At 74.1% G+C, this 113,323-nt stretch carries 103 protein-coding genes and 3 pseudogenes (1 of these 106 cut by a window edge); 56 read left to right on the top strand and 50 right to left on the bottom strand.

What is annotated here, in order from left to right:
• Positions 1-40: the start of a hypothetical protein gene (locus tag PUR56_RS36820; protein WP_329881941.1), read on the bottom strand. Its footprint begins 773 nt before the window's first position; only the first 40 of its 813 coding nucleotides appear in the window; it begins with the start codon at positions 38-40; its stop codon lies off the left edge, out of view.
• A gap of 327 nt (positions 41-367) precedes the next feature.
• On the opposite strand from PUR56_RS36820, the gene PUR56_RS36815 reads away from it, so the two are divergent.
• Positions 368-1,003: a TetR/AcrR family transcriptional regulator gene (locus PUR56_RS36815; protein WP_329881940.1), complete on the top strand. Its 636-nt coding sequence runs from the start codon at positions 368-370 to the stop codon at positions 1,001-1,003.
• A 175-nt stretch (positions 1,004-1,178) separates the two neighbouring features.
• Here PUR56_RS36815 and PUR56_RS36810 read toward each other — a convergent pair whose 3' ends face one another.
• Complete coding sequence (locus tag PUR56_RS36810) at positions 1,179-2,144, bottom strand: hypothetical protein (RefSeq protein WP_329952155.1); 966 nt, start codon at positions 2,142-2,144, stop codon at positions 1,179-1,181.
• 201 nt (positions 2,145-2,345) lie between these two features.
• On the opposite strand from PUR56_RS36810, the gene PUR56_RS36805 reads away from it, so the two are divergent.
• Together PUR56_RS36805 and PUR56_RS36800 are read left to right on the top strand one after the other, a co-directional pair.
• Positions 2,346-3,452, top strand: coding sequence for an alpha/beta hydrolase (locus PUR56_RS36805; RefSeq protein WP_329952154.1), 1,107 nt, complete (start codon positions 2,346-2,348; stop codon positions 3,450-3,452).
• A gap of 124 nt (positions 3,453-3,576) precedes the next feature.
• Entirely contained in the window at positions 3,577-6,246 is a 2,670-nt protein-coding gene (locus PUR56_RS36800) for an ArnT family glycosyltransferase (RefSeq protein ID WP_329952153.1), read from the top strand.
• A 113-nt stretch (positions 6,247-6,359) separates the two neighbouring features.
• Here the strand turns inward: PUR56_RS36800 and PUR56_RS36795 are convergent, their stop codons facing one another.
• The 3 genes from PUR56_RS36795 to moaA form a co-directional block, all read right to left on the bottom strand.
• Positions 6,360-7,988, bottom strand: coding sequence for an alpha/beta hydrolase (locus tag PUR56_RS36795; RefSeq protein WP_329952168.1), 1,629 nt, complete (start codon positions 7,986-7,988; stop codon positions 6,360-6,362).
• Between the two features lie 202 nt (positions 7,989-8,190).
• Positions 8,191-8,970 (bottom strand): HNH endonuclease family protein, encoded by a 780-nt coding sequence (locus PUR56_RS36790; RefSeq protein WP_380362158.1) that lies wholly within the window; start codon positions 8,968-8,970, stop codon positions 8,191-8,193.
• Positions 8,971-9,180: 210 nt separating this feature from the next.
• Complete coding sequence (gene moaA, locus PUR56_RS36785) at positions 9,181-10,254, bottom strand: GTP 3',8-cyclase MoaA (RefSeq protein ID WP_329952152.1); 1,074 nt, start codon at positions 10,252-10,254, stop codon at positions 9,181-9,183.
• Positions 10,255-10,400: 146 nt separating this feature from the next.
• Here moaA and PUR56_RS36780 point away from each other — a divergent pair, with 146 nt between their 5' ends.
• The 5 genes from PUR56_RS36780 (at position 10,401) to PUR56_RS36760 (ending at position 15,646) form a co-directional block, all read left to right on the top strand.
• Positions 10,401-11,000, top strand: coding sequence for a nucleotidyltransferase family protein (locus PUR56_RS36780; RefSeq protein WP_329952151.1), 600 nt, complete (start codon positions 10,401-10,403; stop codon positions 10,998-11,000).
• 188 nt (positions 11,001-11,188) lie between these two features.
• Positions 11,189-12,058, top strand: coding sequence for a hypothetical protein (locus PUR56_RS36775; RefSeq protein ID WP_329952150.1), 870 nt, complete (start codon positions 11,189-11,191; stop codon positions 12,056-12,058).
• Between the two features lie 197 nt (positions 12,059-12,255).
• Positions 12,256-13,101, top strand: coding sequence for a hypothetical protein (locus tag PUR56_RS36770; protein ID WP_380362149.1), 846 nt, complete (start codon positions 12,256-12,258; stop codon positions 13,099-13,101).
• 209 nt (positions 13,102-13,310) lie between these two features.
• Positions 13,311-14,369 (top strand): (2Fe-2S)-binding protein, encoded by a 1,059-nt coding sequence (locus tag PUR56_RS36765; RefSeq protein WP_329952149.1) that lies wholly within the window; start codon positions 13,311-13,313, stop codon positions 14,367-14,369.
• A 215-nt stretch (positions 14,370-14,584) separates the two neighbouring features.
• On the top strand, positions 14,585-15,646 hold the full coding sequence (locus PUR56_RS36760) for a DUF2637 domain-containing protein (protein WP_329952148.1): 1,062 nt from the start codon (positions 14,585-14,587) through the stop codon (positions 15,644-15,646).
• Between the two features lie 120 nt (positions 15,647-15,766).
• On the opposite strand, the gene PUR56_RS36755 is transcribed toward PUR56_RS36760, so the two are convergent.
• Together PUR56_RS36755 and PUR56_RS36750 are read right to left on the bottom strand one after the other, a co-directional pair.
• On the bottom strand, positions 15,767-18,037 hold the full coding sequence (locus PUR56_RS36755; RefSeq protein WP_329952147.1) for an ATP-binding SpoIIE family protein phosphatase: 2,271 nt from the start codon (positions 18,035-18,037) through the stop codon (positions 15,767-15,769).
• Between the two features lie 261 nt (positions 18,038-18,298).
• The gene (locus PUR56_RS36750; protein ID WP_329952146.1) at positions 18,299-18,742 is read right to left on the bottom strand and encodes an ATP-binding protein; all 444 of its coding nucleotides are present in this window, start codon (positions 18,740-18,742) and stop codon (positions 18,299-18,301) included.
• Between the two features lie 556 nt (positions 18,743-19,298).
• Here PUR56_RS36750 and PUR56_RS36745 point away from each other — a divergent pair.
• From PUR56_RS36745 to PUR56_RS36730, 4 genes are all read left to right on the top strand, one after another.
• Entirely contained in the window at positions 19,299-20,009 is a 711-nt protein-coding gene (locus PUR56_RS36745) for an urease subunit gamma (RefSeq protein WP_329881929.1), read from the top strand.
• On the top strand, positions 20,006-21,727 hold the full coding sequence (locus PUR56_RS36740; RefSeq protein ID WP_380362936.1) for an urease subunit alpha: 1,722 nt from the start codon (positions 20,006-20,008) through the stop codon (positions 21,725-21,727). Before PUR56_RS36745 ends, PUR56_RS36740 begins: the two co-directional genes overlap by 4 nt.
• Positions 21,728-21,792: 65 nt before the next feature.
• Positions 21,793-22,836, top strand: coding sequence for an agmatine deiminase family protein (locus tag PUR56_RS36735; protein ID WP_329952145.1), 1,044 nt, complete (start codon positions 21,793-21,795; stop codon positions 22,834-22,836).
• 337 nt (positions 22,837-23,173) lie between these two features.
• A complete protein-coding gene (locus PUR56_RS36730; protein ID WP_329952144.1) occupies positions 23,174-23,677 on the top strand; it encodes an FxLYD domain-containing protein in 504 nt (167 codons plus the stop codon).
• 163 nt (positions 23,678-23,840) lie between these two features.
• Here PUR56_RS36730 and PUR56_RS36725 read toward each other — a convergent pair whose 3' ends face one another.
• Positions 23,841-24,065, bottom strand: coding sequence for a hypothetical protein (locus tag PUR56_RS36725; protein ID WP_329952143.1), 225 nt, complete (start codon positions 24,063-24,065; stop codon positions 23,841-23,843).
• Between the two features lie 175 nt (positions 24,066-24,240).
• Between PUR56_RS36725 and PUR56_RS36720 the strand changes: the two genes are divergently transcribed.
• Entirely contained in the window at positions 24,241-24,849 is a 609-nt protein-coding gene (locus PUR56_RS36720; protein ID WP_329952142.1) for a TetR family transcriptional regulator C-terminal domain-containing protein, read from the top strand.
• A 40-nt stretch (positions 24,850-24,889) separates the two neighbouring features.
• On the opposite strand, the gene PUR56_RS36715 is transcribed toward PUR56_RS36720, so the two are convergent.
• Positions 24,890-26,611 (bottom strand): hypothetical protein, encoded by a 1,722-nt coding sequence (locus tag PUR56_RS36715; protein ID WP_329952141.1) that lies wholly within the window; start codon positions 26,609-26,611, stop codon positions 24,890-24,892.
• Between the two features lie 282 nt (positions 26,612-26,893).
• On the opposite strand from PUR56_RS36715, the gene PUR56_RS36710 reads away from it, so the two are divergent.
• The 3 genes from PUR56_RS36710 (at position 26,894) to PUR56_RS36700 (ending at position 28,972) form a co-directional block, all read left to right on the top strand.
• A complete protein-coding gene (locus PUR56_RS36710) occupies positions 26,894-27,445 on the top strand; it encodes a hypothetical protein (RefSeq protein WP_329952140.1) in 552 nt (183 codons plus the stop codon).
• Positions 27,446-27,587: 142 nt separating this feature from the next.
• Entirely contained in the window at positions 27,588-28,265 is a 678-nt protein-coding gene (locus PUR56_RS36705) for a DUF3105 domain-containing protein (protein ID WP_329952139.1), read from the top strand.
• Complete coding sequence (locus PUR56_RS36700) at positions 28,262-28,972, top strand: DUF305 domain-containing protein (RefSeq protein WP_329952138.1); 711 nt, start codon at positions 28,262-28,264, stop codon at positions 28,970-28,972. Before PUR56_RS36705 ends, PUR56_RS36700 begins: the two co-directional genes overlap by 4 nt.
• 73 nt (positions 28,973-29,045) lie before the next feature.
• Here the strand turns inward: PUR56_RS36700 and PUR56_RS36695 are convergent, their stop codons facing one another.
• On the bottom strand, positions 29,046-30,611 hold the full coding sequence (locus PUR56_RS36695; protein WP_329952137.1) for an MFS transporter: 1,566 nt from the start codon (positions 30,609-30,611) through the stop codon (positions 29,046-29,048).
• A 142-nt stretch (positions 30,612-30,753) separates the two neighbouring features.
• Here PUR56_RS36695 and PUR56_RS36690 point away from each other — a divergent pair, with 142 nt between their 5' ends.
• Together PUR56_RS36690 and PUR56_RS36685 are read left to right on the top strand one after the other, a co-directional pair.
• A complete protein-coding gene (locus PUR56_RS36690) occupies positions 30,754-31,269 on the top strand; it encodes a MarR family winged helix-turn-helix transcriptional regulator (protein ID WP_329952136.1) in 516 nt (171 codons plus the stop codon).
• Between the two features lie 58 nt (positions 31,270-31,327).
• Positions 31,328-31,846, top strand: coding sequence for a GNAT family N-acetyltransferase (locus tag PUR56_RS36685; protein WP_329952135.1), 519 nt, complete (start codon positions 31,328-31,330; stop codon positions 31,844-31,846).
• Positions 31,847-31,921: 75 nt separating this feature from the next.
• Here the strand turns inward: PUR56_RS36685 and PUR56_RS36680 are convergent, their stop codons facing one another.
• Both PUR56_RS36680 and PUR56_RS36675 read right to left on the bottom strand, forming a co-directional pair.
• Positions 31,922-32,407: a methylated-DNA--[protein]-cysteine S-methyltransferase gene (locus tag PUR56_RS36680; RefSeq protein WP_329881946.1), complete on the bottom strand. Its 486-nt coding sequence runs from the start codon at positions 32,405-32,407 to the stop codon at positions 31,922-31,924.
• A 125-nt stretch (positions 32,408-32,532) separates the two neighbouring features.
• Complete coding sequence (locus PUR56_RS36675; RefSeq protein ID WP_329952134.1) at positions 32,533-34,047, bottom strand: DNA-3-methyladenine glycosylase 2 family protein; 1,515 nt, start codon at positions 34,045-34,047, stop codon at positions 32,533-32,535.
• A 216-nt stretch (positions 34,048-34,263) separates the two neighbouring features.
• On the opposite strand from PUR56_RS36675, the gene PUR56_RS36670 reads away from it, so the two are divergent.
• Positions 34,264-34,719: an ASCH domain-containing protein gene (locus PUR56_RS36670; protein ID WP_329952133.1), complete on the top strand. Its 456-nt coding sequence runs from the start codon at positions 34,264-34,266 to the stop codon at positions 34,717-34,719.
• A 171-nt stretch (positions 34,720-34,890) separates the two neighbouring features.
• Here PUR56_RS36670 and rsgA read toward each other — a convergent pair whose 3' ends face one another.
• Both rsgA and PUR56_RS36660 read right to left on the bottom strand, forming a co-directional pair.
• Positions 34,891-36,021 (bottom strand): ribosome small subunit-dependent GTPase A, encoded by a 1,131-nt coding sequence (gene rsgA, locus PUR56_RS36665; RefSeq protein WP_380515383.1) that lies wholly within the window; start codon positions 36,019-36,021, stop codon positions 34,891-34,893.
• Between the two features lie 378 nt (positions 36,022-36,399).
• Positions 36,400-37,695, bottom strand: coding sequence for a YihY/virulence factor BrkB family protein (locus tag PUR56_RS36660; RefSeq protein ID WP_329881915.1), 1,296 nt, complete (start codon positions 37,693-37,695; stop codon positions 36,400-36,402).
• A 311-nt stretch (positions 37,696-38,006) separates the two neighbouring features.
• On the opposite strand from PUR56_RS36660, the gene PUR56_RS36655 reads away from it, so the two are divergent.
• The 11 genes and pseudogenes from PUR56_RS36655 to PUR56_RS36605 all read left to right on the top strand — a co-directional run bounded on the left by PUR56_RS36655 (position 38,007) and on the right by PUR56_RS36605 (position 48,096).
• The gene (locus PUR56_RS36655) at positions 38,007-38,090 is read left to right on the top strand and encodes a putative leader peptide (protein WP_310593185.1); all 84 of its coding nucleotides are present in this window, start codon (positions 38,007-38,009) and stop codon (positions 38,088-38,090) included.
• 199 nt (positions 38,091-38,289) lie between these two features.
• The gene (locus PUR56_RS36650) at positions 38,290-40,014 is read left to right on the top strand and encodes a nitrite/sulfite reductase (RefSeq protein ID WP_329881914.1); all 1,725 of its coding nucleotides are present in this window, start codon (positions 38,290-38,292) and stop codon (positions 40,012-40,014) included.
• Positions 40,011-40,190 (top strand): annotated as a pseudogene (locus tag PUR56_RS36645) (hypothetical protein); the annotation flags it as partial. The gene PUR56_RS36650 and the pseudogene PUR56_RS36645, both read left to right, overlap by 4 nt.
• A 73-nt stretch (positions 40,191-40,263) precedes the next feature.
• Positions 40,264-40,968 (top strand): phosphoadenylyl-sulfate reductase, encoded by a 705-nt coding sequence (locus PUR56_RS36640; protein WP_329952132.1) that lies wholly within the window; start codon positions 40,264-40,266, stop codon positions 40,966-40,968.
• A 79-nt stretch (positions 40,969-41,047) separates the two neighbouring features.
• On the top strand, positions 41,048-41,647 hold the full coding sequence (gene cysC / locus PUR56_RS36635) for an adenylyl-sulfate kinase (RefSeq protein ID WP_329881912.1): 600 nt from the start codon (positions 41,048-41,050) through the stop codon (positions 41,645-41,647).
• A complete protein-coding gene (cysD, locus tag PUR56_RS36630; protein WP_329952131.1) occupies positions 41,644-42,600 on the top strand; it encodes a sulfate adenylyltransferase subunit CysD in 957 nt (318 codons plus the stop codon). Before cysC ends, cysD begins: the two co-directional genes overlap by 4 nt.
• The gene (locus tag PUR56_RS36625) at positions 42,600-43,946 is read left to right on the top strand and encodes a sulfate adenylyltransferase subunit 1 (RefSeq protein WP_329952130.1); all 1,347 of its coding nucleotides are present in this window, start codon (positions 42,600-42,602) and stop codon (positions 43,944-43,946) included. The genes cysD and PUR56_RS36625 overlap by 1 nt, the downstream gene beginning before the upstream one ends.
• 271 nt (positions 43,947-44,217) lie before the next feature.
• Positions 44,218-45,384 (top strand): aliphatic sulfonate ABC transporter substrate-binding protein, encoded by a 1,167-nt coding sequence (locus PUR56_RS36620; protein ID WP_329952129.1) that lies wholly within the window; start codon positions 44,218-44,220, stop codon positions 45,382-45,384.
• Positions 45,385-45,597: 213 nt separating this feature from the next.
• On the top strand, positions 45,598-46,401 hold the full coding sequence (locus tag PUR56_RS36615; protein ID WP_329952128.1) for an ABC transporter ATP-binding protein: 804 nt from the start codon (positions 45,598-45,600) through the stop codon (positions 46,399-46,401).
• Positions 46,388-47,302: an ABC transporter permease gene (locus PUR56_RS36610; RefSeq protein WP_329881907.1), complete on the top strand. Its 915-nt coding sequence runs from the start codon at positions 46,388-46,390 to the stop codon at positions 47,300-47,302. Before PUR56_RS36615 ends, PUR56_RS36610 begins: the two co-directional genes overlap by 14 nt.
• A gap of 11 nt (positions 47,303-47,313) precedes the next feature.
• Positions 47,314-48,096, top strand: a complete 783-nt coding sequence (locus PUR56_RS36605) for a sirohydrochlorin chelatase (protein WP_329952127.1) — start codon at positions 47,314-47,316, stop codon at positions 48,094-48,096.
• 22 nt (positions 48,097-48,118) lie between these two features.
• On the opposite strand, the pseudogene PUR56_RS36600 reads toward PUR56_RS36605, so the two are convergent.
• The 3 genes and pseudogenes from PUR56_RS36600 to PUR56_RS36590 form a co-directional block, all read right to left on the bottom strand.
• Positions 48,119-48,280: pseudogene (locus PUR56_RS36600) on the bottom strand (PIN domain-containing protein); the annotation flags it as partial.
• A gap of 127 nt (positions 48,281-48,407) precedes the next feature.
• Positions 48,408-48,728 (bottom strand): DMT family transporter, encoded by a 321-nt coding sequence (locus PUR56_RS36595; protein WP_329881904.1) that lies wholly within the window; start codon positions 48,726-48,728, stop codon positions 48,408-48,410.
• Positions 48,729-48,732: 4 nt separating this feature from the next.
• Positions 48,733-49,401 (bottom strand): FMN-dependent NADH-azoreductase, encoded by a 669-nt coding sequence (locus PUR56_RS36590; protein ID WP_329952126.1) that lies wholly within the window; start codon positions 49,399-49,401, stop codon positions 48,733-48,735.
• A 127-nt stretch (positions 49,402-49,528) separates the two neighbouring features.
• Here PUR56_RS36590 and PUR56_RS36585 point away from each other — a divergent pair, with 127 nt between their 5' ends.
• Positions 49,529-50,137: a TetR/AcrR family transcriptional regulator gene (locus tag PUR56_RS36585; protein WP_329881902.1), complete on the top strand. Its 609-nt coding sequence runs from the start codon at positions 49,529-49,531 to the stop codon at positions 50,135-50,137.
• Between the two features lie 15 nt (positions 50,138-50,152).
• Here PUR56_RS36585 and PUR56_RS36580 read toward each other — a convergent pair whose 3' ends face one another.
• The 4 genes from PUR56_RS36580 to PUR56_RS36565 form a co-directional block, all read right to left on the bottom strand.
• On the bottom strand, positions 50,153-50,911 hold the full coding sequence (locus PUR56_RS36580; RefSeq protein ID WP_329952125.1) for a ricin-type beta-trefoil lectin domain protein: 759 nt from the start codon (positions 50,909-50,911) through the stop codon (positions 50,153-50,155).
• Positions 50,912-51,315: 404 nt separating this feature from the next.
• Entirely contained in the window at positions 51,316-53,013 is a 1,698-nt protein-coding gene (locus PUR56_RS36575; protein WP_329952124.1) for a DEAD/DEAH box helicase, read from the bottom strand.
• Positions 53,014-53,172: 159 nt separating this feature from the next.
• Positions 53,173-53,376, bottom strand: coding sequence for a cold-shock protein (locus tag PUR56_RS36570; protein ID WP_329881899.1), 204 nt, complete (start codon positions 53,374-53,376; stop codon positions 53,173-53,175).
• 361 nt (positions 53,377-53,737) lie between these two features.
• Entirely contained in the window at positions 53,738-55,915 is a 2,178-nt protein-coding gene (locus PUR56_RS36565; protein WP_329881898.1) for an MMPL family transporter, read from the bottom strand.
• 551 nt (positions 55,916-56,466) lie between these two features.
• On the opposite strand from PUR56_RS36565, the gene PUR56_RS36560 reads away from it, so the two are divergent.
• The 5 genes from PUR56_RS36560 to PUR56_RS36540 all read left to right on the top strand — a co-directional run bounded on the left by PUR56_RS36560 (position 56,467) and on the right by PUR56_RS36540 (position 63,024).
• Positions 56,467-58,716, top strand: a complete 2,250-nt coding sequence (locus PUR56_RS36560) for an MMPL family transporter (protein ID WP_443034614.1) — start codon at positions 56,467-56,469, stop codon at positions 58,714-58,716.
• A gap of 189 nt (positions 58,717-58,905) precedes the next feature.
• A complete protein-coding gene (locus PUR56_RS36555) occupies positions 58,906-59,799 on the top strand; it encodes a phosphotransferase enzyme family protein (RefSeq protein WP_329952122.1) in 894 nt (297 codons plus the stop codon).
• Positions 59,800-60,017: 218 nt separating this feature from the next.
• Positions 60,018-61,100, top strand: coding sequence for a polysaccharide deacetylase family protein (locus tag PUR56_RS36550; RefSeq protein ID WP_329952121.1), 1,083 nt, complete (start codon positions 60,018-60,020; stop codon positions 61,098-61,100).
• 55 nt (positions 61,101-61,155) lie between these two features.
• A complete protein-coding gene (locus PUR56_RS36545) occupies positions 61,156-62,064 on the top strand; it encodes an SHOCT domain-containing protein (protein WP_329952120.1) in 909 nt (302 codons plus the stop codon).
• A 96-nt stretch (positions 62,065-62,160) separates the two neighbouring features.
• Entirely contained in the window at positions 62,161-63,024 is an 864-nt protein-coding gene (locus PUR56_RS36540; RefSeq protein WP_329952119.1) for a DUF3592 domain-containing protein, read from the top strand.
• On the opposite strand, the gene PUR56_RS36535 is transcribed toward PUR56_RS36540, so the two are convergent.
• From PUR56_RS36535 to PUR56_RS36520, 4 genes are all read right to left on the bottom strand, one after another.
• Complete coding sequence (locus tag PUR56_RS36535; protein WP_329952118.1) at positions 63,003-63,464, bottom strand: GNAT family N-acetyltransferase; 462 nt, start codon at positions 63,462-63,464, stop codon at positions 63,003-63,005. The two genes, PUR56_RS36540 and PUR56_RS36535, sit on opposite strands and share 22 nt — an antisense overlap.
• 197 nt (positions 63,465-63,661) lie before the next feature.
• The gene (locus PUR56_RS36530) at positions 63,662-64,363 is read right to left on the bottom strand and encodes an exonuclease domain-containing protein (RefSeq protein WP_329952117.1); all 702 of its coding nucleotides are present in this window, start codon (positions 64,361-64,363) and stop codon (positions 63,662-63,664) included.
• 93 nt (positions 64,364-64,456) lie between these two features.
• Positions 64,457-65,719, bottom strand: coding sequence for a Dyp-type peroxidase (locus tag PUR56_RS36525; RefSeq protein WP_329952116.1), 1,263 nt, complete (start codon positions 65,717-65,719; stop codon positions 64,457-64,459).
• Between the two features lie 375 nt (positions 65,720-66,094).
• Complete coding sequence (locus PUR56_RS36520) at positions 66,095-67,375, bottom strand: SAV2148 family HEPN domain-containing protein (protein WP_329881889.1); 1,281 nt, start codon at positions 67,373-67,375, stop codon at positions 66,095-66,097.
• Positions 67,376-67,959: 584 nt separating this feature from the next.
• Between PUR56_RS36520 and glgX the strand changes: the two genes are divergently transcribed.
• From glgX to treZ, 3 genes are all read left to right on the top strand, one after another.
• On the top strand, positions 67,960-70,116 hold the full coding sequence (glgX, locus tag PUR56_RS36515; protein ID WP_329952115.1) for a glycogen debranching protein GlgX: 2,157 nt from the start codon (positions 67,960-67,962) through the stop codon (positions 70,114-70,116).
• A gap of 229 nt (positions 70,117-70,345) precedes the next feature.
• Entirely contained in the window at positions 70,346-72,820 is a 2,475-nt protein-coding gene (treY, locus tag PUR56_RS36510; RefSeq protein ID WP_329952114.1) for a malto-oligosyltrehalose synthase, read from the top strand.
• Entirely contained in the window at positions 72,817-74,649 is a 1,833-nt protein-coding gene (gene treZ, locus PUR56_RS36505; RefSeq protein ID WP_329952113.1) for a malto-oligosyltrehalose trehalohydrolase, read from the top strand. Before treY ends, treZ begins: the two co-directional genes overlap by 4 nt.
• A gap of 7 nt (positions 74,650-74,656) precedes the next feature.
• On the opposite strand, the gene PUR56_RS36500 is transcribed toward treZ, so the two are convergent.
• Positions 74,657-75,550, bottom strand: coding sequence for a transketolase family protein (locus PUR56_RS36500; protein WP_329952112.1), 894 nt, complete (start codon positions 75,548-75,550; stop codon positions 74,657-74,659).
• Positions 75,551-75,678: 128 nt separating this feature from the next.
• On the bottom strand, positions 75,679-76,407 hold the full coding sequence (locus PUR56_RS36495) for a transketolase (RefSeq protein WP_329952111.1): 729 nt from the start codon (positions 76,405-76,407) through the stop codon (positions 75,679-75,681).
• Positions 76,408-76,462: 55 nt separating this feature from the next.
• On the opposite strand from PUR56_RS36495, the gene soxR reads away from it, so the two are divergent.
• On the top strand, positions 76,463-76,966 hold the full coding sequence (gene soxR / locus PUR56_RS36490; RefSeq protein WP_329952110.1) for a redox-sensitive transcriptional activator SoxR: 504 nt from the start codon (positions 76,463-76,465) through the stop codon (positions 76,964-76,966).
• A 100-nt stretch (positions 76,967-77,066) separates the two neighbouring features.
• Here soxR and PUR56_RS36485 read toward each other — a convergent pair whose 3' ends face one another.
• Together PUR56_RS36485 and PUR56_RS36480 are read right to left on the bottom strand one after the other, a co-directional pair.
• On the bottom strand, positions 77,067-77,411 hold the full coding sequence (locus PUR56_RS36485) for a hypothetical protein (protein ID WP_329952109.1): 345 nt from the start codon (positions 77,409-77,411) through the stop codon (positions 77,067-77,069).
• 407 nt (positions 77,412-77,818) lie between these two features.
• Positions 77,819-78,661 carry an oxidoreductase gene (locus tag PUR56_RS36480; RefSeq protein WP_329952108.1) on the bottom strand — a complete coding sequence of 281 codons (843 nt, stop codon included), beginning with the start codon at positions 78,659-78,661 and terminating at the stop codon, positions 77,819-77,821.
• Between the two features lie 67 nt (positions 78,662-78,728).
• Between PUR56_RS36480 and PUR56_RS36475 the strand changes: the two genes are divergently transcribed.
• Complete coding sequence (locus PUR56_RS36475) at positions 78,729-79,397, top strand: DNA-binding response regulator (protein ID WP_329952165.1); 669 nt, start codon at positions 78,729-78,731, stop codon at positions 79,395-79,397.
• A 112-nt stretch (positions 79,398-79,509) separates the two neighbouring features.
• Positions 79,510-80,246: pseudogene (locus tag PUR56_RS36470) on the top strand (AAA family ATPase).
• 153 nt (positions 80,247-80,399) lie between these two features.
• Here PUR56_RS36470 and PUR56_RS36465 read toward each other — a convergent pair.
• The 7 genes from PUR56_RS36465 to PUR56_RS36435 form a co-directional block, all read right to left on the bottom strand.
• Entirely contained in the window at positions 80,400-81,008 is a 609-nt protein-coding gene (locus PUR56_RS36465) for a Fic family protein (RefSeq protein ID WP_329952107.1), read from the bottom strand.
• On the bottom strand, positions 80,995-81,693 hold the full coding sequence (locus tag PUR56_RS36460) for a hypothetical protein (RefSeq protein WP_329952106.1): 699 nt from the start codon (positions 81,691-81,693) through the stop codon (positions 80,995-80,997). The genes PUR56_RS36465 and PUR56_RS36460 overlap by 14 nt, the downstream gene beginning before the upstream one ends.
• Positions 81,694-82,087: 394 nt before the next feature.
• The gene (locus PUR56_RS36455) at positions 82,088-83,326 is read right to left on the bottom strand and encodes a hypothetical protein (RefSeq protein WP_329952105.1); all 1,239 of its coding nucleotides are present in this window, start codon (positions 83,324-83,326) and stop codon (positions 82,088-82,090) included.
• A gap of 98 nt (positions 83,327-83,424) precedes the next feature.
• Positions 83,425-83,685, bottom strand: a complete 261-nt coding sequence (locus PUR56_RS36450; RefSeq protein WP_329952104.1) for a hypothetical protein — start codon at positions 83,683-83,685, stop codon at positions 83,425-83,427.
• A 577-nt stretch (positions 83,686-84,262) separates the two neighbouring features.
• Positions 84,263-84,658 (bottom strand): RidA family protein, encoded by a 396-nt coding sequence (locus tag PUR56_RS36445; protein WP_329879170.1) that lies wholly within the window; start codon positions 84,656-84,658, stop codon positions 84,263-84,265.
• Positions 84,659-84,687: 29 nt separating this feature from the next.
• Positions 84,688-85,008 carry a hypothetical protein gene (locus PUR56_RS36440; RefSeq protein WP_329952103.1) on the bottom strand — a complete coding sequence of 107 codons (321 nt, stop codon included), beginning with the start codon at positions 85,006-85,008 and terminating at the stop codon, positions 84,688-84,690.
• Entirely contained in the window at positions 85,005-85,448 is a 444-nt protein-coding gene (locus PUR56_RS36435; RefSeq protein WP_329952102.1) for an ATP-binding protein, read from the bottom strand. Before PUR56_RS36435 ends, PUR56_RS36440 begins: the two co-directional genes overlap by 4 nt.
• 258 nt (positions 85,449-85,706) lie before the next feature.
• On the opposite strand from PUR56_RS36435, the gene PUR56_RS36430 reads away from it, so the two are divergent.
• The 4 genes from PUR56_RS36430 to PUR56_RS36415 all read left to right on the top strand — a co-directional run bounded on the left by PUR56_RS36430 (position 85,707) and on the right by PUR56_RS36415 (position 87,777).
• Complete coding sequence (locus PUR56_RS36430; protein WP_329879173.1) at positions 85,707-86,561, top strand: helix-turn-helix domain-containing protein; 855 nt, start codon at positions 85,707-85,709, stop codon at positions 86,559-86,561.
• Complete coding sequence (locus PUR56_RS36425) at positions 86,558-86,767, top strand: DUF397 domain-containing protein (RefSeq protein ID WP_329879174.1); 210 nt, start codon at positions 86,558-86,560, stop codon at positions 86,765-86,767. Before PUR56_RS36430 ends, PUR56_RS36425 begins: the two co-directional genes overlap by 4 nt.
• A gap of 70 nt (positions 86,768-86,837) precedes the next feature.
• Positions 86,838-87,041 (top strand): DUF397 domain-containing protein, encoded by a 204-nt coding sequence (locus PUR56_RS36420; protein WP_329952101.1) that lies wholly within the window; start codon positions 86,838-86,840, stop codon positions 87,039-87,041.
• Between the two features lie 130 nt (positions 87,042-87,171).
• Entirely contained in the window at positions 87,172-87,777 is a 606-nt protein-coding gene (locus PUR56_RS36415) for a CatB-related O-acetyltransferase (RefSeq protein ID WP_329879175.1), read from the top strand.
• A gap of 40 nt (positions 87,778-87,817) precedes the next feature.
• Here PUR56_RS36415 and PUR56_RS36410 read toward each other — a convergent pair whose 3' ends face one another.
• On the bottom strand, positions 87,818-88,438 hold the full coding sequence (locus tag PUR56_RS36410; RefSeq protein ID WP_329879176.1) for an HAD family hydrolase: 621 nt from the start codon (positions 88,436-88,438) through the stop codon (positions 87,818-87,820).
• Positions 88,439-88,873: 435 nt separating this feature from the next.
• On the bottom strand, positions 88,874-90,205 hold the full coding sequence (locus PUR56_RS36405) for an MFS transporter (RefSeq protein WP_329952100.1): 1,332 nt from the start codon (positions 90,203-90,205) through the stop codon (positions 88,874-88,876).
• Between the two features lie 58 nt (positions 90,206-90,263).
• Between PUR56_RS36405 and PUR56_RS36400 the strand changes: the two genes are divergently transcribed.
• Together PUR56_RS36400 and PUR56_RS36395 are read left to right on the top strand one after the other, a co-directional pair.
• A complete protein-coding gene (locus PUR56_RS36400; RefSeq protein WP_329952099.1) occupies positions 90,264-90,749 on the top strand; it encodes a MerR family transcriptional regulator in 486 nt (161 codons plus the stop codon).
• A gap of 136 nt (positions 90,750-90,885) precedes the next feature.
• A complete protein-coding gene (locus PUR56_RS36395; RefSeq protein WP_329952098.1) occupies positions 90,886-91,077 on the top strand; it encodes a hypothetical protein in 192 nt (63 codons plus the stop codon).
• A 173-nt stretch (positions 91,078-91,250) separates the two neighbouring features.
• On the opposite strand, the gene PUR56_RS36390 is transcribed toward PUR56_RS36395, so the two are convergent.
• Positions 91,251-91,721 (bottom strand): SsgA family sporulation/cell division regulator, encoded by a 471-nt coding sequence (locus PUR56_RS36390; RefSeq protein WP_329952097.1) that lies wholly within the window; start codon positions 91,719-91,721, stop codon positions 91,251-91,253.
• Positions 91,722-92,015: 294 nt separating this feature from the next.
• Between PUR56_RS36390 and PUR56_RS36385 the strand changes: the two genes are divergently transcribed.
• On the top strand, positions 92,016-93,680 hold the full coding sequence (locus tag PUR56_RS36385; RefSeq protein WP_329952096.1) for an alpha/beta hydrolase: 1,665 nt from the start codon (positions 92,016-92,018) through the stop codon (positions 93,678-93,680).
• Positions 93,681-93,802: 122 nt separating this feature from the next.
• On the opposite strand, the gene PUR56_RS36380 is transcribed toward PUR56_RS36385, so the two are convergent.
• Both PUR56_RS36380 and PUR56_RS36375 read right to left on the bottom strand, forming a co-directional pair.
• Positions 93,803-94,600: an alpha/beta fold hydrolase gene (locus PUR56_RS36380; RefSeq protein WP_329879183.1), complete on the bottom strand. Its 798-nt coding sequence runs from the start codon at positions 94,598-94,600 to the stop codon at positions 93,803-93,805.
• 207 nt (positions 94,601-94,807) lie between these two features.
• Entirely contained in the window at positions 94,808-95,476 is a 669-nt protein-coding gene (locus PUR56_RS36375; protein ID WP_329952095.1) for a DUF4097 family beta strand repeat-containing protein, read from the bottom strand.
• Positions 95,477-95,850: 374 nt separating this feature from the next.
• On the opposite strand from PUR56_RS36375, the gene PUR56_RS36370 reads away from it, so the two are divergent.
• Entirely contained in the window at positions 95,851-96,267 is a 417-nt protein-coding gene (locus PUR56_RS36370) for a hypothetical protein (RefSeq protein ID WP_329879185.1), read from the top strand.
• A gap of 68 nt (positions 96,268-96,335) precedes the next feature.
• Here PUR56_RS36370 and PUR56_RS36365 read toward each other — a convergent pair whose 3' ends face one another.
• The gene (locus PUR56_RS36365; RefSeq protein ID WP_329952094.1) at positions 96,336-97,241 is read right to left on the bottom strand and encodes a LysR family transcriptional regulator; all 906 of its coding nucleotides are present in this window, start codon (positions 97,239-97,241) and stop codon (positions 96,336-96,338) included.
• 77 nt (positions 97,242-97,318) lie between these two features.
• Here PUR56_RS36365 and PUR56_RS36360 point away from each other — a divergent pair, with 77 nt between their 5' ends.
• Positions 97,319-98,059, top strand: coding sequence for a CTP synthase C-terminal region-related (seleno)protein (locus tag PUR56_RS36360; RefSeq protein ID WP_329952093.1), 741 nt, complete (start codon positions 97,319-97,321; stop codon positions 98,057-98,059).
• Positions 98,056-98,733, top strand: a complete 678-nt coding sequence (locus tag PUR56_RS36355) for an HD domain-containing protein (RefSeq protein ID WP_329952092.1) — start codon at positions 98,056-98,058, stop codon at positions 98,731-98,733. The genes PUR56_RS36360 and PUR56_RS36355 overlap by 4 nt, the downstream gene beginning before the upstream one ends.
• 126 nt (positions 98,734-98,859) lie before the next feature.
• On the opposite strand, the gene PUR56_RS36350 is transcribed toward PUR56_RS36355, so the two are convergent.
• From PUR56_RS36350 to PUR56_RS36340, 3 genes are all read right to left on the bottom strand, one after another.
• Positions 98,860-99,393, bottom strand: a complete 534-nt coding sequence (locus tag PUR56_RS36350; RefSeq protein WP_329952091.1) for a GNAT family N-acetyltransferase — start codon at positions 99,391-99,393, stop codon at positions 98,860-98,862.
• Between the two features lie 75 nt (positions 99,394-99,468).
• Positions 99,469-100,065, bottom strand: coding sequence for a dephospho-CoA kinase (gene coaE, locus PUR56_RS36345; protein ID WP_329952090.1), 597 nt, complete (start codon positions 100,063-100,065; stop codon positions 99,469-99,471).
• A gap of 83 nt (positions 100,066-100,148) precedes the next feature.
• A complete protein-coding gene (locus tag PUR56_RS36340; protein WP_329952089.1) occupies positions 100,149-100,790 on the bottom strand; it encodes an MBL fold metallo-hydrolase in 642 nt (213 codons plus the stop codon).
• 83 nt (positions 100,791-100,873) lie between these two features.
• On the opposite strand from PUR56_RS36340, the gene PUR56_RS36335 reads away from it, so the two are divergent.
• The gene (locus tag PUR56_RS36335) at positions 100,874-101,914 is read left to right on the top strand and encodes an ATP-binding cassette domain-containing protein (RefSeq protein ID WP_329952088.1); all 1,041 of its coding nucleotides are present in this window, start codon (positions 100,874-100,876) and stop codon (positions 101,912-101,914) included.
• Complete coding sequence (locus PUR56_RS36330; protein ID WP_329952087.1) at positions 101,911-102,729, top strand: ABC transporter permease; 819 nt, start codon at positions 101,911-101,913, stop codon at positions 102,727-102,729. Before PUR56_RS36335 ends, PUR56_RS36330 begins: the two co-directional genes overlap by 4 nt.
• 29 nt (positions 102,730-102,758) lie before the next feature.
• Here the strand turns inward: PUR56_RS36330 and PUR56_RS36325 are convergent, their stop codons facing one another.
• Both PUR56_RS36325 and rpsA read right to left on the bottom strand, forming a co-directional pair.
• A complete protein-coding gene (locus PUR56_RS36325) occupies positions 102,759-105,050 on the bottom strand; it encodes an MMPL family transporter (RefSeq protein ID WP_329952086.1) in 2,292 nt (763 codons plus the stop codon).
• Between the two features lie 249 nt (positions 105,051-105,299).
• Positions 105,300-106,790, bottom strand: coding sequence for a 30S ribosomal protein S1 (rpsA, locus tag PUR56_RS36320; RefSeq protein WP_329879195.1), 1,491 nt, complete (start codon positions 106,788-106,790; stop codon positions 105,300-105,302).
• A gap of 414 nt (positions 106,791-107,204) precedes the next feature.
• On the opposite strand from rpsA, the gene PUR56_RS36315 reads away from it, so the two are divergent.
• Together PUR56_RS36315 and hrpB are read left to right on the top strand one after the other, a co-directional pair.
• Positions 107,205-108,149, top strand: a complete 945-nt coding sequence (locus PUR56_RS36315) for a class I SAM-dependent methyltransferase (RefSeq protein ID WP_329952085.1) — start codon at positions 107,205-107,207, stop codon at positions 108,147-108,149.
• 17 nt (positions 108,150-108,166) lie between these two features.
• Positions 108,167-110,737: an ATP-dependent helicase HrpB gene (hrpB, locus tag PUR56_RS36310; protein ID WP_329952084.1), complete on the top strand. Its 2,571-nt coding sequence runs from the start codon at positions 108,167-108,169 to the stop codon at positions 110,735-110,737.
• Positions 110,738-110,879: 142 nt separating this feature from the next.
• Here the strand turns inward: hrpB and PUR56_RS36305 are convergent, their stop codons facing one another.
• The 3 genes from PUR56_RS36305 to PUR56_RS36295 all read right to left on the bottom strand — a co-directional run bounded on the left by PUR56_RS36305 (position 110,880) and on the right by PUR56_RS36295 (position 113,300).
• Positions 110,880-112,085: a DUF3103 family protein gene (locus PUR56_RS36305; protein ID WP_329952083.1), complete on the bottom strand. Its 1,206-nt coding sequence runs from the start codon at positions 112,083-112,085 to the stop codon at positions 110,880-110,882.
• Between the two features lie 234 nt (positions 112,086-112,319).
• Positions 112,320-113,099, bottom strand: coding sequence for a hypothetical protein (locus PUR56_RS36300; RefSeq protein ID WP_329952082.1), 780 nt, complete (start codon positions 113,097-113,099; stop codon positions 112,320-112,322).
• Between the two features lie 60 nt (positions 113,100-113,159).
• Entirely contained in the window at positions 113,160-113,300 is a 141-nt protein-coding gene (locus tag PUR56_RS36295) for a hypothetical protein (protein ID WP_329952081.1), read from the bottom strand.
• Between the last annotated feature and the right edge of the window lie 23 nt (positions 113,301-113,323).

Here is a 113,323-nt window from a genome sequence, read left to right as displayed (position 1 = left end):
AGGCGGCAAGGGTGAGGGAGGAGAGCGGTTCGAGGGCCATGCGCGGAGTCTGGCACACGCCACCGACAACGGAGTTGTGCCCCGGCGGGCGCCGCCGCGCGGCTCGACGGCCGGCACGCCCGGCCGCGCCGATGGGGCGCCGGGGAGGCCCCGGCGAGGCACCGGGGAGCGGGTGCTCGTGGGTGCGCGCGGAGGTCCCGGGTCCGCGAGGGCGCCGGCGGGATCGTGGACGAACCCTTTCGAGTCGGACTACCTGCCGTGTCGATCCCACCAGTGATTCATCATTTAATTAACCTCTCCCCGAGCCGAGTCATCGCTCGCAAGAGACTTCGGCCAGGACGGGCCGACGACCATCGGAGGAGCCGCAGTGGCGCAGGCAGCGAGGCGGGGCCGCCCCTCGACGGGGGCGCGGGAAGCGGTGCTCAGGGCCGCCGGAGAGATGCTCGGGGACGCCGGGCTGGCGCTGTCCACCAAGGAGATCGCGCACCGCGCGGGCGTCGCGGAGTCGAGCATCTTCTACCACTTCGGCGACCGGCGCGGCTTGATCCAGGCCGTCATCGGACAGTACCTGCCGGTGTTCGCCGACACCACCGCCGTCCTCGGCGAACGGCCCGCGCCGCCGGCGGACGGCGGTCCGGCCGGCGACCCGGACCTCCAGGCCGACCTCGCCGCCATGCTCACCGGGCTGGAGGACTTCTACCGGCGGATCATGCCGATCCTCGGCGCCATGCAGTCCGGCCGCACCCTGCGCGACCTCCTCGTGGCGCACGGCGGCGAGATCGGACCGCACCTCGCGCTCCGACCGGTCGGCGACGCGCTGCGCGTCCACCAGGCGGCCGGACGCCTCGCCGCCGGGCTCGACCCGGTCACCGGCGCACTGCTCCTGATCGGCGCCGCTCACCAGCGCGCGCTCTACCACTACCTGCTGGGCGACGACGCCGACCGCTTCGTCCCGCCGGTCGAAACGGTGGCCCGCACCCTGCTCCCGACCTTCGCCCCCTGACGGGCGGGGAGGCAGGGAGGCGGGGGCAGGGGGGCGGGATCGTGGGAGGGCAGCCCGCCGGGCAGACGGACGACGGATCGGCGGGCAGACCGGAGGCAGTCGCCCGGGCAGCGGAGCGGCCGAGCACGCCGGAAGGGGAAGCGCCCTCCGCCGGCCCGGCGGAGGGCAGCCCCGGTCACGGCTGCGGGAAGGTCTCCTCGTCCACGTCGCTGGTCTTGGCGTTCCCGCCGACCTTCGCGGTCAGCGTGATCGACCACGTGGTGGCCGTCCGGCCGGTCTCGTAGGACAGCGTGTCGTCGAACTTCGTGTAGGAGCAGTTCTGGGTGAACATCTTCAGCGAGGTGTCCCAGTCGACGCCGTCGGAGAAGAAGACCTCGTAGGTGCCGTCCTCGATGCCGTCGATCGACGCCTTCTTCCCCTTGCCGACGTACAGCGAGTGGACCGCCTTGGTGTTCTGGGAGAGCGTCACGACCGAGTCGGAGCTGCCACCCGTGTTGTCGACCTCCAGCCCGCCCTCGCCGCGCAGGCGGCCCTTGCGGATCATGGTGCCGTTGTCGAGCGAGCGGGCCTGCAGCTGCGGGGTCTGCGGGACGTTGAAGGTCGTCGGGTAGCCCGCGGCGGTCATCTGGGCGAGCGCGGCGGGCACCCCCTTGAGGCCCTCGGAGAGGCCGACCGAGGCGAAGGCCGAGGTCGTGGTGCAGACGCCCTTCCCCTTGATGTCGGTGCGCACCTTCGTCAGGTCCGTGGACAGCTGGGAGAGCGCGGTCACCAGCTGGCGCCGGACGGTGGTGACGGTGTCCGGCTCGCCGGACAGGCTCAGCCCGCTGCTGGCGGAGTTGGCCGCGGTGGCCGCCTCCTGGAGCGAGAGGGCGAAGGCGTCGAGGCTCCCGGCGGGGTTGAGCTTGGCCAGGGCGGCGTTGACCGGGTCGATGTAGCCGGCCAGCACCGGGCCGTACGGGGGCTTGGTGGGAGTCGGCGTCGGCGTGGGGGTCGGCGTGGGAGTGGGAGTGGCGGACCGGGAGCTCTCGGTGCGGCCCCCCGCGGCGTCCGAACTGCCGGAGCTCTTCGAGCTGCCGCCGGAACAGGCCGTCAGCAGCAATGCGGTACCGACCGCCAGGCCGATCTTGGTCACGGACCTCATGCCGCTCCCCCGGAATTCTCTCGGTGCTCTCTCGTGCACGCTCCGTGCACTCTGCAATCCCCGCGCACATGATCCCGACCCGATGAGACGCGGTCAACAGGGCGCACAGGCAGCGCACAGAATCTCACAGGGAGCGCACAGGGGGCGCGCGGGCCGGACCTCCGGGTCAACTACGATCGGCTCGTGTTGAGCCTCACGGGAATGCCCCTCCAGATCATCGCCTCCGTCGTCGCGATCGGCGTCTTCGCCGCCACGATGTGGCTCTGGCCGAGATTCGGCGGGAACGGTCTCAGGGCCTGGTCGGGGCGGATCGGGGCGTTCCTCGCCACCCAGGTCACGGTCCTGGCCGCCATGGGGCTGATCGCCAACGGCTACTTCGGCTTCTACAGCTCCTGGAGCGACCTGCTGGGCACCAACGGCAAGCCCGGCACGGTCGTCGACCACCAGCCGAACGCCGCCGCGTCCCTCTCGGTCACCGGCGAGAAGAGCATGTACTCGGCGCAGGGCTCGGCCCGCGACCGCTCCGGGCTGATCCAGGAGGTCGCCGTCAGGGGAACCGCGAGCGGCCTGAGCAGCGACGCCTACGTCTACCTGCCGCCGCAGTACTTCCAGCCGGAGTACGCGCAGCGGAAGTTCCCGATGGCCCTGGTGCTGGCCGGCTACCCCGGCTCGGCGGAGAAGCTCATCACGCTGATGCAGTACCCGGCGTCCGCCCTCACCGCGATCGAGGAGAAGAAGCTGCCGCCGACCGTCCTGGTGCTGATGCGCCCGACGCTGGTCGGCAACCGGGACACCGAGTGCATGGACGTCCCCGGCGGCCCGCAGGTGGAGACCTTCTTCACCAGCGACCTGCCGAAGGCCCTGGCCGGCAACTACCGGATCGGCACCGACCCGGCCAACCGCGCGGTGATCGGCAACTCGACCGGCGGCTACTGCGCGCTCAAGTTCGCGCTGCGCAAGCCCGACGCCTACCGGGCGGCGATCTCGCTCTCCGGCTACTACACCGCGCCGATCGACGAGACCACCGGCGACCTGTTCGGCGGCAACGACCGGTTGAAGCAGGAGAACGACCTCGTCTGGCGGCTGAAGAACAAGCCCGCCGAGCCCGTCGCCCTGCTGCTCGCCACCAGCTACGACGAGAACAACTACGAGGGCACCCAGGCGATGGTCGACTCCTTCAAGGCGCCGACCAAGCTCTCCACCATCACCCTGGACACCGGCGGGCACAACTTCCACACCTGGACCAGGGAGATCCCGCCCGCCCTGGAGTGGCTGGGCAAGCACCTGACGATGCCCCAGCCCGCCTAGGGCGTAGCGGACGGCGCGGGCGCACCGCGCACGGACCGCCCGAACGAGTGATCCCGCGAGGATCACAGGCGGCTCACACCCCCGTCTCACCCTTCTCTCAGCCGGGCGCCCGAACGTAGCGCCCATGACCACGACCAGCTTCTCCCCGCCGGCCGGCGAACCCTGGCCGGAGGCCGCGAACTACCCGCCGCCGCAGCTTCCGCCCGCCGGACCGACGGGGCCGGCCGGCCCCGCCGCCGACGTCCCGCAGGCGCGGCCCGCCGAGCCCCCGCTCTACCCCGAGTTCCCGCTGCCGCCCGTCGGGCCGAAGGGCCCGGCATCCTGGGCCGACCGCCTGCGGACCCTGCCGGCCCGGACCTGGCGCGGGCGCGCGGAGGACCCGCGCTGGGTCCGGCCCGCCCTGCTCGCGCTGCTGGCCGCGACCGCCGTCCTCTACCTCTGGGGCCTGTCCGCCTCGGGCTGGGCCAACGCCTTCTACTCGGCCGCCGTGCAGGCCGGCAGCGAGAGCTGGAAGGCCTTCTTCTACGGCTCCTCGGACGCCGGGAACTTCATCACCGTCGACAAGCCGCCGCTGGCGCTCTGGCCGATGGCGCTCTCGGCCCGTGTCTTCGGGCTCTCCTCCTGGTCGGTGCTGGCCCCGCAGGCGCTGATGGCCGTCGCGACCGTCGCCACCCTGTACGCGACGGTGCGCCGCCGCTTCTCCCCGTTGGCCGGGCTCCTGGCCGGCGTCGCCCTGGCCCTGACCCCGGTGGCGGCGCTGATGTTCCGCTTCAACAACCCGGACGCCCTGCTGGTGCTGCTGCTCACCCTGGCCGCGTACGGGCTGGTGCGGGCGACGGAGACCGCGAGCACCCGGTGGCTGGTGTTCACCGGGGCGATGTTCGGGCTGGCGTTCCTCACCAAGACCCTGCAGGCGTTCCTGGTGCTCCCCGGCTTCGCGGTGGTCTACCTGGTGGTGGCGCCCACCGGACTCTGGCGGCGGGTCCGGCAGTTGCTGGCCGGCGGGCTGGCGATGGTGGTCGCGGGCGGCTGGTGGGTGGCGGTGGTCGAGCTGGTACCGGCCTCGGCCCGCCCGTACGTCGGAGGTTCGCAGGACAACAGCTTCCTCTCCCTCACCTTCGGCTACAACGGCCTCGGCCGGCTCAACGGCAACGAGACCGGCAGCGTCGGCGGCGGCAACCGGGCCCGGTTCCCGGCCGGGATGGAGGCGCCCGCCGGCGGCGCTCCGACCGTGCGCGGCGGGGGCGGCTGGGGCGAGACCGGCATCACCCGGATGTTCGACGGCAACATCGGCGGGCAGATCGCCTGGCTGATGCCGGCCGCGCTCGTCCTGCTGCTGTTCGGCCTCTGGGCGACCCGCCGGTACGCCCGGACGGACACCGCGCGGTCGGCCTTCCTGGTCTGGGGCGGCTGGCTGGTCTGCACGGCGCTGACCTTCAGCTTCATGTCGGGGATCTTCCACGAGTACTACACGGTGGCGCTGGCCCCGGCGGTCGCGGCCCTGGTCGGCATGGGCGTGGACGGGCTCTGGCGGGCGCGGCACCGGCTGCCGTACGCGGCCGTCCTGGCCGGGACGCTGGCGGTCACGGTGTCCTGGGCGTTCGTCCTGCTCGGGCGGAGCTCCGACTTCCTGCCCTGGCTGCGCTGGACGGTGCTGGTCGGCGGGCTGGTGTCGGCGGTCGCGCTGGCGGCGGCCGGGCCGCTGGCCGCCCGGCTCGCACCGCGTGAGAGCGCCCGGGGCGTACAGGACGCGCCGGACGCACAGGGCGGCGGCGCGCACGGCGACGGCGGTCCCGGGGCGGACGACGCGCACGGTGTGAACGGCGTGAACGGCGCTCCGAGGAACGGGCGTCAGGGCCACCGGCTCGCCGGGCGGCTGACCACCGTGGCCGGTCTGGCGGGTGCCGCGGCGGCGCTGGGCGGTCCGGCGGCGTACGCGGTGGACACCGTCAACACCGCGCACACCGGCTCGATCGTGACGGCCGGCCCGGCGGTCGCGGGCGGGTTCGGACCGGGCGCGATGCGACGCGGGCCCGGTGGCGGGCCGGGCGGCGAGGGGATGTTCTGGATCAACGGCCAGCAGGTCGCTCCCCCGCAGGCCGGCGGCCAGGGCGGGGGTCCGGGCACCCCGCCGCAGGGCGGCCGGGGCAACCGGCCGGGCGGCGGCCAGGGCACCGGCGGCCTGCCGGGCGGTGGCCAGTCGGTCTACGGCGTCATGGGCGGCCCCGGCGGCATGGGCGGCCCCGGCGGCATGGGCGGGCTGCTCAACGGTGCCAAGGTGAGCGACGAGGCCGCCGCCCTGCTGAAGCAGGACGCCGACCGCTACCGCTGGGCCGCCGCGACCAGCGGCTCGCAGAACGCCGCCAGCTACCAACTGGCCTCCGGGGTACCGGTGATGGCGCTCGGCGGCTTCAACAGCACCGACCCGTCGCTCACGCTGAGCGCCTTCCAGCAGTACGTGAAGGAGGGCAAGGTGCACTGGTTCATCGCCGGCAGCGGCGGCCCGGGCCGGACGGTCGGCACGGGCGCAGGCGCAGGCGGTACGGGCGCGGACGGCGAGGGCGCAGGCGCCCCGGCCCCGAACGGCACGACACCTGACGGCACTTCGCCCGACGGCACGGACGCCAACGGCAGTGGCCCCGGCGCCCCGACCGCGGGCACCGCGGGCCCGAGCGGCCCCGGATCGGCGGATTCGCCGACCGCACAGATCGAGAGCTGGGTCACCAGCCACTACACCGCCCGGACGGTCGGCGGCTCGACCGTCTACGACCTCACCCAGCCGCCCACCTCCTGACCCACCGGGCACCGGAAGGCGCCCGCGGGCACCGAGCACGACACAGCAGGGGCGCGCCACGGCACTCGGATCCCGAGCCGCCGTGACGCGCCCCGCGCGCGCGTCGGATCAGGTCATCCCGCGGTGTCGGTCGCGCAACGCGTCCCGGCGGCGGGCACCGTGCCGTCGAGCAGGAAGGCGTCCACCGAGGTGCGGATGCACGCACTCCAGCCGTAGCCGGTGTGCCCGTCGCCGTCGCGGGTCAGGAGGACGGCGTTGCCCAGCTGGGCGGCGAGCTTCTCCGCCGAGGCGTACGGCGTGGCCGCGTCGCCCGTGGAGCCGACCACGACGATGGTGGACGCGCTCTTCGAGGCGATCGGGTGCGCCTTCTCGGCCGAACGGAAGGCCCAGGTCCGGCAGTCGGGGTCGAACAGCGCCGTGTCCGGCTCGTGCCGGGTGATCAGCGGGGCCTTGGCGGCCAGGTCGGCGTACGCGGCCTCCAGCTCGGCGCCGGCGGCGACGTTGGTCGCACCGTCGGCGCAGTGGATCGCGGTGTAGGCGTCGGCGGAGACGATGTAGTGCCCGTCCTTGTCGCGACGGTTGGAACTGTCGGCGCGGGCGAGCAGGTAGTCGCCCTTGCCGCGGAGCATCGCCCAGCCGATGTCGTTGCGCAGGGAGTCCCAGCTCGGCTGGCCGCCGTAGAGCCCGTCGATGATGCCGACCCAGGCCGCGTTGGCGGTGAGGGTGCGCCCGCTCGCCGTGGTGAGCGGCTTCTGCTTGAGGCTGTCGAGGAAGTCGGCGAGCTTCTCGGCCGCCTTGGCCGGGTCCTTGCCCATCGGGCACTGGTCCTTCTTCGCGCAGGCCGCGGAGAAGTCCTTGAAGGAGCGTTCGAAGGCCGCGTACTGGGCGATGTTGTGCTGGAGCAGCGGCATGGACGGGTCCACGGCGCCGTCGAGGACGAGCCGGCCGACGCGGTCCGGGAACTCCTCCGCGTAGAGGGCGCCGACGTACGTGCCGTAGGAGAGACCGAAGTAGGTCAGCTTCTGGTCGCCGAGCGCGCCGCGCAGCACGTCCATGTCGCGGACGGTGTTGCGGGTGCCGAGGAAGGGCAGCACCTTGCCGTACTTGGCCTGGCACGCGTCGGCGAGGACCTTGCCGTGGTCGACGCCGAGCGCGTCGGTGGTGACCCAGCCGTCGCGGGCCTTGTCGTCGAGGCAGTTCACCGGGGCGGTGAGGCCGACGCCGCGCGGGTCGAAGCTGACGGTGTCGTAGCGCTCGCCCACGGCGCCCTGGAACTGCTTGGGGTTGCGCTGGAGGAAGCCGACGCCGGAGCCGCCCGGACCGCCGGGGTTGACGAGGACGGAGCCGATCCGCTGGTCCGGCTTGCCGGCGGGGCTGCGGACGATCCCGACGTCGATGGTGTCGCCCGCCGGGTTGGCGTAGTCGAGCGGCACCTTGAGGGTGGCGCACTGCACCGCCGACTCGTCGAGCTTGTCGGTCTTCGGGTCGTCCTTGCAGGCCGCCCAGCCGAGTTGCTGACCGTAGAACGGCTGGAGTGCCGGATCCGCCTGGCCCGTGGGCTTGACCGTCGGGGTCGGGGTCGGCGTGGGGCTGGGGGTGTCCGCCGGGGTCGGCGTCGCGGTCACGACGGGGGACGGCGTGCCGGAGGCCGCGTCGGTGGATCCGGCCGAACTGGTGCAGCCTGCCAGCAGGGCGGCTACGGCGACGGCGGGAAGGGCGCCGCGGGAGAACCGGGTGATCATCGAGTGCACCGCACACGAATATCATCCGGTCATCACACTGATCATCTCGCCCCCACCCTCCGGCGTCCGTGGCGCTGGGACAAAGTCCGGCGAACCAAGAGGAATCGTTTCCTCAGCCACGCACCTGCCGCTCAGCGGTCACGCGCCCGGCCGGGCCGCCGCTCGACCGCCCGACCGGCCGGCCACGGCTCATCAGCTCCCGTCATCCGCCGCACTGTTGCAGCATGGCCGTCTTGTCCGCCTCCGTGACGGGCAGCCGGTACTTCAACGACACCTGCGCGAACCGCACCGCGTACGCGCACCGGATCTCCGGCGCGGCGGGCAGCCAGGCGGACGGGCCGGAGTCGCCCTTCGAGGCGTTCTGCGAGCCGTCGGCCGGGATCAGGTTGAGCGGGTCGTTGGCGATCTGCACCCGCTTGGCCTTGTCCCACGTGGCCGCACCCATCTGCCAGTCGTAGGAGAGCGGCATCACGTGGTCGATCTGTATCTTCGAGGCCTGCTGCTTGGACCACTGCACCGTCCTGCCGGTGTACGGGTCGTGGATGGTCATCGAGGTGACCACGCAGGACGACCCGTCCTTGCGCTCGACCGCCGTGCCGTCCCGGGCCAGCAGGTCGTTGCGGGTGTCGCACTTGTTGTGGCCGCCGGGGACGCCGTCCACGTTGTCGGTCCAGGCCGGGCCGAACTCGTCGCGGTCGTAACCGTCCTTCGAGCCGGTCCTGGCGGTGGCCACCCTGGCTATCAGCTCCCGGCCGGCGCTCAGCTCCTCGGGCGAAGTCAGCGGCCCCAGACCGGGCTTGGTGCCGTCGGGGTTCTGCAGCGGGCTGGTGCCCGGGCCGGCGGCGCCCGCCGCCCCGGGGGATCCCGCCCCCGCGGAGGCCGCGTCGGCGGCCCGCTTCCCGGCGCCGGAGCAGCCGGTCAGCGCCAGGGCGGATATCAGGAAGACGGTGGCGGCGGACAGAGCGGTGCGACGGGCGGGCACGGAGGACTCCCCAGGTGGCGGGCGACTGACGGCGCACCAGCAGACCAGCCGCCCCACACCCGGTCAAGGGGGCACAACACGGAGCATTTCGATCATGTCGAAGGTCACACCCGGAAGGTCGCGCCCGGAAGGGCCGGCGCGGACCACGCAGGCGACGCCCGCACCGTCGACACGGCAGGGGCCGAACCCGCCGGCCGGGGCCGGTGCCGCTCAGCCGCCGATCGCCGACATCGGGCGCGCCGGCCGGACGAACCCGGCGGCGCCGATGGCGTGGCCCGGCCCCTTCCCGGCGATCGCGGCGCGCCAGGCGGCCTCGATGCGGGCGTCACCTTCGTCGTCCCCACCGCCGCCCCCGTGACCGCCGCCGTCCCCCTCGCGGAGCAGTGCGCGCAGGTCCGACTCCTCGGTGGCGAAGAGGCAGTTGCGCAACTGTCCGTCGGCGGTGAGCCGGACGCGGTCGCAGCCGCCGCAGAACGGCCGTGTCACCGAGGCGATCACGCCGACCACGGTGTCCGTCCCGGCGATCCGCCACTCCTCCGCCGGCGGGGTGCCGCGCCGACCGGCCCCGGCGGGCCCCGTCCCCTCCGCCCCGGCGGCCCGGCCGGTCGGCAGCAGCTCCCAACGGGTACCGAGCGCGGCCAGGATCTCGTCGGCGGTGACCATCCGGGCCCGGTCCCAGGCGCCCTGGGCGTCCAACGGCATGGACTCGATGAACCGCATCCGGTAGCCGTGCTCGGCGGCGAACTCCACCAGCGGGACGAGTTCGTCGTCGTTGACGCCGCGCACCGGCACCGCGTTGACCTTGACCGGGGCGAGGCCGGCGTCCCGCGCGGCGGCCAGGCCCGCGAACACGTCGGCGATCCGGTCGCGGCGGGTGATCGCGGCGTACCGCTCGGGCCGCAGGGTGTCCAGGCTGACGTTGACCCGGTGCAGCCCGGCGGACTTCAGCTCCGCGGCGGTGCGGGCCAGTCCGATGCCGTTGGTGGTCAGGGACACCTCGGGTCCGAGCGCGGCGATCCGCCGGACCAGGCCGGGCAGGCCGCGCCGGAGGAGCGGTTCGCCGCCGGTGAGGCGGACGGACCTGATCCCGAGCCGGCGCACCGCGATCCGCACCAGCCGGACCACCTCGTCGTCACCGAGCAGCTCGGCCCCGGGCAGCCAGGCGAGGCCCTCGGCCGGCATGCAGTAGGTGCAGCGCAGGTTGCAGCGGTCGGTGAGGGAGACCCGCAGGTCGGTGTGGACCCGGCCGAAGCGGTCCACCAGCGGGCGCGGTGCGGAGTTCATCGGCCCAGTACAGGGGGGTCGGCGCGGAAACTCCAGCGGCCGAACCGCCGGGCCGCGGGCGCCCGGCACCCGCCCCGGTTGTGGCTTCGTCCAAGGGTCACCCGCCGGGGCTGCGGGCCGCCCTGCCGGACAGGCAGGCTGGACGCATGCAGAACGAGGACGCGGTCACCGCGCTGGTCCTGGCGGCGGGCGGCGGGCGACGGTTGGGCGGGCGGCCGAAAGCACTGGTCCCGTACCGGGGACGGCCGCTGGTGGAGCACGCGGTGGCGGCGGTGCGGGCCGGCGGCTGCCGGGAGGTGACGGTGGTGCTGGGCGCGGCCGGGGAGCGGGTCCGGTCGACGGCGCACCTTCCGGGCTGCCGGCTGGTGGCCAACCCGGACTGGGAGTCCGGCATGGGCTCCTCACTGCGGGCCGGGATGGCCGCGCTGCCGTCGCCGACCCGGGCCGTGCTGGTGATGCTGGTGGACACGCCGGGGGTGGGCGCGGCGGCCGTGGCCCGGCTGCTGGCGGCCCACCGGGCGGGCGCGGAGCTGGCCGCGGCGGCGTACGGCGGGCGGCGGGGGCACCCGGTGCTGATCGGGGCCCGGTACTTCGCCGAGGTGACGGCGGGGGCGGTCGGGGACGCGGGCGCGCGGGCTCTGCTGGCGGCGCACGCCGAGGAGATCACGCTCGTCGAGTGCGCCGATGTCGCCACTCCGGACGACCTGGACACGCCTGCCGACCTCGCCCGTTGGGGTGCGGGGTGACGCGGGTACCGCTCTTCTTCGAACGGATCCCCCTCCGGGGTGGAACCGCCCTCCTCCTCCCCGCCGAGGAATCGAGCGCACACCCCTGATTCCTCCCTGAGGATTGCCTCATTCCGCGCCGCGGTCCGCGGGTTTCGGGGAGCATGGGACCCGTCCCTCCTCCCCGATTCGAACGGACGGTGCCCGCGATGGCCGGACTGCCCGACGACTTCACCGGACACGACCCGGCCGGCCGCGGGCCGGGGACCGGGGGTGGCGCCCGGGCGATCCGCTGCCCCGCCTGCCGGCGCGAGCACCTGTACGAGCCGCCGTCGCTGCCCTGCCCGTGCGGAGCCTCGCTGAAGGTGCCGCTGCTGCGCGGGGGCGTGCCGGTGCAGGTGCGGTTCCGGTCCTGGGAGGACTCCTGGCTGAACATGCGCTGCCCGCACTGCGGCCGTTCCGACCAGTGGCCGCAGCCCGAGTTCACCTGCAACTGCGGGGCCACCGTCCGGCTCCCGGTGGACCGCACCACCCGGCTGGGCGGCGGCGCGTCCACCGGGCCGCTGGGCACCGCCGCCGGACCCCGCGCCTCCCACCCGTACCCGGCGCGGCCGACCCAGCCGCTGGACGCGCCGCCCGCCCCGGCGCCGGCCGCAGGGGCGAGCGGCCCCGCCACGCCGTGGCGGCGGCGGGCGCCGTTCCGTCCGCACCCGGTGCGGACCTCGCAGGACGCGGTGTTCACCGCCGCCCGCTACCTGGAGTGGCTGGGCTTCGACGACCTGGAGCTGACCGAGGCTCAGGAGCGCGACGGGGTGACGCTGCTGGGCAGCCGGATGGTCGCCCAGGTGGACACCTGGACCGAACCGGCGGACGTGAAGTCGGTGGAGTGCCTCTGGCTGCAGACCCTGCACGCCGAGGAGATGGCCGCCGCGATGTTCACTCTTGCGGGCTATTCGCACCAGGCCACGGTGCGCGGGGAGCAACTGCTGGTGGCCCTGTTCAGCCTGGACCTGGCGGGGGTGCCGCAGCCCGCCAACGGCGCCGCCGAGGCCCTGATGGAGACCGGCTGGACGTCCTGAGCCCCCGTTCGGACCCGACCCGCCGACCGCTGATCGTTTAGACGAAAACCCGCCCGAGCGCAACAACCTCCGCTCGTGATCTGGTGCACAAGCTCGCCCCCGTGTTGAATTGCCGCCACAGCGCGGGCCCGGGGGCGTGTCATGCCACGAGGGGCAGGGTCCGCGTCCTGCTGGATGGCGCGCACAAGGAGGTGGCGTTGTCGGAGCACGGATGGGGCCCGAGCGGCCGGGACGGGCGGGGGCGGGCGACCGCACCCCAAGAGCCGGGGGACACCGTGTGGCGGCTGCGGTCCCGGGCGTGCTGGCGGGAGGCCGCGGAGCTGTTACGCCCGGCCGCCGAACGAGATCCGACAGCGGCGCTGGCCAGAGCCGAACTCCTGATCGAACAATGCCTGTTCACCGCAGCGAACTGGTCCCAGGCGGAACAGGCGCTGCGGCTCGCCGAGGCCGGGGCGACCTCCACCGAACAGCGCGCGGCGGCGGCCTGCGCACGCGGCTTCCTGGCGTACGCGGCCAGCGTGCTGAGTGCGCGGGACCGGCTCGACGAGGCACAGGCGGCGCTCGGGCGCACGTCCGCGCTGCTGCCGCCGGACGCACCGGGCCGTCCGCTGCTGGACTTCCGGCGGGGGCTGGTCGCGGAGAACCTGCTGCGCGACCCGACGGCGGCCTGGATCGCCTACCGCCGGGCGCACGACGGCGCGGGCGAGCGCGGGGACGACCTGCTGCGCTCCTCCACCTGGCGGCACCTGGCGGCCCTGGCCCTGGCCGCAGGCGACCGCGAGCGGGCCCGCGAGGGGTTCGAGGCCTCGCTCCGGCTCCGCGAGCAGTTGGGCTTCACGGTCGGGGTGGCGCCCGCGCTGGCGGCGCTGGCCGAGGTCTCCGAACCGGCCGAGGCCGCCCGGCTCCGGGCGGAGGCGGCCCGGCTGGTGAAGGCGCTCGGGGGTGTTCCGGTCTGGCTCGCGCGCCAGCTGAGCGCGGCGCGCACGCCGGGCGCTCCCCCGGACGGACGCATCGGAAGGCAGGCCCAGGGACCGATCAGCTAAGGTGAGCCTAACTTGGCCGGGTCGAGCAGTGACCCGGCCAGGTTCGCCTTGCCGTTCCCGGGCTCCGCCAGGCCTACGTCCGGCCGGGCCCGGACGCAGGGCGCAACGACGGCGAGGGCACCCGGGGTGCTTCGACGACGGACGCCCCCGCCGGGCGCGGGACCGGGCGGTCCGGCACGGGCTCCGGTCGACCCGATGGGGCCCGCACCATGACCGTGAGCAGCACCCGGCCCGGCCCCGCGCCGCGCGCCTCCGCCGCCGTCGAAGCGGCACTCGCCCTACCGCCGTCACGGCCCGTCACCACCGCACCCGGCGCTGCGGGTTGCACCGACCCGGGAGCCGACAGCACCGCCGTCCTGGGCACCACCGTCCCGGGCGCCGCAGCCCCGGGCAGCACCGCCCCGGGCGCCGCGGCCTACCGGCGGCTCGGCGAGCTCCTGCCGGCACTCCGGGTGCACTGCGCCCCGCCGCGCACCGGCCGGGGCTGGATCGCCGGGGCCGACCTCCTGACCCACCCGGAGGCACTGCGCGAACTGATCGCCCACGACGCCCGGCAGGGCCTGGCCCGGTACGGGCGGCCACTGCGTCCGGACGTGGCCGCCGGGTTCGGCCTGCACCGCTTCGTCTGGCCGGTCTCGCTGCTGTTCACCCTGCCGTGGTTCCTGGAGCGCCGGGTGCCGCTGCTCACCCCCGCCGACATCTCGATCCGTCGCCGCACCGGCGAGCTGACGGTCCGTCCGGGCGCCTTCGTCTGCCTGCCCGACGACCCGGCGGCCGCCCCGGGCGGCGCGACGGCCCGACCGGAAGCGCCGGGCACGGCGGGCACGGCGGCCGAGACGCCGTGCGCCGTGCGCCGTCACACCGCCCGCACGGTGCCCGACGAGGCGGCGCTGGCCGGCGAACTGCGCATCGCCCTGGCCGACTTCCTGACCCCGCTGCTGGCGGCCTTCCGGCCGGAGGTGCGACGCGGTCCGCGCACGCTCTGGGCGATGGCGACGGACGCCGCGGTCGAGAGCCTCTGGCACGCCGCCGGGCTGTTCGGCGAGGAGGAGCGCGCCCGGGCCGAGTTGTCCGCGCTGCTCGCGCCGGGCCTACAGGACGCGCGCCCGGCGCCGGAGTGCGCGCCCTTCACGCCGGGCGCCGGATTCACCGGCCCCGCGTCCGGCTCCGCAGTGCACTTCGACCGCTGCCGGGCCAGTTGCTGCCTCGTGTACACCGTCGAGGCCGAGGCGATGTGCGCGGGCTGTCCCCGCGTCACGCGAGGTTGACGGCACTCCTCCCGGCGCGGAACGGGTCGGGGGCGGAATTCCGGGAGACACCCGCCCGGAATTCATATGACGATGCGACTTATCCCCCGCCAGAAATCCCTCTCGTCAGCGCATTGACGGCAAATCAGCCATTCTCGGGCCGAGCATCGGTCATGATGGTCCCCGCCATCACGACGCAGGAATTGCGACGCAGGAAAGCGAGGCTGGTCCAGGCGATGAAATTGTCCGACATACCGCTTGGTTGGGCCGTCACCGGCGTTGCGGTGCTGCTGGTCAGCGCCCTGCTGGTGGCCCTGGTCCGGAGTCGGGGATCCACCACCGGATCGGGTGGCCAGGATTCCTGGGAGCGTTCCGAGGAACGCCGCCGCCGCAAGGAGTCCCTGTACGGCGGGGCCTCGTACACGCTGCTGTTCTGCTGCGCGGCCGTCGCCGCCGCGCTGTCCTTCCACGGGCTGGTCGGCTTCGGGGTGCAGAACCTCAACCTCTCCGGCGGGTGGGAGTACCTGGTCCCGTTCGGTCTCGACGGCGCGGCGATGTTCTGTTCCGTACTCGCCGTCCGCGAGGCCAGCCACGGCGACGCCGCGCTCGGCTCCCGCCTGCTGGTCTGGCTCTTCGCGGGCGCCTCGGCCTGGTTCAACTGGGTGCACGCCCCGCGCGGCTTCGGCCACGCCGGCGCCCCGCAGTTCTTCGCGGGGATGTCGCTCTCGGCCGCCGTGCTGTTCGACCGGGCCCTCAAACAGACCCGCCGGGCCGCCCTGCGCGAGCAGGGACTGGTCCCCCGCCCTCTGCCGCAGATCCGGATCGTCCGCTGGATGCGCGCTCCGCGCGAGACCTACGCGGCCTGGTCCCTGATGCTGCTGGAGGGCGTGCGGAGCCTGGACGAGGCGGTCGACGAGGTCCGCGAGGACAAGCGCGAGAACGCCCTGGAGAAGGAGCGGCGCAAACTCGCCGGACGTCGCGAGCGGGCCGAGATCCGGGCGATCAACCGCACCCACAGTGTCTGGCGCCAGCGCAGCGGCGGCTCGTCGTCGGGGGCCCGGCAGCTGGAACCCGGCCCGGAGTCCGCCATAGCGGGCGGCCCCGGCGGCCCCGGCGGCACCGACGGGGCCGGAGCGGTCGAGGGCGCGGCCGCCGAGGGGGCACCGGCGCAACCGGGCCTCCCGGCCCGCCCGGAACGGCGCACCATCGACCTGACGACGGAGGAGGACACCGTGGCCCTGCCCCGGCTGGACTCGCTGGAGCGCAAGCTGAAGGACCTGGAACAGCAGTTCGGCTGAGGCGCCGGGGAGCTGCGCGCCCGCGAACCCACGGGTCGGCCGACCCGTCGGCCCGCGGGCCGACGGGTTCCCGGGCCGGGCCGCCGCCGGGCGCAGGCCCGCCGACGGCCCGGCCGCCGGTCAGCCCGCCGTCGCCCCGGCGGCGGCGGTCGCCGTCGCCGTGATCTCGAACCACATCCGCTTGCCCGACCCCCGGGGCTCCACGCCCCAGCCGTCGGCCAGCGCCTCGACCAGCATCAGCCCGCGCCCCGAGGAGGCCTGCTCGCCCGGCGTACGGCGGGTCGGCCAGAGGTCCGACTCGTCCTCGACCTCGACCCGCAGCCTGGCCCGGCCGCCGTCCGCCGCCGGCTCCCGGTAGAGCCGGGCGGTGAACATCGCGTCGCGGTCGGTGTGCCGGATCGCGTTGGTGACCAGCTCGGAGGTGAGCAGCTCGGCGGTGTCGATCAGCTCGGCCACTCCCCAGCGGCGCAGCGCGTCGCGCAGCTCGGCGCGGACCTCGGAGATCCGGGCGAGGTCCGCCTGCCCGATCCGGCGGCGCAGCTGCTGCGCGGCCAGGCCGCCCTCGGGGCCGTCCCAGCGCAGCAGCAGAAGCGCTATGTCGTCCTCGCGCTCGCTGGAGTCGGCGGCCTGGGAGGCGATCCGGTCGGCCAGGACCTCCAGCGGGTCGCGGCCGGCCCGCGCGGGGTCGGCGAGCGGTTCGGCGAGCACCGCGGTGAGCCGGGCCACGCCCTCGTCGAGGTCCATGCCGCGTGACTCGACCAGTCCGTCGGTGCAGAGCAGCACGGTCTCGCCCGGGTCGAGGCTGAACCGGGTGACCCGGTACTCCTCGTCCGGGGCGATGCCCAGCGGCAGTCCGCCGGCCACCGGCACGCTGGCCGCGGTGCCGTCCGCGCGCCGGACCACCGGGTCGAGGTGGCCGGCCCGGACGGCGTAGACGACGCCGTAGTCGACGTTGACCTCGGCGTAGGTGCAGGTGGCGAAGTGGTCGGTGTCGAGGTCGGCGAGGAACCGGGAGGCCCGGGCCATCACCGCGGCGGGCGGGTGGCCCTCCGCGGCGTAGGCGCGCAGCGCGATCCGCAGTTGGCCCATGATGCCGGCCGCGTGCACGTCGTGGCCCTGGACGTCGCCGATCACCAGGCCGACGTGGCCGCCGGGCAGGGGGACGACGTCGTACCAGTCGCCGCCGATCTGCAGGCCGGAGCCGGCCGCCAGGTAGCGGACGGCGGTGGTGACGCCGGGCACCGAGGGGACGGTGCGCGGGAGCATGACCCGCTGGAGGCCGGCCGCCAGCTCGTGCTCGGCGTCGTGCAGCCGGGCCCGGGCCAGGGACTGGGCGACCAGCCCGCCGAGGGTGGAGAGCAGGGTGCGCTCGTCCGCGTCCAGCTGGCGGTCGTCGTCGAAGCTGACCACGCAGACGCCGATCGCCCGGCCGCTGGCCACCAGCGGCAGGAAGGCCCAGGAGCTGCGGCTGGTCCGCCGGGTCTGTTCCCAGACCTCCGGGTAGCGCTCGCGGTACTCCTCGCGACTGGCGCAGAAGACCGGCGAGCGGTTGCGCAGGGACTCGGCGGCCGGGTGGGTCTGCGGCAGCACCGAGCGGTCGTAGCCGGCGAGCTCCTCGGCCCGGTAGCCGGAGGCGCCGAGGATCTGCACCCGGCCGGCCTCGAAGGCGGCGAGCACCAGGCCGTCCGGCGGGAGGCCGGGCAGCGGCAGTTCGGTGAAGACCCGGGCGACGTCTCGGACGGTGACGGCCTCGGAGAGGGCGCGGGCGGCCTCCTTGATGAAGCGGGAGCGCTCCTCGCGCAGCAGGGCCATCCGGTCGGCGCGGTCGCGTTTGTGCAGCTCGACGGTGGCGTCCCAGACGAAGCCGACCATCCGGGAGGCACGGCCGAAGGCGTCGGCGAGGACGCGGCCGCGGAACCGGACGGCCCGCATGGTGCCGCTGGGGCCGACCGTGCGGTAGTAGGCGCCGCACTGGCCCAGCTCGGCGACGGCGCGCTCGACGCGGCGGCGCACCACGGGGGCGTCCTCGGGGTGGAGCAGGGCCAGGAAGGAGGCGGAGGTGCGGTCGAACCGGCTCTTGTCCGCCGTGTCCAGGCCGACGATCGTGCAGGCCCGCTGGTCGCCCTCCAGGACGTCGCGGCGGATGTCCCAGTCGAAGGAGCCGATGCCGTTGGCGGCCATCGCCGGTTCCAGCCAGTCCGGCGTGGAGTCGCTCTGGACGACCGGCAGGCCACCGGAGAGCATCGGCGCGAGGCGGCCGGCGGCCAGGCCGGGAGCTGTGCGCAGCGCGTGCCGCCGGGCCGCCTGGGCGGGGGGTCTGGTCCGGCCCGACCCGGTCGTGGACGAGCCGGACGGGAGGGCCGGCCCCGGTGACTCGGGCTCTGTGGGCATGCTGCTCCTGCCGCTGCCGTGGCGGACCGCGCCGACCGTCCGGACGGGCCGCATGGCGGTGTGATGGGTGGTGCTCGGTGGCTCGGTGCCGACGGGCGACGGTCAGTCGAGGTGAGAATTCCCCGCCGCTCCTCGCACGTGGACACACATTCCCACCATCCTGGCCAATGTTCGGCCCAGCGGCAATGGCAACGGGCCGGAAATCTTGGCTTTGCCCTTCACTTCAGGGCATCGTTCGACAGCGAACAGTGTTCGGCCGCGTCAGGCCGCGGCCGAGGCCAGCTCGAACCAGGTGACTTTGCCGTCCCCTCTCAGCTGAACGCCCCAGGAGTCGGCCAGCGCCTCGACCAGCACCAGCCCGCGCCCCGAGGTGGCGTACTCGGCCTCCGGGTCGCGACGGCGACCGGGCAGCCGGGCGGCGGCGTCCTGGACCTCGATCCGCAGCCGCAGGTCGGCGGTCAGCACCGCGTCGAAGACGGCGCCCTGACTGGTGTGCTGCAGTGCGTTGGTGACCAGCTCGGAGGAGAGCAGCTCGGCCGTGTCGGCCAGCTCCGGCACCCCCCAGTGCCCGAGGGCCGCACGCAGCCGCCGGCGGACCGCGCCGACGGCGACCAGGTCGGCCGCCTCCACCGCCAGGTGGAGCCGGCGGTGCAGTGCACACCCCGGTGCCGGTACGCCCTGCAGCGCGGCGCCGGCCGCACCCACCGAACCGGCACCTGCCGGGCCGGCGCCCGCCGGGGTCGCCGTACCGCCGTGACCCGTGGGCCGGAAGGCGCCCCCCGAACCCGTCCGCTGTCGCGGGAATCGCGACTGACCGTCCATCACTCCTGCCCCCGCCCTCGCTCCGGACCCCCGGGCCGGATCCCCCGCCGGTCGGGTGGCCCCGTGGTTCTGACCACCCATCCTCATGCCCACCTTTCGGCATTTGGAACAGTGCACGGGCGATCACCTGGGGTGAAAGGGGCACGGGGCTTTCTGCGTGATCCAACTGCCCGCACCGGACAGGTTTGCGAAGCATACGGTCCGCTTTCGAGGCCCGCCGCCCGGCCGCGTCGGCGACACGCCGGGCCCGATGGCGGCTCCCGGCGAGCCGAACGCCGCCCGAGCGGCAACGCTGGACAGGGTGGCCGGGTCCGGGTTCAATGACCCGGGATGTTTGAACGGCGTTCTAACTTCCCTCCGGAACCACGTTCACCAGCTCCCCCAGGAACCCCGGCCCCACCGCCCACCCACCCTCCCCGGCGACCGCGAGCGAGGAACCGTGCGACTGACCCCCACCGAGCGGGACCGGCTGCTGATCTTCACAGCAGCCGAGCTGGCCCGCGCCCGCCGAGCCAGAGGCCTGCGCCTCAACATCCCCGAGGCCACCGCGCTGATCGCGGACACCGTCTGCGAGGCAGCCCGCGACGGCCGGCGCCTGGCCGAGGCCGTCGAGGCCGGCCGCTCGGTCCTCGGCGCCGACGACGTCCTGCCCGGCGTGCCCGACGTGGTCACCGTGGTCCAGGTCGAGGCGGTCTTCGACGACGGCACCCGTCTCGCCGTGGTCAACGACCCGTTCCGGGGCGCCGGCTCGCTCGGCGACGAGGCCCCCGGCGGCGCGCTGGCCGGCGACGGCGCGGGCTACGACCCGGTCGAGGAGACCGTCGTCCTGCCCGTCCACAACACCTCCGGGGTGCCGATCTCGGTCACCTCGCACTTCCACTTCTTCGAGGCCAACCCCCGGCTGGCCTTCGACCGGGCCGCCGCCTACGGCACCCACCTCGCGGTGCCGGCGGGCTCCTCGGTCCGCTTCGACCCGGGCGCCACCGTCGAGGTCGGCCTCGTCCCGATCGGCGGCGGCCGGGTCGCGATCGGCTTCGCGGGCCTGGTGGACGGCCCGCTGGACGCGCCCGGCGCCAAGGAGGCCGCGCTGGCCAAGGCCCGCGCCACCGGATACCTGACCGGCTTCGACGACGCGGAGGTCGAGTCGTGACCGCCATCACCCCGCACGACTACATCGCCGTCCACGGCCCCCGCGCAGGGGACCGGGTCCGGCTCGGGGACTCCGGCCTGATCGTCCGGGTCGAGTCCGACTCGCAGGCGCCGGGCGACGAGTTCCTGGCCGGCTTCGGCAAGACCGCCCGCGACGGCCTGCACCTCAAGCCCGCCGCCGTCCGCGACACCTGCGACGTGGTGATCAGCAACGTCCTGGTGATCGACGCGGTCCAGGGCATCCGGAAGACCTCGATCGGCCTGATCGGCGGCCGGATCGCCTCGATCGGCCGGGCCGGCAACCCGGACACCCTGGACGGCGTCGACGTGGTCGTCGGGACGGGGACGACGATCGTCTCGGGTGAGGGCATGATCGCCACCGCGGGCGCCATCGACACCCACGTGCACCTGCTCTCGCCGCGGATCATGGAGGCCTCGCTCGCCTCCGGCGTCACCACCGTCATCGGCCAGGAGTTCGGCCCGGTCTGGGGAGTGGGCGTCAACTCGCCCTGGGCCCTGCGGCACGCCTTCAACGCCTTCGACGCCTGGCCGGTCAACATCGGCTTCCTCGGCCGCGGCTCCTCCTCCGACCCGGCCCCCCTGATCGAGGCCCTCGCCGAGGGCGGCGCCTCCGGCTTCAAGGTCCACGAGGACATGGGCGCCCACACCCGCGCCCTGGACACCGCCCTGCGCGTCGCCGAGGAGTACGACGTCCAGGTCGCCCTGCACACCGACGGCCTCAACGAGTGCCTCTCCGTCGAGGACACCCTCAGGGTCCTCGACGGCCGCACCATCCACGCCTTCCACATCGAGGGCTGCGGCGGCGGACACGTCCCCAACGTGCTCAAGATGGCCGGCGTCCCCAACGTCATCGGCTCCTCCACCAACCCGACCCTCCCCTTCGGCCGCGACGCCCTCGGCGAGCACTTCGGCATGATCGTCTCCGCCCACGACCTCAAGGTCGACCTCCCCGGCGACGCCGCCATGGCCCGCGACCGCATCCGCGCCGGCACCATGGGCGCCGAGGACGTCCTGCACGACCTCGGCGTCATCGGCATCACCTCCTCCGACGCGCAGGGCATGGGCCGCGCCGGCGAGACCGTCCGCCGCACCTTCGCCATGGCCGGCAAGATGAAGGCCGAGCTCGGCCCCCTCGACGGCACCGGCTCCTACGGCACCACCGAGGGCGGCGACGACAACGAACGCGTCCTGCGCTACATCGCCAAGCTCACCGTCAACCCCGCCATCGCCCACGGCCTGGCCCACGAGGTCGGTTCCATCGAGGTCGGCAAGCTCGCCGACATCGTCCTCTGGCGCCCCGACCACTTCGGGGCCAAGCCCCAGCTCGTCCTCAAGGCCGGCTTCCCCGCCTACGGCGTCGTCGGCGACCCCAACGCCTCCACCGACCGCTGCGAACCCCTCGTCCTCGGGCCCCAGTTCGGCGCCCACGGCGCCACCGCCGCCGACCTCTCCGTCGCCTTCGTCTCCCAGGCCGCCGCCGACGGCGCCTACCTCGACAAGGCCGCCGACGGCCTGCCCACCCGACGCCGACGCGTCGGCGTCCGCAACACCCGCGGCATCGGTCCGCGCGACATGGTCCGCAACGCCAGGATCGGCCGCGTCGACGTCACCGAGACCGGCCTGGTCTCGCTCGACGGCTCCCCGCTGCGCTCCGAGCCCGCCGACAGCGTCTCGCTCAGCCGCCTCTACTTCCTCTGACCGACCTCCGACCCGACTCCCCCTCCCCCCGGCCACCCTCACCCGCCCCGCAAGGAAACACGACGATGACCACCCCCACCCCCGCCTCGCTCGGCTACCGGATGCCCGCCGAGTGGCACCCGCACGACCGCACCTGGATGGCGTTCCCCACCGACAACCCGACCTTCGACACCCCGGAGCACCTGCACGCGGCGCGCGAGGCCTGGGCCGCGGTCGCCAACACCGTCGTCCGGTACGAGCCGGTCACCCTGGTCGTCAACACGGGCGGGACGGCGGAGGCGCGCAAGTACGTCGCCGAGGAGGTCGAGATCGTCGAGCGCCCGCTGGACGACGCCTGGATGCGCGACATCGGCCCGTCCTTCCTGATCGACGGCAAGGGCGGCCTGGCCGCCGCCGACTGGATCTTCAACGGCTGGGGCGCCCAGTCCTGGGCCCGCTGGGAGAACGACCAGCACGTCGCCGAGCACATCGGCGAACTGACCGGTGTCCGGCGGTTCGCCTCGCGGCTCATCAACGAGGGCGGCGGCATCCACGTCGACGGCGAGGGCACCGTCCTGGTCACCGAGACCGTCCAACTCGGCGAGGGCCGCAACGCCGACTGGACGAAGGAGGAGGTCGAGGCCGAGCTGCACGCCTTCCTCGGCACCACCAAGGCGATCTGGCTGCCGCGCGGACTCACCCGCGACTACGACGAGTTCGGCACCCGCGGCCACATCGACATCGTCGCCGCCTTCGTCCGCCCGGGCGTCGTCGTCGCCCACGTCCAGCCCGACCCGTCGCACCCCGACCACGAGGTGTGCCGGGAGCTGGTGGCGATCCTGCGCGCCGCCACGGACGCCCGGGGCCGACAGCTGGAGGTCATCGAACTGCCCGCCCCCACCGTCCTGTCGGACGAGGACGGCGAGCCGGTGGACTACTCGTACATCAACCACTACGTCGCCAACGGCGTCGTCGTGCTCTGCGCCTTCGACGACCCGCGCGACCAGGAGGCCGCCGCCGTCCTCGGCGCGGCCTACCCCGGCCGCACGGTCGAACTGGTCGACGCCCGCGAGATCTTCGCCAACGGCGGCGGCGTCCACTGCATCACCCAGCAGCAGCCGAAGGCGTGACGGTCCCTCAGGTCGACATCATGACAGGCCGGGGCGTCGCATCGCCACGGCGGACGCCGGCGGGACGAGGTCGCAGCCCCCTGCCGTGGCCTCCTCCCGGCCCCTCCCGCTAGATCATGAAAGAGCCGGGGTCGGACCGTCGCGCAACGGTCCGACCCCGACGGCCCCGAAGCAGGACGTTCCGGCACGACCGGCGGATCGGCACCGGGGCAACTCACGGGCCGGGAAGGCCCTTTACCGTTTCCAGTTTGGTCACAGCTCCGTCACACCACGTCGCGGCCCCGGTGCGCGCCGATACGGTCCCCTCACCACGACCCGCCGTGTCCCAGGGGGACCCATGCGCCGCACCACCCTCGCCATCACCGCCGTCAGCCTCGCCGTCCTCGGCCTGGCCGCGTGCGACCCCAGCACCACCACCAGCACGCCGACCGGCCCCGCCGTCGAGGCCACCACCGCCGGAGCACCCCCCGCCCCGGGCACCCCCGCACCCACGCTGCCCGCCGCAGTGCCGACCCTGCCCACCGCCGTGCCGAGCCTGCCCGCAGCACCCGGCAACGCCGACGCCACAGGCGACGTCGAACTCACCTCCTGCGACGTCGACGCCACCTTGCACTGGCCGTCCGCGCAGCTCAAGGTCACCAATCGCAGCAGCAAGAGCAGCAACTACATGATCCAGGTCGAGTTCGTCGACGCGGCCGGTACGCGTATCGGCGAAGGCCTGGCCGCCACCAACAACCTCGCCGCCGGCCAGGCCGCCACCCTCAAGGCGCAAGGCGCGGTCGAGACCAAGGGCAAGATCAGCTGCAAGGTCACCAACGTCACCCGGTACGCCTCGCTCTGATCCCCGGACGCGATCGAGCCCCCGCCGGCCGCAGCCGAGCGGGGGCCTGCCTTTCCCGGCCGCCCTCCACGGGTCCCGCTCCACAGCCGACGCGGCGCGCCGGGCACCTTGGACCGGCGCGCGCGTCCGTCGTCGGCACCAGGGCCTTGGGCGGTGGGGGCGGCTACCGGTGGTACCTCCCGATGTCGTCGGTGGTGAGCCCGTGCGTGCTGTGCATCGCGATCGAGCTGTAGGAGGAGCGGAGGGCCCGCAGCTGGGCGAGCCGCTCCTGCTCGGCGAGCAGGCCGTCGAGGTTCTCGGTGGGACGGCTGTGACGGCGGCGAAGGTGGAGCGACAGTCCGGTCACGATCACCGCGAGCCCCGCGAACAGGGCGATCAGTGTGGCCATGGGCATCCCCTCCGATCGGGATGGTCCTGTTGATCGGCGTGGTTGGTACGTACCCGCAGGAGCGCGGGCCGAACCGGCCCTCGTCCCCCTCCGTGGCCTCCCGGACACGGCCGGTATCGTGGTGGCCTCCCGCGGGTCTCCCGTGCCGCCCCCAGGTTCCAGAGGAGCAGGACAGATGGCGGACGCCCGCCCCCGCCGACCGGCACGCCCCCGCGAGGAGGTCTTCGCCACCGCACGGGCCGCGATCGCCGAACACGGGCTGGCCAAGCTCACCATGGCCGGCCTCGGCAGGGAGCTGCGGATGAGCGCCGGCCACCTGCTCTACTACTTCGGCAGCAAGGACCAGCTCCTGCTGGAGACCCTCCGCTGGAGCGAGGACCAGCTCGGCGCCCGCCGCCGGGACCTGCTCGCCGACGGCGGCCGGGACGTCCGTGCACGGCTCTCCGGGTACACGGCGCTCTACCTGCCCGAGGGCCCGGGCGACCCGCGCTGGATCCTCTGGGTCGAGGTGTGGGGCCGCTCCCCCGCCGGCGAGGAACTGCGCCGGGGACAGCTGGAGATCGAGGCCCCCTGGCAGGCCGACCTCGTCGCCCTGATCGAGGAGGGCACCGCCGCCGGCCGCTTCGCCCCCGGCGACGCCGCGGAGCGTGCCAGCCAGATCCGCGCCCTGCTCGACGGCCTCGCCGTCCCGCTCGCCCTCGGGCTCCCCGGCGCCCTCCGCCCCCGCGCCCTCCACCTCGCCGAATCCGCCTGCGGCACCCTGCTGGGCACGACGCCCGCCTGAGCGGGGCGAGCACCGGAAGCCGGGCCGGGACGGTCCGCGCCTACTCCGTCCAGACCGCGGCGGCGGTGCGGTCGTCGGCGTAGCCCTTGGCGCGGACCTGGACCTGGCGCAGGAAGTCCACCGTGCCCGGCGGATGCGGGTGCGCCCAGTGCGAGGCCAGGAAGTGCGCGACCGCCGGCTCGTCGGCGATCGGCCGCGCCAGACCCGGGGTGCAGAGCAGCAGGATGTCGCCGGGCGTCGCCGGAACCATCCGGAAGCGGAACGGGCGCGCACCCGGCACCTGTCCCTCGGGCACCGGCGGCTGACCGTCCGGGTGGTGCAGCAGGCGCGCCGCGTACGCGTCGATCCAGTGCCCCGAACGCAACAGGTACAGCCCGCCCGGGCCGACCCCGAACGCCGCGCGGTAGCCCGCCGCCGGGTCGAGCGAGACCAGCAGGCAGTGCAGCGACACGGGGGGCGGTTCGACCTCCCCGTCCGGGCCGGTCGCGGAGGCCGGGTCCGCAGCCGGGTCCGCAGCCGGGTCCGCAGCCGGGTCCGGGTCCGGGACGAGTGCGCGCAGCGGGGCGGACGCGCCGGTGGCGAGCCGCTGGAGGCCGTACCGGAGCCGGTCCCGGGCGCCGTCGCGCAGGTCGGCGGCGAGGCCCGTCCGGCTGCGCCCGATCGAGGCGGCGAGCTGACGGCAGGCCTCGGCGGCGGCGACGGCGACCTCCTCCGCCGCCGGACCACCGGCCGGGCCTGCCCGGTCGAAGCCGCCGAGCACGGCGAGCAGCAGGCCGTCGGTCCCCTCGCCGAAGCGGGTCACCAGCAGGGCGTCGCGCCGCGGCTCGCCGCGGTAGCGGGCCGAGTCTCCGCGGACGGAGGTGGCGCGCAGGGTGGTGGTGGCGTACTGGGCGCCCTCCAGCACGGTGTCGGCGACGACGGAACCCAGCGCGCCCGGGTCCGCCTCCGGAACGGCGGTCGGCTCGGGCCCGTACGTGGGCGGCCGCTCGCCGACGTGCGGGACGGCGGGCGCGGTGCCGGGCCGGCCTGCCCGCACGGCGGGACGCGGCGCGGGGGCGGGCGCGGGCGCGGCGGTGGGGGTAGCGGCAGGAGCCTGCTCGGGCGCGGGGTCCGGCTCGGGCCGCTCGGCGACGGCCGGCACCGATTCGGGCACCGGCACCGGCACCGGTGCAGAGGCGGGGACCGGTTCCTCGGCGACGGCCGGTTCCGGCCGGGGCCGGGGTTCCGGCACACGGGCGGCCTCCGGCTCCGGCTCCGGTCTCCGCAGGTCGGGCCGCTCCGCGGCGGGCTCCGGCTCCGACGCCGGCTCCGGCGGCGCGGCCGGGCGCTGTTCCGGTGCCGGTGCCGATGCCGGTGCCGATGCCCCCGGGCTCTTCACGGGCCCGTCGTCCGCCCAGGGCGGGGCGGGGAAGCGGTGCGTCTCTCCGGGGTCCGAGGGCTGCGGGCTGATCACGCCGACCGCCGTGTCGAACCAGTCGTCGATGCTGTCCCGCTCCAGCACCTGGGTGTCGGCCACCGGATCGGCCCCGACCGCCGCCTCAGGGCCAGGGCCGGGCTCGGGCTCGGGCTGCGTGGCCGCGTCCTCCCCGCTCCGCTGGTGCCCGATCAACCCGGCCGCCGTCTCGAACCAGTCGTCGACGCTGCCCTCACCCGGCGTCGCGTCCGGAGTGTCGGGGAGGGTGCCCGCCGGGCCCGCGTAGACCGTGTCCCACCAGCCGTCGTCCGGCCGGGGCTGCTGCGCGGGTGCACCCTGCTTGGTCATCTGGCGGCTCCTGGTCGCTCCGTGATCGCGCCGCCCCCGGGCGGGCCGGGCTCGACGACATTGTCTCCGAGGGCAACGACGCTGTCCGGGTTTCGACGACAACCGCGCACACATCGACCGATATCGATCACCGGATTCGCCGTCCGTTTCGTTTCCGTTCCTCCCGTGCTCGCCCGAACCGCCCCGGCCAGGGTGTTTCCGGTGGATTCCGGCCCGTCGGCCACCGAAAGTGAGAACCCGGGAGGGGGCTCGCTTCACTCGTTCGGCTGATTAAATGTGCGCATGACCGCGTCGGCCCCCAGCACACCCCGACCGTGGAGGACCGCACTCGCGGGTCGCCCGGTCGGCGCGCTGTGGATCCTGCTGCTCGCCGGACTGCTGACGGCGCTCCCGTGCGCGGGCCACGCCAGGGCCGTCACGACCGAGCGGCCGGAAGCACCGGCGGCAGCCCCGGCCGGCCCCCTGGTCGGCCCGCCGACCGGTTTCCGGGACGCACCGGCCGCCACCCCGGCGCCCGATCACGGACACCGCACCACCACCACCGGCCCGGCCACCACGCCGCAGACCGTCGGCGACCGCGTCCGCGCGGAGAGCCACCGGCACTGGACGTGGTGCTCGGTCGACGGTGATCCGCCGCATCGCGACAACGGCTGCTCCGGTCACCCGTACTGCGCCCAGGACGCCCAGCTCCCCAACCCGCCGCCGCACCCGCAACCTGCGGCGGCACCCCTGACGGAGGCTCCCGAGGCACTGCCCCGGGTGGTGCCCGCCGGGCTGCTGGTCGGCCCGCACCCCGCGCCCGACCTGCACGAACTCCAAGTACACCGGTCCTGAGCGGAACCCGCCGCCGGCCCTCCCGTGCCACCCGCCCGCGCTCCCGTGCGGGCCGACGGACGGACGGGACCGGCGGATCCGCCCCATCCCGCCACTTCTTCAGACCGCCGCGCCCGATGTGCGGTGGGGACAAGGACACCACATGGGTTCCGCCTCCAAGCAGTCCAAGGCACAGTCGAACAAGCCGGGCGCCAAGCAGGCCGGTCTCGACCGCCGCGCCCGGATCGCCGAGCTGCGCGCGGCCGAGCAGCGCCGCGACCGTCGCAACAAGGTCCTCGCCGGATCGGTCGCCGGCGTGCTGGTGATCGCCGCGATAGCCACCGGCACCTGGATCGTGGTCGACGCCAACAAGGACAAGAAGGCCAAGGAGGTCGCCGCCAGCGCCCCGATCGACGGCGTTCAGACCTTCGGCGAGCTGACCCGGAACCACGTCAAGGAGAAGGTCACCTACGCGCAGACCCCGCCGGTCGGCGGCGACCACAACGCGATCTGGCTGGACTGCATGGGCACCGTCTACGACCAGCCGGTCGAGAACGAGCGCGCCGTCCACTCGCTGGAGCACGGAGCCGTCTGGGTGACCTACAACAGCAAGGCCACCCCGGAGGACATCAAGGCCCTGTCGACCAAGGTGAAGGCCACCCCGTACTCGCTGATGAGCCCGTACCCGGACGAGCAGGGCACCATCACCCTGAACGCCTGGTCCACCCAGCTGACCGTGGACAGCGCCTCCGACCCGCGGGTGGAGCAGTTCTTCACCAAGTACGTCCAGGGCAAGCAGACCCAGGAGCCCGGGGCCTCCTGCACCATGGGGGCGATGTGACCGCCCCCGACGTGACACCGGGCGAGGAGGAGTTCGGGGACGACGACCTCGTCCCCGCGACGTCGCGCAAGCGGCTCTGGTGGCCCGCCGCCCTGGCGGCGGCGCTCGCCCTCGCGCTCGGTGTGCCGGCCCTGGTGGCCGGCGGCACGTCCGCCTCCGGATCCTCCTCGGCCTCCGCGCCGGCGGACGACTCCCCGGAGGCCGGGTTCGCCCGCGACATGGCGACCCACCACCAGCAGGCGGTGGACCTGTCGTTCATCGTCCGCGACCGGACCACGGACGGGCACACCCGCACGCTCGCCTTCGACATCATCAACACCCAGGCCAACCAGCGCGGCATGATGATGGGCTGGCTCGACCAGTGGGGGCTCCCGCAGCACTCGCCGGCCAAGCCGATGGCGTGGATGGGCATGAAGCACACCTACGAGGCGCACGACGGCTCGCTGATGCCCGGCATGGCCACCAACACCCAGCTCGCCAAGCTCCGTTCGCTGAGCGGGCAGGACGCCGAGGTGCTCTTCCTCCAGCTGATGCTGGAGCACCACAAGGGCGGGGTGGAGATGGCCCAGGGCTACGTCGACGTGGCGAAGAACGAGACCGAGAAGCGGCTCGCCCGGTCGATGGTGGTCGGGCAGAACTCGGAGATCCAGCTGATGACGGACATGCTCCAGGAGCGCGGCGCCGCCCCCGGCGTGCCCGCCTCCTGAGCGACGGAACAGCACGGCACGGCCGGGGCGGCGGACGGGGGACCCGTCCGCCGCCCCGGCCGTTCCCGTCCTCTCAGCGGCGGACCGCCGGACGGACCGGGCGGGTGAGCGCCACCGCGAGGGCGGCGACCCCGGCGAGGAGGAGCAGCACCGACCGGCCGCCGAGCGCCGGGCCCGCCAGGTGGACGCCGAGCACCGGCAACGCGGTACCGAGCGCCGTACCGAGGCTGCGGGCCATGTTGACCATGCCGCCGCCGACCGCCGAGCACTCCGCCGGGATCGCCCGCATCACCAGCGCGTTGTTGGCCGGCAGCAGCACACCGAGCCCGCAGCCGACGACCGCCAGGGGCAGGGCGAGCAGGTGGGCGGGCGCGCCGGCGGCCGGGAGCAGCGCGCAGCACAGCAGACCCGTCCCGGCGAGGGCGGCACCGAAGCGGCACCGGGCGACGTCCGTCCAGCTGCGCGGGAGCAGCGCGCCGCCGGCCGACGCGGCCACCGCGAAGGCGGCCGGGAGCAGGGTGATCACGAGGCCGGCCCCGGCGGTCGGCAGGCCCGACTCGGCGAGCAGGACCGGGCCCAGCACCAGCGGGCAGAACAGCAGCAGGTACCCGATCAGCGAGACGGCGAGGCCGGGCCGGACTCCGGGGGTGTTGACCAGGCCGGGCGCGAGGATCGGCCGGGTGGCCCGGCGCTCCTGGCGGACCAGGCCGAACGCGAGCAGGACGGCGGCGAGCAGCAGTCCGATCACCGCCCAGCCGGGGAGCGGCAGGCCGGAGGCGGCGGAGAGGGCCAGCAGCAGGGCGGTGGACGAGCCGGTGAGCAACAGCAGACCGGGCAGGTCGAAGCGGCCGGCGCCACCGTCGGAGTCGGGGGCCCGGCGCGGACGCGGGAGGCGCGCGGCGGTCCGGGCGCCGGGGAGGCCGCCCGGACGTGGGGCCGGACGTGGCAACGGACGCGGGCCCGGCGTGCCGGGACGGGCGGCGGACGGGGCCGCGGCGGGAAGGACGTCGGGGCGGGTCCGGGGCAGCAGGAACCAGCCCGCGACGATGCCGACCAGGCTGATCGGCACGTTGACCCAGAACACCCAGCGCCAGGACGCGTGCTCCACCAGCAGCCCGCCGAGGCTGGGCCCGAGCGCCAGTCCCAGTCCCTGGGCGGTCGCCTGGACGCCGAGCGCCCGTCGCATCGCGTGCCCGGGCACGCCGCGCGCGACCAGGGCGACGCTGTTGGCCTGCATCATGGCGCCGCCGACCGCCTGCACCGCCCGGCACGCGACCAGCGTCCCGAGTCCGCCGGCGAACCCGGCGCCCAGCGAGGCGAGGCCGAAGACGGCGAACCCGCCGAGGTAGACGGTCTTGCGGCCGACCAGGTCGGAGAGGCGCCCGACCGGCGCGAGCAGGGCCACCAGGACCAGGAGGTAGGCGAGGGCGACCCACTCGACGGCGGCGAATCCGGTGTGGAAGTGGCGCTGGAGCTCCGGGTAGACGAGGGCGGTGACGCTGGCCGTGAGCTGGCCGAGGAAGGCGCCCAGGCAGACGGTGGCGACGGCGAGCCAGTGGGCGTGCCGTCGGCGGGCTATGCCGCGCGGCCGGGGGTGCTCGGTGAGCAGCCGGGTGGCGAGGGTGGACGCGGCGTTCATACGGCGAAATATATCGGATGCAGATATGTTCTCTCTACGAGATGATCGGTGTGCGATCTGGCGGCCGACGACCGGGATCGATCGCCGTCGACCGGATCAAGGCCGTCGGAGACCGTCCGCACCAGGCGCTACGCTGTCCGCCATGCCGTCGTCACCACCCGTTCCCGAACCCGCCTCCGGGCCGGCCGTCGTCGGCCCCCAGGACCCGGAAACCGCGGCGGTCGAACGCGCCCGACGGCTCACCGACGTGGTCACCCGGCTCCGCCGCACCCTGCGCAGCAGCATCCGGACCGACTACCCCTGGGAATCCCTGCCGATGGCGCAGGTCGAGCTCCTCCAGACGCTCGCCGCCGCCCCGCTGCGCGTCGGCGAACTGGCCGCCCGGCAACGGCTCGCCCCGAACACCGTCAGCGGTCTGGTCGGCAAACTGCTGGAGGCCGGTTTCGTCGACCGCCAGGCCGACCCCGGCGACCGCCGCACCGCCCGGATCGCCCTCACCCCGGCCGGTCGGCGCCAGCTCGACGACTGGCAGCACGCCCACGAGCGCCGCATCGCCACCGCGCTCGACGCCCTGACCCCCGCCGACCGCGACGCCGTCATGCACGCCCTGCCCGCCCTGGAGAACCTCGCCCGGGCGCTCGCCGAACCGGTCCTCTGAGCAGCGGACACCGCGAAAACCGGTCGCCGGAGGCCGCACCGCCGACTACCGTCCGGCCATGGACCCCTCCCTCCTCCGTCTCGAACCCTGGACCGACGTGGACCTCGGGCTGCTGCGCCGGATCAACACCCCGGACATGCGCGCGCACGTCGGCGGCCCCGAGAGCGAGGAGCGGATGCTCGTCCGCCACCGCCGCTACCTGGACCTCGTCCCGTCCGGCATCGGCTGCATGTACCGCATCGTGCTGGAGCCCGAGGACGAGGCCGTCGGCAGCGTCGGCTACGCCGAGCGCGACTGGCAGGGCGCGACCGTCTACGAGATGGGCTGGAACGTCCTGCCGGGCCACCAGGGCCGGGGCATCGCCGCGGCGGCGGCCCGCGCCGCCGTACGGGCCGCCGCCCGCACCGCCCGCCACCCCTGGCTGCACGCCTTCCCGTCCGTCGACCACCCCGCGTCCAACGCGGTCTGCCGCAAGGCGGGTTTCACCCTCCTCGGCGAGACCGACTTCGAGTTCCCGCCCGGCCGCCGGATGCGCAGCAACGACTGGCGCGTGGCGCTGACGGCCGACCCGGCCTGACCGGCTCCCGCGGCGGGCCGCCGACCGTCCGCGTACCGCACCGCCGGCCGGCCGGTGTAGCCGGTGGGGCCGGGCTCAGAACAGGGCGCCGCTCTCCAGGTCCAGCAGCCAGCGCTTGCGGTCGGTCCCGGCGGCGAAGCCGGTCAGGGCGCCGTTGGCGCCGAGGACGCGGTGGCAGGGGCGGACGATGAGCAGGGGGTTGGCACCGACCGCGCCACCGACCGCGCGGACGGCCTTCGGGGACTCGCCCGCCAGCGCGGTGAGCCGGCCGTAGGTGACGGTCTCGCCGTACGGGATCCGGTCGAGGGCGGCCCAGACCCGGCGGCGGAAGTCGGTGCCCACCGGGGCGAGCGGGAGGTCGAAGTGGGTCAGCTCCCCGGCGAAGTAGGCGGTCAGCTGGGCCACCGGCTCGGTCAGCGCGTCCGGATCGTGCACCCAGTCGTCGTCGGGCTCGGCGAGCGCGTACTTCTGGCCGGGGGCGGTGACGGTGGCCAGCGCGGCCGGACCGCCGTCCACGGGGCGGACGCCGCTGAGCATCAGCCGCCCGAACGGGCTCTCCATGAAGGTGAAGACGGTGGTGCCGGCGCCGGCCGTGCTCGGCTCGGTGCCGGTCTGCTCGGTGCCGGTCTGCTCGGTGTGCTCGGTGGTGCTCGGCTCGGTGCTGGTCTGCTCGGTGGTGCTCATCGTCAGGTGTTCTCCGTTCCAGTGCTGGGGTCGGTGGCCGGGCCCGCCCAGAGGCGGTGGAGGGCGTAGGAGCGCCAGGGGGCCCAGGCCTCGGCCGTGCGGGCGGCGGACTTCGGGTCGCCGTCGGCGCCGAGCCGGAGCAGTCCGTGCTTGACGCCGATGTCGGTCGGCAGGAAGACGTCCGGGTCGGCGAGGGCCCGCATCCGCAGGTAACCGACGGTCCACGGGCCGATGCCGGGCAGGGCGAGCAGCTGCGCGGCCGCCTCCTCCCGGTCGACCCCGCCGTCGAGCCGGACGACGCCCTCGGCGAGGGCGGCGCAGAGGCCGGTGAGGGCCCGGCGACGGGCGGCCGGCATCGCGAAGTCCTCGGGATCCGCGACCGCGAGGGCGGCGGCGGTCGGGAAGAGCAGCCGCAGCCCGCCGCTGGGCTCGGGCAGCGCGCAGCCGTACTTCACGGCGAGCCGGCCGGCCAGGGTACGGGCCGCGACGACGGTGACCTGCTGACCGAGGACGGCCCGGACGGCCAGCTCGTGCGGGTCGACGTGGCCGGGCGAGCGCAGGCCCGGGCGGGCCCGGACCAGCGGGCCGAGCAGCGGGTCGGCGCCGAGCTGGTCGTCGACCGCGAGCGGGTCGGCGTCCAGGTCGAACAGGACCCGCAGGCGCTGGACGGAGGTCGGCAGGTCACGCAGGTCGGTGAGGAAGAGCCGGCAGTCCAGCCAGCCGCGGGCACGCGGCTGGCCGGGGGCGAGGCCGTCCACCTCGGCGATGCCGTGGCCGTACGGGAGCGCGAGGGTGCGGCGGTAGGTGCGGACGCCCGGCCGGGAGCCGGGCACGACCTCCTCCACGCCGGGGACGGCGCGCAGGGCGAGGAAGTCGATCAGGTGGTCGCTGTCGAGGGCGCCCCGGTAGGCCAGCCGCAGGGCGAGGCCGCCCGCCGGGGTGGCGGTCCGCCGGCCCGCCGTGACCTCGGCGCGCAGGCCGCTCGGCGTGCGGTCGTACACCTCGCGGACGGTGTCGTTGAACTGCCGCACGGAGGCGAACCCGGAGGCGAAGGCGATCTCGGTGACCGGCAGCTCGGTGGTCTGGAGCAGGAGCCGCGCCGTCTGCGCCCGGCGGGCACGGGCCAGCGCGATCGGGCCGGCGCCGAGTTCGGCGGTGAGCTGACGCTGGAGCTGGCGGGAGCTGTAGCCGAGGCGCTGGGCCAGGCCGGCGACGCCCTCGCGGTCCACGATGCCGTCGCCGATCAGCCGCATCGCGCGGCCGACCAGGTCGGCCCGGTGGTTCCACTCCGGCGAGCCCGGGACGGAGTCGGGGCGGCAGCGGCGGCAGGCCCGGAAGCCCGCGCTCTGGGCGGCGGCGGCGCTGGGGTAGAAGGTGCAGTTGACGCGCTTGGGGGTCACGGCCGGGCAGCTCGGCCGGCAGTAGATCCCGGTCGAGGTGACAGCCGTGAAGAAGACGCCGTCGAAGCGGGCGTCCCGGCTGTCCACGGCTCGGTACCGGATGTCGTCGTCGATCACGCTGTCCAGTCTGCGGCACCGGAGGGGGCTCGACTGGCGGAAATCGGACGTGACCGTCCGGACCCGTGGGGACGCCGGGGCGGCGGGCGGGACGGGCCCGCCGAGCCGCCGCCCGACCGGTCGGAAAACCGCGCGCCACCCGACGGCGGAACGGCTACGCTGCGCTCGATCCCGCCCCGGCCGACCCCGGCCGACCCGCGTCCTGAGGAGCCCCGCATGCCCGAGCAGTCCTACACCGGCCCGGACGACCCTCGGATCGCCGGGCTGCGGGTGGAGGGGTTCGCGTTCCCCGGACCGCTCCGGGACAAGCTGGTCGCGGCCGTGCTCTCCGGCGCCAAGACCAGCACCACCGGGCTGGTCGTCGAGTACGAGCACGAGGGGGAGCCGCTCCCCAGGGCCGGTACCCGTGGCGCGGTGGTCGACTCGGCCGGGCGGGTCGTCGCGGTGACCGAGACGACGGACGTCCGGGTCGTCCTGCTCGGCGAGGTCGGACTGCAGCACGCCCTGGACGAGGGCGAGGGCTATGCGACGGTCGCGGAGTGGCGGGCCGCGCACGAGCGGTTCTGGCACGGCGACGAGCTGCGCGCGGCCCTCGGCGACCCGGACTTCACCGTGGACGACGTCACCCCGGTCGTGCTGGAGCGTTTCCGGCTGGTGGCCGACCTCCGCTGACGCCCGCCTGGCCGGCCGGGCAGGCGGGCGGGCGGGCGTCAGCGGGGCAGGCCGGCGGCTGGGCGGCCACGGTCGGCGGGGCGGAGGGACGAGCCCCCAGGGGACCCGCCGCCCGCCGCCACCACCGACCGACCGACCGACCGACCGGCCGACCGGCTGCGGAGCAGGACGTCACCGCTTCACGGGACCTCCCGCCGCGCGCATCGACTTGGTGATGGTCTTCCACTTCTTCAGCCGGGCCGACGCGAGCCGGGCGTCCGAGCGGGAGGCGATCCACTCGCCCTCCCGCTGGAGCTTGCGGTAGCTCTCCAGCCGACGCTCCGGGAGGCTCCCTTCGGCCAGCGCGGCGATCACCGCGCAACCGGGCTCGGTGTGGTGGTTGCAGTCGTGGAAGCGGCAGTCCTCGGCCAGCTCCTCGATGTCGGCGAAGGCGAGTGCCACGCCCTCGCCGCCGTAGAGGCCGACCTCGCGGAGACCGGGCGTGTCGATCAGCACCCCGCCGCCGGGCAGCGGGACCAGCTCGCGCGTGGTGGTGGTGTGCCGGCCCTTCTGGTCGACGGCGCGGGCCTGCTGGACGGCCATCACGTCGGCCCCGGCGAGCACGTTGGTCAGGGTGGACTTGCCGACGCCGGACTGTCCGATCACGGCGGTGGTGCCGGGCGTGCAGGCGCGCAGCACGTCCACCCCCTCGCCGGTCTCGGCGCTGACCACCAGCACGGTGACGCCGGGCGCCGCGGCCTCGACGTCGGCCCGGATGAAGTCGGCGTCGTCGACCAGGTCGGCCTTGGTGAGCGCGACCAGCGGCTCGGCGCCGGACTCCCAGGCGAGGGCGAGGAAGCGCTCGATCCGGCCCAGGTCGGGCTCGGCGGCGAGCGACGCGGCGATCACCACGGTGTCGACGTTGGCGGCCAGCACCTGGCCGTCGGAGCGCTTGCCCGCGACCTTGCGGATGATCGCGGTGGACCGCGGCAGCAGCGCCACGACGGTGGCCATCGGCCGGGCCGTGAGGTCGACGGCGGCCCAGTCCCCGGTGCAGGGGCAGTTGATCATGTCGGCGTCGCCGACCGGCCGGGTGTCGGCCCGGACGGTGCGCAGCGTGCCGGTCTCCGGGTCGGTCAGGACGGCGTCGCACTGGCCACGGTCGACCCGGACGATCCGGGCAGGCGTCAGACCGGCCTCGGCGAGGGGCGCGAACAGGTCGTCGAGCTCGGCCGTCCAGCCGTACCCGGCCAGCGGGGAGTCCTCGTGGGAGGAGGAGACGGGAAGAGAAGAGGAAACGGAAGCGGAGGCAGCGTTGAACAACGCAGTGGGCCCTTCGGGAGGGAAGTGATCCCGCCGGGCTGCGGCTGCACGTGCGAGGGGCTACGTCAGCCGACGGCCGGCAGGGAGAGGTGGATGCGGGCGCTGCCCAGGGCAGCCGTCATGACAGTCGTGGCCATGGGACCCACCTCCTGCTTTCTCTCCTCGGACCGGCATCGGCACGGCCCGAACCGGACGACTCACACCGTAGCCAAGCCGCCCCCGCCTGCCAACCGGTTTTTCACCGGCGGATTCACCGCGACGGCCCCGGCCCCGACCCTGCCCCGAAGCCGGTCCCGGACCCGGCCGCGAGCCCGGCGCCGTCCCGCCCCCGCCGCCGTCCCGCCCCGGGTCCGGCCGCGTCCCGGGATCGGATCCGCCTCAGCGCCGGTCCCACGGCGGGCGGGGCGGGTGGCTGGGCAGCGGGTACTCCGGGGGCGGGGCGACCGGCCGGTCGCTGTCCGGCGGGGGTGGCGCGGGCCGGTGGTGCGGACCGCCCCCGCGCGCGGCGATCCGGCCGCGGACGTTGTCGGCGGCCAGCACGTCGGCCCACCGCTCGGGGTACTCGGAGGGGACGTCGACCTCCTCGCCCTCGTCCTCCCAGTGCTCCTCCTCGCCGCCCTCGGCGAGGCCGAGCTCACGCGCCCGGCGGGCCCGCTCGACGGCACGGCGGGCGGCCACCTCGCGGACCACGGCGGCGGCCGCCTCCTCGTGGGCGCGCTCGTTCTCGGCCCGGGCGTCGGCCGTCTCCAGGGTGGGCCAGCGGCGGTCTATGGCCGCGTTCATCGCGGCGCCGATGAGCACCGCGAGCGCCACCACGAAGATCCAGAGCAGGACGGCGACCGGGGCGGCCAGCGAGCCGTACACCGAGTGGCCCTCGATGGAGCTGACCAGGTAGAGGCGGAGCGCGACGCTGCAGAAGACCAGCACCACCAGCGCGACCAGGGCCCCGGGGATGTCCTCCCGCCAGGGCGTGGAGACCGGCACGGCGAGGTGGTAGAGGGTCGTCAGCGAGACGATCAGCAGCAGGATGGCGAACGGCCAGTAGGCGGCGTTGACCAGCCCTGCGATCCCCGGGACGGCGTTCATCACCAGCCCGGGCCCGGCCATCAGCAGCGGCAGCACCAGCGAGCCGATGACCAGGGCGCCCAGGTAGAGGCCGAGCGACATCAGCCGGGTCTTGACGATGCCCCGCTTGCCGTCGAGCCCGTACATCACGGTGATGGTGTCGATGAAGATGTAGAGCGCCCGGGATCCGGACCAGAGCGAGAGCAGGAAGCCGATCGAGATCAGGTCGGGCCGGGTCTGGTCGAAGACCTGGCCCAGCAGCGGCTGCACGACCTCGGTGATCGAGGAGTCGGAGAGGACCGTCCCCGCGGCCTTGACGATGTCGGCCTTGAGGTTGTCGATGGTGCCGGCGCCGAGGAAGTCGTCGAGGTAGCCGAGGGTGCCGGCGAGGCAGAGCAGCAGGGGTGGGATGGAGAGGAGGGTGAAGAACGCCGCCTCCGCCGCGAGGCCGGTGACCCGGTACTCGACACAGGTGTTGGTGGTGTCCTTGACCAGGGCCCAGGTGGTGGACCGCCAGGTGACCTGTCTGGCCGCCCGCCGGGAGCCCTTGCCCCGACGACGGGAGGGCCGCTCGGGGTTCGGTCTGGTCGTTTCGCCTGCTGCTTGCACAGGGCTAACGGTATCGGGCCGTGGCCGGTCCACTGATCTCCTGTGGCGCGGAGCCGCCGTTCGACCCGTCGTCCGACCCGCGGCGGCCGCCCGCCGGACACTTCCCGAACACCCGCCGACCACCCGCCGACCATCTGCCGGCCTCGCGCCGGCCCCGGGGCGAGGCCGTGCCGACCGTCTGTCGACGATCCGCCGAGGGACCCGGAACGGGGAGCGGCGGGAACGCTCCGACATCTCAGTATTCGAAACCTTCTGGTCCAGAATACGGACGTTAGTGGACCGCGAGTCGTGCTCCGTGCGAATCTCTTGCCATGCCGAGCGCCGGAACCACCCTAGTAGGTCGACTTCACGTCGATCTCCTTCGCGTGTCCAGCGCCATCTGTCCGGTGACCTGAGCCCCACCCCGCCGCCACCCACCGCACCCGGCGCCACCACCTCGCCGTCCCCGCCGCAGCGGACGCGCAGGCGCCCGCCCGGTCAGCCGGTCACTGCATCGCAGGCCTTGAGAACCCGCAGGTCACAGCAGCACCGAACCGCCGAGCTCGTCCAGCGACCCACCCGGCGTCAGAGCCACCTGCCCCGAAGGACTTCACCATGGCCACCACTCCCGAGACCGCCGAGCCCACGGCCGACGCCGCCCCCGCGCGACGCCCCGCCGCGCCTCGCAAGGTGACCCGTCACCGCGGTGAGGGCCAGTGGGGCATGGGCCACTTCACCCCTCTGAACGCCAACGAGCAGTTCAAGAAGGACGACGACGGTCTCAACGTGCGGACACGTATTGAGACGATCTACGCGCACCGGGGCTTCGACTCGATCGACCCGGCCGACCTCCGCGGCCGGATGCGCTGGTGGGGTCTCTACACCCAGCGCAAGGAAGGCATCGACGGCGGCAAGACCGCGATCCTCGACCCGCACGAGCTCGACGCCGAGTACTTCATGCTCCGCGTCCGCATCGACGGCGGCCGGCTGACCGTCGCCCAGCTCCGCGCCGTCGCCGAGGTCTCGCAGGAGTACGGCCGCAACACCGCCGACCTGACCGACCGGCAGAACGTCCAGTACCACTGGATCCGGATCGAGGACGTCCCCTCCATCTGGCAGAAGCTGGAGGCCGTCGGCCTCTCCACCACCGAGGCCTGCGGTGACACCCCCCGCGTCATCCTCGGCTCCCCGGTGGCGGGCATCGCCGAGGACGAGATCATCGACGGCACCTCCGCCATCGACGAGATCCAGCGCCGGTTCATCGGCAACAAGGACTTCTCCAACCTGCCGCGCAAGTTCAAGTCCGCCGTCTCCGGCTCCCCGCTGCTGGACGTCGCGCACGAGATCAACGACATCGCCTTCGTCGGCGTCGTCCACCCCGAGCACGGCCCCGGCTTCGACCTCTGGGTCGGCGGCGGCCTCTCCACCAACCCCAAGCTCGGCGTGCGGCTCGGCGCGTGGGTCCCGCTCGACGAGGTCGCCGACGTCTACGGCGGTGTGATCGGCATCTTCCGCGACTACGGCTACCGCCGGCTGCGCAACCGCGCCCGGCTGAAGTTCCTGGTCGCCGACTGGGGCGTGGAGAAGTTCCGCCAGGTGCTGGAGGACGAGTACCTCAAGTACCAGCTGGTCGACGGCCCCGCCCCGGCGGAGCCCGCCGGCCGCTGGCGCGACCACGTCGGGGTGCACCGGCAGAAGGACGGCCGCTACTACGTCGGCTTCGCGCCGCGCGTCGGCCGGGTCGACGGCAAGCTGCTCGGACAGATCGCCGACCTCGCCGAGGCCCACGGCAGCGACCGGCTGCGCACCACCGCCGAGCAGAAGATGCTCGTCCTCGACATCACCGAGGACCGGGTCGAGTCGCTGGTGGCCGGCCTGGAGGCGCTGGACCTGCGGGTCACGCCCTCACCGTTCCGCCGCGGCACCATGGCCTGCACCGGCATCGAGTACTGCAAGCTCGCCATCGTCGAGACCAAGGAGCGCGGCCGCACGCTCATCGACGAGCTGGAGAAGCGCCTCCCCGACTTCGAGGAGCCGCTGACCATCAACATCAACGGCTGCCCGAACGCCTGCGCCCGCATCCAGGTCGCCGACATCGGTCTCAAGGGCCAGCTGGTGACCGACGAGCAGGGCAACCAGGTCGAGGGCTACCAGGTCCACCTGGGCGGCGCGCTCGGGCTGGAGGCCGGCTTCGGCCGCAAGGTCCGCGGCCTCAAGGTCACCAAGGACGGCCTGCCCGACTACGTCGAGCGCGTCCTGACCCGGTACCAGGCCGACCGCGCCGAGGGCGAGCGGTTCGCCCAGTGGGCGGCCAGGGCCGGCGAGGAGCAGCTGTCGTGAGCGAGCGCGCCGCACCGTTCTTCTGCCCGTACTGCGGTGACGAGGACCTGCGCCCCTCCGAGGTCGGACACGGCGCCTGGGAGTGCCACGGCTGCCGCCGGGCCTTCCAGCTGAAGTTCCTCGGCCTGCTCTCCCCCGCCAACGGGGCCCGGGCCAACGGCGCCCGGACCGGTGGGAACCAGACCGGTGGGAACCAGGGCGGCGGCAGCCCGGACAACGCGAGTCGGACCAGTGGGGGGAGCGCACCGCATGACCACCGCGACCACTGATGACCACCGGGCGCTGGCCGAGCAGGCCGGCCGGGAGCTGGAGGAGGCCACCCCGCAGGAGATCCTGCGCTGGGCCGCCGACACCTTCGGCAAGCGGTTCTGCGTCACCTCCTCCATGGAGGACGCGGTCGTCGCCCACCTCGCCTCCTCCGTCTTCCCCGGCGTGGACGTGGTCTTCCTGGACACCGGCTACCACTTCCCGGAGACCATCGGCACCCGGGACGCGGTGGCGGCGGTGATGCCGGTCAACGTCATCACGCTCACCCCGGCGCTGACCGTGGCCGAGCAGGACGCCCTGCACGGGCCGCACCTGCACGACCGCGACCCGGACCTGTGCTGCTCGCTGCGGAAGGTCGAGCCGCTCAACCGCGGCCTCGGCGGCTACGACGCCTGGGCCACCGGGCTGCGCCGCGACGACTCGCCGGCCCGCGCCGGCACCCCGGTGGTCTCCTGGGACGCCCGGCGCCGCAAGGTCAAGATCGCCCCGATCGCCCGGTGGACGCAGGAGGACGTGGACGCCTACGTCAACGCCAACGGCGTGCTGCTCAACCCCCTGCTGTGGGAGGGCTACACGTCGATCGGCTGTTCGCCGCTCTCCTGCACCCGCAAGCCCGGGGAGGGCGAGGACGCCCGGGCGGGCCGCTGGTCCGGCACCGGCAAGACCGAGTGCGGCATTCACCTCTGAGCCACCTCCGGGCATCCTCCGTGCCACCCCCGCCGCACATGATCGATCGTCAACACCCCTTCCGTCTGGAGAAGTCACCGTGAGCACAGTCCACACCCCGGTCGCCGAGAGAGCCGCAGAGGCGGCCCGTGCGGCCGCCCCCTGCGAGCGCGGCGCCACCGTGTGGCTGACCGGGCTGCCGAGCGCGGGCAAGACCACGCTGGCCTTCGCCCTGGCCGAGCGGCTGCGCGCCGAGGGCCACCGGGTGGAGGTGCTGGACGGCGACGAGATCCGCGAGTTCCTCTCCAAGGGCCTCGGGTTCTCCCGCGAGGACCGGCACACCAACGTCACCCGGATCGGCTTCGTCGCCGAGAAGCTCGCCGCCAACGGCGTCAAGGTGCTCGCCCCGGTGATCGCGCCGTTCGCCGACTCCCGCACCGCCGTCCGCGAGCGGCACGCCGCGAACGGCACGGACTTCCTGGAGATCCACGTCGCCACTCCGGTCGAGCTCTGCGCCGAGCGCGACGTCAAGGGGCTCTACGCGAAGCAGGCCGCCGGCGAGATCTCCGGCCTGACAGGGGTTGACGACCCGTACGAGGCGCCGGAGCATCCGGAGCTGCGCCTGCAGACGCAGGGCCGCGCGGTGGCCGAGTCCGCCGCGGAGCTGCACGCCTTCCTGACCGAGAGGGGCCTCGCATGACCACCGCGACCCAGAACCCGGTGCAGGCCGACGACCCCGACCAGAACGCCGGGGGGGCCTTCACGCTGTCCCACCTGGACACGCTGGAGGCCGAGTCGGTGCACATCTTCCGCGAGGTCGCGGGGGAGTTCGAGCGCCCGGTGATCCTGTTCTCGGGCGGCAAGGACTCCATCGTCATGCTGCACCTGGCGCTCAAGGCCTTCTGGCCGGCCGCCGTCCCGTTCTCGCTGCTGCACGTCGACACCGGCCACAACTTCCCCGAGGTCATCGCCTACCGCGACCGCGTGGTGGCCGAGCACAACCTGCGCCTGCACGTCGCCCACGTCCAGGACTTCATCGACGACGGCCGGCTGCGCGAGCGCCCCGACGGCACCCGCAACCCGCTGCAGACCGTCCCGCTGCTGGACGCCATCGAGACGGGCCGCTTCGACGCCGTCTTCGGCGGCGGACGCCGCGACGAGGAGAAGGCCCGCGCCAAGGAGCGCGTCTTCTCGCTGCGCGACGAGTTCGGCGCCTGGGACCCGCGCCGCCAGCGCCCCGAGCTGTGGTCGCTCTACAACGGCCGGCACGCGGTCGGCGAGCACGTCCGCGTCTTCCCGCTCTCCAACTGGACCGAGCTGGACGTCTGGCAGTACATCGAGCGCGAGTCCATCGAGCTCCCGGAGATCTACTACGCCCACGAGCGCGACGTCTTCGCCCGCGACGGCATGTGGCTGACCGCCGGCGAGTGGGGCGGCCCCAAGGAGAGCGAGCCGGTCGAGCGGCGCCTGATCCGCTACCGGACCGTCGGTGACATGTCCTGCACCGGCGCCGTCGACTCGGACGCGACCGACATCCGGGCCGTCATCGTCGAGATCGCGGCCAGCCGCCTCACCGAGCGCGGCGCCACCCGCGCCGACGACAAGCTCTCCGAGGCCGCGATGGAAGACCGCAAGCGCGAGGGATACTTCTAATGAGCACCACCCAGGAAACCACCGCCACCTCGCTGCTGCGCTTCGCCACCGCCGGCTCCGTCGACGACGGCAAGTCCACCCTGGTGGGCCGCCTGCTGCACGACTCCAAGTCGGTGCTGGCCGACCAGCTGGAGGCCGTCGAGCACGCCTCCCGCAGCCGCGGCCAGGAGACGCCCGACCTCGCGCTGCTCACCGACGGCCTGCGCGCCGAACGCGAGCAGGGCATCACCATCGACGTCGCGTACCGCTACTTCGCCACCCCGCGGCGGCGGTTCATCCTCGCCGACACCCCGGGGCACGTGCAGTACACCCGGAACATGGTGACCGGCGCCTCCACCGCGGAGCTCGCCGTCGTCCTGGTGGACGCCCGCAACGGCGTGGTCGAGCAGACCCGCCGGCACGCCGCCGTCGCCGCGCTGCTGCGCGTGCCGCACGTCGTGCTGGCCGTCAACAAGATGGACCTCGTCGAGTACGCGGAGCCGGTGTTCGCCGCCATCGCCGAGGAGTTCACCGCCTACGCCGCCTCGCTCGGCGTCAAGGACGTGGTGGCCGTCCCGATCTCGGCCCTGGCCGGGGACAACGTCGTCGAGCCCTCCGCGCACATGGACTGGTACGGCGGTCCGACCCTGCTGGAGCACCTGGAGACCGTCCCGGTCGGCAGCGACCCGAGCATCGAGCCGGTCCGCTTCCCGGTCCAGTACGTGATCCGCCCGCAGACCGAGGACCACCCCGACTACCGCGGCTACGCGGGGCAGTTGGCCTCCGGCGTGCTGCGGGTCGGCGACCCGGTGACGGTGCTGCCCTCCGGCCACACCACCACGGTCGTGGGCATCGACGCGCTCGGCCGGGAGACCGACGCCGCCTGGGCCCCCCAGTCGGTGACCGTCCGCCTCGCCGACGACCTCGACATCTCCCGCGGCGACCTGATCGCGGCCGGCCCGGCCCCCGTCCCGACCAAGGACATCGAGGCCACCGTCAGCCACCTCAGCGAGCGCCCGCTGCGGGCCGGCGACAAGGTGCTGCTCAAGCACACCACCCGCACGGTCCGCGCGCTGGTCAAGGAGATCTCCTACCGGATCGACATCACCGCGCCGATCCGCGACGGGAAGCTCGAACAGGGCTCCGGCGCCGACGGCCTGAACGTCAACGACATCGGCCACGTGGTGCTCCGCACCGCCGAACCGCTGGCGCTCGACGGCTACTCCGACAACCGTCTGACCGGGTCGTTCCTGCTGATCGACCCGGCCGACGGCACCACCCTCACCGCCGGCATGGCGGGCGAGGCGTTCGACACCGTACGCAGCAACGACGCTTCCGACACACCGGACGAGGAGGACTGGGTCTGATGCCCAGCGAGGCGTTCTCGGGCATGGACAAGGAAGGCGGCCGCATAGGCAGCGGCGTCCTCGGCAGCGGCCAGGGCGGCCTGACGCGATGTGTGAGCCGACAGGGCTGACAACAGCCCTGTCACCGGGCCGGTCACTGTTCCGCCCCACAGCCGGAACAGCAGTGCCGACCCGGCTTGCCCCGCATCACTCGATGCCGCAAGCACCACCCTGACCGTTGTCCGCCCCGAGACCGCATCCCGGCGGTCCGTCCGCGAGAAGGACTTCCACCATGGCACCGCACCAGGCGCTCCCGCACGCCCACCAGCCGCATAGCCCGGCACATCGCGGCGCCGGCCGGATCAGACGCTCCGCCGCCGCAGCCGTGGCCGGGCTGACCGCCGTGACCCTGCTCTCCGCCTGCGGCTACGGCTCGAAGAGCGACGACAGCAAGCCCAGCACCGCTGCCGCCGGTTCCGCCAGCGCCGCCAAGCTCTCCGCCGACTCGGTGAAGATCGGCTACTTCGCCAACCTCACCCACGGCACCCCGCTGGTCGGCCTCCAGGAGGGCATCCTCCAGAAGGAGCTCGGCGCCACCCAGATCAAGACCCAGGTCTTCAACGCGGGCCCGGCCGAGATCGAGGCGCTCAACGCCGGCTCCATCGACATCGGCTGGATCGGCCCCTCCCCCGCGATCAACGGCTACACCAAGTCCGAGGGCAAGTCGCTGAAGATCATCGGCGGTTCGGCCTCCGGTGGCGTCAAGCTGGTGGTCAACCCGGAGAAGATCGCCACCCTGGACGACCTCAAGGGCAAGAAGATCGCCACCCCGCAGCTGGGCAACACCCAGGACGTGGCGCTCCTCAACTACCTGGCCGGCAAGGGCTACAAGGTCGACGCCCAGTCCGGCGCCGGCGACGTCAGCGTGGTCCGCTCGGACAACAAGGTCACCCCGGACGCCTACAAGCAGGGCTCGATCGACGGCGCCTGGGTGCCGGAGCCGACCGCGTCCAAGCTGGTCACCCTCGGCGCGAAGGTCCTCCTCAACGAGAAGGACATCTGGCCGAACAAGCAGTTCGTGATCACCAACATCATCGTCTCGCAGAAGTTCCTGGCCGAGCACCCCGACGTGGTCGAGGCCGTCCTGCGCGGCTCGGTGACCACCAACGCCTTCATCAAGGCCAACCCGGACAAGGCCAAGGCCATCGCCAACGAGGCCATCAAGAAGGAGGCCGGCAACGCCCTGGAGGCCGCCATCCTCGACCCCGCGTGGGCCGACATCGACTTCCTGGACGACCCGCTGGCCGCCACCCTGCAGACCGAGGCCGACAACGCGGTGACCGCCGGTCTGCTCAAGAAGCCGAACCTGAGCGGGATCTACGACCTCACCCTGCTCAACAAGGTGCTCAAGGAGAAGGGCCAGACCACCGTGGCGGACGCCGGACTCGGCACCAAGTAACACCCCCCACGGCACCGGTGGGCGCGCCTGCAGCGTGCCCACCGCGTTCAAGCCCCGCGGTCCGGACCCCGCCCGCCCAGGCCCCGTGCCCGCTCGATGCCCCGAGCACGGTGCGGGCGGGGGCCCGGACCCCGGCTCCCTTCGCCACCACCCCTCCACGGCCCGCCGGCGGGCCGGAGGGGCCCATGACCACACCACGCAGGAGGTGCCCGGATGACCCCGGCACTGACCACCTCGGACGACGCCCCCGGCGTCGGCACCCGGAACGGCGCGCCCGCCGTCCGGATATCGCACGTGCACAAGTCCTTCGGCCGCCCCGGCGCGCAGACGCACGTCCTGGACGACATCACCCTCGATGTCGCACCGGGCGAGTTCGTCACGCTGCTCGGCGCCTCGGGCTGCGGCAAGTCCACCCTGCTCAACCTGGTCGCCGGCCTCGACGCGCCCACCGCGGGCACCATCGAGGTACCCGGGGGACGCCCCGCGCTGATGTTCCAGGAACACGCGCTCTTCCCCTGGCTCACGGCCGGAAAGAACATCGAACTCGCCCTCAAGCTCGCCGGTGTCCCCCGGGCCGAGCGCCGCGCCGAGGCCGAGCGGCTGCTCGAACTCGTCCGCCTCCAGGGCTCCCACGGCAAGCGCGTGCACGAGCTCTCCGGCGGCATGCGCCAGCGCGTCGCCCTGGCCCGCGCGCTCGCCCAGGGCAGCTCGCTGCTGCTCATGGACGAGCCGTTCGCCGCCCTCGACGCCATCACCCGCGACGTCCTGCACGACGAGATCACCCGCATCTGGGCCGAGCGCAAGCTCTCCGTCCTCTTCGTCACCCACAACGTGCGGGAGGCCGTCCGGCTCGCCCAGCGCGTGGTGCTGCTCTCCTCGCGCCCCGGCCGGGTCGCCCGCGAGTGGCGGATCGACCTCCCGCAGCCGCGCCGGATCGAGTCCTCCGGCGTGGCCGACCTGTCCATCGAGATCACCGAAGAACTGCGTGGGGAGATCCGCCGCCATGGCCAGCACTGACACCACGCCCACCAGCCGGGCCACCCTGGACAAGGCTCCCGGTGCGGACAGTGCCGACGTCGGCGCCGGCCTCGACGCGCTCGACGCCGTCAGCACCCAGGGCAGCTCGGTCGCGGACACCCTGCGGCAGAAGGCGCTGCCGCCGCTGCTCGGCGTGCTCCTGGTGCTCGCCCTGTGGCAGGGCGCCTACAGCCTGGAGATCACCAGCTCCTACAAGCTGCCCAGCCCGTCCGACGTCTGGCAGGCCGCCACGGACCTGTGGTCGGCCGGCACGCTGTTCTCGATCATCTGGACCAGCGTCTGGCGCGGCCTCTCCGGCTTCGTCGTCGCCGTCATCATCGGCACCCCGATCGGCCTGCTGGTCTCCCGGGTCAAGCCGGTCCGGGCCGCTCTCGGACCGGTCCTCTCCGGCCTCCAGTCACTGCCCTCGGTCGCCTGGGTGCCGGCCGCCGTCATCTGGCTCGGCATCAACGACTCGATGATGTACGCGGTCATCCTGCTCGGCGCCGTCCCGTCCATCGCCAACGGCCTGGTGGCCGGCATCGACCAGGTGCCGCCGCTGTTCCTGCGGGCCGGGCGCACCATCGGCGCCACCGGCCTGACCGGCGCCCGCCACATCCTGCTCCCCGCCGCGCTCCCCGGCTACCTGGCCGGACTCAAGCAGGGCTGGGCGTTCTCCTGGCGCTCGCTGATGGCCGCCGAACTCGTCGCCTCCTCCCCCGACCTGGGCCTCGGCCTCGGCCGGTACCTGGAGAACCAGCGCGAGTTCTCGGACATGGCCGGCGTCCTGCTCGGCATCATCCTCATCCTGTTCGTCGGCATCGCCATCGAACTCCTCGTCTTCACCCCGGTCGAGCGCCGGGTCCTGCGCAACCGCGGCCTGCTGGCCGCCGTCAAGTAAGGCCGCTCCGCATGAACGAAGGCCGGCTGTCCGCCGCCCCCGCCACCCCGGTGGCGGCGGGCAGCCCCGCCCTGCTGCTGATCGCCCACGGCAGCCGCGACGCCCGGCACGCCGCCACCGTCGCCGACCTGGTCGCCCGGGTCCGCGCGCTGCGCCCCGGCCTCGACCTCGCCACCGCCTACCTGGACCACTGCGCCCCGCGGATCCCGCAGGTCGTCTCCCGGCTCGGCTCCGCCGCGGTGGCCGTGCCGCTGCTCCTCAACCGCGCGTTCCACGCCAAGCACGACATCCCCGCCGCCCTGCGCGCGGCCGGCGCCGGACTGCCGACGGCCGACGTCCTCGGCCCGTCCCCGCTGCTGCTCGCCGCCCTCGACCGCCGGCTCACCGAGGCCGGCCCGGAGCTCGCGTCCGCCGCCGTCCGGGCCCGCACCGGCGTCGTCCTGGCGGCGGCCGGCTCCTCCGACCCGGCCGCCGACGCCGCCACCCGCGCCGTCGCCGCCGAGTGGCGCCGCACCCGCGGCTGGGCCGCCGTCGAGGTCGCCTACGCCTCCGCCGACGGTCCCCGCGTCCCCGACGCCCTGGCCGCGCTGCGCCGCGCCGGCGCCCGGCGGACCGCCGTCGCCCCCTACCTGCTCGCCCCCGGCCGTCTCCCCGACCGCATCGCCGGGGCCGCCGACGGCGCGGACCTCCTCGCCGACGTCCTCGGCGCCGCCCCCGAGGTCGCCCGTCTCCTCCTCCACCGCTACGACGCGGCCCGCCGGACCGCGTCGGCCGCCCCCGCACTGACCGCCTGATCCCGAGCGCGGCTCGGGCTCGGGCGTGGTCCAGGATGCTGTGCTCGCCGAGGTCGGGGGCATGGCGGGCCACGGTGCGGTGGTCGGCGTCGTCGTGCAGCACGGTGGGCCCGTGGTGCGCGGCAGTCGCCGCGATCAGGAGGTCGACCGCGGAAGCGCTCCGGTGCCGGCCGGTGAGAGCCAGCCATCGCGCGCTCCAATGCCTCTTCATCGATGTCGATCTGCGTCACGGACATTCACGCCTCCGCTGTATCGATGTCGGTTATGTACACGGGACTATGCGCCACCAGCATCGATCCGGAGGCCCCGGCTCAGTCGGTGGTGCCGAGGTGGACGGTGACCAGGCCGGTGGTGATCAGGGCGAGGCCCGCGAGGGCCGCCGGGGACGGCGTCTCGTGGCGCAGGACCAGCCCGGTCAGGACGGCTCCGATCGTGCCGATGCCGGTGAAGACGGCGTACGAGGTGCCCACCGGCAGGTCCTGGAGCGCGCGCGACAGCAGGTAGACCGCACCGAGCATCAGGACGAGGCAGAGCGCGGTCTGCGGGAGCCGGGTGAACCCCTCGGTCGGCTTGATGGACTGCGCCCAGGCGACCTCCACCGCTCCCGCCAGCAGCAGCCAGATCCACGGCACGGCGTCAGCCCGCCCGCGGGACGCGGTAGCCGACGAGCTTGTTGCCGAGCTCCTGGGCCCGGTACAGCGCGTCGGCGGCCGACTCCCGGTGCTGCTCCAGCCGGCCGGCCAGCGCGGGGTCGACCAGCGAGTTGACCAGTTCGGCGGCGATGACCTCGCCGTCCTCGACCGCGTAGTGGCCGCGGAAGAAGTCGAGCAGGTAGCGGCCGTTGTGGTCGAAGGGCGCGCGCGGGGTGCCGGGCCCGTAGGCGCCGCCCCGGGCGGCGACGACCACGAACTTCCGCGGGGCGAGGACCATCTTCGGGAACGTCACCTGGTCGATCCAGGCCTTGAGCGCGGCGGGTATGCCGAAGTTGTACATCGGCGCCCCGATCAGCACCACGTCCGCCGCGACCAGTTCGTCGAGCAGCGGCCGGACGACCGCCCAGGCCTCCTGCTCCTGTGCGGTGCGGACGGCCTCGGGGTAGCGGTCGGTCTCGGTGATGCCCTCGCGCAGCAGGGTGTCGCAGATCCGGGTCCAGCCCTCGCGGATCGGGGGCAGGGGTTCGGCGGCGAGGTCGCGGTGGGTGACCTCGCCCCCGCCCCCCAGCCAGGCTTCGGCGAAGGCCTCGCCGAGACGGCGGGTGAAGGAGTCGGAGCGCGCGCTGCTGTCGAGGTGCAGGAGGTGGGACACGGTGAACCCCCGGGTGGAGACGGGTACGGAAGGACCTGGGCATTAAGTGGACACTCCATCCACTTAGTTCCGCCGTCCACCGTAGAGCGAAGTGGACCAGGTGTCCACTTCGCTCTACGGTGAAGCCATGACGGAACTCCCGATGGCCGACGGCCCCCCACCGCGCGAGCGGGCCGACGCCGCCCGCAACCGGGCCAAGGTCCTCGCCGCCGCCGAGGGGCTGTTCGCGGCGGGCGATCCGGCCGCCGTCACCATGGACGACATCGCCAAGGCGGCCGGCATCGGCCGCGGCACCCTCTACCGCCGCTACCCGGACCGTGCGTCGATCGCCCGCGCCCTGCTCGACGAGCACGAGCGGGCCCTCCAGGAGCAACTGCTGCGCGGCGCCCCGCCGCTCGGACCGGGCGGCGGGGCGGGTGAGGCGCATCCGACGCCGGCCGACCGGCTGGCCGCGTTCTACCGGGCGATGGTCGACCTCCTGGAGACCCACGTCCACCTGGTGCTGGGCGCGGAGACCGGCCTCGCCCGCTTCCGGACCGGCGCCTACGCGTTCTGGCGGCTGCACGTCACCCACCTCGCCCGGCAGGCCGGCCTGCCGGACCCGGAGACGCTCGCCGACCAGCTCCTCGCCCCGCTCGCCCCCGAGCTCTTCCGCCACCAGCGCGACAGCGGCCGCACCCCCGGGCAGATCACCGCCGGCCTCTCGACCCTCGCGCACGGCACCCTGGGCCGGTGAGGCCCGGGCGCCCGGTCAGGCGGGGACGTGCCAGATCTGGTTGTCCGCGCCGTTGCAGTCCCAGATGCCGAGCTGGTTGCCGTTGGTGGCGACGAAGCCCAGGTTGTCCAGGCAGCGGCCGGACTGCGGGTTGAGGATCGAACCGTCGGCCCGGACCTGCCACTGCTGGGCGCCGGTGCCGTTGCAGGTGAACAGCTGCACCTTGGTGCCGTTGGCCGTCGCGGCGCCGGTGACGTCCAGGCACTTGTTGAGCGCCCGGACGGTGCCGTCGACGGCGATCTTCCACTGCTGGGCGTTGGTGCCGTTGCAGTCGTAGATCTGGACGGGAGTGCGGTCGGCGCTGCTCGCGCCCTTCACGTCCACGCACTTGCCGGCGTACCCGGAGATCTGACCGATCGGGCCGGCCGGCTGCGGCGGGAGCTTGGGGCCGGCGATCACACCGGCCGCCATCGCGGTCTCGTTGACGTTGCACGACAGCGAGACGGAGCCGTCGCCGACCCAGCTGTAGCTGCTGACGAACCGGTTGAAGGGGTGGCCGTTGGAGAGGTACTGACAGGTGGCCGTGATGTACCAGGTCTGCAGCGGGTCGATGCCGGAACACTGGCCGTACGCGTTCCAGCCGGAGGTGTAGGCGTAGCAGGTCCCGGCGAGCACCTCCGCACCGGCCTGCGCGGCCTGCGCGGTGGGTGCGGCCTGCGCGGTGGCGGCCGGCGCGACGATCGCGGCGGCGGCTCCGAGCAGAACGGTGCTGAACAGGGCGGCGGTACGGCGCATCGGAAGGTCCTTCCGGAGACGGGTGGGCCGGTCAACCCGCCGGCGGCAGCCGTGTGGTGACGGTGCGCCAGTTGTGCGGGTAGCGTGAAAGCCTCAGCGGATACCGGACGGCCGTCAATGACCGCCGTCCGATATCCGCCAACCCTCCGTCCACGGAGCGGCCCCGGTCACGGGTGGACGAACCACCCGGGACCAGCACCCGCGAGGAGCCGGACCCGCCACCGGACCGCGCCCACCGGACCGGCCGATCCGTCCGGAAAGCACCCGCCCCGCACCCGCCACCACCCCCGGGTACGCACGTGCCACGTCGGCAGTCACCGCCCGCACCGCGTCAGCGGGGGCAACGCCGGACGGCCCGGCTCCCCCGTTCACCGGGGGAGCCGGGCCGTTCACGGTCGAGTCGCTCAGTCGGCCTGGCGGCGCTGGCGGCCGGTGCCGTAGTTGGAGCCGGACTTGGCGCCGCTGCCGGGCTTGGCACGGCCGGAGGAGCGGCCGATGAATCCGGCCGCCTGGCGGGAACCGCCGCCGCCCTGGCCGCCCTGGCCGCTGCCGGAACCTCCGGCACCGAGCCGCTGCTTCGGACGGGGGCGGCGCGGGTTGCCGTTCATGTCGACGTCGGCGGGCAGCGCGGAGCGCTTGCCGGGGCGACGGCGCGGGGCGGATGACTTGCCCTCGGCCGCCGGGGCGGCAGCCGGGGCGGGCACCGCCAGGGTGACCGGGACGCCACTGGGGGTACGGGCGCCGGTGATCCGGGTCAGCTCGGCGTCACCGGGACGGATCCTGGTGGTGGTCGGGCGGATGCCGGCCACCGTCATCAGCCGGTTGACCTCGCGGCGCTGGTCGGGCAGCACGAGGGTGACCACGGTGCCGGACTCGCCGGCCCGGGCGGTGCGGCCCCCGCGGTGCAGGTAGTCCTTGTGGTCGATCGGCGGGTCGATGTTGACGACCAGGTCGAGGCCCTCGATGTGGATGCCGCGGGCGGCGACGTTGGTGGCGATCAGCGCGGTGATGTGACCGTCACGGAACTGGTCGAGCACCCGGTTGCGCTGCGGCTGGGACTTGCCGCCGTGCAGGGCCGCGGCCTTCACACCCGTGGCGAGCAGCTGCTTGGCGAGCCGGTCCGCGCCGTGCTTGGTGTGCACGAACATGATCACGCGCCCGTCGCGGGAGGCGATGTGGGCGGCGGCGGAGGCCTTGTCGGCCTGCTCCAGCTGCAGCAGGTGGTGGTCCATGGTGGTGACGGCACCGGCCGAGGGGTCCACCGAGTGGGTGACCGGGTCGGTCAGGAAGCGCTTGACCAGGCGGTCGACGTTGCGGTCCAGGGTGGCGGAGAACAGCATCCGCTGCCCGCCCTCGGCGACCTGCTCCAGCAGCTTGGTGACCTGCGGCAGGAAGCCCATGTCGGCCATCTGGTCGGCCTCGTCCAGCACGGTGATCGCGACGTCGGAGAGGTTGACGTCCCCGCGGCCGATCAGGTCGTCCAGCCGGCCGGGGGTGGCGACCAGCACCTCGGCGCCGCGCCGGACGGCGTTGGCCTGCCGGGTGATCGACATACCGCCGACGACGGTGGCGATCCGCAGGTTGACGGCGGTGGCGTACGGCGTGAGCGCCTCGGTCACCTGCTGGGCCAGCTCGCGGGTGGGCGTCAGCACGAGCGCCAGCGGGTGGCGGGCGTCGGCGCGCTTGCCGGCGGTGCGGGCGAGGACCGGCAGGCCGAAGGCCAGGGTCTTGCCGGAGCCGGTACGGCCGCGGCCGAGCACGTCGCGGCCGGCGATCGAGTCGGGCAGGGTGGCCGCCTGGATCGGGAACGGCTCGATGACGCCCTCGCGGGTGAGCGCGCTCAGGATGCCCTTGGGGAGCTCCAGCTCGGCGAAGCTCGCCGCCGGGGGCCGGGCCGGGGTGCCCTCGACGACGGTGAAGTCGGCGGCCTCGGCGACGCGGGGCGCGTTGCGGCGAGGGGTGCGGGGGGCACCGCCGCGGGGGGCGCCGGAACGGGCGCCCTCGGTGCGGGGCGCGCCGGCGCGCGGGGCACCGCCGGTGCGGGTGGTGCGGGGCTTGCGGGTGCGACCGCCGTCGCGGGGCGGCTGGGCAGGGGTGGTCACGGTTTCTCCATCCGTCGGTCAACAGCCCCGTTCAAAGGGCTGCCCGGCCGTCGGGAAAGGAGTGCGCCGCCCCGGCCGTTCGGCGGCATGGACGAGGGCCCGCACCGTGCGGTACGGGCCCTCGCTACGCGAGATCGCGAGTCAGCTCGGAAGCCGGACTCAGATGACGCGGATGTTCTCGGCCTGCGGGCCCTTCTGGCCCTGGGTCACGTCGAACTCGACCTTCTGACCCTCGACCAGCTCGCGGAAGCCCTGGGCGCTGATGTTCGAGTAGTGGGCGAACACGTCCGGGCCGCCGGTCTCCTGCTCGATGAAGCCGAAGCCCTTTTCGCTGTTGAACCACTTCACGGTGCCGGTAGCCATAACCGTCTCCTCTAACTGGGGCATCGGAGCCCACACCTCGTGGACCCCGTGTAGCCGCGATCCCCATCCGGAGGCTGAAACACCGGACAAAACAAATGCGCCTGTTGGTTGGAACCAGCAGGCGCACACAAGCGTTCATGGGAACCAAAACTGCAACTGGTTCGACTGTAGCACGGCCGCACCCCGATTGACCGGGGATTTTCTGCTCTGCAGATCACGTTTGCAGCCCTCGGGATAGGGGCAACCCGGCGGCGAAAAGCGCACACGGCGCCCGCCGGAGCGGGCGCCGTGTGCGCGTGCGTGGTGCGTGGTGGCGGATACGCCGTACGTGCTGCGCCGTACCCGCCGGGTGACCGGTCGGTCAGCGGCGCCCGGCCGCCTCCGGCAGTCCGTGCGCGTCCTGCGCGCCGCCCACGGGGGCGTGGCCGGCGCCCGGGGCGTCGCCGTGGCCGGGCCACCAGGCCGCCCGGCCGATCAGCGCGGTGAGCGCCGGGGTGAAGAACATCGCCATCACGAAGGCCGCCAGGATGATGCCGAAGGCCATCGCGAAGCCGAACTCCAGCATGAAGATGTTGCCCGCGAGCATGAACGTCCCGAACGACGCCGCCAGGATGAAGCCGGCCGCCGCGACGGTCGGACCGCCGTGGCGCAGCGCCTCCCGGGCCGCCTCGCGCGGGGAGCGGCCCTCGCGGGCCTCCTCGCGCAGACGGGCGATGATCAGGATGTTGTAGTCGGTCCCGATCGCCACCACGAAGAGGTAGATCAGGATCGGCAGCATGAACATGATGCCGTGCTCGCCCTTGATGTTCTGGAAGAGCAGGGTCGAGGACCCGAGGGTGGCGGTGAAGCCGAGGCCCACCGAGGCCATCAGGTACCAGGGGGCGACCACGCTGCGCAGTTGGAGCCCGAGGATCAGCAGGATCAGCAGACCTGCGATCGGGAACACCAGCTTGTAGTCGTGGCTCATCGCCAGGTTGATGTCCTTGTAGACGGCGGTCAGGCCGCCGACCTTGGTCTCGGTGCCGCCCGGCGCCTGCGCGTGGGCGACCTCGCGCAGCTTCGTGAGGGTGTCTATCGCCTCGTTGCTGGACGGCTCGTTCTTGAGCAGCACGGTGAAGTCGGCGGTGGCGCCGTCCTCGCTGAGCTGGGGCTTCGACGCGGCGGTGGCCACGCCGGGAACGCCGCCGAGCTTGGCGGCGAAGCCCTCGAACGCACCCGCGTCGAGCTTGCCGCCGCCGGTGGTGGTCAGGTAGACGTGGCTCGGGTCGGCGGCGCCGGCCGAGAAGCCGTTGACCAGCTTGTCCTGGACGACCATCGACTCCTTGTCCTTGGGCATGGAGCTGCCCGCGAGGTCGAAGGTGCCGTTGTAGCCGAGGGCGCCGGCCGAGAGGGCCAGCAGCACGCCGCCGGAGGCCACGGCGACCAGGGCGGGGCGCTTCTGCACCAGGCGGCCGAGGGCGAGGAAGCGGGCGTCCTTGGGCTCGTTCATCCACTTCTTGCCGGGCCAGAAGACCGCGCGCGCCGGGATGACGGCGAGCAGGGCCGGGGCCAGGGTGAGCGAGGCGAACGCGGTGACGACGACGGCGATGGCCAGGGCCGGGCCGAGCGCCTTGAACATGCCGAGGCTGGAGAGGATCAGCACCGCGAAGGCGACGGTGACCGCGCCGGCCGCGGAGGCGATGGCCTCGCCGACCCGGCCGACCGCGTTGGCGACGGCTTCCTTGCGGTCGTCACCGGCGCGCAGCCGCTCGCGGTAGCGGAACGCCAGGAACAGGAAGTAGTCGGTGCCGACACCGAGCACCACGACGATCAGGATCGCCGACAGGACCGGTGTGCTCTCCAGTTTGAACGCCTTGGTGGCGTAGGCGATCAGGCCGTTGGCCGCCGGCATGGCGATGATCAGCGAGACCACGATCGGCAGCAGTCCGGCGAGGACGCTGCGGAAGATGATCCCGACGATGATCACGACCAGCACCAGGGTGGCCAGCGCGATCACGGCGTCGGCGGCTCCGGAGGACTCCTTCTGGTCCAGCGCCTGGGCGGCTGCGCCGCCGAGCTGGAACTTGAGGTTGGTCCCGGAGGTGAGGGACTTGCCCTCGTCCCGGAGCTTCTTGGCGGCCTCGCCGAACTCGTCGGACTGCTGGGTGGCCTTGTCGATGGCGATCGGGGCGAGCGCGTACTTGCCGTCCTTGGAGGTCGACTGCTCGCTCGCCGGGACGATCTTCTCGACGTGCTCGATCTTCTTGTCGGTGAGACCCTGGACGATCTTGGCCATGGCGTCCTTGTCGGACGCGTCCATCGGGGCACCGTCGTTGCGCTCGAAGAGCGCGAGTGCGGACGGCGTGAAGTTGGCCGGGAACGCCTTCTCCTGGAGCACCGAGGCCTGGATCGACTCGTAGTGCTTGGGAAGGAACGAGGCCTCGTCGGTCTGCGCGGTGATCTTCGGGGCCGATGCGGCGATGGCGATCATCGCGATGACCCACGCCGCGATCACCCACCAGGCGCGACGGACGACGAAATGTCCTAGTCGGTGGAACATGCTCGTGATGCCTCCTGGGCATGGTTCACCGCAGCCCTTGGGGGACGGGACGCCGGGCGACGGATCGAGACCGGCCCGGGCCGTGCAGGGGCACAGCACCTAGCCGGTCGGCAGGTAAGTATTCAGGGAACATCATCCTACGACCGCTTGCTTGCCGGCCGGCAAGCAACCCCCGTAACCCTGTAGCCGATCCCCCTGAGGCCGCCGTACGGAGGCCGCACCCATCTTCGCGCGCGTACGACACCCGTGACCTCGTGCTCCGGGTGGAGACCGATCCCCCTCAGGGTGGACTTTTTACCCTCCCGCAGGGAGGAGAAGTCAGGGTTCCCTGGTAGGGAAAACCCCACCCCTCCCCCGAGGAAGACCACAGGGGGAACTCCCCCGCCAGCCGGATACTCCGTCAACCTCCTTCTCCCTAAGGTCGATTGCGACGCCGGATCCGCAGCCGGCCTCCGCTCCCGGCGGCCGACCACCGCCGTACCACCGGCCGCACCCGCTCACCGGGGCTCCGGCCGCTCTCCCAGGGGGACCTCGTGAAGACCAAGCTCGGCATGGCCGCCGCGATGGGCGCATGGAGCGCCCGGCACAGAAAGACGGCCGTCTTCGGCTGGCTGATCTTCGTCGTCGCCGCCGCGTTCCTCGGCGGCCTGCACGGAAGCACCCAGGTCAAGGAGTCCGAGGCGATGCCCGGCCAGGTCTCCCGGGCCGCCAAGATCCTCGACGACGCCGGACTCAAGTCCCCGGCGAGCGAGACCGTGCTGATCCAGAGCGCCACCCTGACCTCCGAGGCCCCCGCCTTCAGGACCACCGTCGAGCAGGTGATCAAGGGCGTCGACGGCACCGGCAAGGCCGACGGCATCCGCTCCCCGTACGACACCCGGGCGATCTCCGCGGACGGCCACTCCGTCCTCGTCCAGCTCACCGTGAAGGGCGATCACGACGAGGCGGTCGAGAACGTCACCGCCGTGGTGGACGCCGTCGCCGCCGTGCAGAAGCAGCACCCCGACCTCACCGTGGTCGAACTCGGCGACGCCAGCTCCGGCAAGTGGATCGACCAGCAGTTCGCCGACGACTTCGCCCGCGCCGAGTGGACGGCCGTCCCGCTCGCCCTCGGCATCCTGCTGATCGCCTTCGGCGCGCTGGTCGCCGCCGTCCTCCCCGTGGTCCTCGCCATCACCGCCTTCGTCGCGGCCGGCGGGCTGGTCGCCCTCAGCAGCGGGTTCCTCCACACCAGCAACAACGCCAGCTCCGTGATGCTCCTCGTCGGCCTCGCCGTCGGCGTCGACTACTGCCTGTTCTACCTGCGCCGCGAGCGCGAGGAGCGGGCCGCCGGCCGCGACCTGGACACGGCGCTGAAGGTCGCCGCCGCCACCAGCGGCCGGGCCGTCCTGGTCTCCGGCGTCACCGTGGTGGTCGCCATGGCCGGCATGTTCCTCACCGGAATCGCCGAGTTCCAGGCCATGGCCTACGCCACCATCGTGGTCGTCGTCACCGCGGTGCTCGGCTCGCTCACCGTGCTGCCCGCCCTGCTGTCCATGCTCGGCGACCGGGTCGACAAGGGCCGTGTCCCCTTCCTCCGCAAGCTCCGCCGCGCCGACGCCGCCACCACCGGCGGCCGGTTCTGGAACGCCGTCCTCACCCCCGTGCTGCGCCGCCCGCTGGCCGCCACCGTCCTCGCCGGCGCCGTCCTGCTCGGCCTGTCCGCGCCCATGCTCACCATGCACACCGCCAACCTCACGTTCCAGCAGCAGCTGCCCGAGGGCAACCGGCTGGTCGCCGTCTCGCAGAAGATCGAGGCCGCCTTCCCCGGCAGCCCGGCCCCCGCCTCCGTGGTCATCAAGTCCACCGACATCGACTCCCCCGCGATGACCGCGGCGATCGCCGACCTCAAGGCGAAGGCCCTGGCCAGCGGCCGGATGCACGGTCCGGTGGACGTCACCGTCCACGCCGAGCAGAACGTCGCCACCGTCGACATACCGCTCAACGGCACCGGCAACGACGACGTCAGCAACGGCGCGCTGAAGGCCCTCCGCGAGGACCTGGTGCCCTCCACCGTCCTCAAGGTGCCCGGCACCGAGGCCCCGGTCACCGGTCGCACCGCCGGCTCGTACGACTTCAACGCCAAGATGACCGGCTCGATGCCGCTGGTGTTCGGCTTCGTGGTGGCCTTCGCCTTCCTCCTGATGCTGACCTCGTTCCGCTCGCTGGCCGTCGCCGGCACCGCCGTGGTGCTCAACCTGCTCTCGGTCGGCGCCGCGTACGGCGTGCTCACCCTGGTCTTCCAGCACGGTGTCGGCGCCTCGCTGCTCGGCACCGCCGGGGTCGGCGCGGTCGAGTCCTGGGTGCCGCTCTTCCTCTTCGTGATCCTCTTCGGCCTCTCGATGGACTACCACGTCTTCGTGGTCTCCCGGATCAAGGAGGGCCACGACCGGGGCATGCCGACCCGGGCCGCCGTCGCGCACGGCATCCGCTCCACGGCCGGGGTGGTCACCAGCGCCGCGGTGATCATGGTGGCGGTGTTCGGGGTCTTCGGCACCCTCTCCATGCAGGCGATGAAGCAGATGGGCGTCGGCCTCGCGGTCGCGGTGCTGATCGACGCGACGATCATCCGCGCGGTCCTGCTGCCCGCGGTGATGACCCTGCTCGGGGACCACAACTGGTACCTGCCCCGCTGGCTCGGCCGGCTGCCGAACCTCTCGCACGGCGAGACCTTCCCGCCGGTCGGCGCCCCCGCCGCGACGATCGCCCCGCCGGCCCCCGAGCCGGCCCTCCAGGCCCGGCACCGCCGGATCGAGGTCTGACCTTCCCCTCCGACCTCACACCCGCCGGGCCCCGCGACACGCGGGGCCCGGCACCTCTTTGCCAGAATGATCGCCGTCTCCCCCCGGAGCCCGCCCTCACCCCCGCCCGCACGCCCCCGCCGTCCGTCCGGAGCCCGGCAGGCCGCAGGACGAAGGCGGGCCCCGACCGCCACCACGGAACGGACCCCCATGCTCCCCTTCGACGAGAGCCGGGCCCGGCTGATCCTCGCCCGCGCCTGCGAGTCCGCCGGCCTTCCCGCGCCCGACGGCGCGCGGCTGCTCGCGCTCGGCGAGAACGCCGTCTTCGACCTCGGCGACCCGGCCGTGGTCGCCAAGGTCGGGCGCGGCCCCGAACTGGCCGAGCGCACCCGCCGTGAACTCGCCGTCGCCGACTGGCTGGCCGGCCGGGGCATCCCCGTGGTCCGCCCGTACGACGCGCTGCCCGCCGAACCGCGGCACACCCTCGGGCACCCCGTCACCTTCTGGCACCGGCTCCCGCCCGCCGGGCGGCCCGCCCGCCCGGCCGACCTCGCCCCGCTGCTGACCGCCCTGCACCTGCTGCCCGACCCGCCGTTCCGGCTCGCCCGGCGCGACCTGCTCGCCCCCGTCGAACGCTGGCTCGCCTCCGCCGAGGGCCACGTCGACCCGGCCGACGTGGACTTCCTGCGCCACCGCCGGGACACCTTCGCCGCGGCCCTGCCCGACCTCCACCCGCACCTGCCGACCGGGGTGATCCACGGCGACGCGTTGCCGCGCAACGTCCACATCGGGCCGGACGGACCCGTCCTGCTCGACCTGGAGACCGTCTCGCGCGACCTGCGTGAGCACGACCTGGTGGTCCTGGCGCTCAGCCACGACCGCTACGGCGTCCCCGCCGGGGAGTACCGGGCATTCACCGACGCGTACGGCTGGGACGTGCGCGAGTGGTCCGGCTTCACGGTGCTGCGCGGGGCCCGCGAGACGGCGAGCGCCTCCTGGGTCGCCCAGCAGGTGCCGGGCAACCCGGCCGCGCTCGCCGAGTTCCGGCGGCGGGTGGACTCGCTGCGCTCGGGGGCGACGGAGGTGCGCTGGTACCCGTTCTGACCCTGCGGCCGGTGCGGCGGGCCGGTCCGGCGGGCGGGGGTGCGGGCAGGGGCACGGGCGGGGGTGCGGCGGACCGCGCATGGCGGCGGCCCTGAAGGGCCGTCGGGGCGGGGTGTCCCCCGAGGAGGGCGCAACCGGGTCGATGCCATCGGCGTCTTATCCGACAGTCATCCCGACCGAGGATCGGCATCCGCCTCCGCACCTCAGGAGCCGCCGCCATGCCGCAGCACTCCGCCCCGCCGCGCCCCTCGTCCTCCGCCCGGCGCCGCCGACTCGCCACGGGCTGCGCCGCGCTCGTCGCCTCGCTGGCGCTCGCCGCCTGCGGCACCGCCAACGGCGCGCTCCGGCCCGAACCGGGCACGACCACCGCCGCACCCTCCTCGCCGACGGGCCCGGTACCGACCGCCCCCGCGTCGCCGTCCGCGCCACCGCCGTCCGGACCGCCGTCGCCCGGGCCATCGGCGTCCGCGCCTCCGCCGTCCGGGTCGCCGTCGTCCGGCCCTCCGGTGTCCGGCCCTCCCGTGTCCGGCTCCGCCCCGGCCACCCCGCCGGTCACGTCACCGCCCACCCGCACGCCCGCCCCGAAGCCCACCACCCCCCGCCCCCCGACCGCGAGGCCGACGACACCCCCCGCACCGGCGCCGTCCCCCACCACCACCGCGCCCAGGACTCCGGCGCCCCCGGCGCCGTCCACCGGGGTCTCCACCGCGATCGTCAGCTCCACCGCGTCCGGCGGCCGGACGGTCGCGCTCACCTTCGACGACGGCCCCGGCCCGGCCACCGGCCAGGTCCTGGACCTGCTCGCCCAGTACCACGCCAAGGCCACGTTCTGCCTGGTCGGCAAGCAGGCCGCCGCCGATCCGGCCACCGTCCGGCGGATCGTGGCGGCCGGCCACCGGCTCTGCGACCACAGCGTCGACCACCCGCAGCCGTTCGCCGCCCTCCCGCACGACCGGGCGGTCCGTCAGATCACCGACGCCGAGGCCATGATCGTCCGGGCCGGCGGCCCGGGCTCCACGGTGGGCTGGTTCCGCGCCCCCGGCGGCGCGTTCACCGAGGACAACCGGCGGATCGCCGCGGACAACGGCCTGCGACCGCTCGGCTGGTCGGTCGACCCGCGCGACTGGTCCCGCCCCGGCACGGCCGCGATCGTCTCGGCCGTCCGGACCGGGCTCAGGCCGGGCGGCGTCGTCCTGCTCCACGACGGCGGCGGCGACCGCAGCCAGACCGTCGCCGCGCTCCGGCAACTGCTGCCCTGGCTGGTGGCCCAGGGTTACCGCTTCGACGTCCCGGCGAGCTGATCCGGTCACCCGGGCACCGTCCGTCCCGTCACCCGCGCCCCCTAGAATCCGGCCCATGGCCACCGATCACCCCACGGAACTCGGACCGCTCGGACCACGCCTGAGTACCGGTCGGGTCCTCGGACTGCTCGCGCTCGCCGCCCCCGTCGCGGCGGCCGGCTGGATCACCGGCACCGGCTTCGTCCGGGCCTTCGTCGAGGACGCCTGCGGGCCCGAACGGTCCTGCGGCGGCCTCGACATCGCCGTCCACCTCGCCGGTGGCCTCCTGGGCTGGCTGGCAGCCCTGGTGGGCACCGCCACCACCGCGCACGGGGACGGTCCGCTGGACGGCGACTCGGCCACCTCCGACCGCGGCGTCCTGCTCGGCTGCGTCGCCCTCGGTCTGGTCGGCGCCTCCTTCGCCGACAACACCTTCCACCCGTGGCTGCTCGCCCCGGTCGCCCCGCTCGCGCTGGCCACGATCGGACTCGACCGCTTCGGCGCCCGGCGGTGGCGCACCACGCGGACGGAGCAGCTCCGCACCGCCGGACAGGAGCGCAGGCTGGCCGGGTCCGGTGTCACCGTCACCGGCACGGTGGTGGGCGTCGCCGGTGACGGCAGCACTCACGACGGCGCCCCCGTCCTTCGGCTGACCGTCGAGTTCACCACCGCGGACGGCACCGTCCGCACCACCACCGTGACCGGCGCCTTCCCCGCCCCCGGGGGCCCGCGCCGCGGCAGCCCCGCCGAGGTCCGCTACGACCCGGCCGACCCGTCGGTGGCCCGGGCCACCGTCACGGACCCCGGCCCCGACGACGCCGTCCCCACCACCACCCCCGGAGCCGCACCGCCGGAGATCGTGGACGGCCTGGAGCGCCTCGCCGCCCTGCACCGTCAAGGGGCCCTGGACGAGGTCGAGTTCGCCCTGGCCAAGGCCCAGCTGCTCGGACGCGCCCCCGAGGACCGCCGGCCCGCCCTGCCGTAGACGCCGCACCGCCGACGCCTCCCGTTCACCCGGGTCTTCCCCCGCGGGCCGCCCCGGTTCACCCCGGGGACGGTCGAACGGCACTACCGTCCGCGCATGACGACAGAGCGCCGGATCACCGGACCCCGTCTGCTGGCCCTCGTCCTCCTGTGCGGCCTCGCCGTGGCGGCCGGTCGGCTCGGCACCGCCGGGCTGGTGCGGGTGCCCGCCGCCGACCCCTGCGGCCGGGAGACGGGCTGCGACGCCAACGCCATGGTGCTGGAGATCACCTGCGGCCTGGTGTGCTGGCTGCTCTCGATGGTCTGCGCGGCTGCCCTGGCCAACAACGCCGACGAGGACGACCGCTGCCACCGCATGTCGGGCGGCCTGATCATCCCGGTCTGGCTCCTGCTCACCCTGGTGGGCGCCTACGGCGCCGACGGGGCCCCTCGCCCCTGGCTCCTGGTCCCGATCGGTGCGTTTGCCCTGATCGCCCTCCTGGCGGGCGTCCCCGCGGAACGGCGGGTGGCCCGCGAGACCGCGGTGCACCGCCGGGCACGGGCCCTCGCCCGACGACTGGCCGACCACGGCGTCACCGTCGCCGGCACCGTCACCGCGCTCGCGGAGGCGGCCGCCCCCGCTCCTCGCCGGGTCGGTCTGCGGCTCACCGTGAAGTACCGCACCCTCGACGGCGAGGAGCGCGCGACCACCCAGCCGGGGGCGTTCCCGGCCTACGCGCTGCCCCGGGTCGGCGACCGGGTGACCGTCCGCTACGACCCGCGGCACCCAGACGGTGCCGAGATCGCCGTCCGCCCGCCCGACGAGCAGTCCGGCGACGCCGTCTCCGTCCTCGCCCGGGAGCTGGAGCGAGTGGCCGTGCTGCACCGGGAGGGCCTCCTGGACGGCGCCGAGTTCGCCCACGCCAAGGCGCGCCTCCTCGCTCCCGCGCCGGAGGCCGGCTACTCCACGGCGAGCCGGTAGACCTGTCGCGAGCCGCCCTCCGGCCCCGGCGCGGCGGGCCCGCCCGGGGCGAAGCCGAGCCGCTCGTAGAAGACCCTGGCGCCACTGGCCACCGCACCCGGGTGGTCGGCGCCGAAGGTGATCACCTCCACCGTCGCGGGGCCGCGGACGTACCGCCGCAGCGCGTCGTCGACCAGGGCCCGCCCGACGCCCGTCCCCCGGGCCCGCTCGGCCACCACCAGCCAGTGCAGGTGGTGGTGGCCGTCCGGGCCGGTCCCGAAGAGCAGCCCGCCGAGCGGGCCGTCCGGGCCGTCGGCGACCAGCGCGAGCCCGCGCTCGGTGTGCCCGGCCACCGCCCGGTGGAACCCGGGCTCGGCCACCATCGGTCCGAACCACTCCTCCACCTCGGCCGCGAGCCCGAGGAAGGCGGGGAGGTCGTGCTCGGCCAGTCTGATGATCATTGCGGCAGTGTCGCAGACGGGCCGCCGGACGGCAGGCTGCCGGGCGGCCCGGCGGCGGATCGGCAACGCGACCGCACCCGGCCCGCGTTCCGGTCACGGGCCGGGTGCGCCGCCGGGCACCGGTGCCCGCACCGCCGCCCGCACCGCGTCGGGCGGGCGGGCGCAGTGCGATCACCGGTCGCCGGCCACCGGCCGCCTCAGCGCAGGGGCCAGCGGGGGTCGATGACGGCCTGCGGGTCCTTGCCGTGGCGGAACCACGCCTGGAGGTCCTCGGCCCAGACCCGGTACCAGCCGATCTGGCGGGTGTGGAGCTCGGCGGGCGGGACGGCGCCGACCTCGGCCGGGTAGCGCTCACCCAGCGCGACGGCCACCCGGACGGCGGCGAGCGCGTCGCTGCCGGCCTCGTGCGCGTCGGTCAGCTCGACGCCGTACACCTCGCAGACCCGCTGGAGCGTCCGGGAGCCCTTGCGGTACTTGTCCACGGCGCGGTCGATGACCAGCGCGTCGAGGACCGGTCCGACGGGGCCGCCGAGGCGCTCGGCGAGCGACGGCAGTCCGTGCCGGCGCAGCTCCGCGTCGAGCAGCGAGAGGTCGAAGGTGGCGTTGAAGGCCACCACCGGACGCCCGGCGGCGAGCCGCTCGCAGAGGGCGGCGGCTATCTCGTCCACCGCCTCCTTGGCCGGGCGGCCCTTGGCGCGGGCGAGGCCGTCGCCGATGCCGTGGATCGCCTCGGCCTCGGCGGGGATCGGGACGCCCGGGTCGAGGAGCCAGCCGGTGGCGCTCAGCCGGCGGGCCCCGACGGTGTCCACGAGGGCGGCCGTGACGATGCGGTCCACGGCCGGGTCGGTGCCCGTGGTCTCCAGGTCGAAGCCGACCAGTGGCTGCTGCCACCAGCTCATAGGGGTGTGTCCTTCCGTCCTACTGGTCGAAACAGCCCCCATCATCGCCCGCCCCTCCGACAATCCGGCCGGTGGGGCGGGCGGGGGCGGCGCTCAGGCCGCGTCGAGCAGGGTCCGACCGAACCAGTCGGCGGCGTCCCGGACGCCGGGGAGGACGTAGAAGTAGCCGCCTCCGGTGGGGCGGAGGAAGCGGGCCAGCGGCTCGTCGGCGAGCCGGGTCTGGACCGCCTCGAACTGGCGGACCACGTCCTGCTGGTAGCAGCAGAACGCCAGGCCGTGCTCGGGGACGCCGTCCGCGTCGAGGCCCCGGTCGTAGGTGAAGGCGCGGCGCAGGATGCGGCTGCCCCGGGCCGCGTCGGTGCGCGGGTTGGCGAGCCTGATGTGCGAGTCGAGGGCGATCACGGCGCCCTTCGGATCCTGGCCGTAGTCCGGTTTGTCGTTCTCCTTGGCGCGGCCGAGCGGGGCGCCGTCGGACTTGCGGCGGCCGATCATCCGCTCCTGGTCCGTCAGCGGCACCTCGTCCCAGGGCCCGGTCAGGGTGCGGACGGCCCGGACCACCTGGTAGCTGCCGCCGACCGCCCAGGCGGGTTCGCCGCCGCCCGCGCCGACCCAGACCAGCTCGTCCATGTCCCGGGCGGAGCCGGCGTCGGGGTTCTCGATGCCGTCCTTGAAGCCGAGCAGGTTCCGTGCGGCGCCGGACGGACGGGCGCGGTTCTGGAAGCCGTCCAGCTGCCAGCGCGGCCGGACCGCGCCCCGGAGCGCCCGCAGCAGGTCGCGCACGGCGTGCTCGACGGTGTCCCGGCTCGTGGCGCAGACCTGGAGCGAGAGGTCCCCGTGGCACTCGGCGGGGCGCAGCGCGTCGTTGGGGAAGGTCCGCATCGCGGTGAGCTTGCGGGGGCGGGCGTCGGCGAGGCCGTAGCGGGCGTCGAAGAGGGAGGCGCCGACGGCGACGGTGACGGTGAGGTCGTCGGTGGGCAGGGCGGCGGCGGTCCCGAGGGTGCCGCTGTCCGCGGGCGGGGCGTCGGGGCCGAGGTCGGGCGGGGTGCCGCCGCCGGTCAGGAAGCGGATCCGGTCGGTGAGGGTGCGCAGCAGCGCCCCCAGCGCCGTGCGGTCGGCGACGTTGACGTCGACGGCGAGGAAGGTGCCGTACCCGGGTGGGGGGTTCAGGATGCCGGCCTGGTGGAGGCCGTGGAACGGGATCAGGCCGGTGGTCGCGCGCGGCCCGGGGGCCGCGGGCGCGGCGCCGCCGGTGCCGAGGGTGAGCGCCCCGGCGGCGCCGGCCCCGAGGGCGGTGCGGACGAAGCTGCGGCGGGAGGCGCCGGGGGCACCAGGGTCGGTCGTGTACTGACTGGACAACGGCGGGCCTTCCGGATCGACGGGCAGGGGTGCGCGGGCATGCCGAAGGGGGCCTCGCGGCAGCCGGGGGACGCGCGGCAGGCCCGGAACCGGCCTGCTGATCATGAAATCGACGCTAGCAAGCCCCGGCCCGGCCCGCCCCCGGAACGTGCACCCCGGCTGACCGTCCGTCGGCCGATCAGCCGCCCGTCTCCATCCGTCCGGCCTACGGCCCGTCCGCCGCCCTGCCCGCAGCCGTCGCGAGGCCCCTTGCCGAGCTCCCGTCACGAGGTCCCTTCGCGAGGTCGCCGCAGCGGGGTCCTTTCGCGAGGTCCCGTCACGAGGGCGCCTCGGTGAGGCCCCGGGGCGCGGGCTCCCCGCCCGGGGAGGCGGGCGTCAGGAGACCGGCCGGGAGTCCGCCCAGATGCCCTCGAACTCCTCGCGGTAGACCTCCAGCAGCCCGGCGTCCGTCCCGCCCGGCTGCTGGCCGGCACCGCCGCGCAGCACCAGCGCGGGCGACTCCATGCCGCGCGCGCGGCGCAGGTAGGGCTGGACGACGCCGAGGTCCCGGGTCTGGCGGCGACCGCCGGCGCCGAGCTGCCCCGCACCGGCCGGGCCCTCGACCAGGTAGGCGGTGAACCGGGGGGTCTCGTCGAAGACCCTGATCTCGAAGCCGCCCTGGTCCCGCAGCCGGGCGCGGACCCGGCGGACGTGCAGGATGTTCATCTGGATCGAGCGGGCCAGCTCGCCGCGCCCGAGGCCCAGCTCGCGTTCGCGGCGGCGGACGGCGCTGCTGGTCGGGTTGAGGAACAGCAGCCGGACCCGGCAGCCGTCGGTGGCGAGCCGGACGAGCCGCTTGCCGGTGTAGTTCTGGCAGAGCATGCCGAGGCCGATGCCCAGCGCGTCGAGCCGCCGGGCGCCGTCGAGCAGGTCCTCGACGGGCAGGTCGCGCTGGAGCCGGACCCGGTCGGGGTGGACGGCGACGACGTCCGCGTAGCGGCCGGCGACCAGGGACTCGACGACGTCGGCGGGGACGCCGCCGGCGCCGCCGTCGAGCAGGGCCAGCAGCCGGGCGGCGGCGCGTTCGGTCTGGGCGAGGACGGTGCCGGTGAGGACGCGGTTGCGGGAGACGACGTGCCGGGCGACCTCCAGCTCGTCCAGCGCCAGTTCTATCTCCCGACGGTCCGCCAGGTAGGGCTCGAAGCAGGGCCAGTGCTGGACCATCAGCTCCCGCAGCTGGGGCAGGGTGAGGAAGACCAGCGGGTCGTCGTCGGCCGGGTCGAGCAGGTAGCCCTTGCGGCGGCTGACCTCGCGGACGGCGCCGGCCCGGTGCGCCCACTCCTCGCCCGCCGGGCCGGCTGCGGCCGTGACCCAGTCCTCGCCGTGGGCGGGCGCGTAGATCGGGTGCAGCACCTCGTCGACGAGCGAGCGGAGCCGCTGCTCGACGAGGTTGAGCCAGACGTAGGCGCGGCCGGACAGCCGGACCCGTTGGTAGGCGTCCTCCCACTCGGCGCCGGACCAGGCCAGCGCGGGGACCTCGACCGGGCCGCCCTGCGCGGGCACGACCGCCCGGCCGGTCAGGGCGGGGCGCATGACGACCGTCTGCGCCTCGCTGCGGGCGCTGCCCCGGTCGGGGCCGCCGGGCCCACCGCCACGTCCGCCGGCGGGGAACACCATGCGCCACCTCACCTGGTTCCTGCTCGGAGCTGCCTGCTCGCTGTACGGCTCGCCGTACGGCCGGCTCTGCTGCTGTCTGTGTGCTGCCCGTCCGGCTCGTCCGGAACGGCTCACCGCCGGGCCTTCTGATACTGCGCCACGAGTGCGGGGCGGCCGGACGATCAAGAGTACTGCCCGCCGCGAACCGCCCGCAGCCGGTTCGGCCACGGCGGCGCCCCGGCCCCCGCCCGCCCCAACCGTCTCACCTGCCCCGCCCGCCCGGAAGCCCCCGGACGGCACCGGGACGCGCCGGATCGCGCAGGGCCGCGCACGGGCGCCGGAACCGCTCCGGCCGGGCCCCCGACGCACCCCGGACCGGCCGCGGACCGGCCCCGGGAGTCCGGGCGGACACCCGTTCGGGCGAATACGGCACAAATGGCCCCGCCCTCGGGGGACGCGTCGGGGAGTATGCGGACTGTGCCGTGCGTCACGGCACACGACCGTCGCACATGCCCGGCCGCCCGGCCGGGAAGAGAGCGTCGGGGTCCGGCCCGACCATCGGACTATCTGTCAGTTCTCCTTCTAAGCAGGGAAGTTGAGGAGCCATGCAGGTCTGGCCAGGGAAGCCCTACCCCCTCGGTGCCACCTACGACGGGGCCGGCACCAACTTCGCGGTGTTCTCGGAGAGCGCCGACCGGATCGAGCTCTGCCTGCTCGGCGAGGACGGTGCGGAGACCTCCGTCGAGCTGCGCGAGACCGACGCCTTCGTCCGGCACGCCTACCTCCCGGGCGTCCAGCCCGGCCAGCGGTACGGCTTCCGCGTCCACGGCCCCCACAACCCGGGGCTCGGTCAGCGGCACAACAGCGCGAAACTGCTGCTGGACCCGTACGCCAAGGCGATGAGCGGGAACATCGACTGGGACGAGTCCGTCTACGGCTACCACTTCGGCGCGCCCGAGCGCCGCAACGACCTCGACTCGGCGCCCCACACCATGCACTCGGTGGTGATCAACCCCTACTTCGACTGGGGCACCGACCGACCGCCGCGCACCGACTACCACCGCACCGTCCTGTACGAGGCCCACGTGAAGGGCCTCACCCGGCTCCACCCCGGCATCCCGGAGGAGATCCGCGGCACCTACGCGGGCGTCGCCCACCCCGCCGTGATCGAGCACCTGGCCAAGCTCGGCGTCACCGCGATCGAACTGATGCCGGTGCACCAGTTCGTCCGTGATCACCGGCTGCGCGACCTCGGCCTCTCCAACTACTGGGGCTACAACACGATCGGCTTCTTCGCCCCGCACTCCTCCTACTCCTCCACCGGCGACCGCGGCCAGCAGGTGCAGGAGTTCAAGTCGATGGTGAAGGCCCTGCACGCGGCCGGCATCGAGGTCATCCTCGACGTGGTCTACAACCACACCGCCGAGGGCAACCACCTCGGTCCGACGCTGTCGATGCGCGGCCTGGACAACGCCTCCTACTACCGGCTGGCCCGGGACCAGCGGTTCTACGAGGACACCACCGGCACCGGCAACAGCCTGCTGATGCGCAGCCCGCACGTGCTCCAGCTGATCATGGACTCGCTGCGCTACTGGGTCACCGAGATGCACGTCGACGGCTTCCGCTTCGACCTCGCCGCCACCCTCGCCCGGCAGTTCCACGAGGTCGACCGGCTGTCCTCGTTCTTCGACCTCGTCCAGCAGGACCCGGTGGTCTCCCAGGCGAAGCTGATCGCCGAGCCCTGGGACCTCGGCGAGGGCGGCTACCAGGTCGGCAACTTCCCGCCGCTGTGGACCGAGTGGAACGGCATGTACCGGGACACCGTCCGCGACCTGTGGCGCGGCGAGAACGCCACCCTCGCCGAGTTCGGCTCCCGGCTCACCGGCTCCTCCGACCTCTACCAGGACGACGGCCGCCGCCCGATCGCCTCGATCAACTTCGTCACCTGCCACGACGGCTTCACCCTGCGCGACCTCGTCTCCTACAACGAGAAGCGCAACGAGGCCAACGGCGAGGGCAACCGGGACGGCGAGTCCTTCAACCGCTCCTGGAACTGCGGCGCCGAAGGGCCCTGCGACGACCCGGCGGTCGAGGAGCTGCGCGCGCGCCAGCAGCGCAACTTCCTCGCCACCCTGATGCTCTCCCAGGGCGTACCGATGCTCTCGCACGGCGACGAGTTCGGCCGCACCCAACTGGGCAACAACAACACCTACTGCCAGGACAACGAGCTGAGCTGGGTGCACTGGCCGGACGGCGACGGGCCCGGCGCCCGGCTGCTGGAGTTCACCCAGGGCATGGTCTGGCTCCGCCGCGACCACCCCGTCTTCCGGCGCCGCCGCTTCTTCCACGGCCGCCCCGTCTCGGGCCCCGCCCTCTCCGGCCGCCCCACCGGGGACGGCGCCGGCGGGTACGAGGACCTCACCGACATCGCCTGGTTCACACCCGGCGGGGAGGAGATGACCAAGCGCAACTGGGGCGCCAGCTACGCCAAGTCCCTCACCGTCTTCCTCAACGGCTACGCCATCTCGGAGCCGGACCGGCGCGGCGGGCGGATCGTCGACGACTCCTTCCTGCTGCTGTTCAACGCGCACTTCGAACAGCTGGAGTTCACCGTCCCGGCCGGGCACGGGCAGGAGTGGCAGGTGGTGGTGGACACCGCGCAGCCGCGACTGCCCGCGCCGGGGTCGGGCGCCCGGGTCAAGGCCGGGGACACCCTCTGGCTCACCGACCGCTCGCTGATGGTGCTGCAACGGCCCGCGTGAGATCCCCCGGGGTCCGGCGCACCGCCTCCCCCACAGGAAGGACGGTGCCCGCCACCGGCCGGCGAGAGCCCTGCCGGCCGGTGGCGGGCACCGGGCGGCGGGGGCCCGGGCCGCGAGGGCGCGGCCGGCCCCGGCGGGAGCCTCCGGGCCCGGCCGTCCACCGCGCCGCTCACCTGTTCGGGTCAGCAACGGGTCTTGCGTACCGGCCCGGCCGGGTAGGCATGGACACATGACCAACGCCGCCGAGCCCGCGCAGCCCCGCCCGGCCGTCGTCCCTCCCGCCGGCGTCCCCACCGCCAGCTACCGCCTCCAGCTCCAGCCGGGCTTCACCCTGCACGACGCCGCCGCGGCCGTCCCCTACCTGGCCGCCCTCGGCGTCTCCCACCTGCACCTCTCCCCGCTGCTGGAGGCCGTCCCCGGCTCCACCCACGGCTACGACACCGTCGACCACGGCCGGATCGGGGAGCAGCTCGGCGGTGAGGACGCCCTGCGCGCGCTGGCCGCCGAGGCGCACCGGCACGGCCTGCGGCTGATCGCCGACGTGGTGCCCAACCACATGGCCGTCCCCGCACCCGAGCACCTCAACCGGCCGCTCTGGCACGTCCTGCGGGACGGCCCCGACTCGCCGTACGCGCGCTGGTTCGACATCGACTGGAGCGCCCAGCCCGGCCCGCCCGACGCCCCCGGGCGCGGACGGGTCCTGCTGCCGCTGCTCGGCGACCGGCTCGGCGCCGTCCTCGGCGAGCTGGCCGTCGACGGCGACACCCTCCGCTACCACGACCACGCCCTCCCGCTGCGCCCCGGCACCGAGCGGCTCCCGCTGCCCGAGCTGCTCGCCCGGCAGTGGTACCGGCTCGCCTGGTGGCGGCTGGCCCGCACCGAACTCAACTACCGGCGGTTCTTCACCGTCAACGAGCTGATCGCCGTCCGGGTCGAGGAGCCCGAGGTGTTCGAGGCGACGCACGGCGTGCTGCTGCGGCTGCACCGCGAGGGCGTCCTGGACGGCTTCCGGATCGACCACCCGGACGGTCTGGCCGATCCGCGCGGGTACCTGGAGCGGCTGGCCCGGGCCACCGGCGGGGCGTACACGGTGGTGGAGAAGATCCTCACCGGCGACGAGCGGCTCCCCGCCGACTGGCCGTGCGCCGGCACCACCGGGTACGACGCGCTGCGCCGGATCGACGGGGTGCTCACCGACCACGCGGGCGCCTGCCGGCTGGCCGGCGCGTACGAGGCGTTCGTCACCGGCGCGTCGCCCGCCGACGGCGCGGCCCCGGCCGGCGAACCGTGCGCCGACCCGCACCCGGCGCTCGCCGCCGCCCGGCGCGGCCGGGCCGACATGGTCGCCCCCGAGGGGGAGCTCGCCGCCGAGGTCGAACGGCTGGTCCGGCTGGCCGTCCGGCTCGGCGCCGCCGAGCCCGCGTACGCCGACCACCCGCCGCAGCGGCTGCGGGCCGCGCTGCAGCGGCTGCTCACCGGCTACCCCGCCTACCGCCCGTACGTCCGGCCCGGCGAGCCGCTGCCCGCCGCCTCCGCGGAGCAGCTGGACGAGGCGCTCGACGGCTCGGCCGACCCCACCGACCGGCTGGTCGCCGACCTCGCGGCGGGCCGGCTCGGCCGCGGCCCCGAGCAGGACGAGTTCGCCGCCCGGTTCGCCCAGACCGCCGCCGCGGTGGCCGCCAAGGGCGTCGAGGACACCGCCTTCTACCGCTGGAACGCGCTGCTGAGCCTCAACGAGGTCGGCGGCGAGCCCGCCCGGCCGGGCCTGCGGCCGGAGGACTTCCACGCCTGGTGCCACTACGTCGAACGGCACTGGCCGCACACCATGACCGTCCTCTCCACGCACGACACCAAGCGCAGCGCCGACGCCCGCGCCCGGCTCGCCGTCCTCGCCGAGCAGCCCCGGTCCTGGGCCGCGGAGGCCGCCGCCTGGTCCACCGCGGCCGGGCCGGGCGGGGACCGGGACAGCGACTGGCTGCTCTGGCAGACCCTGGTCGCCGCCTGGCCGGTCACCCCGGAACGGCTGGTCGCCGCCGTCCTCAAGGCGGCCCGGGAGGCCAAGGTCCACACCTCCTGGACCACCCCCGACGTCCGCTTCGAACGCGCCCTCGCCGACCGCGCCCGCGCCGTGTTCGGCCACCCCGGGCTGCTGCCCCGCGTCGAGGGGTACGTGAGCGCCCTCGCCCCGTACGCGCGGTCCAACACGCTCTCCGCCGCGCTGCTGCACCTCACCGTGCCCGGCGTGCCCGACCTCTACCAGGGCAGCGAGGAGCCGCTCCACACCCTGGTCGACCCGGACAACCGGGGCGTCGTCGACCTCGGGGCGCTGGCCGTCCGGCTCACCGACTCGCCCGCGACCCGGCCGGGTGACCCGGCCCGGGAGAAGCTGCACCTCACCACGACCGCGCTGCACCTGCGGAAGACCCGGGCCCTCGGCGCCCACCGGCCGCTGACCGCGGTCGGCCCCGCCGCCGACCACCTGCTCGCCTTCGGGCGCGGGGCGGACGTGGTCACCGCGGTCACCCGGCTGCCGTACGGCCTCGACCGGGCCGGCGGCTGGCGCACCACCGAGCTGCACCTGCCGGCCGGCGGCCGGTGGACGGACGAGCTCACCGAGCGCCACTTCCCGCCCGGCCCGGTACCGGTGGCCGACCTGCTGGCGGCGTACCCGGTGGCGCTGCTGACCAGAAGGAGCGAGGCATGACGCCCGACCACCCGGCCGGCCGCGCCGCGACCCACCGTGAGGCGACCGGACATGCCGGGGCGCCGCGTGACGGGGCACCGCGTGACGGGACCCCGCGTGCGGGGGCCCGCTACGAGGTCTGGGCCCCGTCGGCGGACGAGCTGGTCGAGGTGGCGGTCGACGGCACCCGCCACCCGCTGACCCGCGACCCCACCCGCGCCGGCTGGTGGCACGGCGACGCACCCGCCGGGGACTACGCGTTCGTGCTCGACGACGGCCGCCCGCTGCCCGACCCGCGCTCCCCCCGGCAGCCGCACGGCCCGGACGGCCCCAGCCGGGCCGTCGACCACACCGGGTTCCGCTGGTCACGGACCGACTGGCGCGGCCGGCCGCTGCCCGGCGCGGTGCTGTACGAGCTGCACGTCGGCACCTTCACCGCCGCCGGCACCTTCGAGGCGGCGACCCACCACCTCGACCACCTCGTCGACCTGGGCGTCGACTTCGTCGAACTGATGCCGGTCTGCCCGTTCCCCGGCAAGCACGGCTGGGGGTACGACGGCGTCTCGCTCTGGGCCGTGCACGAGCCCTACGGCGGACCGGAGGGCCTGAAGCGGTTCGTCGACGCCGCGCACCGCAAGGGCCTCGGCGTCGTCCTCGACGTCGTGCACAACCACCTCGGCCCGTCCGGCAACTACCTTCCCGCGTACGGCCCGTACTTCACCGACCGGCACCACACCCCCTGGGGCGCGGCGGTCAACCTGGACGCACCCGGCTCCGACGAGGTGCGCGCCTACCTGATCGGCAGCGCGCTCGCCTGGCTGCGCGACTACCGGATCGACGGCCTGCGGCTGGACGCCGTGCACGCCCTCGCCGACGACCGGGCCGTCCACTTCCTGGAGGAACTCGCCACCGAGGTCGACCGGTTGGCCACGGCCACCAACCGGCCGCTGTTCCTGATCGCCGAGTCCGACCTCAACGACCCGCGCACCACCACCCCGCGCGAGGCCGGCGGCCAGGGCCTCGCCGCCCAGTGGAGCGACGACTTCCACCACGCCCTGCACTGCGCCCTGACCGGCGAATCCCAGGGCTACTACGGCGACTTCGCCGAAACCCCGCTGGCGGCGGTCGCCCGGACGCTCACCCGGGGGTACTTCCACGACGGCACCTGGTCCTCGTTCCGCGGGCGCCACCACGGCCGCCCGTTCCCGCCCGCCCACGGGCACCGGCTGCTCGGCTACCTCCAGACCCACGACCAGGTCGGCAACCGGGCGCTCGGCGACCGGATCTCCGCCACCCTCTCCCCCGGCCGGCTCGCCTGCGGCGCCGCACTGGTGCTCACCTCGCCGTTCACCCCGATGCTGTTCATGGGCGAGGAGTGGGGCGCCGCCACCCCCTGGCAGTACTTCACCGACCACACCGACCCGAACCTCGCCGAGGCCGTCCGCCGGGGCCGCCGACGGGAGTTCGCCGAACACGGCTGGGCCGCGGAGGCCGTACCGGACCCGCAGGAGCCCGCCACCGTGCTGCGCTCCGTCCTCGACTGGACCGAACCGCGAAGCGGACCGCACGCCGGACTGCTCGACTGGCACCGGACGCTGATCCGCCTGCGCCGCGGGGCGCCGGAGTTCTCCGACCCCGATCTCGCGGCGGTCCGGGCCGAGTTCGACGACGCCGCGGGGTGGCTGGTGGTGCACCGGGGGCGGTACCGGACGGCGGTCAACCTGGGCACGGCGCCCGTCGCGGTGCCGCTCGGCGGCGAGGCGGAGGTGGTGGCCGGCTACGGCGGGTACGCGGTGGCGGGCGACGGCCTCACGCTGGAGCCCGACTCGGTCGCGCTGCTCCGCCTGTGACCCGGCCTCACCAGAGGAACGTGCCGATCCGCTCCCGCAGCGAGGCCGCGTCCAGGCCGTACGCGGCCAGGTGCTCCGGGATCGACCCGTACTGCCGGTGCTCCCTGCGCGGCACGCCGAGGGCCAGCACGCGGTGCGGGCGGTCGGTGAGCGCGTCGTGCGCCTCGTTGGCGGAGGTCCCCGCCAGGTAGGGCTCGACCAGCACCACGTCCGCGTGCTGCTCGGTGGCGGCCCGCAGCCCGGCCACGTCGAACGGCCGCACGGTCGCCGCGTACAGCACGGTGACGTCCAGGGTGGCGGTGGCCGCCAGGACCGCGTCCAGCATCGGGCCGACCGCGAGCACCACGCCCTTGGCGCCCCGGCGCACGGTGGTGAAGCGGCCCGGTTCGACCGGCACCGCGTGCTCGTTGCGGTGCCCCGAGAGCCGGACGTACACGTTGCGGTCGCCGTCCGCCACCGCGTGCCGCAGCAGCAGCTCCGCCTCGTCCGGGTGGCCGGGCACGTGGACCGTCCAGCCCGGGAGGGTGTCCAGCAGCGCGACGTCGCCCGGCGCCATGTGGGTACGCCCGCCGGCCGGCCAGTCGTACGAGCCGGCCGCGCTCACCAGCACGGCCCCGACGCTCTGGTGCACCAGGTCCAACTTGACCTGCTCGAAGGGGCGTTCCACCAGGAAGCTGGCGAAGGTGTGCGCGATCGGCCGCATCCCGGCGAGCGCCAGGCCGCCGGCCGCGCCGATCAGCAGCTGCTCCCGGATGCCCACGTTGATCACGCGGTCGGGGTGGCGCCGGGCCGCCCCGGTGAAGCCGGCGGCGCTGACGTCGGCCAGGACGACGGCCAATCGCGGGTCGTCCTCCAGCAGACGGGCGGTGAGGTCGACGAAGCGGTCGCGCATGGTGTCCATCGGTCGGGATTCCTTACCGTTCGGGGTGGTTCGGGGCGGGGTCGTGCGGGGCGGGGTCGTGCGGGTGTGGTTCCGGGGGTGCGGAGCGGCGGCGGGTGCGGGGGCGGGGAGGAGGGCCGGGGCGGCGGTCAGGAGTCCTTCGGCTCCACCCGGGCCACCACGACCCGCGGGCGGCCCGGGTGTTCGGCGGTGTACGCCGCGTACAGCGCCTCGTGGTCCCGCCCGTCCACCGTCTCGGCCGACCAGCCCTCGACGGCGAACCGGGCCGCGATGCCGCCCTCCCAGCCGTGCGTGGCGGAGGAGTTGTCGATCACCAGGACGTTCAGCCGGTCCAGCCCGTACGCACCGGCGAAGGCCACCGCCTCGTGGTTCGACCCCTCGTCGAACTCGGCGTCCCCGATCAGCACCCAGACCACCGGGTCGGTGAGCCCCTGGGCACGCAGCCCGAGCGCCGTGCCGACCCCCAGCGGCAGCCCGTGCCCGAGCGACCCGGAGCTGATCTCCACCCCGGGGATCAGCATCCGGTCCGGGTGGTGGCCGAGCGGCGAGTCGTACGCGCCGAAGCTCGGCAGCACCTCCGGCGCGATGAACCCCTTGGCGGCGAGCACCGCGTAGTACGCCATCGGGCCGTGCCCCTTGGAGAGCAGGAAGCGGTCGCGGTCCTGCTCCTCGGCCGTGGCCGGGGAGACCCGCAGCACCCGGTCGTAGAGCACCCAGAGGGCGTCGAGGGTGGAGGTGGCGGCCGGCCCGTGCTTCTCGTCGCCGGTCATCAGGGCCATCAGGCCCGGCAGGTCCGCGAAACCGGCGGTGGGAGTGGTGGTGGCGGTGGGGATGGCGGGGAGGGTGCTCGTCGTCATGACCACGATGCTCCAACTTGAAGTCGACTTCAAGTCAAGCCGCTACAGTGATCCCATGACCGTCAACCCCCCGGGCCGCCACGACCTCCTCACCATCGGCCAGCTCTCCGAACGCAGCGGCCTCGCCACCTCCGCCCTGCGCTACTACGAGCGGATGGGGCTGATCCACGCCACCCGCACCACCGGCAACCAGCGCCGCTACGCCCGCGGCGCCCTGCGCCGGATCGCCTTCGTCCGCGCCGCCCAGCGGGTCGGCCTCTCCCTCGACGAGGCCAAGGTCGCCCTCGACCGCCTCCCCGAGCGCCGCGCGCCCAGCGGCGCCGAGTGGGACGGCGTCGCCCAGTCCTGGCAGAGCCGGATCGACGAGCAGATCGCCGAACTGGAACGCCTGAAGGCCAAGCTCACCGGCTGCATCGGCTGCGGCTGCCTCTCGCTCACCCGCTGCTCCCTCTACAACGCCGGCGACCGCGCCGCCGCCGGCGGCCCCGGCGCCCGCTACCTCCTCACCCGCGACCCCGCCACCGGCCCCGAGCCGGCCGCGCGGGAGCTCACGGAGTGACGACCGCAGGTCGGCCCGCCGACGTGCTGCGCCGCCACCCCGAGCGGGGCGGCGGCGCAGACCGGCCCGGGCGGGCCCGGTCGCCCGGGCCGGTCCCGGGTCAGGCGGTGTAGGTCACCCAACCCTGGATCGGTGTGGTGTTCGGCGGGCAGTAGACCCGCACGTTCATGAAGACCGTGTTCGGGCCGGAGGTGCGGGTGGTGCCGTCGGAGCAGCTGATGTTCACCCACCACTTGCTCGTGCCCCAGGCCGAGCAGGAGATGTTGTAGTACCACTGGCTACCGTCCGAGCCGAAGCTCCCGGTGCTGCAGTTCACGCCCTCGGTCCGGGTCGGGGACGCGGTCCGCGCCTCGGCGGCCGGGGCCGTGACGACGGCCGCCGCCGCGATCCCGGCCAGCAGACAGCCCGCGATCCCGACCCTCTTGCCCCTGGTGTTCCCACGCACGATGGTTCCGCCCTCGTTTGTCGGTGGTGATGTGCCGCTGCGACCCGCGGCCGGACGGCGCTCCGGCGAGGGCACCCCGCCAAAGACGCCTCGGCGACTATAGGGAGGGACCGTGAAGTTCCGCATATGACAGGGGAATTGTCGCCAGCACCCGCCGCCGGCTGCCGCGTTCCCCGGCACCGCGCCGCACGGCGGGAACGGGCGGGACGCACCGGGCCGGGCGGGGCGCGCGGGTCGCGCATCCCACGCCCCGCCGCCCGCTCATCGACCGGAAGCCGCCACCGCCCCGGGACCGGCCGCGCGGACGGAGGAACACCCGGATCCGCAGGACCACCCTGCGCCACGGGACCACCCCGAGCCACGGGAGCCCGCGCAGCCGCAGTCCGGGACGCGCCCCGTGCCCCCGGTCAGGCGCGCAGCTCGGCCAGGTCCTCCGCACCGAGCACCAGACCGCCCGCCGCGAGGTTCTCCTCCAGGTGGTCGAGCGACCCGGTACCCGGAATCGCCAGCACCGACGGCGAGGACGCCAGCAGCGCGCCGAGCGCCACCTGCGACGTGGTCGCGCCCACCCGGGCGGCCACCCGGCCGAGCCGTTCGAGGTCGAGCGGGACCCAACCCCCGCCGAGCGGGAAGTACGGCACGTACGCGATACCCGCCGCCTCGCAGGCGGCCAGCAGCCCCGGGCCGTTCTCGAACGAGTTCTGCACCGCCGCGACGGGCGCGACCGCCCGCGCCTCGGCGAGCTGGGCGGCGTCGACGTTGCTCACGCCCAGGTGCCGGATCAGCCCCTGCTCGCGGAGCCCGGCGAGGACCGCGAACCGCTCCGCGATCGACTCGGTGCCCGGCCCGGTCAGCCCGCCCACCCGCAGGTAGACCAGGTCCAGCCGGTCCAGCCCGAGGGCCCGCAGGTCCGCCTCCACCAGGCCGCGCAGGTCGCCGGGCCCCGCCTGCCCGATCGGCACGCCGTCCGGACCGGGCAGCGGACCGACCTTGGTCGCGATCACCAGGTCGTCCCGGTACGGGGCCAGGGCCCTGCGGATCAGTTCGTTCGCGCGCACCGCGCCGCGGTTGTAGAAGCCGGCCGTGTCGATGTGGTTCACGCCCAGCTCGACGGCGCGCCGGAGCACCGCGACACCGGTCGCCGGATCTCTCGGCGGGCCGTCGAACGTGCCGGCGGCGAGGCGCATCGCGCCGAAGCCGAGCCGGTTGACAGGGAGGTCGCCGCCGAGCGGGAACGTCGTGGTCGTCATGCGTGCCATGCTGTCCGCCGCCACGAACCCCGGCGAGACCGTGGCCAGTTGCTGCCAGACTGGACGGATGCGCAACGAGCAGGTGTTCTCGGTCCACGGCGACGCGGAACTGACCGCGCGCGCCGGCCATCTCTTCGAGTCCGCGCAGACCGAGTTCCTGTGCGCGGCCAGGGACCTCCGCACGTGGTCCCGGCCGGAGGCGAGGGCCGCGGTCCGGACCCGGCCGAAGGACACCGCCGCACCCGGCTTCACCACCCGCAAGCTCCTCAGCCCGGTCGCCCTCGCCGACGAGGAGGCCCGCGTCCACCTGCGGCTGGTGCAGGGCGCGGGCGCCCTCGTCCGGATCAGCGGCTCACCGCTGCCGCACGAGACCATCCTCATCGACCGGCGGGTGATGATCCTGGCCGGACGGGAGAACCCCGCCGGCCGCGAGTACACCGTGACCACGTCGCAGGCCCTGATCGACGGCGTGCACGCGCTGGTCCAAGCGGTCTGGGACAGCGCCGTCGACCTCGACGCCTACCTGTCCGGCGACGTCCCGCACCTCGACGCGGACGGCCGCACGATCCTCCGCTCCCTGGCCTCCGGGCTCACCGACGAGGTGGCGGCCCGGCGGCTCGGCCTCTCGCTGCGCACCTACCGGCGGCGGGTGGCCGAGCTGATGGCACGGCTCGAAGCCGGCTCCCGCTTCCAGGCCGGCCTGCGCGCGGGAGAGTTGGGGCTGCGCCGGTCGTAGCCGCCGACGTGCGGCCCCGTCCCACCCCGGAGTGTCGTACCCGCCGCCTAGGCTCGGACGTACGGCCACCGAGCTTCCGACGGCGGTCGGGCACTTCCCTGAGAGGCCCCGCATGATCGTCGAACGCCTACGCGTCCACCCGCAGCTGCTCGGCGCGGACGACCGCGACGCGTGGCCGTGGACGGTCCCGTGCGTGCGCGCGCTCGTCGGGGCGGGGGTCACCCTGCCCGCGCCGGTGACGTTCCTGGTCGGCGAGAACGGCAGCGGCAAGTCGACCGTCGTCGAGGCGGTGGCCGAGGCGTTCGGCCTCGACTCGTACGGCGGGCGCGGCGGTTCCCGGTACGCGTCGCCGCGCGCGAGGAGCGCCCTCGGCGAGCGCCTGCGCCTGGAGTACGCCCCGCGCGGCCTCGCCATGGCCTCCGGCCCGCGCTCCGGGCGGCGCGGGTTCTCCTGCGGGCGGAGTCGGCGATGCGGATGATGGCCGAGAAGCAGGGATGGCCCGGCTACTGGGAGGAGCGCACCGACCTGATGAGCCACGGCGAGGGGTTCCTCACCGTCTTCGAGTCGATGTTCCGCGGGCCCGGCCTGTACGTGCTGGACGAACCGGAGGCGGCGCTCTCGTTCACCTCCAGCCTGCGGCTGGTCGCCCTGCTCCAGGAGTTGGGCCGGTCCGGCGCGCAGGTGGTCTGCGCGACCCACTCCCCGATCCTGGCCGCCACCCCGGACGCGGCGGTCCTGGAGGTCGGCGAGCACGGCATCCGGCCCACCCGCTGGCAGGACCTCGCCCTCGTCGACCACTGGCGCCGCTACCTCGAACGCCCGGAGGCCTACCTGCGGCACCTCACCTGAAGGCCTCCGCCCCGCTGCCTCACTGCCACACGGCCCCACCGCGCCGCCTCGGCCGTCCGTGCACGGCGGGTGTCCGGGTACGGTGATCGGGCGGGCGTCCGTCCGCGTCGACCACGTGACCTGCCGCCGGGGGGCTGCCGATGCTGATGAACTTCAGCATCGGCGGCGGTTGAGCACGCCGATGAGAGTGGCCAGGTCAGCGACGCCCGCCGGGTCGTCCGCGTAACGGATTGTTTGGAGAGGGCCGACCTCCGAGAGGACTATGTCCTCGCGGGCCAGGACGTGGACCAAGGCCAGCAGGGCCGAGCGGGCATTGCCGTCGGTGAAAGGATGGAAGAACGCCACGTCGAGGTACACGCGGGCCGCGCGGGCCGCCAGCGGGAGACCCTGGTCGGTCGCCTCGTACAGGCAGGCGGCGAAGTCAGCCTGGGTCCGTGACGTGAGGCCATAGCGCTCGCGGCCGGCCTTCGCATAGGCGTCCGCCGCACGGAATGGCACCTCCACCCCGCCGAGGACCTCGCGCTGCCAGCTGGCCAGGAGGGCGAAGTCCAGCGGGGCGCGGCGTGCAGCATCGGCGCAGGCCAGAGTGTGGGCGGCGAGCAGGCGCTCGGCGCGGACAGCGTCGTGCTGGCGGACTGGCCCTTCACACCACGCCCGGAACCCATCGCGCGCAGTCAACCCCCGCCGCAGAGCGGGTGCTTGCTGCCAGTCGGTCTCGCGGCGCACGCGCAGCCAGGTCGAAAGACTGTCAATAGCGGTCATGGAGATCCTCCAGGGCCGCCCGCTCACGGTGGTCCCGATAGGGGGCATGGCCGGTCAGGCCGGTGGCGAGGTCCTCGCCGACAGATTCGATCAGCGTCCGTCCAGGGGCGACCCAGCTCTTGAACCGGCCGCCGATCGCGCTCTCCACCGCTTGCTCAGCCTCGGCCTGCCCCATGCCGGTGGTGGTGAGGAACCAGCGCAGGACCCGCGCGGCCTGCCCGTGCCAACCGCCTTCCGCTCCCGAGTCCAGCGCGAGTGTCACGAGCCGGACGCAGGCCCGCTCCAGATGCCAGCTGCGATCCTCGGGAGAGGCTTCTGGTGGCGGCGCCAGCTCCGCGAAGCGCTGAGCCATCCTCTCCAACCACTCCCGCCACTCCAACAGCGCGGCCACGACGCTTGCCGCAGTCTCATCAGGGGTCGTCACCGAGCTTGCCCCGGTGACCCAGCTGCCAATGGGCCCGCCGTACCGGTAGCACCAGTTCCATCCCTGAGCCCAGTTCCCGTACCGCTCCCGGATGATCGCGTCCACCTGGCTTGCACACCAGTACTCGCCCTCCCAGTGACCCCTCATGCCGGAGAGCACGGGTGGCACCCACTCGCGCACCAGCGCGCAAAGAAAGGCTTCCTCGTCGTCGTCCCAGGTGAACGGGTGACGGTCCGGGTCGAGACCCTCCCAGTGGTGCATGCCCGGATCAGGGGCTCGGGGCACGAGGTTCTCGGGGAAGGACAAGGTGTCTCGGTTGTACGTCAGTGCTGGCCGCTCTTCCGTCCGCTGTGATGGGCTCATCAGTCTCGGCCCGCAGACCCCGGGTTGGCGAACGATTTTCCGAGCCGGAACCAGTCCAGCACCCGACAACACACCGAGAGTCGCAGCAACCGACATCGTCAACTGAGACACCCGCCGCGAAGTGCATCTGAGAGGCAACGGCATCTGAGACTTCCACCTGAACCCATCTCACATGCCGTTGCATCCGCGCAGGTCACGGCCTTGCTCATGAGCAAGATCGAATGAGACGGGACATTCGGGTCCGCGCGTTCCCCGCTCCCGTGCCCGGGCCGGGCACGGGAGCGGGACGGCGTCACCTGCGGCCGGTGAGCACCATCGGCTGGTAGGTCGACGACTTCGGGGTGGTGCCGGCGCCCACAGCGGTCAACCGGCCGCCCGGCCCGGCCACCACCGCCTGGTAGGACAGGTCGGAGTAGCCGGGCACGGAGAGGTCGAGCGTCTCCCAGCGGCCGTGGGTGAAGCGCAGGCCGAGCGGCCGGTCCGGCCCGCCGCTCGCGTCCCAGCCGACGGCGGCCATGCCGCCCGGGACGGCGGTGACCGACCACAGCTTGCCGGCCACGCCCTCCGGGGCGGCCACCGTGCTCCAGGAGCGGCCGTCGTAGTGGGCGACCAGCGGGTGGCCGCGGTCCTTGTCGGTGAGGACGGCCCGGCCCACCACCCACACGTCGTCGGGCCCGTTGGCCGCAACGCTCTGGTACTCGCCGTAGAGCCCGGTGAAGGCGGGGGCGGCGACCCTGGTCCAGTCCCGGCCGTCGTAGTGCAGCAGGACGGGCCGGTCGTCGGGGTAGGCGGTGTTCCCGACCGCCCAGACGTCGTCCGGCGCGATCTCGGTGACGGAGCTGAGCCACCAGTCCCCGTCGATCTCGGGAGCGGCGAGCCGGTGCCAGGCGGTACCGTCCCAACGTTCGATCAGTCCGGTGGTCCTGTACTCCACCGATTCGCTCCCGGGGACGGGCCCCGGGGTCCGGGAGGTGACGACCGCCGCACGACCGACCGCCCAGGCCCGGCCCGGCCGCGGCGCGGAGGCGCCGAGCAGATGGAGGGAGCCGATCTCGCCGGGCGGCGCCTCGACGGTGGTGCTGGTCCACGCGGTGCCGTCCCAGTGCTGGGCGAGGATCCGGCCGGTGCGCCGATCGCGATCGCCCACGAGCCAGGCGTCGCGCGGCGAACTGCCCGCCACCGCCGTCGCCCGGCCGATGAAGTCTGTGGTGGGGGACGGGAGTTCACGCCATTCACCGTTCCCTCCCACCCGCTCCGCGACCACCGGGGTGAACCGCGGCGCCTGGTCGGCCCCGGTGATCCGGAAGCCGGCCGCCCAGGTGGTGCGGGCGTCGAGCTGCGCACCGGAGCTGAGCACCGCGTCCTCGAACGGCAGCTTCGCCGGCGCGAAGCGCGCCCCAGCCCCCCGCGCGCCGTCCACCTGCACACCGTCGGCTTCCGGCGCCCCGGCCGCGGTGGCCCCGGTGGCCGTCGCCGCCGTCAGCACGGTAGCCGCCAGTGCGGCCACGGCCCAGTTTCGTACTCGCCTCATGTGTCGATCCCCAGATTCCTCGGTAGGTGTCGCATCGCGGGGGCGCCATCGGCGAGATCGCGCCCCCGCCTTAGAGAGGCACCAGCCCTGACGATCCGTTACACATCCGCGCCGCGTCCACCGGGGCCGTCGTCGACGGCACCGGGATCGACGCCGGCCCGCCTCCCCGTCGGCGCCACCGTGGTCAGCCCCTCCACCACCGGCGGGTCGTGGCCGCCCACCGCGCGCATCGGGGCGATCTCCAAGGCGATGTCCCCGATCCGGAACTGGAGCCGGCCCATCTCCCCGACCGGCGAGCGACCCTCCGCCACCACCTCGTCGTACCGCCCCTGCGGAGCCGCACCCACAAGATCCGTCACCGCAGATCACGCACCCGACCGCCCGGAGCCGCCGACTCTCACCATCGGCGACCGGCCCCCTGCCCCGAGCGCAGGATCAGCGCCAAATCCTGCGCAGAGTAGAGGCGCAGGGGAACGGAGCGGCTCACTGCACCGGCGGTCGGGTCGCCACGGGAGCGAGGCCGGGCCACCGGCCCCGCCCGGTCCCTCCACGCCCGGGTCCGGCATCGCCCCGAGCAGAACACCGCCCCCTCCAGGCGCCCCACCCCCACCGTTCACGAGGTCCCGCACGCCGGGCACGCCGCCCCCTCTCCGGCCTGGATCGCGGCCCCCCTGGCAGCCGTACGCCCCACCAGTCGCGCGCCCCACCAGCCGCCAGTGCGCCGACCGACAGCGCCCCGAACAGAACCACGCCTCCGCCCGAGCCCCAGTCGCCAGCCGGTCGCCACCGGCCGGGCACCGCCACCCACCCGTCTTGCTCGCCACGGGGCCGGCGTAGAACCCGACCCTCGAACCACAGCTGGCATGCAGGCCGCACACGCAGGCACTCGGCGGCGTCGGCACCTGAGGCCGGCGGCCGACTGGTGGCAGCCGGACGTCAGCCGAGGACGGCGTCGACCTCGATCTCGACGAGCCAGTCGGGGTCGATGAAGCGCGAGACCTCGACGAACGTGCAGGCCGGACGGATCGAGGCGAACCGCTCGCCGTGCGCCCGCGCGGCCTCCTCCCACCGGCTCACGTCCGTGAGCATGATGCGGGTCCGCACGACGTCGTCGAGCGATGCACCCGCTTCCGCGAGGGCGGCCTCGGCGATGTCCAGGCAGCGCACGGTCTGGGCGTGGACGTCGCCCGGGCCCACGGTCGCGCCGTCGGCGCCGATGGGCGCGGTGCCGGCGACCGCGACGTAGGGGCCCTTGCGGACCGCCCGGGAGAAACCGATGCGGGGTTCGAGCGGGGAGCCGGAACCGATGTTCCGTCGCGGGGTGTTGTCCATCGGGCCATACTCCCAGGGACGGGGACGGCCTACCGGGCGGCGCCGGAGGTGTCGGGGGTGTCGGCACCGGGGGCTTCGGCACCGGTCCAGCCCAGGCGCAGGTGGTGCACGCCGTCCGGCAACAGGACCTGGAGCGACAACGGGCCGATGCCGGTGAGGTGTTCGGCGACGAAGCGGTCGGCGCCGGGACCGGTCAGGTAGCGCTCGAAGCGCTCCCACTGCACCCTGCCGAGCGGGCGGAACTGGAGGGCGAACCAGAGCGCGGAGAGGGCTCCCGGGAGGAGCGGGTAGGTGGTCGGGGGCAGGATGCCGCCGGTGATCTCGGCCGTGACCGGGCGGCGGTCCGTCACGCGGCACACTCGCCGGAGGCGGGAGCGGGCTCGGCGGCGGGGGCGACCTCGGCCCAGACGATCTTGCCGACGCCGTCGCGCGGGCAGCAACCCCACCGGCGGGCAAGGAGCTTGACCAGCAGGATGCCCCGCCCCGACTCGTCCTCCCCGCTGGCGGCGCGGAACACGGGACCGCGCTCCCCACGCGCATCGTGCACCTCGATCCGCAGGCGCCGCCGGTCGACGTGGAGCACGAGCCGGACCCGACGGCCGATCGGCGTGCCGTGGACGACGGCGTTGGTCACCAACTCGGTGACCAGCAGCCGCCCGGTGTCGAGGAAGCGCTCGCCGCCGGGGGCGTCGGCGAGCAGCCGTTCGAGGATCCGCCGGGCCTCCCCGGGCGAACGCCGGCTGCGCAGCAGCCAGCAGGAGAGGGAGGAGGCGGGGGAGGTTCCGGACATGGCGGATTCACCTTCCAGGTACAGGGAGTTGAAGGCGTGGTGCTGCCACGAGGACGGCCAGGAGGGCAAAGGAATGCCCGGCGACCAGCCGCCTTGATCACTCAGACGAACCGTCGAGTTACTCCGTGTAGCATGCACCTCAGGATGGATTGCATGCAAGCGCAAGTCGCCAGCAATTGCAGCTTCAGCCATCATGGTTGAGGCTCTGGAAGGGGTGGCAGACTATGCAAGGAACCGAACAGCCAGGGAGTGTGACGAGTGAGCAGTCCGACCGTGCTGCGACGTAGGCTCGGCGGTGAGCTTGGCAAGTTGCGTGCGTCACGCGAGATGAATGCCAAGGATGTCGCCGCGGCCCTCGGCTGGTCCGCCTCCAAGCTGAGTCGCATCGAGAGCGGACTGGTCTCACTACAAGAACGTGACGCGGCGAAGCTGTTGGCCCACTACGGGATCAGCTCACCCGAAGAGGTGAGACAGTTCCTCAGTCTGACTCGGCAGAGTCGTCAGCAGGGCTGGTGGCACGCCTACGGCGATGCATTGCCGGACTGGTTCCGGGCCTACGTCGGATTCGAAACGGACGCCACGAAGATCGTGACATACCAGTGTGAGCTGGTTCCTGGGTTACTCCAGACCGAGACGTACGCCCGACATGTCATCCGAGCGATGAATCCCACGGAGTCCACAGAAGAGGTCGAGCGCCGCGTGGCACTCCGAATGGACCGTCAGCACATTCTCAATCGACAGGATCCCCCGCAGTTCTGGGCCATCATCGGCGAAGCCGTCATACGGCGACCCGTCGGCAACGGGCCAGCCATGGCGGCACAGCTGAGGCATCTCGCGCTCATGGCGGATGAGAAGCCCAACATCACCATCCAGGTCCTCCCGTTTTCAGCCGGAGCACACGCGGCCATGGGAGCGTCGTTCTCTGTGCTGTCGTTCAGCGACATCCCTGGCAGCGTGGCCTACTCCGAGGCAACGACCAGCAGCACCTACACGGAACGGCCGACCGAGGTCGCGCGCCATGAGGACACGTTCCTTCGTCTCATGGCTTCGTCCGTGCAGCCCGAGAAGTCCGTCACATGGTTGAGGAAAGTCGCAGAGGAGTACGAGACATGAAGCAGACCTTCGAACCCATCCAGTGGCGCAAGAGCACCTACAGCAATGGCCAAGGCGACTGCATCGAGATAGCCGACGGTCTCACGGGCCTCATCCCTGTCCGGGATAGCAAGGACCCCGACGGACCGGTCCTCGCCTTCACCCCCGACGCCTGGCGGGCCTTCATCACCGCCATCCACACCGGCGAACTCCCCACCCACACCTGACCAACCCAGCAGGTCCGGCGCCCACCACGGCGCCGGGCCTGCAACAACGGCATCAGGAAAGGCAGTATCCATGCAAACCGACCCGGCATGGCGCAAGAGCACCTACAGCGGAAGCGAGGGCGGCAACTGCATCGAGGTCGCCGACGGCCTCGCCGAGGCCGTCCCCGTCCGGGACAGCAAGGACCCCGACGGGCCCGCTCTCGCCTTCACCCCCGACGCCTGGCGGGCCTTCATCACCGCCATCCACACCGGCGAACTCGCCACCCACACCTGACCAACCCAGCAGGCCGGCCCCCGGTCGGGTGGCACACGAAGGTTACGATCACGGACACGTCGTCCCCGCCCGTGATCGGAGTAGTGCTGCCGTGAGTTCCGCCCCGCCGGATCCTTCGACCCTTCACCCGATGCCCGAGCAACCCCGCGTGGTCCTCCTGAAGCCGCTAGTGACGTCCCCCCTGATCGAGGTGGGCGACTACACCTACTACGACGACCCGGACGACGCCACCGGCTTCGAGACCCGCAACGTCCTGTACCACTACGGTCCGGAGAAGCTGGTCATCGGCAAGTTCTGCGCGCTGGGCACCGGCGTGCGGTTCATCATGAACGGCGCCAACCACCGCATGGACGGCCCGTCGACCTTCCCGTTCCCCATCATGGGCGGCAGTTGGGCCGAACACTTCGACCTCCTCACCGGTCTCCCCGGCCGGGGCGACACCGTCGTCGGCAACGACGTCTGGATCGGCTACGGCGCCATGGTGATGCCCGGAGTCCGGATCGGCCACGGCGCCGTCGTCGCGTCCGGCGCCGTCGTCGTCGACGACGTCCCCGACTACGGCATCGTCGGCGGCAACCCGGCCGGACTCATCCGCACCCGCTACAGCGAACCCGACGTCGCCCGCCTGCTCGCTCTGGCCTGGTGGGACTGGCCGGCCGAACACCTCACACAGCACCTGCGCACCGTCATGTCCGGCTCCCTGGACGCGCTCGAAGCCGCCGCGCCGGACAGGTGACCGCCCCCTCCGGCGGCGCGCGCCCGGGACTCCCCCCGTCTCACTGCCCCGGCGCCAGACCCAGGATCCCCGCCGCCCGGCTCGCCGCCGCCGGCCCGTCGGCGTGCACCGTGGTGATCCCCAACTCCTCCGCCGGAAGGAGGTTCGCGGGGTAGTCGTCCACGAAGACGCAGTCCTCGCCCGCCAGCCCCATCCTGTCCAGCGTGAGGCGGAAGATCTCCGGGTCGGGTTTGGCCAACCCCACGTCCCCGCTGATCACCTGCACGTCGAACAGATCCCACACCCCGGTGGCCACGTACGGGTTGTACGGATCCACCCCGTACGAGTTGGACAGCAGCGCCACCGCCAGCCCCGCCCGTCGCGCCGACTCCACCAGGGCCACCATCTCCGGTACGGCCCGCACCTCCGCGTGGGCCCGGCCCATCAGGTCCTCGTGCTCGATCCCGCCCAGCAGTTCCGCCGTCCGCAGGTTCCACTCCGCCTGCGAGATCCGGCCCAACTCCAGCTCCACGTACAGCGCCCGCCCCGCCGGGTCGTCCACGAGCGCGCGGCGCCACGCGTCCGACGGCAGCCCCTGCCGATCGCACCACGCCCGCACGGACAGTCCGAGCGGAGTGCTCAGCACGCCCGCGAAGTCGACGATCAAACCGCGATAGGCCATCCCGCTCCCCCTGGTGAGTCGTTCCCCCCTCCCCGGTACCCGGCCCCGCGCCGTCGGACTCCACACGCGAGCTCGTCCGTCGGGGCCGGCACTCACGGCCGTGCGCCCATGCCCGGGCACCCGTCGGCTTCCCGCTGTTCGACGCCGCCCGAGCAGCAGCACCCGCGCAGCCTCCAGCCGTTCGCCCCCACCGATCACCCTGATCAGCGCAGGATCCCGCACAGGAAGTCGGACCGGCCGACTACCGGCGCAAGCCGCCTCCGTCGTGCGCTCTGCGAGGACCGACACACCGCCGACGGGCCGCCGTCACCGTCGCTGTGGAGCCCGGCGGGTTGCCCCGGCCACGAACCGTCCGGAAAGACCCCGCACAGGAAGTCGACCGGTCCGACGTCCTGTGCGGGGCGGTACCCGGCGTCCCGAGCCGCAGCGGGACCGCTACCGCGTCTCCTGCCTCAGGAGCACTGCCGGCGACGGGATCCGCCCCCTCGCCGGGGACCGGACCCTCACCACGGCGGCGCCGACCGCTACGGCGACCATGGCGAGGCCCGCGCCCGCCAGGACCTGGCGCGGGCCGAGGACGGCCGTCAGCGGGCCGCCCAGCGCGGTGCCCACCGGGCCCGCCGTCAGCAGGACGGAGGCGCGCAGGGCCAGCACGGCGGTCAGGGCGGCCGGCGGCACACCGTCCTGGAACAGGCTGAGCGCCAGCGCGCTGTACGGCCCGTAGACCACCCCGGCCAGGGCGAAGCCGACGACCGAGGGCCAGCTCGGCCCGTGCAGGGCGAACGGCAGCATGGCCAGGCCGTGGGCGGCGACGATGCCCAGCAGCATCGGCCACACCGGCAGCCGCCGCAGCGCGCCGACGGCCAGGGTGCCGAGCGCCGCCCCCAGGCCGAAGGCCGTCCAGTAGAGGCCGAGGAGCCCCGGTCCGGCGTGCAGGTCCTGCCCGACGAACAGCGGCAGGGCGACCTCCACCGGGCCGTAGAACAGGTTGAACAACCAGGTCAACGCCAGCAGTCCGAGCAGCCCGGGCCGGGTCCGCAGGACGCGCAGGCCCTCGCCCGAGCGACGCGGTCCGGCGGGCGGCGCCACTGCCGCCGCCACGCCGTCCTCCCGGCCCTCTTCCTCCCGGCCCACTTCCCTGCCGCCCGGGCGGCCCGAGCGGACGGCCAGGACGGCCAGGACCGCGAAGGAGAGCGCGTCCAGCCCGATCAGCCAGGCCGGGGCGACGGCCACCGCCAGCGCCCCGGCGAGCGCCGGTCCGGCGACGGTGGCGACCCAGGTGCTCGTGCTCAGCAGGACGTTCGCCGCCAGCCGCTGCCCGGGCGGCACGGCCTCGGCCACCAACGCGTACTTGGCGCTGCTGCCCCACGCGTGCAGCAGGGACGAGCCGGCGAGCAGCGCCAGGTAGAGCGCCGGGCCGAGCACCCCGAGCGCCCACGCGAGGGGGACGCAGCCGAGGAGGACGGCCCTGGTCCAGGCGTCGGCCCGGATCAGCCGCCGCGCGGGCAGGCCGCGCAGCCACCGGCCGAGCAGCAGCCCGCCGGCGGCGCCCGGCAGGACGTAGGCGGCGACGGCCGCGCCCACCAGCAGGCCGGAACCGCCGGGCGGGGCCAGTTGCAGCGCGAGCCACGCCACCGCGACCACGCTCGTTCCGTCGCCGAGGTCGGACACCGCGAAGGCGGGCAGCAGCCGCCGGAACGGTCCGCGCCGTTCGAACAGCGGCCGGTAGTCCCGGGGCAGCCTGGAGCGCAGGGCAGATGAGATCATGCGGGCCAGGCAAGCGGTTCACGCGCGCTTGAAGTCAAGCCGGTCCGAGAGGAATGCCGTGCGGTACCTGGCCATCGGGGAGCTGGCCCGGCAGGCGGGGCTGCGGCCGTCCGCACTGCGCTACTACGAGAGCCTCGGGCTGCTGCCGGCCGCCCGCCGTGAGGGCGGTCGCCGGGTCTGGCCCGCCGCGACGCTGCGGCGCCTCGCGCTGATCCGGATGTCCCGGCGCGCCGGTTTCACGCTCGCCGAGATCCGCCGGCTCCTGGACGACGCCCCCGACCGGGGCGCCACTCGTCAGTGGCGCGAGCTGGCCGAACGCAAGCTGCCCGAACTCGACCGAATCGTCCGCGAGACGCAGCAGCTGCGCGCCGCCGTCGCCGCCTGTCTCGCCTGCGGCTGCATGAACTTCACCGACTGCGAACTCCTCTCGGCCGCACCGGCCGCACCGGCCGCCGGGTCCGAGCAGGGCCCGGAGCAAGGCCCGGAGCAAGGCCCGGAGCAGCGCCCGAGGCAAGGACCGAAGCAGGCCGGCGCGTCGTCCTGACCGGGCCCGCGAACGAGACCGAACGTTTGTCCGGACCTCCTGTCCCCGCCACTCCGCCGCACCGCCGGAAGGCCCGTTCCCGGCCTCCGGGAACACCCCCTCCGGGAGCACCCCCTCCGGGCAACGGACCCCACCCGTGGACCCGCCCGTCGAGCTCGTGCGGGGCCTCGCCGCCGCGCAGGACCGCCCGTTCGCGGTGCTGCTGGCCCGTGTCGTGGACGGGAACCGCGCCGCGTACGGGGAACTGGCCGCGACCCGCTACCCGGGCGCGCCGCTGGAGCTCCTGCCCCTGCTGGACCGCGTCCGCCCGGACGACCCGCCCTCCTGAGCCCCCGCGTCGCTCGGCCCCGCCGACGATCGCGGCCCCGGGAGCGCCACGGCCACCCGGGGGCCGCGATCGTCGGCGGGCGCCGGTGCCGGCCGTGGCGACCGGGCACCGCGGGGCAGCCTTCGAGGTCCCCGGGGCCCTCCCCCTGGGGGGACGGCCCCGGCGGCACCCGCTCACGGCCCCGGGGAGGCGGCTCCGCCGTCGCAGAGGCGGCGGAGCAGACCGTCCAGGTCGAGGTGGGTGGGTTCCCGGCCGGAGGGCACGAGGCTCTCGGTCCGGGCGAGGAAGGCCCTGACCCGTTCGGCCTGGGCACTCAGGACGACGCTGCTGCCCTCGCCGGTGAGGGTGATGAGGACGGTCCCGGACCGTTCGCCGCCACCGGGGCGGACGGAGACGCTGCCGATGCCGGCCCGGTCGTGCAGGCCCGCCGCGAGAAGTTCTCGGGCGAAGACCCAGGTGATCGGCGTGGTCAGGTCGGTGTGGTTGTCCAGGAAGACGGCATAGGGATCGGCGGTGCGGTAGCGCAGCCGCGCGGGGACGGAGAGGGTCAGGCCGGGGCAGACGACCACGCGGAGGTCGAGGGCCGTCGCGCAGCCCTCCTCGGCGGCACGCTGGTCGGGGACGCGGGGGGTCTCGTACGTCATGACCGCCCCCGGACGGGAAGCCGGGTGACGGCTGGACGGGCGCCTACCGCAGGGCGGGCGCGCAGAATCGTTTCTTCAAGGGCGCCGCGACGGGCGGGGAAGTCAGGGCTCACGGCAGGAACAACGAGCCACATCGACTTCGGCAACCCACCCTGCACGAGGGATCGGTCCGGCGCCCGACGGGCGGGGCTCCGCCCCCGCACCTAGGCTGACGCCACGACGCAAGGCGCTCCGGACGAGGCGCTCACCGGACCGGGCACGCCCCCCACCCGCCGGTCCAGGAACGGAACCCCCATGCACCCTGTCGTACGCGCGGCCGGCGCGCTGGGCCTGGCCGCGGCGCTGCTCGCCCCGACGGCCTCCTGCGGGAGCGATGCCTCCGACGCCGGCTCGTCCGGCCCGGCCTCGCCGGCCTCCCCGCCGGCCTCGTCGCCCGCCCCGACCACCGCCACGACGCCTCCGGCCGCCGCGAGCGGCTCGACCCCACCGGCCACCCCACCGGCCACCGTCCCGCCCCTGCCCGCCGCGCTCACCGGCCAGCAGCTCACCTGGCAGACCTGCCCGGCCCCGTCCGTCGCCGAGGGCAGCGGCCCCGCCCCGGGCACCCCCTGGGAGTGCGCCACCCTGAAAGCCCCGCTCGACCACACCGCCCCGGACGGCCGGACCGTCGACCTCGCGCTGATCCGCGCCAAGGCCACCGGCCCGCAACCCCGGATCGGCTCCCTGATCTACAACTTCGGCGGCCCCGGCGGCTCCGGCATCACCACGCTGCCCGCCGCCGCGAAGGACTACGCCGACCTCAACACCCGCTACGACCTGGTGAGTTTCGACCCGCGCGGGGTCGGCAACAGCGCGGGCGTGACCTGCCTCGACGACCGGGCCACGGACGCCCTCGCCGGCGTCGACGGCACCCCCGACACCGACGACGAGGTCACGGCCCTGGACGCGTCCAACGCCCGCTACACCACCGCCTGCGAGCAGAACTCGGGCCCCGTCCTGCCGTTCGTCGACACCGTCTCCGCCGCCCGCGACCTGGACCTCCTGCGCCAGGTGCTCGGCGACCCGAAGACGCACTACTTCGGACTCAGCTACGGCACCGAACTGGGCGGCGTCTACGCACACCTGTACCCGCAGAACGTCGGACACCTGGTGATGGACGCCGTGGTCGACCCGACCAAGGACCCGGCGCAGTCCTCGCTCGGCCAGGCCAAGGGCTTCCAACTCGCCCTGGAGAACTTCATGAAGGCCTGCGCCGCCCAGGCCGGCACGTCCTGTCCGACCGGTGGGGGCGGAGCCGAGGGGACCGGGCGGATCACCGGCCTGCTCCGCAGCCTCGACGGCGCACCGCTGCCCACCGACGACGGCCGGCGGCTCACCCAGGACCTCGCCGTCACCGGCATCGCCGCCGCCCTGTACAGCCAACAGACGTGGAACGCCCTGGCCGTGGGCCTCCAGGAGGCCATGAAGGGGGGCACCGGCACCACCCTCCTGGCACTCGCCGACGCCTACCTCGGCCGCGACGCCCAGGGCCGCTACAACAATTCCGCCGCCGCCAACCGGGCCATCTCCTGCGCCGACGACAAGCAGCGCTACAGCGACGCCGACGTCCGGTCCAGGCTGCCGGAGTTCCGCCGGGCCTCGCCGGTGTTCGGCGAGTTCACCGCCTGGGGCCTGATCGGCTGCACGGGCTGGCCGGTGCCCGGACGGTCCGACCACCCCGAGGTGTCCGCCCCGGGCTCGGCCCCGATCCTCGTCGTCGGCAACACCGGCGACCCTGCCACCCCGTACGAGGGCGCGCGGGCGATGGCCCGCGAACTCGGCGCGGGCGTCGGCATCGGCATCACGCTGGAGGGCCAGGGCCACGGCGGCTACGACACCGGCAACCCCTGCCTGAAGCGGGCGGTCGACGGGTACCTGCTCGCCGACGAGGTCCCGGCCGACGGCACCGTCTGCCGGTAGCCCTCCTGCGGTATCCGTGGGCACTCCCGGTGCTCCCCTGTGCTCCCCGATGCTCCCGGTGCTTCCGGTGCTTCTCGGAGCTTCTCGGCGGACCAGCGGGTCCGCGCCGTCGTTGCCGTCGTTCAGGCGGCCGACGCGGCCAGCTCGCGCACCGCGTCGGCGACGGCCCGAAAGTCGTTGCGCAGGATCTTGGAGTGGTTGCTCGCGACCTTCGCACTGACGCGGATGTTGGGGTGACGGGCGAGCACCGGGTCGAGGTTCGAGCGGATCTGCTCCATCAACTTCGCTTCGCCGCCCAGGTTCCCGCCCGTGGCGAGCACGTACCGCACCTGCGCGGTCGCGCGCTCGAAGACCGGGTCGAGGACGGCGGGCGCGCAGAGCTCGTTGGCCTCGATGTTGATCTCGGCGTGCTGCGCGGCGCTCATCCGCGCGGCCATGCCGATCCGGCGGGCGACCGGGAACAGCGGGCTCATCCGGCGGAAGAGCTTCCGGATCTGCTCCCGGGCGGCGTCGTCGAGCCACTCGTGCGGCAGGGCGCCGTCCACCGGCACCACCCCCGCGACGCGGTCCGGGTTCCGGGCGGCCCAGTGCATCGCGATCATCGCACCGTAGGACCAGCCCACCAGGATCGGCCGCTCCACGCCCCTCGCTTCGAGGACGGCGTCGACGTCACGCAGGCACGCTTCGAAGGAGTAGTCCGCCGAACGCTCCGACCCGCCCCGGGCGCGCTCGTCGTAGGTGATGTGGCGGAAGTCGCCGCCGAGTTCGGCGATGACGCGGCGCCAGTGCGACTGGTCGGCGTAGGAGCCGTTGAGGTAGACGACGGGGCGGCCGGACCAGCCGGTGTCGGTCACGGCCAGGGCGGTGTCGTCGACCGACACCGTGCCGGTCCACACGGATTCCTTGAGGATCGTGGTCATTGCTCGTCTCTTCTTTCCGGGGTCGGAACGGATCGGCGGTGGTGGTGGACGGCGATGGCGCCGCAGGGGGTGGAGCGGGAAAGCCGTGGAGCGGGAGGCCCATGGAGGCGCGGGCCGTGGAGGCGCGGGCCGTGGAGGCGCGGGCCGTGGAGGCGCGGGCCGTGGAGGCGCGGGCCGTGGAGGCGCGAACGGTGGGGGGCGTGCCGATCAGAGGCTGTGGGCGGTGATGTCGCCGTGGGCGGTGGTCGCGTGGATGGCCAGGTCGACGGTGCCACCGGCGTTCCGGAGCGCGTTGTGGATCCGGCCGTACCCGGTCCCGGCGTCCAGGGAGGCGGAGACGCCGCGCGCGGCGCCGACCTCGATCCCGCCGTACTCGGTGCGCAGGGTGACGGTGCCGTGGTGGGCCTCGGCGATGCGGAGGTCACCCTTCTGGGTGCTGATCTGCGCGGGGCCGCCGAGGCGGCCGACCGAGACGTCGCCGGCCTGCAGGGTGAGGCGGGCTCCGGCGGTCTCGTCGAGCTTGACCGCGGCCCGCGCGCCCTCGAAGGCGACGTCGCCGAGCCGTCCGACGCCCCGGAGTTCGGCGTCGGCGGCCTTGGCGTCGACCCGGGAGCCGGCGGGCAGCCGGACGGTCACCTCGACGGACCCGGAGGGGCCGAAGAACTGGTTCTTCGCCGGCGCGGCCTCGATCCGCAGGACGCCGTCGCGGTACTCGACCGCGGTCTGCTCCGCGGCCTTCACGTCGCGGCTCTTCGAGGGGTCCGCGGGGAGGATCTCGACCACGGTGTCGGCGCGGTCGGCGGCGATGAACCGGATGCGCCCCGCGGGGATGTCGAGGAGGGCGGAGACCGGGGCGGGGGTGTCGAACTTCTGCATGATGCCTGTCCTTCGGCTCGTTGTTTCTGACAACGGAAAAGCTACGTTGCTTTCCAAGTCGTGGCAACAAGCTCATTGCGCAGAACATCAATCATCCCAGCTCAAAGGCAACTAATCGTTGCAAGAGTCCTGACAGCGAAAGCAACGACCACCCTCCAGTCGTTGCAATGAATTGGGCGTGAACGCCACGACGAGGGCGTCGGCGGCCCCGGCGGGGGCTGCGGCGCCCGGGGGCGGGACCGCCCGGCGGGAGCGCCGGCAGGCACCCCGGCGGCCGGCCGACCGCCCCACCCTGCGGAGATCGCCATCCCCCACCCCGGTGACCGGCCCCCGCCCGGCACGCCCTACCGTGGGCCCCGGAAAGGGGTACCGCCATGAGCGCCAACTCGCGACCACCGCAAGGAAACCTGGCCCTGCTCGACCCCTCGCGGCCGTTCGCCGAACGGGTCGCGGGGCTGGTCCGGGCCTGGGAGGACGACGGCCGGGCGGCCTACCGCCTGGTGGACGGGCGGGCCCTGCTCGCCCTGTACTGCTGGCATCTGGGCACCGCCCGCCCCGGCACCGGCGCGGACGCACCGGACGACCCGGCCACGGACTCCTACGTCACGGCCGCCTTCGCGGCGAACGGCGGCACCGCCGGCTGGGACGCGTTGCTCCGCGAACGCGCCACCTGCTCCTGCCACGGCCGGAGTTGGCGACTGGAGAACATCTCCGTCTGCCTCGGCTGCCTGGGGTACGTCTGCTACGAGACCCCCGGCCCGTGCTGTCCGGGAGCCGCCGTCGTCGGGTGAGACGACGGGATCCACCGCGCTGCCACTCACCGCGCCCCCCGCCGTCACGCCGTCACGCGCTCACGCCGTCAGGCCCCGCGCTCTCGGACCTGCGCACCGCCGAGCAGTCGGGCCAGCTCGGCCGCCGGGCCCTCCGGCAGGCTGCCGTGGACCAGCTCCGTGCGGTGCACCAGCCGCGGCGCGCGGACGGGCACGGCCACCACGCCCGGGGCGCCGTCCAGGACCGACGCGGGAAGGACGGCGAGGCCGTGACCGGCGGCGACCAGGGCGAGCAGACCGCGGACGTCGGTCCCGAGGTAGCGGGCGGCGGGACGGAAGCCGTCGACGGCGGTCGCCGCCCGCAGCCGGGCCCCGGTCGGCGCCAGGCCGGGGGCGTCCAGCCAGCGGGCGGCGGACAGGTCGGCGAGCGAGAGGCCGGGCCGACCGGCCAGCGGATGGCCGGTCGGCAGGGCGACGGCGAGCGGCTGCTCGGCGACCGCGACGGTGCGCAGCGGGCCGACGTCGGGCAGCGGGAGCGGATCGCTGGGGGCGGCCGGGCCGTCGATCAGGGCGAGGTCCACCGCGCCGGTGGCCACCTCGGCGGGCAGCGCGTCCTGGGCGACCACCCGGACCGTCAGATCCGTCCGCGGGTACGCCCGGCGTACGTCGGCGAGCGCGCCCCCCAGGACCGCGCCGATCGCCAGCGGGGTCGCTCCGACCACCAGGCGGGCGCTCGGAGCGCCGACCAGGCGTGCGACGTCCGCGCGCGCCGCATCCAGCCGTAGCAGCAGGGAGGCGGCGTGCTCCAACAGCCGCGCGCCGGCCTCGGTCGGGGCGACCGGGCGGCGGGCGAGCACGGCGGCCCCGAGATCCGCCTCCATCGCGGCGATCTGCTGGGAGACGGCGGACTGCGTGTAGCCGAGCTCGCGGGCGGCCTCGGAGAAGGAGCCCAGCCGGACCACCGTGACGAAGGTGCGCAGCTGCTGCGGGTCCACCTGGCATCAGTCCTTCTGATCGACGGGTAAGGAATCATCGTTGGCACTGATGTGGCAACGCGGGCCAGGATAGCCGCATGACCTACCGCACCCCCCGGCTCGCCCTGGTCGGCGACCGCTCCCCCGCCGTCCGCTCGCACGCCCGGATCCCCGGGCTGCTCGACGTGCTCGCCACCCGCGAGCAGCTCGTGCTGGACGCCTACTGGATCCCCACCGAGGACGCCGTGGCCCCCGGCGCCCTCGACGGCTTCGACGCGATCTGGCTGCTGCCCGGCAGCCCGTACCGCAGCGAGGCGGGCGCGGTGGCCGCCGTCCGCACCGCCCGCGAGCACCGCATCCCCTTCCTCGGCACCTGCGCCGGCTTCCAGCACGCCGTGCTGGAGTACGCGCGCGACGTCTGCGGCCTCGGCTCCGCCGCGCACGGCGAGAGCCACCCGGAGGAGGAGGATCAGGTGATCGTGCCGCTCACCTGTTCCCTGGTCGGACACGAGGGCGCCGTGCACATCACGTCCGGCTCGCTCGCCGAGCGCGTCCTCGGCACCACCCGCACCCTGGAGCGGTACCACTGCGCGTACGGGCTGAACGACGCCTACCTGGAGCAGCTGCGCACGCACGGGCTGCGGTTCAGCGGCGTGGACGACTCGGGCGAGCTGCGGATCCTCGAACTGCCCGGGCACGAACACCCGTTCTTCCTCGCCTCGCTGTTCCAGCCCGAGCTGGCCGGGGACGGCACCCAGGTCCACCCGATGATCCGGGCCCTGGCCACCGCCGCCGTCGGCCACGCCGCCACCCCCCGGACCGAAGGAGCGAACGCATGACCACCGACCCCACCGGCAGCGCCGACCACACCACCGGCGCCGCCGAGATCGCCGGGGTGGCGATCCCCGACAGCCGGCTCGCCGTCGAGGCCACCGAGCTCGTCCGGGACACCTCCACCGAGCTGCTCTACCACCACTCGCGCCGGGTCTACCTGTTCGGCGCCCTCCAGGGCCACCGCCGCGGGCTCGCCTTCGACCCCGAGCTGCTCTACCTCGCCGCGATGTTCCACGACGTCGGCCTCGCTCCCGAGCACCGCTCGTCCGGCCGCCGGTTCGAGGTCGACGGCGCCGAGGCGGCCGCCGCGTTCCTCCGCGCCCGCCAGGTGCCGGAACAGCGGGTCCGGCTGGTCTGGGAGGCGATCGCCCTGCACACCACGCCCGGTGTTCCGGAGTACCTGGAGCCGGAGATCGCGCTCACCACGGCCGGTGTGGAGCTGGACGTGCTCGGCATCGGCTACCACGACCTGCCCGCCGGGGCCCGGGACGCGGTGGTCGCCGCCCACCCCCGGCCGGACTTCAAGCGCGGCATCCTGCGCGCCTTCCACGAGGGCATCGCGCCCAAGCCGGAGACGGCGTTCGGGAACGTCAAGGCCGACGTGCTGGCCCGGTTCAGCCCGGGGTTCGAGCGGACCGACTTCGTCGACGTGATCGAGGGCTCCGACTGGCCCGAGTGAGCCACCGGCCCCGGCCGGACGCGGCCCGGCGCACTGACACACCGGCCGCACCGGCCGCACCGGCCGCACCGCCTGCCCGGGCCGCACCGCCCGGCCGGGCTGCCCGGGCCGCACCGGTCGCCCGGGTCACATCGGCAGCGAGCGCAGCCGGACGGGCCCCTCCGGCCACTCGGTCCCCGCGGCCAGCGGGGTCCACATGGTCCGCAGCGGCATGAGGGCGACCCGCCCTTCGGGCTGCTCCACGTGGACGTCCGCCAGCAGCTCCCGCCAGCCGAGCCGCCGGTAGACCGGGACCAGCGGCGGCCGGCAGAACAGCAGCGCACGGCGGTGGCCCAGCGCCCGCGCGTGGTTCAGGGCCGCGCCGACCACCGCGCGCGCCAGGCCCCGCCCCCGCAGCTCGGCGGCGACGGCGACCCCGCCGACGCCCATCACCTCCAGGTCCACGCCGCCCACCGTCAGCGGCAGCCGGAGCAGCCCGGTGTGGGCGACGAGTCGGCCGTCCTCCACCGCCCGTACGCCGAAGTGGACCTCCTTGGGCAGCCAGGTGAGCCCGGTGTCCGCGACCCCGTACGGGTCGGGGCCGTCGCCGAGGATCTCGGCCTGTTCGGGCGGGCCGTACCGGTCGAGGGTGACGACCGTCGGAGCTATGTGATCAGCCATTACTCCATGATCTGCGCCGCACCGACGGTCTGACCAGATCGGATTCGATCAGATCCGGTCAGATTCAGTCAGAAGTCAGGCGTGACGCGCCTTCAGTTCCGACCAGACGTCAGCGACCCGCGGAGCCAGGTCCGTCAGCGGGCCGCTGTTGTCGATCACGACGTCGGCGATCGCCAGCCGGTCGGCCCGGCTCGCCTGGGCCGCCATCCGGGCCCGCGCCTCCTCCTCGGCCATGCCGCGCAGGCGGACCAGCCGGTCGATCCGCACACCGTCCTCCGCATCGACCACGATCACCAGGTCGTAGAGCGGGGCGAGGCCGTTCTCGGCGAGGAGCGGGACGTCGTGCACCACCACCGCGTCCGGGGAGGCGGCCGCCTCCAGCTCCGCCGACCGCGCCCGCACCAGCGGATGGACGATCGCGTTCAGCGCCGCGAGCCGCTCCGGGTCGGCGAAGACGATCGCCCCGAGCGCCGGCCGGTCCAGCGAACCGTCCGCCGCCAGCACGCCCGCGCCGAACTCGGCGGCCACGGCCTTGAGTCCGCCCGTCCCGGGGGCGACCACCTCGCGGGCGATCACGTCGGAGTCCACGATCACCGCGCCGTGGGCGGCCAGCAGCCGCGACACCTCGCTCTTGCCGGCGCCGATGCCGCCCGTCAGTCCGATCTTCAGCATGGCGCCAGGCTACCGGCGCGTCCGTGCCCTCTGGCAAGTACGAGCCGGGGAGCCGTTGCCGTCCGACGGGTACCGGCGACGCCTCACCCCAGGTCCGCGCTCTCCCCCTCGCCCAGCGTGCGAAGCTCCGCGCCCGTCCCCGGCCCGCCCGCCCCCACCAGGCGGGTGTGCACCGCCAGCCCCGCCGGGCTGAGCAGCGCGTCGTGCACCGGCACCACCCGCGGGGCCCCGGACTCCCGGACGTAGTCGATCAGCTCGCCGACCTTGGTCCACGGCGCGGCGAACGGCAGCAGCAGCGTCTCCACCGGGTGCGGCGGCACGGTCAGCGCGTCCCCCGGGTGGAAGACCCGGCCGTCGAAGAGGAAGCCGACGTTCCCGATCCGGGGGATCTCCGGGTGGATCACCGCGTGCCACTCGCCGTGCACGCTCACCCCGATCCCGCCGACCTCGAACGCGTCGCCCTCCCCCACCACCGTGACCCTCGACGCCACGCCGTCCAGCTGGCGCGCCACCGCCGCGTTCGTCCAGACCCGCAGCGCCGGATCCGCCTCCAGCGCCGCCCGCAGCCGGGCCTCCTCGAAGTGGTCCACGTGCTCGTGGGTGATCAGCACCGCGTCCGCCCCCACCACCGCGGCCGGATCGGTGAACGATCCCGGGTCGACGACGACGGCCGCCCCCTCGTGCTCCAGACGTACACAGGCGTGCCCGAACTTGGTCAGTCGCATGGGCAGAACAGTACGACCTGACCGACCCTGGAAGGGTGTGCGCCCTCACCCGGACGCACACCCACAAGTCGGGAGGTCCGGCCATGACCGACGCAATCCGGGCGGAAGGCCTGGTCAAACGGTTCAAGGAGACCCAGGCGCTGGCGGGCGTCGACCTGGTCGCCAGATCCGGCACCGTCCTCGGCCTGCTCGGCCCCAACGGTGCCGGCAAGACCACCGCCGTCCGGATCTTCGCCACCCTGCTGCGTCCCGACGGCGGACGCGCCCTGGTCGGCGGGCACGACGTGGTCCGCGAGGCCGGCCGGGTCCGCGCCCTGCTCGGGCTCACCGGCCAGTACGCCGCCGTCGACGAGAACCTCAGCGGCACCGAGAACCTGCTGATGATCGGGCGCCTGCTCGGCCTGAGCCGCCCCGAGGCCCGCGCCCGGGCGGCCGAACTGCTCGAACGCTTCCGGCTCGGCGACGCGGCCGGGCGCGCCGCCAAGGGCTACTCCGGAGGGATGCGCCGCCGACTCGACCTCGCCGCCAGCCTGGTCGGCCGGCCCCGCATCCTCTTCCTCGACGAGCCGACCACCGGCCTCGACCCGCACAGCCGCGGCGAGGTGTGGGAGCTGCTGCGCGGCCTGGTCTCCGAGGGGGTCACCGCACTGCTCACCACCCAGTACCTCGACGAGGCGGACCGGCTCGCCGACGAGATCGTCGTCATCGACAAGGGCCGGGTGATCGCCGGCGGCACCCCGGACGAGCTGAAGGACCGCACCGGCGGCCAGGTGCTGGAACTGCGCCCGGTCCGCCCCGACGACCTCGACCGGGCCCACGCCCTGATCGGCGAGGCGGCCGGCCCGCAGACCCGGATCGAGGGCGGGGCCGTCACGGCGCCGGTCAACGACCCCGAGCTGATGCCCGCCGTGGTCCGCCGGCTGGACGCCGCCGGGATCGCCGTCGGCGAGCTGGCACTGCGCCGCTCCAGTCTGGACGAGGTCTTCCTCGCCCTCACCGGGCACCGGGCCGAACCCGCGTCCTCCCCCACCGGGGACGCCGAGCAGGGCGACGGCCGGCCGGGCACAGGGCCGGGGGACACCGGCCGCAACGACTCCTACGAGCAGGCCGGGAGGCCGTCATGACCGCCGTCCTCACCGACCGGGCCGCCTCCCCCGCCCCCGGATCCGGCCGGGTCCGGCCCCTCGCCGCGCTCCAGCAGACCGCCACCATGGCCTGGCGCAGCCTGGTCTCCGTCAAGCACAACCCCCTGGAACTGGTCGACTTCAGCGTCACGCCGATCATGTTCGTACTGCTGTTCACCTACGTCCTGGGCGGCCAGATGGCCGGCTCCCCGCAGGCGTACCTGCAGTACGCGCTGGCCGGGATCATCTGCCAGAACGCCCTCTTCACCACCATGTACACGGCCATGTCGCTCAACTCCGACCTGACCAAGGGCGTCTTCGACCGGCTGCGCAGCCTGCCGATCGCCCGCTCGGCGCCGCTGCTCGGGCGGATCGCCGCCGACCTGTGCAAGCAGCTCTGGGCGATGCTGCTGATGATCGGCCTGGGCACGCTGATGGGGTTCGACCTGACCGAGGGGATCCCCGGGCTCGTCGCGGCGGCGGCGCTGCTGCTCGTCTTCACGGGCGCGTTCTCCTGGGGCGCCGTCCTGATCGGGATGCTGGCGGGCGACGCCGAGAAGGTCCAGGTCTTCGCGTTCGTGCTGATCTTCCCGCTCACCTTCACCAGCAGCGCCTTCGTCCAGGTCGACACCATGCCGGGCTGGCTCCAGGCCTGGGTGAACGTGAATCCGGTCACCCATCTGGCGGACGCCTTCCGCGGGCTGCTCACCGGCGGGCCGGTGGCCGGGCCGGTGCTCTGGTCGCTCGTCTGGGCGGCGGGCATCGCGGCGGTGTTCGTCCCGCTGTCGATGCGCGCCTACCGCGCGCGCAGTTGAGCGCGCCCGCCGGGCGCCCGCCGGACGCCCTAGGAACCGACCGGCGCCAGGCCCGGTTCGACTGCGGCCTCGGGCGCGGGCTCGGCCTCGGGCGCGGACGCCGTCGTGGCCTCTGCCTCGGGCGCGGACGTGCCGCGCGGCGCAGGCAGGACGGCCGGCTCGATGGCGGGCAGGTCGACGTGCTCGCTCAGCCCGAACCGGTCGTGCAGGCGGCGCAGCGGAGCCGGGGCCCACCAGTTGAACTCGCCGAAGAAGCTCATCGTGGCGGGGACGAGCAGGCAGCGGACCAGGGTGGCGTCCACCGCCACGGCGACGGCCAGCGCGATGCCCATCTGCTTGACCATCAGCATGTCGCCGAGGGCGAAGCCGGCGAAGACGATGACCATCAGCAGCGCCGCCGAGGTGATGATCCGACCGCTGCGCTGGACGCCGAGCTCCACGGCCCGGGTACAGCTGTGGCCCTTGTCACGCAGCTCCTTGATCCGGGCCAGCAGGAAGACCTCGTAGTCCATCGAGAGCCCGAAGGCGAACGCGAAGACCAGCACCGGGATGAACGTCTCCAGACCCCCGGTGGGGCTGAAGCCGAGCAGTCCGCTGAACCAGCCGTCCTGGAAGACCAGGGTGAGCGCGCCGAGCGAGGCGCCCAGCGAGAGCAGGTTCATCAGGAGGGCCTTGACCGGCATCACCACCGAGCCGGTCATCAGGAAGAGCAGGATCAGCGTGCCCAGCGCGACCAGGCCGAGCGCGATCGGGCCCCGGGTGAGCAGTTCGTGCCGGAAGTCGACCACCGAGGCGGCGCCGCCGGTGACGTGGGTGGTGAGCCCGCCCCGGTCGGCGCGCAGCTCCTCGACCACCTGCTTGGCCTGTCCGCCCTGGGGGTCTCCGTGCACCAGCACGTCGATGGTGGAGACCGTGTCGCTCACCGGCGTCACCGCCCGCACGCCGCTGACGCCGGGGATCCTCGCCACCACGTCGTCCGCGTACGCCTGGGCGACCGGTGCGCCGCCCTCGACGACGACGGTGACCGGAGCGGGCGAGGCCTGCGGGAAACGCTGGTCGACGGTGTCGGCGACCTGGCGGCCGGCCGAGGAGTGCGGCAGCACCGCGGCGCCGGAGTTGCGCATGTCGGCGTGGAGGAAGGGGGCCCCGGCGGCCATCAGCAGCGCGGTGCAGGCGAGGGCGACGGGGACCGCGCGCTTGCGGACCCGACGAACGGTGCGGCTGAAGAAGCCCTCGTCGGGGACGGGCGTGGTGGGTGTCTTGATCCGGCGGCCGGCGAAGCCGAGCAGCGCGGGGATCAGGGTGAGGGCGGCTGCGACGGCGATCACCACCACGCTCACGCCCGCGGCGGCGACGGCCCCGAGCACGGGGCTGGTGAAGACGAAGAGGCCGGCGAGGGCCACGGCGACGGTCAGTCCGGAGAAGGCGACGGTCCGGCCGGCGGTGGCCGCGGTCCGTTCGACGGCGGCGGCGATCGACGCTCCGTGCCCGCGTTCCTCGCGGAAACGATTCACCATGAGCAGCGCGTAGTCGATGGACAGACCGAGGCCGAGCACGGTGGCGATCGGCAGCACGCTGGTGTCGATGTCCATGATCTTGCTGAAGCCGAACATGGCCAGCAGGGCGCCGCCCACCGAGGCGACCGCGCCGATCACCGGGAGGCTGGCGGCGGCGAGGCCGCCGAAGACCAGCACCATCACGACCAGGGTGACCGGCAGGGTGACGATCTCGCCGAACCGGGTGTCCTTCTCGGTCTGCTTCTTGACCTCGTCCTGGAGCACGAGGTCCCCGCCGACGGTCACCTCGGCACCGTCGGCCCGGACGGCCGCGAGGCGCTGGGTGACGGCGGTGGTCTGTGCGGCGGTGCTGGTGTCGGCCATCCGCACCGAGACCAGGCTCGCCGTGCCGTCGGCCGAGCGCAGCGCGGCGGCGCCCGGGCCGGAGCCGTAGGCGTCGACGGCCGAGGAGACCCCGGGGAGGACGGCGATCTCGGCGGTGGCGCGGGTGACGGCGTCCCGGACGGCCGGGTCGTCCACGGGCTTCCCGTCCACCACGGCGGTGACGGTGCCCCTGGCCGGGTCGGCGGCGGTGACCACCGCGCCGCCGCGGTCGGCCTCCGAGCTCGCCGAGGGGGCGCCGGCCACCGAACCCTCGAAGACCCGCCCGCCGATCAGCACGCCTATGACCAGGATGACCGCCCAGAAACCGAGTACCCAGCGCCGGTGCCGGAAGCAGAACCGGCCGAGGGCGGCAAGACGCCCGTCGACCCTGGGGTCGTCGGCCGTACGGAAGGCGGGAGTCACTGCGGTGCTACGGCGCATGTGCGGGGGGTGCCTAGCGTGTGGGGCCGGGTGAGCGACCCGTCGGGCAACTCATCCCAAGGTAGGGCCTTGGTCCCGAATCACCCATAGCGGTCCGATGAGCCCCTCATCACAAAATTCCTTCACATAAGGAACAAATAAACGGCACCCCCGTGCGCCGCCGGAAAAGCGACGAACCCCACCCGGAGACCGGGTGGGGTTCGTCGGTGACGCTATGCGCTAGTGAGAACCAGTGGCAGGATCAGAGCTTCAGCTCTGGCCGCCGGCCAGCTTCTCGCGCAGGGCGGCCAGGGCCTCGTCCGAGGCGAGAGCGCCGGAGCCCTCGTCGCTGCTGGACGAGTAGGAGCCACCGGCCGCAGCGGCGACGGCGTCGCCACCCTCGGCAGCGGCCTCCGCGTCGGCCTCGCGGCTCTTGATGACCTGGGCCTGGTGCTGCTCGAAGCGGGTCTGGGCCTCGGCGTACTGCCGCTCCCACTCCTCGCGCTGCTTCTCGAAGCCGGACAGCCAGTCGTTCGCCTCGGGGTCGAAGCCCTCCGGGTAGATGTAGTTGCCCTGGTCGTCGTACGAGGCGGCCATGCCGTACAGGGTCGGGTCGAACTCGACCTCGGCCGGGTTGGCACCCAGCGCCTCGTTGGCCTGCTTGAGCGACAGGCTGATGCGACGACGCTCCAGGTCGATGTCGATGACCTTGACGAAGATCTCGTCGCCGACCTGGACGACCTGCTCCGGGATCTCCACGTGGCGCTCGGCCAGCTCGGAGATGTGGACCAGGCCCTCGATGCCCTCGTCCACGCGGACGAACGCACCGAACGGAACCAGCTTCGTGACCTTACCCGGAACGACCTGGCCGATCTGGTGGGTACGGGCGAACTGCTGCCACGGGTCCTCCTGGGTCGCCTTCAGCGACAGGGAGACGCGCTCGCGGTCCATGTCCACGTCGAGAACCTCGACGGTGACCTCCTGGCCGACCTCGACGACCTCGGACGGGTGGTCGATGTGCTTCCAGGACAGCTCGGAGACGTGGACCAGGCCGTCGACGCCACCCAGGTCCACGAAGGCACCGAAGTTGACGATCGAGGAGACGACGCCGGAGCGCACCTGGCCCTTCTGCAGGGTGGTGAGGAAGGTCTGGCGGACCTCGCTCTGGGTCTGCTCCAGCCAGGCACGGCGGGACAGGACCACGTTGTTGCGGTTCTTGTCCAGCTCGATGATCTTGGCCTCGAGCTCCTTGCCCACGTAGGGCTGGAGGTCGCGGACGCGGCGCATCTCGACGAGCGAGGCGGGGAGGAAGCCGCGGAGGCCGATGTCGAGGATGAGACCACCCTTGACGACCTCGATGACGGTACCGGTGACGATCCCGTCCTCTTCCTTGATCTTCTCGATCGTGCCCCAGGCACGCTCGTACTGAGCGCGCTTCTTGGACAGGATGAGACGACCCTCCTTGTCCTCCTTCTGGAGAACCAGGGCCTCGATGTTGTCGCCGACGGCGACGACCTCGTGCGGGTCGACGTCGTGCTTGATCGACAGCTCGCGGGACGGGATGACGCCCTCGGTCTTGTAACCGATGTCGAGGAGGACCTCGTCACGGTCGACCTTCACGATGACGCCCTCGACGATGTCGCCATCGTTGAAGTACTTGATGGTCTCGTCGATCGCGGCCAGGAACGCCTCGGCGTCGCCGATGTCGTTGAGCGCGACCTGCGGGGTGGTGCTGAGGGAGGAGTCGGTGGGGCTCGTCATTAGGAAAAGGGCTCCGGTGCGGACATGAAAGTCGTAGGTAATGCCACGCGGAGGGCCCGTATCGCTCCCACCGAAAGCCGGACAGCCAAGAACACGGCGCACCGGAAAACCCGAGAACGGGAGATCGGCGTCCGTCTTGCGACCGTGGGGTCTTCGACAGATGCGAGCGCGACCTGCTCCGTCTGAGGCGCGCAGGCCCGCAGCGCAACTTGTAGCATACGGGGACGGCCAGGCACGGTCAACGCCAAGGGCGTCAAGACGGTGGAGCCCGGCACGGAACAGGCCATATCCTCCGATTGCGCACCTCATGGGTGGCGGCCGCAGGGAGTCCTTCCCCGGATGCCACCGCCGGGACCCAGACCCTTACGGGCCGGTTCGCGGCAGCGGCGCTTCCGCAGAATCACACCCTACGCGATGGGCCTTGTCACCGTGACCGCCACCCCCCGCCCCGAGCTGCCCGAGCCCGTCCGCCACGCCGCCGGACCCGGCCCGGACGGTCTCCACGACCTCGACGACCCCGCCGGCCCCGGCGCCCACTCCGACCCGGACGATCTTGACGAGGACGGCGACGACGCGGTAAGGCGCTCCGCCGGCACCGGCGAGAGCAGCCGGGCCAGCCGGCACTGGTGGGACCGCAACGCCGACGAGTACCAGGACGAGCACGGCGCGTTCCTCGGCGACGACCGGTTCACCTGGTGCCCCGAGGGCCTGGACGAGGCGGACGCCCGCCTGCTCGGCGACGTGGCCGGCCGCACCGTCCTGGAACTCGGCGCCGGCGCCGCCCAGTGCTCACGCTGGCTGGCCGGCCGCGGCGCCCGCACCGTCGCCCTCGACATCTCGTACCGCCAGCTCCAGCACTCGCTGCGGATCGACCTCTCCCGCGGCACCGCGCCGGTCCCCGTCGTCCAGGCCGACGCCGCCGTCCTGCCGTTCGCCGACGCCTCCTTCGACCTCGCCTGCTCCGCCTACGGCGCCGTCCCGTTCAGCGCCGACACCGCCGCCCTGATGCGCGAGGTCCACCGGGTGCTCCGGCCCGGCGGCCGCTGGGTCTTCTCGGTGACCCACCCGATCCGCTGGGCCTTCCCCGACGAGCCCGGCGTCGAGGGCCTGACCGCCGTCTCCCCGTACTTCGACCGCACCCCGTACGTCGAACAGGACGAGCAGGGCCGCGCCACCTACGTCGAGCACCACCGCACGCTCGGCGACCGGGTCCGCGAACTGGTCGCCGCCGGTTTCCGGCTGCTCGACCTGGTCGAGCCGGAGTGGCCGGACGCGCACGAGCAGGAGTGGGGCGGCTGGTCGCCGCTGCGCGGACGGCTGATCCCCGGCACGGCGATCTTCGTCGCCGAGCGCGGCTGACCGGGACCGCGCGGCCGATGAACCCCGCCTGGCGCGAACTGCCCGTCCGTACCGCCCTGCCCTCCCTCCACCGCGCCCTCGACGGCCACGGCGCCGCGGTGCTCGCCGCCCCGCCCGGCACCGGCAAGACCACCCTGGTGCCGCTCGCCCTCGCCGGGCTCGTCGACACCGGGGAGGCCGCCGCACCGCCCGCCCGCCGGGTCCTGGTCGCCGAACCGCGACGGCTCGCCGTCCGGGCCGCCGCCCGCCGGATGGCCTGGCTGCTCGGTTCCGCCGTCGGCGAGACCGTCGGGTACACCGTGCGCGGCGACCGCCGGGTCGGCCCCCGGACGGTGGTCGAGGTGGTCACCACCGGCGTGCTGCTCCAGCGGCTCCAACGCGACCAGGAACTGCCCGGCGTCGACGTCGTCGTCCTCGACGAGTGCCACGAACGCCACCTCGACGCCGACACCGCGCTCGCCTTCCTGCTCGACGTCCGGGCCGCGCTCCGCCCCGAGCTGCGGATCGTCTGCGCCTCCGCGACCTCCGACACCGGGGCCTGGGCCCGGCTGCTGGACGACGCCCCCGTCGTCGAGGCGCACGGCGTCTCGCACCCCGTCGAGACGGTCTGGGCCCCGCCCCCACGGGCCGTCCGCCCCGCCCACGGCACCCGGGTCGACTTCGCGCTGCTCGACCACGTCGCCGCCACCGTCCGCCGCGCACTCGCCGAGAAGGACGGCGACGTGCTCTGCTTCCTGCCCGGCGTCGGCGAGATCGCCCGGGTCGCCGGGCTGCTCGACGGCGCGCCCGCCGAGGTGCTCCAACTCCACGGCCGCGCCCCGCAGCCCGTGCAGGACGCGGCGCTGGCCGCCGGCGACCGGCGCCGGGTCGTGCTCGCCACCGCCGTCGCCGAGTCCTCCCTCACCGTGCCCGGCGTGCGGATCGTGGTGGACGCCGGGCTGGCCCGCGAACCGCGCACCGACCACGCGCGCGGGCTCGCCGCCCTGGTCACCGTCCGCGCCTCGCTCGCCGCCGCCCGCCAGCGCGCCGGCCGCGCCGGCCGCGAGGCCCCCGGCACCGTCTACCGCTGCTGGGCCGAGGCCGAGGACGCCCTCGCCGCACGCTTCCCCACCCCCGAGATCGCCCTCGCCGACCTCACCCCGTTCGCCCTCCAGGCCGCCTGCTGGGGCGATCCGGACGCCACCGGGCTCGCCCTGCCCGACGCCCCGCCCGCCGGGGCGATGGCCGCCGCCCGGCAGACCCTGCAGGCCCTCGGCGCGGTCGACGCCGACGGCCGCGCGACCCCGCGCGGCGTCCGGCTCGCCCGCACCGGCCTGCACCCCCGGCTCGCCCGCGCGCTCGTCGACGGCGCCCCGCTGGTCGGCGCCGACCGGGCCGCCGAGGTGGTCGCCCTGCTCTCCGAGGAACCGCCCCGCCCCCTCGGCGACGACCTCGGCGCCGTCCTGCGCACCGTCCGCGGCGGCCGGGACCCCTACGCCGGCCGCTGGCGCGAGGAGGTCCGCCGCCTGCGCCGCGGGACCGGCGGCGACGGCGCGGGCGCCGGGAGCCCGCAGAACCCGCCGGGCACGCCGGGCTCGTCCCTCCCCGACGCGGCCGCCACCGGGCTGGTGGTGGCCCTGGCCTTCCCCGAACGGATCGCCCGGGCCCGGGTCGAGAAGCCCGAACCCGGAACCCGCAGCCCCTACCTGATGGCCTCCGGCACCGCCGCCGAACTCGCCCCCGGCACGGCACTGGGCGGCGTCCCGTGGCTGGCCGTGGCCGTCGCCGACCGCCCGGCCGGCTCACCGTCCGCGCGGGTCCTGCACGCCGCCGCGCTCGACGAGGGGACCGCCAGGCTGGCCGGCGCGCCCCTGCTCGCCTCCCGCGAGGAGGTGCACTGGGACGTCAGGCGCCGGGAGGTGACCGCCCGGCGGGTGGAGTCACTGGGCGCCGTCGAACTCGCCGCCGAGCCCCTCGGCCGACCCGCACCGGCGCTGGTGCGGACCGCGTTGCTGGAAGGACTGTCCCGCGAGGGCGTCGGCGCCCTGCTCGGCTGGCCCGCCGGAGCGGCCGGACTGCGCGAGCGGCTGGCGTTCCTGCACACCGCGCTCGGCGAACCCTGGCCGGACGTCTCCGACGAGGCGCTGCTGGCCGCCGCCGAGGAGTGGCTGGAGCCCGAACTCTCCCGCGCCCGGCGGCGTTCCGACCTCGCCCGGATCGACACCGCCGCCGCCCTGCAACGCCTCCTGCCCTGGGCGAGCGGCGCGGCCGGGCGGCTGGACGAGCTGGCGCCGGAACGGATCACCGTCCCGTCCGGCTCCCGGATCCGGGTCGACTACAGCGGCGAACGCCCGGTGCTGGCGGTCAAGTTGCAGGAACTCTTCGGCTGGGCGGCGGCCCCGGCGCTGGCCGGCGGACGCGTACCGCTCACCGTCCACCTGCTCTCCCCCGCCGGACGCCCGGCCGCCGTCACCGGGGACCTCGCCACCTTCTGGCGCGACGGCTACCGCGCCGTCCGCGCCGACCTGCGCGGCCGCTACCCCCGCCACCCCTGGCCGGAGGACCCGACCACGGCCGAACCGACCAGGCGCACCAACGCCCGGCGCTGAGCCGGTCGGTGCGCCACACGTCCGGGTGCGTCGCCCCTCCGGTGTGCCGCGCGCGGCGGGCGGTGGCACCGGACGCACCACGCGCACCGGACGGCCGCCCGCGGGGACGCACCCCCACGGACGGCCGTCCGCCGCGGCCGGGTCAGGACTGCTGGACGAAGTACGGCTCGACGGTCATCCAGCCGTTGCCGCGCGCCCCGTTGAGGCGGCCCGACGAAGCCCGGGCGAGGGTGTACCAGGACTCCACGTAGTCCGGGTCGTCGGTCCACCAGGAACCGGGCAGCGCCGCCAGGACGGCGTTGACCAGCGGGATGTAGGCGCCCTGGTCGGCGATGGTGAGCAGGACGGCGGCGATCGCCTGGGCGAGCGCCAGGTAGTTGGTGTCACCGTCGTCCTCCATCAGGACGACATCGGCCAGGTTGTACTTGTAGGACGACCAGTTCACCAGGATCTGGTTCGGGTAGTACACCGTGCCGTCGTACTGGAGGTACGGCATCGCGACCGAGTCGACCTTGACCTTGCCGTCCTGGCCGAAGCCGGTCACCAGGCTGAACATCTCGGCGGCGCCCTTGAACCAGGGCTCCTCGTCGTCGGACACCTCGATGCCACTGATCTTGGTGGCCCACCAGCCACCGGCGGCCTGCGCCGAGGCCGGAACGGCCGGAACGGCCGCCCCGGGAGCCACCGCACCGGGAGCCGCTGCGCCCGGACCGGTGGTCCCGAGACCGAGCGCGCCGAACTCCCGCTGGAGGACGGCGATCCCGGCGGCCAGCGTCCTGGCCGTGTCGATGTCGACCAGGTAGACCGGCTGCCCGGGCACCGTCGCGGCGTCGAGGACGTGCAGGCGGCCGGCGGCGTCGTAGGCGCGGACGGTGCGGGCGTGGTCGTCGGCGACGGCGGTGGCCACCAGCGGCGCCGCCCCCGCGTCCAGGGCGGCCCGCATCGACGGATCGGCCAACTGGACCCGCAGCAGCGGGCCGAGGCCGGCGCCGAGGCCCTTGGCCGTGGCGATGGCGCGGTCCGCCTGCGCGGCGGTGGCCGCGAGCCCGCGGGCGGCGGGGCCCTGGGCGGCGGCGGCCAGCGGGCCGAGCTCGGCGGCGCCTCCCGGGGCGGTCGCGGTCGCGGACCGCAGCCGCTCGCGCAGTGCGGCGTCGGTGAGGGAGGTGGCCAGGGTGCGGGCGACCTCGTCCTCGATCGCGGACACCCGGGTGGCGGACGCGGGTGCGGGTGCGGTGGGGGCGGAGGCCGGAACAGGGGCGGGGGCGGCCACGGCCTGACCCGCGCCGAGCGCGAGCAGGGGCAGGGCCGCGAGCGCCACGACGGCGCGCCGCATGCGGGGCTGGGGCATGAGGGGATCTCCAGACTCGTCGGGTGAGGCGTCGGAGTGTCAGAGCGGTGGGACGGCGCCGTGCCGCATCGAGCGCGTCGGCGCCATGACAAGTGAAGAGCTTTCCTGACGCGGCATCAAGTCCCGGCGTGCACAGTGCTCGCCGGGTGGATCCCGGCGGATCCCGACAGATCCCCGGGCTCGGGCGCCGCCGTCAACGGCGGGCGCCGGGGCGGCGGGGCTGCGGACGGACCCTCAGGACCGGCCCTCCGGCACCGCGTCGGCGGGCCCCGCATCGGCAGGCACCGCGTCGGCGGGCACCGCACCGGCGGTCCCTGCACTTGCGGGCCCCACACCGGCGGGCCCTGCGCCGCCGGGCACCGCATCGGCGGGCGGGCGGACGGCTGCCGCAGGACGGCGGCGCTGTGGACGCTTCGGACCGCGTTCGGCCACGAACTCCACGGGCACCCCGACGGGTTCCAGTAACCGCACCAGCGCCTCCGCGGCGGCCCCGGGGTCGCCACGGCCGTCGCACAGCGCCGACCAGGGGGCGCCGTTCACCCGCACCGACACCGCCCAGACGCTGTCCACCGGCGCCGGCTGGCCGTGCTCCGGAGCGGCGACCAGGTGCAGGATCCTCACGTGCCGGAGGTCCGACACCGGCCGCCACCGCCCGCCCGGCGCGGCCCGGACGAACCGGAACCGCTCAGGGGCGTCGGGCGGGCTGAACTCCACCCCGTGGAAGCGGCGCAACGATTCCCTCATCTCCCGCACCCCTCCCCGCAGGGAGCACAGGACGTAGACGCCGCAGACGACGCACAGGTTGACGACGGGGTCGAGCTTGACCAGGAACCGGAGCACGAGGATCAGCGGAACGTAGGCGGCGAACCAGGTGAAGTGCAGGCCGAGTCCGAGTACCGCGCGGGAGAGCACGATCCACCCGGCGAGAGACCACCGCCCGCCGCCCGGACGGACCGTCAGCACTGCGGCGCCGGGCGTCGCGGTGAGGCGCGGAATCGGTGCCCGGTTCTTCACCGCCTCAGCGTAGGAGCGGGGCGGGGCGGCCGGGAAGACCCTCCGCACCGCCGGGCCGGCCTACCCCGCGGACCGGTCGGCGGGCGGATCGGGCACGAGGACCGGCGGGCCGCCCCCGCGCGTCCGGACGTACCGGTCGGTCCGGAGCTCGACCGCCAGACCGGCGGGCGCGAGCAGTTCCCCGAGCTGTTCGACGGTCACCCGCTCCGTCACGCCCCCGGCGC

It is taken from the genome of Streptomyces sp. BE303, from assembly GCF_036290945.1.
Taxonomy (GTDB): Bacteria; Actinomycetota; Actinomycetes; order Streptomycetales; family Streptomycetaceae; genus Kitasatospora.
The sequence above is the reverse complement of the archived record's forward strand: the minus strand, read 5'-3'. Positions and strand labels throughout refer to the sequence as shown.

Bases quoted from the DNA above. Each gene is read 5' to 3' on its own strand.
- PUR56_RS36810 (WP_329952155.1), bottom strand. From the start codon at position 2,144: ATGAGGTCCGTGACCAAGATCGGCCTGGCGGTCGGTACCGCATTGCTG.
- PUR56_RS36805 (WP_329952154.1), top strand. From the start codon at position 2,346: ATGCCCCTCCAGATCATCGCCTCCGTCGTCGCGATCGGCGTCTTCGCC.
- PUR56_RS36800 (WP_329952153.1), top strand. From the start codon at position 3,577: ATGACCACGACCAGCTTCTCCCCGCCGGCCGGCGAACCCTGGCCGGAG.
- PUR56_RS36795 (WP_329952168.1), bottom strand. From the start codon at position 7,988: ATGATCACCCGGTTCTCCCGCGGCGCCCTTCCCGCCGTCGCCGTAGCC.
- moaA (WP_329952152.1), bottom strand. From the start codon at position 10,254: ATGAACTCCGCACCGCGCCCGCTGGTGGACCGCTTCGGCCGGGTCCAC.
- PUR56_RS36780 (WP_329952151.1), top strand. From the start codon at position 10,401: ATGCAGAACGAGGACGCGGTCACCGCGCTGGTCCTGGCGGCGGGCGGC.
- PUR56_RS36775 (WP_329952150.1), top strand. From the start codon at position 11,189: ATGGCCGGACTGCCCGACGACTTCACCGGACACGACCCGGCCGGCCGC.
- PUR56_RS36765 (WP_329952149.1), top strand. From the start codon at position 13,311: ATGACCGTGAGCAGCACCCGGCCCGGCCCCGCGCCGCGCGCCTCCGCC.
- PUR56_RS36760 (WP_329952148.1), top strand. From the start codon at position 14,585: ATGAAATTGTCCGACATACCGCTTGGTTGGGCCGTCACCGGCGTTGCG.
- PUR56_RS36755 (WP_329952147.1), bottom strand. From the start codon at position 18,037: ATGCCCACAGAGCCCGAGTCACCGGGGCCGGCCCTCCCGTCCGGCTCG.
- PUR56_RS36735 (WP_329952145.1), top strand. From the start codon at position 21,793: ATGACCACCCCCACCCCCGCCTCGCTCGGCTACCGGATGCCCGCCGAG.
- PUR56_RS36730 (WP_329952144.1), top strand. From the start codon at position 23,174: ATGCGCCGCACCACCCTCGCCATCACCGCCGTCAGCCTCGCCGTCCTC.
- PUR56_RS36725 (WP_329952143.1), bottom strand. From the start codon at position 24,065: ATGGCCACACTGATCGCCCTGTTCGCGGGGCTCGCGGTGATCGTGACC.
- PUR56_RS36720 (WP_329952142.1), top strand. From the start codon at position 24,241: ATGGCGGACGCCCGCCCCCGCCGACCGGCACGCCCCCGCGAGGAGGTC.
- PUR56_RS36715 (WP_329952141.1), bottom strand. From the start codon at position 26,611: ATGACCAAGCAGGGTGCACCCGCGCAGCAGCCCCGGCCGGACGACGGC.
- PUR56_RS36710 (WP_329952140.1), top strand. From the start codon at position 26,894: ATGACCGCGTCGGCCCCCAGCACACCCCGACCGTGGAGGACCGCACTC.
- PUR56_RS36705 (WP_329952139.1), top strand. From the start codon at position 27,588: ATGGGTTCCGCCTCCAAGCAGTCCAAGGCACAGTCGAACAAGCCGGGC.
- PUR56_RS36695 (WP_329952137.1), bottom strand. From the start codon at position 30,611: ATGAACGCCGCGTCCACCCTCGCCACCCGGCTGCTCACCGAGCACCCC.
- PUR56_RS36690 (WP_329952136.1), top strand. From the start codon at position 30,754: ATGCCGTCGTCACCACCCGTTCCCGAACCCGCCTCCGGGCCGGCCGTC.
- PUR56_RS36685 (WP_329952135.1), top strand. From the start codon at position 31,328: ATGGACCCCTCCCTCCTCCGTCTCGAACCCTGGACCGACGTGGACCTC.
- PUR56_RS36680 (WP_329881946.1), bottom strand. From the start codon at position 32,407: ATGGAGAGCCCGTTCGGGCGGCTGATGCTCAGCGGCGTCCGCCCCGTG.
- PUR56_RS36670 (WP_329952133.1), top strand. From the start codon at position 34,264: ATGCCCGAGCAGTCCTACACCGGCCCGGACGACCCTCGGATCGCCGGG.
- PUR56_RS36655 (WP_310593185.1), top strand. From the start codon at position 38,007: ATGCCGAGCGCCGGAACCACCCTAGTAGGTCGACTTCACGTCGATCTC.
- PUR56_RS36650 (WP_329881914.1), top strand. From the start codon at position 38,290: ATGGCCACCACTCCCGAGACCGCCGAGCCCACGGCCGACGCCGCCCCC.
- PUR56_RS36640 (WP_329952132.1), top strand. From the start codon at position 40,264: ATGACCACCGCGACCACTGATGACCACCGGGCGCTGGCCGAGCAGGCC.
- cysD (WP_329952131.1), top strand. From the start codon at position 41,644: ATGACCACCGCGACCCAGAACCCGGTGCAGGCCGACGACCCCGACCAG.
- PUR56_RS36625 (WP_329952130.1), top strand. From the start codon at position 42,600: ATGAGCACCACCCAGGAAACCACCGCCACCTCGCTGCTGCGCTTCGCC.
- PUR56_RS36620 (WP_329952129.1), top strand. From the start codon at position 44,218: ATGGCACCGCACCAGGCGCTCCCGCACGCCCACCAGCCGCATAGCCCG.
- PUR56_RS36615 (WP_329952128.1), top strand. From the start codon at position 45,598: ATGACCCCGGCACTGACCACCTCGGACGACGCCCCCGGCGTCGGCACC.
- PUR56_RS36610 (WP_329881907.1), top strand. From the start codon at position 46,388: ATGGCCAGCACTGACACCACGCCCACCAGCCGGGCCACCCTGGACAAG.
- PUR56_RS36605 (WP_329952127.1), top strand. From the start codon at position 47,314: ATGAACGAAGGCCGGCTGTCCGCCGCCCCCGCCACCCCGGTGGCGGCG.
- PUR56_RS36585 (WP_329881902.1), top strand. From the start codon at position 49,529: ATGACGGAACTCCCGATGGCCGACGGCCCCCCACCGCGCGAGCGGGCC.
- PUR56_RS36580 (WP_329952125.1), bottom strand. From the start codon at position 50,911: ATGCGCCGTACCGCCGCCCTGTTCAGCACCGTTCTGCTCGGAGCCGCC.
- PUR56_RS36570 (WP_329881899.1), bottom strand. From the start codon at position 53,376: ATGGCTACCGGCACCGTGAAGTGGTTCAACAGCGAAAAGGGCTTCGGC.
- PUR56_RS36565 (WP_329881898.1), bottom strand. From the start codon at position 55,915: ATGTTCCACCGACTAGGACATTTCGTCGTCCGTCGCGCCTGGTGGGTG.
- PUR56_RS36560 (WP_443034614.1), top strand. From the start codon at position 56,467: ATGGCCGCCGCGATGGGCGCATGGAGCGCCCGGCACAGAAAGACGGCC.
- PUR56_RS36555 (WP_329952122.1), top strand. From the start codon at position 58,906: ATGCTCCCCTTCGACGAGAGCCGGGCCCGGCTGATCCTCGCCCGCGCC.
- PUR56_RS36550 (WP_329952121.1), top strand. From the start codon at position 60,018: ATGCCGCAGCACTCCGCCCCGCCGCGCCCCTCGTCCTCCGCCCGGCGC.
- PUR56_RS36545 (WP_329952120.1), top strand. From the start codon at position 61,156: ATGGCCACCGATCACCCCACGGAACTCGGACCGCTCGGACCACGCCTG.
- PUR56_RS36540 (WP_329952119.1), top strand. From the start codon at position 62,161: ATGACGACAGAGCGCCGGATCACCGGACCCCGTCTGCTGGCCCTCGTC.
- PUR56_RS36535 (WP_329952118.1), bottom strand. From the start codon at position 63,464: ATGATCATCAGACTGGCCGAGCACGACCTCCCCGCCTTCCTCGGGCTC.
- PUR56_RS36530 (WP_329952117.1), bottom strand. From the start codon at position 64,363: ATGAGCTGGTGGCAGCAGCCACTGGTCGGCTTCGACCTGGAGACCACG.
- PUR56_RS36520 (WP_329881889.1), bottom strand. From the start codon at position 67,375: ATGGTGTTCCCCGCCGGCGGACGTGGCGGTGGGCCCGGCGGCCCCGAC.
- glgX (WP_329952115.1), top strand. From the start codon at position 67,960: ATGCAGGTCTGGCCAGGGAAGCCCTACCCCCTCGGTGCCACCTACGAC.
- treY (WP_329952114.1), top strand. From the start codon at position 70,346: ATGACCAACGCCGCCGAGCCCGCGCAGCCCCGCCCGGCCGTCGTCCCT.
- treZ (WP_329952113.1), top strand. From the start codon at position 72,817: ATGACGCCCGACCACCCGGCCGGCCGCGCCGCGACCCACCGTGAGGCG.
- PUR56_RS36500 (WP_329952112.1), bottom strand. From the start codon at position 75,550: ATGGACACCATGCGCGACCGCTTCGTCGACCTCACCGCCCGTCTGCTG.
- PUR56_RS36495 (WP_329952111.1), bottom strand. From the start codon at position 76,407: ATGACGACGAGCACCCTCCCCGCCATCCCCACCGCCACCACCACTCCC.
- soxR (WP_329952110.1), top strand. From the start codon at position 76,463: ATGACCGTCAACCCCCCGGGCCGCCACGACCTCCTCACCATCGGCCAG.
- PUR56_RS36480 (WP_329952108.1), bottom strand. From the start codon at position 78,661: ATGACGACCACGACGTTCCCGCTCGGCGGCGACCTCCCTGTCAACCGG.
- PUR56_RS36475 (WP_329952165.1), top strand. From the start codon at position 78,729: ATGCGCAACGAGCAGGTGTTCTCGGTCCACGGCGACGCGGAACTGACC.
- PUR56_RS36465 (WP_329952107.1), bottom strand. From the start codon at position 81,008: ATGACCGCTATTGACAGTCTTTCGACCTGGCTGCGCGTGCGCCGCGAG.
- PUR56_RS36460 (WP_329952106.1), bottom strand. From the start codon at position 81,693: ATGCACCACTGGGAGGGTCTCGACCCGGACCGTCACCCGTTCACCTGG.
- PUR56_RS36455 (WP_329952105.1), bottom strand. From the start codon at position 83,326: ATGAGGCGAGTACGAAACTGGGCCGTGGCCGCACTGGCGGCTACCGTG.
- PUR56_RS36445 (WP_329879170.1), bottom strand. From the start codon at position 84,658: ATGGACAACACCCCGCGACGGAACATCGGTTCCGGCTCCCCGCTCGAA.
- PUR56_RS36435 (WP_329952102.1), bottom strand. From the start codon at position 85,448: ATGTCCGGAACCTCCCCCGCCTCCTCCCTCTCCTGCTGGCTGCTGCGC.
- PUR56_RS36425 (WP_329879174.1), top strand. From the start codon at position 86,558: ATGAAGCAGACCTTCGAACCCATCCAGTGGCGCAAGAGCACCTACAGC.
- PUR56_RS36420 (WP_329952101.1), top strand. From the start codon at position 86,838: ATGCAAACCGACCCGGCATGGCGCAAGAGCACCTACAGCGGAAGCGAG.
- PUR56_RS36415 (WP_329879175.1), top strand. From the start codon at position 87,172: ATGCCCGAGCAACCCCGCGTGGTCCTCCTGAAGCCGCTAGTGACGTCC.
- PUR56_RS36410 (WP_329879176.1), bottom strand. From the start codon at position 88,438: ATGGCCTATCGCGGTTTGATCGTCGACTTCGCGGGCGTGCTGAGCACT.
- PUR56_RS36405 (WP_329952100.1), bottom strand. From the start codon at position 90,205: ATGATCTCATCTGCCCTGCGCTCCAGGCTGCCCCGGGACTACCGGCCG.
- PUR56_RS36390 (WP_329952097.1), bottom strand. From the start codon at position 91,721: ATGACGTACGAGACCCCCCGCGTCCCCGACCAGCGTGCCGCCGAGGAG.
- PUR56_RS36385 (WP_329952096.1), top strand. From the start codon at position 92,016: ATGCACCCTGTCGTACGCGCGGCCGGCGCGCTGGGCCTGGCCGCGGCG.
- PUR56_RS36380 (WP_329879183.1), bottom strand. From the start codon at position 94,600: ATGACCACGATCCTCAAGGAATCCGTGTGGACCGGCACGGTGTCGGTC.
- PUR56_RS36375 (WP_329952095.1), bottom strand. From the start codon at position 95,476: ATGCAGAAGTTCGACACCCCCGCCCCGGTCTCCGCCCTCCTCGACATC.
- PUR56_RS36370 (WP_329879185.1), top strand. From the start codon at position 95,851: ATGAGCGCCAACTCGCGACCACCGCAAGGAAACCTGGCCCTGCTCGAC.
- PUR56_RS36360 (WP_329952093.1), top strand. From the start codon at position 97,319: ATGACCTACCGCACCCCCCGGCTCGCCCTGGTCGGCGACCGCTCCCCC.
- PUR56_RS36355 (WP_329952092.1), top strand. From the start codon at position 98,056: ATGACCACCGACCCCACCGGCAGCGCCGACCACACCACCGGCGCCGCC.
- PUR56_RS36350 (WP_329952091.1), bottom strand. From the start codon at position 99,393: ATGGCTGATCACATAGCTCCGACGGTCGTCACCCTCGACCGGTACGGC.
- coaE (WP_329952090.1), bottom strand. From the start codon at position 100,065: ATGCTGAAGATCGGACTGACGGGCGGCATCGGCGCCGGCAAGAGCGAG.
- PUR56_RS36340 (WP_329952089.1), bottom strand. From the start codon at position 100,790: ATGCGACTGACCAAGTTCGGGCACGCCTGTGTACGTCTGGAGCACGAG.
- PUR56_RS36335 (WP_329952088.1), top strand. From the start codon at position 100,874: ATGACCGACGCAATCCGGGCGGAAGGCCTGGTCAAACGGTTCAAGGAG.
- PUR56_RS36330 (WP_329952087.1), top strand. From the start codon at position 101,911: ATGACCGCCGTCCTCACCGACCGGGCCGCCTCCCCCGCCCCCGGATCC.
- PUR56_RS36325 (WP_329952086.1), bottom strand. From the start codon at position 105,050: ATGCGCCGTAGCACCGCAGTGACTCCCGCCTTCCGTACGGCCGACGAC.
- rpsA (WP_329879195.1), bottom strand. From the start codon at position 106,790: ATGACGAGCCCCACCGACTCCTCCCTCAGCACCACCCCGCAGGTCGCG.
- PUR56_RS36315 (WP_329952085.1), top strand. From the start codon at position 107,205: ATGGGCCTTGTCACCGTGACCGCCACCCCCCGCCCCGAGCTGCCCGAG.
- hrpB (WP_329952084.1), top strand. From the start codon at position 108,167: ATGAACCCCGCCTGGCGCGAACTGCCCGTCCGTACCGCCCTGCCCTCC.
- PUR56_RS36305 (WP_329952083.1), bottom strand. From the start codon at position 112,085: ATGCCCCAGCCCCGCATGCGGCGCGCCGTCGTGGCGCTCGCGGCCCTG.